The sequence below is a fragment of the Tolypothrix sp. FACHB-123 genome (genome assembly GCF_014697075.1).
Classification (GTDB): domain Bacteria; phylum Cyanobacteriota; class Cyanobacteriia; order Cyanobacteriales; family Nostocaceae; genus Aulosira.
Genome location: NZ_JACJRE010000013.1, coordinates 1 through 115343, shown reverse-complemented (window position 1 = coordinate 115343; position 115343 = coordinate 1). Strand labels below are relative to the sequence as shown.

Annotated in this window: 76 protein-coding genes, 1 tRNA gene, 4 pseudogenes and 1 CRISPR repeat array (1 of these 82 running past the window's edge); of the genes and pseudogenes, 61 read left to right on the top strand and 20 right to left on the bottom strand. The window is 40.1% G+C overall.

Annotation, left to right across the window (positions count from 1 at the left end; genetic code table 11):
• The 7 genes and pseudogenes from H6G41_RS11610 to H6G41_RS11580 form a co-directional block, all read left to right on the top strand.
• Positions 1 to 324, top strand: the 3' portion of a protein-coding gene (locus H6G41_RS11610) for a peptidoglycan-binding protein (protein ID WP_190746341.1). It extends 69 nt beyond the left edge of the window; only the last 324 of its 393 coding nucleotides appear in the window; the start codon falls outside the window, past its left edge; it ends in the stop codon at positions 322 to 324.
• A 48-nt stretch (positions 325 to 372) separates the two neighbouring features.
• Complete coding sequence (locus tag H6G41_RS11605; protein ID WP_190746340.1) at positions 373 to 1788, top strand: Nramp family divalent metal transporter; 1416 nt, start codon at positions 373 to 375, stop codon at positions 1786 to 1788.
• A gap of 150 nt (positions 1789 to 1938) precedes the next feature.
• On the top strand, positions 1939 to 2154 hold the full coding sequence (locus tag H6G41_RS11600; protein WP_190746339.1) for a hypothetical protein: 216 nt from the start codon (positions 1939 to 1941) through the stop codon (positions 2152 to 2154).
• Positions 2155 to 2182: 28 nt separating this feature from the next.
• On the top strand, positions 2183 to 3043 hold the full coding sequence (locus H6G41_RS11595; RefSeq protein ID WP_190746338.1) for an HAD family hydrolase: 861 nt from the start codon (positions 2183 to 2185) through the stop codon (positions 3041 to 3043).
• A 165-nt stretch (positions 3044 to 3208) separates the two neighbouring features.
• Positions 3209 to 4072 (top strand): DUF1206 domain-containing protein, encoded by an 864-nt coding sequence (locus H6G41_RS11590; RefSeq protein WP_190746337.1) that lies wholly within the window; start codon positions 3209 to 3211, stop codon positions 4070 to 4072.
• A gap of 52 nt (positions 4073 to 4124) precedes the next feature.
• A pseudogene (locus H6G41_RS11585) lies at positions 4125 to 4610 on the top strand (LLM class flavin-dependent oxidoreductase); the annotation flags it as partial.
• 8 nt (positions 4611 to 4618) lie between these two features.
• Entirely contained in the window at positions 4619 to 5344 is a 726-nt protein-coding gene (locus H6G41_RS11580) for a hypothetical protein (RefSeq protein WP_190746336.1), read from the top strand.
• Between the two features lie 11 nt (positions 5345 to 5355).
• Here the strand turns inward: H6G41_RS11580 and H6G41_RS11575 are convergent, their stop codons facing one another.
• Positions 5356 to 6252: an S-layer homology domain-containing protein gene (locus tag H6G41_RS11575; protein ID WP_190746335.1), complete on the bottom strand. Its 897-nt coding sequence runs from the start codon at positions 6250 to 6252 to the stop codon at positions 5356 to 5358.
• 441 nt (positions 6253 to 6693) lie between these two features.
• Here H6G41_RS11575 and H6G41_RS11570 point away from each other — a divergent pair, with 441 nt between their 5' ends.
• On the top strand, positions 6694 to 7539 hold the full coding sequence (locus H6G41_RS11570; RefSeq protein ID WP_190746334.1) for a DUF2382 domain-containing protein: 846 nt from the start codon (positions 6694 to 6696) through the stop codon (positions 7537 to 7539).
• Between the two features lie 74 nt (positions 7540 to 7613).
• Here H6G41_RS11570 and H6G41_RS11565 read toward each other — a convergent pair whose 3' ends face one another.
• The 3 genes from H6G41_RS11565 to H6G41_RS11555 all read right to left on the bottom strand — a co-directional run bounded on the left by H6G41_RS11565 (position 7614) and on the right by H6G41_RS11555 (position 10345).
• Positions 7614 to 8213: an SH3 domain-containing protein gene (locus H6G41_RS11565; RefSeq protein WP_190746333.1), complete on the bottom strand. Its 600-nt coding sequence runs from the start codon at positions 8211 to 8213 to the stop codon at positions 7614 to 7616.
• A gap of 45 nt (positions 8214 to 8258) precedes the next feature.
• Positions 8259 to 8693: a DUF3267 domain-containing protein gene (locus tag H6G41_RS11560; protein WP_190746332.1), complete on the bottom strand. Its 435-nt coding sequence runs from the start codon at positions 8691 to 8693 to the stop codon at positions 8259 to 8261.
• A gap of 356 nt (positions 8694 to 9049) precedes the next feature.
• Positions 9050 to 10345, bottom strand: coding sequence for a sodium:proton antiporter (locus H6G41_RS11555; protein ID WP_190746331.1), 1296 nt, complete (start codon positions 10343 to 10345; stop codon positions 9050 to 9052).
• A 54-nt stretch (positions 10346 to 10399) separates the two neighbouring features.
• Here H6G41_RS11555 and H6G41_RS11550 point away from each other — a divergent pair.
• The 3 genes and pseudogenes from H6G41_RS11550 to H6G41_RS11540 form a co-directional block, all read left to right on the top strand.
• Positions 10400 to 10549: pseudogene (locus H6G41_RS11550) on the top strand (transposase); the annotation flags it as partial.
• Between the two features lie 514 nt (positions 10550 to 11063).
• Entirely contained in the window at positions 11064 to 12347 is a 1284-nt protein-coding gene (locus H6G41_RS11545; RefSeq protein WP_190746330.1) for a TIGR00341 family protein, read from the top strand.
• An 8-nt stretch (positions 12348 to 12355) separates the two neighbouring features.
• Entirely contained in the window at positions 12356 to 13171 is an 816-nt protein-coding gene (locus H6G41_RS11540; RefSeq protein WP_190746329.1) for a potassium channel family protein, read from the top strand.
• A gap of 156 nt (positions 13172 to 13327) precedes the next feature.
• On the opposite strand, the pseudogene H6G41_RS11535 reads toward H6G41_RS11540, so the two are convergent.
• Positions 13328 to 14427, bottom strand: a pseudogene (locus tag H6G41_RS11535) (IS630 family transposase).
• A 78-nt stretch (positions 14428 to 14505) separates the two neighbouring features.
• Here H6G41_RS11535 and cas12k point away from each other — a divergent pair.
• A pseudogene (gene cas12k / locus H6G41_RS11530) lies at positions 14506 to 15162 on the top strand (type V CRISPR-associated protein Cas12k); the annotation flags it as partial.
• A gap of 458 nt (positions 15163 to 15620) precedes the next feature.
• Positions 15621 to 15874: direct repeats of the CRISPR family, unit length 38 nt; unit sequence AGTTTCAATACCCCTCACAGCTTGAGGCGGGTTGAAAG.
• 315 nt (positions 15875 to 16189) lie between these two features.
• Here the strand turns inward: cas12k and H6G41_RS11525 are convergent.
• The 4 genes from H6G41_RS11525 to H6G41_RS11510 form a co-directional block, all read right to left on the bottom strand.
• Positions 16190 to 16261: transfer RNA gene (locus tag H6G41_RS11525), tRNA-Gly, on the bottom strand.
• Positions 16262 to 16325: 64 nt separating this feature from the next.
• Complete coding sequence (locus tag H6G41_RS11520; RefSeq protein WP_190746328.1) at positions 16326 to 19511, bottom strand: efflux RND transporter permease subunit; 3186 nt, start codon at positions 19509 to 19511, stop codon at positions 16326 to 16328.
• 106 nt (positions 19512 to 19617) lie between these two features.
• Entirely contained in the window at positions 19618 to 21096 is a 1479-nt protein-coding gene (locus H6G41_RS11515) for an efflux RND transporter periplasmic adaptor subunit (protein ID WP_199316131.1), read from the bottom strand.
• 375 nt (positions 21097 to 21471) lie between these two features.
• A complete protein-coding gene (locus H6G41_RS11510) occupies positions 21472 to 21909 on the bottom strand; it encodes a hypothetical protein (RefSeq protein WP_190746327.1) in 438 nt (145 codons plus the stop codon).
• 738 nt (positions 21910 to 22647) lie between these two features.
• On the opposite strand from H6G41_RS11510, the gene H6G41_RS11505 reads away from it, so the two are divergent.
• The 37 genes from H6G41_RS11505 to H6G41_RS11325 all read left to right on the top strand — a co-directional run bounded on the left by H6G41_RS11505 (position 22648) and on the right by H6G41_RS11325 (position 95496).
• Positions 22648 to 23517 (top strand): Npun_R2479 family HD domain-containing metalloprotein, encoded by an 870-nt coding sequence (locus H6G41_RS11505; protein ID WP_190746326.1) that lies wholly within the window; start codon positions 22648 to 22650, stop codon positions 23515 to 23517.
• A 142-nt stretch (positions 23518 to 23659) separates the two neighbouring features.
• Positions 23660 to 24775, top strand: a complete 1116-nt coding sequence (locus H6G41_RS11500) for an ABC transporter permease (protein WP_190746325.1) — start codon at positions 23660 to 23662, stop codon at positions 24773 to 24775.
• A gap of 597 nt (positions 24776 to 25372) precedes the next feature.
• The gene (locus H6G41_RS11495) at positions 25373 to 26773 is read left to right on the top strand and encodes a sugar porter family MFS transporter (protein WP_199316130.1); all 1401 of its coding nucleotides are present in this window, start codon (positions 25373 to 25375) and stop codon (positions 26771 to 26773) included.
• Positions 26774 to 27046: 273 nt separating this feature from the next.
• Positions 27047 to 28057: a YihY/virulence factor BrkB family protein gene (locus H6G41_RS11490; protein WP_190746324.1), complete on the top strand. Its 1011-nt coding sequence runs from the start codon at positions 27047 to 27049 to the stop codon at positions 28055 to 28057.
• Positions 28058 to 28449: 392 nt separating this feature from the next.
• Positions 28450 to 30573, top strand: coding sequence for an acylase (locus tag H6G41_RS11485; protein ID WP_190746323.1), 2124 nt, complete (start codon positions 28450 to 28452; stop codon positions 30571 to 30573).
• A gap of 526 nt (positions 30574 to 31099) precedes the next feature.
• Complete coding sequence (locus tag H6G41_RS11480) at positions 31100 to 33721, top strand: TonB-dependent siderophore receptor (RefSeq protein ID WP_242037891.1); 2622 nt, start codon at positions 31100 to 31102, stop codon at positions 33719 to 33721.
• A gap of 70 nt (positions 33722 to 33791) precedes the next feature.
• The gene (locus H6G41_RS11475) at positions 33792 to 34859 is read left to right on the top strand and encodes an iron-siderophore ABC transporter substrate-binding protein (protein WP_190746322.1); all 1068 of its coding nucleotides are present in this window, start codon (positions 33792 to 33794) and stop codon (positions 34857 to 34859) included.
• A 4-nt stretch (positions 34860 to 34863) separates the two neighbouring features.
• Positions 34864 to 35244, top strand: coding sequence for a DUF1636 family protein (locus H6G41_RS11470; protein WP_190746321.1), 381 nt, complete (start codon positions 34864 to 34866; stop codon positions 35242 to 35244).
• Between the two features lie 389 nt (positions 35245 to 35633).
• Entirely contained in the window at positions 35634 to 36974 is a 1341-nt protein-coding gene (locus H6G41_RS11465; protein WP_242037890.1) for an MFS transporter, read from the top strand.
• 699 nt (positions 36975 to 37673) lie between these two features.
• Positions 37674 to 44306, top strand: coding sequence for a non-ribosomal peptide synthetase (locus tag H6G41_RS11460; RefSeq protein ID WP_190746320.1), 6633 nt, complete (start codon positions 37674 to 37676; stop codon positions 44304 to 44306).
• A gap of 18 nt (positions 44307 to 44324) precedes the next feature.
• Positions 44325 to 48932, top strand: coding sequence for a type I polyketide synthase (locus tag H6G41_RS11455; RefSeq protein ID WP_190746319.1), 4608 nt, complete (start codon positions 44325 to 44327; stop codon positions 48930 to 48932).
• On the top strand, positions 48925 to 53166 hold the full coding sequence (locus H6G41_RS11450) for a type I polyketide synthase (RefSeq protein WP_190746318.1): 4242 nt from the start codon (positions 48925 to 48927) through the stop codon (positions 53164 to 53166). Before H6G41_RS11455 ends, H6G41_RS11450 begins: the two co-directional genes overlap by 8 nt.
• A 223-nt stretch (positions 53167 to 53389) precedes the next feature.
• The gene (locus H6G41_RS11445; RefSeq protein ID WP_190746317.1) at positions 53390 to 54244 is read left to right on the top strand and encodes a 3-hydroxyacyl-CoA dehydrogenase family protein; all 855 of its coding nucleotides are present in this window, start codon (positions 53390 to 53392) and stop codon (positions 54242 to 54244) included.
• An 18-nt stretch (positions 54245 to 54262) separates the two neighbouring features.
• Positions 54263 to 54511 (top strand): acyl carrier protein, encoded by a 249-nt coding sequence (locus H6G41_RS11440; protein ID WP_190746316.1) that lies wholly within the window; start codon positions 54263 to 54265, stop codon positions 54509 to 54511.
• A gap of 20 nt (positions 54512 to 54531) precedes the next feature.
• Positions 54532 to 55716: an acyl-CoA dehydrogenase family protein gene (locus tag H6G41_RS11435; protein ID WP_190746315.1), complete on the top strand. Its 1185-nt coding sequence runs from the start codon at positions 54532 to 54534 to the stop codon at positions 55714 to 55716.
• Between the two features lie 67 nt (positions 55717 to 55783).
• Positions 55784 to 56851: an HAD family hydrolase gene (locus H6G41_RS11430; RefSeq protein WP_190746314.1), complete on the top strand. Its 1068-nt coding sequence runs from the start codon at positions 55784 to 55786 to the stop codon at positions 56849 to 56851.
• A 53-nt stretch (positions 56852 to 56904) separates the two neighbouring features.
• Positions 56905 to 63507 carry a non-ribosomal peptide synthetase gene (locus H6G41_RS11425; protein WP_190746313.1) on the top strand — a complete coding sequence of 2201 codons (6603 nt, stop codon included), beginning with the start codon at positions 56905 to 56907 and terminating at the stop codon, positions 63505 to 63507.
• Entirely contained in the window at positions 63504 to 64895 is a 1392-nt protein-coding gene (locus H6G41_RS11420; RefSeq protein WP_190746312.1) for a condensation domain-containing protein, read from the top strand. The genes H6G41_RS11425 and H6G41_RS11420 overlap by 4 nt, the downstream gene beginning before the upstream one ends.
• A 36-nt stretch (positions 64896 to 64931) precedes the next feature.
• Complete coding sequence (gene ectB, locus H6G41_RS11415; protein ID WP_190746311.1) at positions 64932 to 66188, top strand: diaminobutyrate--2-oxoglutarate transaminase; 1257 nt, start codon at positions 64932 to 64934, stop codon at positions 66186 to 66188.
• Positions 66189 to 66244: 56 nt separating this feature from the next.
• Positions 66245 to 68980 carry an amino acid adenylation domain-containing protein gene (locus H6G41_RS11410; protein WP_190746310.1) on the top strand — a complete coding sequence of 912 codons (2736 nt, stop codon included), beginning with the start codon at positions 66245 to 66247 and terminating at the stop codon, positions 68978 to 68980.
• Positions 68977 to 70617, top strand: coding sequence for a condensation domain-containing protein (locus H6G41_RS11405; protein ID WP_199316129.1), 1641 nt, complete (start codon positions 68977 to 68979; stop codon positions 70615 to 70617). The genes H6G41_RS11410 and H6G41_RS11405 overlap by 4 nt, the downstream gene beginning before the upstream one ends.
• A 125-nt stretch (positions 70618 to 70742) precedes the next feature.
• A complete protein-coding gene (locus H6G41_RS11400) occupies positions 70743 to 71789 on the top strand; it encodes a TauD/TfdA family dioxygenase (protein WP_190746309.1) in 1047 nt (348 codons plus the stop codon).
• A gap of 111 nt (positions 71790 to 71900) precedes the next feature.
• Entirely contained in the window at positions 71901 to 75104 is a 3204-nt protein-coding gene (locus H6G41_RS11395; RefSeq protein WP_190746308.1) for a non-ribosomal peptide synthetase, read from the top strand.
• Positions 75101 to 80833, top strand: a complete 5733-nt coding sequence (locus tag H6G41_RS11390) for a non-ribosomal peptide synthetase (RefSeq protein ID WP_190746307.1) — start codon at positions 75101 to 75103, stop codon at positions 80831 to 80833. The genes H6G41_RS11395 and H6G41_RS11390 overlap by 4 nt, the downstream gene beginning before the upstream one ends.
• A 135-nt stretch (positions 80834 to 80968) precedes the next feature.
• A complete protein-coding gene (locus tag H6G41_RS11385; RefSeq protein WP_190746306.1) occupies positions 80969 to 85339 on the top strand; it encodes a non-ribosomal peptide synthetase in 4371 nt (1456 codons plus the stop codon).
• Between the two features lie 48 nt (positions 85340 to 85387).
• A complete protein-coding gene (locus H6G41_RS11380; protein WP_190746305.1) occupies positions 85388 to 86593 on the top strand; it encodes an aldo/keto reductase in 1206 nt (401 codons plus the stop codon).
• Between the two features lie 51 nt (positions 86594 to 86644).
• Positions 86645 to 86860 carry an MbtH family protein gene (locus H6G41_RS11375; RefSeq protein WP_190746304.1) on the top strand — a complete coding sequence of 72 codons (216 nt, stop codon included), beginning with the start codon at positions 86645 to 86647 and terminating at the stop codon, positions 86858 to 86860.
• 513 nt (positions 86861 to 87373) lie between these two features.
• A complete protein-coding gene (locus H6G41_RS11370; protein WP_100903939.1) occupies positions 87374 to 87541 on the top strand; it encodes an NblA/ycf18 family protein in 168 nt (55 codons plus the stop codon).
• Between the two features lie 372 nt (positions 87542 to 87913).
• Entirely contained in the window at positions 87914 to 88468 is a 555-nt protein-coding gene (gene cpeB, locus H6G41_RS11365) for a C-phycoerythrin subunit beta (RefSeq protein WP_096726904.1), read from the top strand.
• Positions 88469 to 88547: 79 nt separating this feature from the next.
• Positions 88548 to 89042 (top strand): C-phycoerythrin subunit alpha, encoded by a 495-nt coding sequence (gene cpeA, locus H6G41_RS11360; RefSeq protein WP_190550640.1) that lies wholly within the window; start codon positions 88548 to 88550, stop codon positions 89040 to 89042.
• A gap of 428 nt (positions 89043 to 89470) precedes the next feature.
• Positions 89471 to 89683: a hypothetical protein gene (locus H6G41_RS11355; RefSeq protein WP_190746303.1), complete on the top strand. Its 213-nt coding sequence runs from the start codon at positions 89471 to 89473 to the stop codon at positions 89681 to 89683.
• A 28-nt stretch (positions 89684 to 89711) separates the two neighbouring features.
• A complete protein-coding gene (locus H6G41_RS11350) occupies positions 89712 to 91001 on the top strand; it encodes a HEAT repeat domain-containing protein (RefSeq protein WP_190746302.1) in 1290 nt (429 codons plus the stop codon).
• Between the two features lie 20 nt (positions 91002 to 91021).
• Positions 91022 to 91501 (top strand): GNAT family N-acetyltransferase, encoded by a 480-nt coding sequence (locus H6G41_RS11345; protein ID WP_190746301.1) that lies wholly within the window; start codon positions 91022 to 91024, stop codon positions 91499 to 91501.
• Positions 91502 to 91544: 43 nt separating this feature from the next.
• Positions 91545 to 92162 (top strand): HEAT repeat domain-containing protein, encoded by a 618-nt coding sequence (locus H6G41_RS11340; protein ID WP_190746300.1) that lies wholly within the window; start codon positions 91545 to 91547, stop codon positions 92160 to 92162.
• Positions 92163 to 92237: 75 nt separating this feature from the next.
• Positions 92238 to 93431 (top strand): bifunctional 2-polyprenyl-6-hydroxyphenol methylase/3-demethylubiquinol 3-O-methyltransferase UbiG, encoded by a 1194-nt coding sequence (locus tag H6G41_RS11335; RefSeq protein WP_190746299.1) that lies wholly within the window; start codon positions 92238 to 92240, stop codon positions 93429 to 93431.
• A gap of 429 nt (positions 93432 to 93860) precedes the next feature.
• Positions 93861 to 94820 carry an orange carotenoid-binding protein gene (locus H6G41_RS11330; RefSeq protein WP_190746298.1) on the top strand — a complete coding sequence of 320 codons (960 nt, stop codon included), beginning with the start codon at positions 93861 to 93863 and terminating at the stop codon, positions 94818 to 94820.
• A 349-nt stretch (positions 94821 to 95169) separates the two neighbouring features.
• Positions 95170 to 95496 (top strand): hypothetical protein, encoded by a 327-nt coding sequence (locus H6G41_RS11325; RefSeq protein WP_190746297.1) that lies wholly within the window; start codon positions 95170 to 95172, stop codon positions 95494 to 95496.
• A gap of 249 nt (positions 95497 to 95745) precedes the next feature.
• On the opposite strand, the gene H6G41_RS11320 is transcribed toward H6G41_RS11325, so the two are convergent.
• The 6 genes from H6G41_RS11320 to H6G41_RS11295 form a co-directional block, all read right to left on the bottom strand.
• Positions 95746 to 96657: a HEAT repeat domain-containing protein gene (locus H6G41_RS11320; RefSeq protein ID WP_190746296.1), complete on the bottom strand. Its 912-nt coding sequence runs from the start codon at positions 96655 to 96657 to the stop codon at positions 95746 to 95748.
• A 34-nt stretch (positions 96658 to 96691) separates the two neighbouring features.
• Positions 96692 to 96931 carry a hypothetical protein gene (locus tag H6G41_RS11315; RefSeq protein WP_190746295.1) on the bottom strand — a complete coding sequence of 80 codons (240 nt, stop codon included), beginning with the start codon at positions 96929 to 96931 and terminating at the stop codon, positions 96692 to 96694.
• A gap of 205 nt (positions 96932 to 97136) precedes the next feature.
• Positions 97137 to 97892, bottom strand: a complete 756-nt coding sequence (locus H6G41_RS11310; RefSeq protein WP_190746369.1) for a phycoerythrobilin:ferredoxin oxidoreductase — start codon at positions 97890 to 97892, stop codon at positions 97137 to 97139.
• A 169-nt stretch (positions 97893 to 98061) separates the two neighbouring features.
• On the bottom strand, positions 98062 to 98793 hold the full coding sequence (locus H6G41_RS11305) for a 15,16-dihydrobiliverdin:ferredoxin oxidoreductase (RefSeq protein WP_190746294.1): 732 nt from the start codon (positions 98791 to 98793) through the stop codon (positions 98062 to 98064).
• Between the two features lie 147 nt (positions 98794 to 98940).
• Entirely contained in the window at positions 98941 to 99507 is a 567-nt protein-coding gene (locus tag H6G41_RS11300) for a Uma2 family endonuclease (protein ID WP_190746293.1), read from the bottom strand.
• A 174-nt stretch (positions 99508 to 99681) separates the two neighbouring features.
• A complete protein-coding gene (locus H6G41_RS11295) occupies positions 99682 to 100269 on the bottom strand; it encodes a phycobiliprotein lyase (protein WP_190746292.1) in 588 nt (195 codons plus the stop codon).
• 240 nt (positions 100270 to 100509) lie between these two features.
• On the opposite strand from H6G41_RS11295, the gene H6G41_RS11290 reads away from it, so the two are divergent.
• Positions 100510 to 101325, top strand: a complete 816-nt coding sequence (locus tag H6G41_RS11290; RefSeq protein ID WP_190746291.1) for a pentapeptide repeat-containing protein — start codon at positions 100510 to 100512, stop codon at positions 101323 to 101325.
• A 97-nt stretch (positions 101326 to 101422) separates the two neighbouring features.
• On the opposite strand, the gene H6G41_RS11285 is transcribed toward H6G41_RS11290, so the two are convergent.
• Positions 101423 to 102082: a HEAT repeat domain-containing protein gene (locus tag H6G41_RS11285; RefSeq protein ID WP_190746290.1), complete on the bottom strand. Its 660-nt coding sequence runs from the start codon at positions 102080 to 102082 to the stop codon at positions 101423 to 101425.
• A gap of 23 nt (positions 102083 to 102105) precedes the next feature.
• Complete coding sequence (locus H6G41_RS35060) at positions 102106 to 102228, bottom strand: DUF1838 domain-containing protein (protein WP_242037889.1); 123 nt, start codon at positions 102226 to 102228, stop codon at positions 102106 to 102108.
• Between the two features lie 224 nt (positions 102229 to 102452).
• Here H6G41_RS35060 and H6G41_RS11280 point away from each other — a divergent pair, with 224 nt between their 5' ends.
• A complete protein-coding gene (locus tag H6G41_RS11280; protein WP_190746289.1) occupies positions 102453 to 103034 on the top strand; it encodes a phycobilisome protein in 582 nt (193 codons plus the stop codon).
• A 272-nt stretch (positions 103035 to 103306) separates the two neighbouring features.
• On the opposite strand, the gene H6G41_RS11275 is transcribed toward H6G41_RS11280, so the two are convergent.
• From H6G41_RS11275 to H6G41_RS11265, 3 genes are all read right to left on the bottom strand, one after another.
• Positions 103307 to 104035 carry a phycocyanobilin:ferredoxin oxidoreductase gene (locus H6G41_RS11275; protein ID WP_374939421.1) on the bottom strand — a complete coding sequence of 243 codons (729 nt, stop codon included), beginning with the start codon at positions 104033 to 104035 and terminating at the stop codon, positions 103307 to 103309.
• 203 nt (positions 104036 to 104238) lie between these two features.
• Positions 104239 to 104613: a response regulator gene (locus H6G41_RS11270; RefSeq protein WP_190746287.1), complete on the bottom strand. Its 375-nt coding sequence runs from the start codon at positions 104611 to 104613 to the stop codon at positions 104239 to 104241.
• 10 nt (positions 104614 to 104623) lie between these two features.
• Positions 104624 to 106759, bottom strand: a complete 2136-nt coding sequence (locus tag H6G41_RS11265) for an ATP-binding protein (protein ID WP_308796208.1) — start codon at positions 106757 to 106759, stop codon at positions 104624 to 104626.
• A 287-nt stretch (positions 106760 to 107046) separates the two neighbouring features.
• Here H6G41_RS11265 and H6G41_RS11260 point away from each other — a divergent pair, with 287 nt between their 5' ends.
• The 10 genes from H6G41_RS11260 (at position 107047) to H6G41_RS11215 (ending at position 115084) form a co-directional block, all read left to right on the top strand.
• On the top strand, positions 107047 to 107601 hold the full coding sequence (locus tag H6G41_RS11260; RefSeq protein WP_190746286.1) for a hypothetical protein: 555 nt from the start codon (positions 107047 to 107049) through the stop codon (positions 107599 to 107601).
• 398 nt (positions 107602 to 107999) lie between these two features.
• Positions 108000 to 108476 (top strand): DUF2656 domain-containing protein, encoded by a 477-nt coding sequence (locus H6G41_RS11255; RefSeq protein WP_242037888.1) that lies wholly within the window; start codon positions 108000 to 108002, stop codon positions 108474 to 108476.
• 21 nt (positions 108477 to 108497) lie between these two features.
• Positions 108498 to 109202: an ankyrin repeat domain-containing protein gene (locus tag H6G41_RS11250; protein WP_190746285.1), complete on the top strand. Its 705-nt coding sequence runs from the start codon at positions 108498 to 108500 to the stop codon at positions 109200 to 109202.
• A 358-nt stretch (positions 109203 to 109560) separates the two neighbouring features.
• Entirely contained in the window at positions 109561 to 110421 is an 861-nt protein-coding gene (locus H6G41_RS11245) for a phycobilisome linker polypeptide (RefSeq protein WP_190746284.1), read from the top strand.
• Positions 110422 to 110461: 40 nt separating this feature from the next.
• Complete coding sequence (locus H6G41_RS11240) at positions 110462 to 111211, top strand: phycobilisome rod-core linker polypeptide (RefSeq protein WP_190746283.1); 750 nt, start codon at positions 110462 to 110464, stop codon at positions 111209 to 111211.
• Between the two features lie 118 nt (positions 111212 to 111329).
• Positions 111330 to 111860 (top strand): phycobiliprotein lyase, encoded by a 531-nt coding sequence (locus H6G41_RS11235; protein WP_190746366.1) that lies wholly within the window; start codon positions 111330 to 111332, stop codon positions 111858 to 111860.
• Positions 111861 to 112022: 162 nt separating this feature from the next.
• Complete coding sequence (locus H6G41_RS11230; RefSeq protein ID WP_190746282.1) at positions 112023 to 112646, top strand: chromophore lyase CpcT/CpeT; 624 nt, start codon at positions 112023 to 112025, stop codon at positions 112644 to 112646.
• Positions 112624 to 112986, top strand: a complete 363-nt coding sequence (locus H6G41_RS11225; RefSeq protein WP_190746281.1) for a CpeR family transcriptional regulator — start codon at positions 112624 to 112626, stop codon at positions 112984 to 112986. Before H6G41_RS11230 ends, H6G41_RS11225 begins: the two co-directional genes overlap by 23 nt.
• 468 nt (positions 112987 to 113454) lie before the next feature.
• Positions 113455 to 114222 (top strand): thioesterase II family protein, encoded by a 768-nt coding sequence (locus H6G41_RS11220; protein WP_190746280.1) that lies wholly within the window; start codon positions 113455 to 113457, stop codon positions 114220 to 114222.
• A gap of 229 nt (positions 114223 to 114451) precedes the next feature.
• The gene (locus H6G41_RS11215) at positions 114452 to 115084 is read left to right on the top strand and encodes a hypothetical protein (protein WP_242037887.1); all 633 of its coding nucleotides are present in this window, start codon (positions 114452 to 114454) and stop codon (positions 115082 to 115084) included.
• Positions 115085 to 115343 lie beyond the last annotated feature (259 nt).

The following is a 115343-nucleotide window of genomic DNA, read 5'->3' as shown; positions in this document are numbered from 1 at the left end:
CTACCCTTCAATTTTGCACCTGCTCAAGCACAAGTAAATAGTAATAGCTCAATTAGAGGTAGGCTTTTAAAATACAATCCCCTGAATGCTCCCTTTCTTAGGGTTGGATCTCGTGGACAGGCGGTAACAGATGTGCAAGCTGTTCTACAAAATTTAGGATTTTATCAAGGCGCAATTGACGGTATTTATGGACTGAGAACAGCTAGGGCTATAACAGCATTTCAGCGATCGCAAAGATTGGTGGGTGATGGTAGGGTAGGAGTGCTAACCTGGCAAGCATTACGCAATAACACTAATGCAGCACCTCTACCTGGGCCTTTTTAACAGGCTTAATTTCCTAATTGCTATAGGTGTATATGAAGATGGCAAAACATGAATAGTGAACGCGATGTCTCCGACGGGCTGCGCCAACGCAATTTCTCCACACAAACACAAAACACCGCAAATATCCCAGATTCACCCCAAGGTTGGGACAACTTGAAGTGGTTAGGCCCGAGTTTTTTATGGATGCTTTCGGCGGCGGGTTCCGGTGAATTACTATTTACGCCGAGAATTGCTGCACTTTATGGTTACACCCTGTTATGGGCGCTACTGGCGGCGGTGATTCTCAAATGGTTTATTAATGGTGAAGTGGGACGCTTTTCAGTTTGTACCGGCACCACCATTCTAGAAGGCTTTAAACAACTTCCTGGCCCCAAAAACTGGGCAGTCTGGCTGATTTTACTACCGCAGATAGTGGTAGCAATTTCTACTGTTGCTGGTCTTGCCGGAGCCGCCGCTACAGCATTAATTTTGGTTAGTGGCGGCACTGTGCAACTGTGGACAGTAATTATCATTGTTGTGACAGCTGCGATCGTTTTTTTAGGGCAATACAACCTAGTCGAAAAGATTTCCTCTTATATCGGGATTGCCCGCACAATTGCAGTGGTAGCTGCGGCTATTTTCGTTTTCCCCAATTTTCGTAAACTTGCATCTGGGCTAGTACCGCAAGTTCCCCAGGATGTGCAGTATCAAGAAATACTACCTTGGCTGGGTTTCATGTTAGCCGGAGCCGCCGGTTTAATGTGGTATTCCTACTGGGTAGACGCTAGAGGGTATGGTGCAGCTAGCGTTAAAGGACAAGAGAGCATAGATCCCAAGCAACTCAACCGCGAGGAAAAAAAGAAGCTGCGTGGTTGGTTAAAGCTGATGACTATATCCAACACCTTAGCAGTAGTGGGTGCATTGTTAGCGGCGTTATCCTTTTTAATTCTCGGTGGTGAACTGCTGCGTCCCCAAGGACTTGTACCTCAAGAAAATCAAGTTGCAGAAACTTTGGGTAATTTGCTAGGCGATCTTTGGGGAACCTTTGGCTTTTGGTTTATGGTGGCGATTGTTTTTATTACTTTTTGTAGCACCGTACTTTCAGTAGAAGATGGTTTTGGGCGAATGTTTGCCGATGGTACGCAAATTATTTTGCAGGGGTTTGGCGTGCGGGGTCGCTGGACAAATGAACAGTTTTTACAGAAATTTTACGTAGTGGTTTTGTTAGCTGTGTTACCCATCGCCATTTACCTGTTTATTGGTGAACCTGTAGGTTTACTACAAACCGCAGGGGGAATCGAAGCTGCCCATATTCCCATTGTTACCGCACTGACTCTGTATTTAAATCATCGAATGTTGCCCAAGGAACTACAACCATCAAAAATTATATTTGGTGGAACTGCGATCGCGGGCATATTTTTTGGTGTATTTGCGGTTATCTATCTTTTACAACTGCTGGGAGTGATGGGATCTGGTGGAGGTTGAAGTAGAAACAGCAGTTTTGAGAGAGTTTCATGCAAAACTATTTAATTGCTCTGGCGTTGTCTACTCTAAGCTACTTAGGAGGGCGGTTAGCAGAGTTTCTCCCCTCTTCTCAACAAAACTTAAGCTTGGCACTGCACCTAGCTACTTACAATGCGAATTCAAGCATTAGCTCCATTTTGCTTGCATTGGTCAAATGATAAATGGCAAACAATACAAAATACTCAATCTACAGCAACATCAATTGATATTGAATTTGTCGATATTACTATTTCTTCTCAGCAGCCATCCTGTATTGATTTCACCTTTTTCTGGACTGATTCACAAAACTGGAAAAACTGCAAATATCAAGTTGCTTTTGTTGATTAGTGTTCTTTATTTTATTGAAGCTTTAATTATGACTTTTTCTACCAAACCCCTATCTAATCGCATTGCTGTAGTTTTCGACTTTGATGATACTCTGGTACCGGATACTGTTGATGCTTTGATATCTAGTTTAGATATTGACTCGCTGGAGTTTCGTAAAAATAAAATTCGCCCTTTAATTGACCAAGGTTGTGATAAAATTTTAGCTAGATTTTACGCCTTAATTTCCGCATCAAAGCGACAAAAAAATAAAATTACGCAGGAATATATTGCCAAATTTGGGCAAAATTTAGCTCCTTTTGATGGCGTAACTCAAATGTTTGAGCGTTTGCGCCACTCTGCCCATAAAATTAACCCAAAGGTAGAAGTCGAATTTTACTTAATTACTTGTGGGATGGTGGAAATTGCTCGTCATAACTGTATTTCTCCATATTTCAAAGCAATGTGGGGTTGTGAATTTTTCTATGGCGAACATGGCGGAATTGAATTTGTGAAAAAAATAGTTACCCACACAGAAAAAACTCGCTATATATTTCAATTAGCAAAGGGAATTGAGGGTCATCAAGATGATGGTCAAATGTTTGTTTACCGTGATGTCCCGCCAGAGGAACTGCACGTACCATTAACACAGGTAATTTATGTTGGTGATGGTGAGTCAGATATTCCTTGCTTTTCCTTAATGCATCAAGAACAGGGTACAGCGATCGCATTATATAAAGACAGCACTCCCAAAGAATGGGGACGGGAGTTAAGCATTACCCAAAGTCAACGAGTTGCAAACCTCGCACCTGTGGATTACAGCGAAAATTCTGAACTGATGCATTCTCTCACATTGGCAGTAGAAAGTATCTGTAAACAAATTTCTCTACAGCAATTAAGTGTTGGTGAGTAGAACTTTCAAGCTATCAAATTCAATTAACTATATAAGCCTTACTCACTAGCATCATCGCATATTTATCTACTAGGGAGGATGCAGAAAACTGCCATAATCTTCACATTATTAACAAAGCAAGTTTTGGGATAGTTTTAAAACATTTAGCCTTAACCCAAAAACAATATGGCAATTCACGATCCATTTCCTGAAAACATTAAACAGCCAGTTAGACAAGTAGCTGCTTATCTTTGGGTTGAGCGATTAGCAAGATTAGGCTATGCGGCAAAAGGTTTAGTTTATTTTCTTGTGGGTTTACTAGCAGCACAGGCAGCATTTGGTACTGGTGGCGAAACTACAGATACTAGCGGTGCGCTGGAGGCAATTGTTACTCAGCCTTTCGGTAAATTGCTCCTCATTATCGTTACTATTGGGTTGATTGGTTATGCATTTTGGCGGTTTGTGCAAACTATTCTCGACCCCGAACATTCCGGTGAAACAATGAGTGCTAAACGAATTGCCAAGCGTCTAGGCTATGCTTTTAGTGCGATCGCTTACTTCAGTTTGGCTGTGACATCTATAAAACTAATTGTGGGTTCAAGTAGCGGCGATAGCGATTCCGTCGAAGATTGGACGATATTTTTTCTGAATCAACCTTTTGGCAGATGGTTAGTTTTGCTTTTAGGTTTAACTGTAATTATTGTTGGGATTGCTTTCCTTTATCAAGCATACACAGGCAAATTTCGTCGTTATTTTAAACTTGCTCAAATGAGTCTGACTGAGGAAATTTGGGCAGTACGTCTAGGTAGATTTGGAATTGCTGCCCGTGGCATTGTTTTTGCTATCATCGGCATTTTTATGATGTTAGCAGCCATTCAATTAGATGGTACTCAAGCTAGAGGATTAGGTGGTGCATTGTCAGCTTTAGCAATGCAACCTTTTGGCCCCTGGATCTTAGGTGTGGTGGCTTTAGGTTTGATTGCTTATGGTATGTATTCCATAATCCAGGCTCGCTATCGAAATCTTACTAAAGATATAAATTTGCGTTGACTATTTAAATCATCAAATTTACCTTTATGGCAAAGATTGGATATCACGCTTCCCACGAATAATACTTTTAATTATTAGCGCTGCTATTACCGTTGAAACCGCAAAGTGGCTAGGAAGTTGGGCAGATGGATTGATTACGATCTCCCGACCACCAGAGAAGTTAAAAAAAGTTGTCGATGCTTTCCGTAGAGGCGGAGGTGAAGGTAAGCCAATGATTTTAAAAGTGCAGCTTTCCTACGATCGCAATCCAGAAACCGCACTCCAAAAAGCACATCAGCAATGGCGCAATAACATCTTTAAGAATATCTTGATGACAGAACTCATTACTCCCCAACAGTTTGATGCAGCAGGGGAATTTGTTCAACCCCAAGAGTTATATGAGCATGTTCGCATTTCCCCAGATCCTCAACAACATATTGAATGGTTGCACAAAGATATTGAATTGGGGTTTGATGAATTGATTTTGCACAACGTCAACCGGGAACAGCAGCAATTTATTGAAGTTTTTGGTGAGAAAGTTATTCCCGCTTTGGTTTAAGAATAAATATGTACACTGCAATATGTGCGATCGCCCTAGCTATCGTACATTTATTTTCCGGTAAACTACGATTCCTCGACTATACACCACGTAGTCGCTGGCTGTCTTTTGGTAGTGGGGTATCTGTCGCTTATGTTTTTGTTCATATTTTGCCAGAACTGAGTAAAGCTCAACAAACTCTCCAAAATAGTTTAGATACTGGGTTCGCTTTTTTAGAACATCATGTTTATTTGGTAGCACTTGCAGGTTTAGCAGTATTTTATGGTTTGGAGCGATTTGCCAAAAACTCACGTCAACGCAATCAAAAAACAGGTAAAGGGGATGTAACTTCCTCAGAGGTTTTTTGGATACACATCGCTTCTTTTGCTGTTTATAACGCCTTAATTGGCTACCTATTAGTACACCGAGAAGAATCAGGTATCAAGAGTTTATTGTTCTTTTCTTTCGCAATGGCGCTGCATTTTGTAGTCAATGATAATGGTTTGCGCGAAAATCACAAACAAGTTTACGATCGCTTGGGACGATGGTTATTAGCAGCAGCGATCGTTGTTGGTTGGGTAATTGGTACTGTTACAGCAATTCATCAAGCAGCCATTGCAGTTCTCTTCGCCTTTTTAGCTGGAGGTATTGTACTGAATGTACTCAAAGAAGAACTACCAGAAGAACGAGAAAGTCGATTTTGGGCTTTCGCTGTCGGGACAATCAGCTTTGCAATTCTTTTGTTAGCGTTTTAATTGTTAGCTTCTTAGCGATTATTACTGCTCAATTCACTGGGACGTACAATATAGTTAGCAGCCTGTATATTGCTAGGTAATGGTTCAAGTCTTCCTTGATTAACCAATGCTTGATAGATAAAAGCTGCGATCGCTCCACGAGAAGCTGGTTGAGTAGGATTGAGAACTTGAGGATTGGGATGATTGACAACTATACCTGCTTTCGTTGCTTCGGCTACTTCATCAACCGCATACTGAGGAATCTTTTGAGCATCTGTATAATATTCACTAACTAAAGTAGAAGCCAGAACTGCTGGGGAAGAAGCAGCAGCAGTTTTATATACAGCTTTAGCAGTCATCAGTGGTTGCATTAAATTAGTCATTCCTATAGGAAATAACAACTGTCTCCTAGGAGTTTGAGGGTTATTGGGTTGAGTTGCGACTGGCGTTGTCAAATTTAAGTTTTGCGTCAAAGCAACTAATGCTTCCACCCGGGAAACTGGCTGTCTAGGACGGAAATATCCTCCCGGAAAACCATGCATAAATCCCATTTCATAAGCTTCTTCAATCGCTGGAGCCGCCCAATAGCTAGTAGGAACATCTTTATAAACACTACCACTGGCTATTTTTCGCTCTTGATTTTGGTTAAACGCTTGACGAATAATTGCCGCAAATTCATCGCGATCCACAGACTCATTGGGTCTATAAGTGCCATCTGGATATCCGGTAATAATGTTGCGTTCTGCTAACCTTTCAATGAATGGTTGTGCCCAATGATTTTTAGTGTCGGGAAAGTTAGCTCCTGAGTTTTGAGCAACTGCTGCTTGCGGATTGGCAAAAATCAAAGGTTCTACAACACAGGTTAAAGCTATCAATCCTAAAAAAAGTGAAGTTGTAGCTATTGATGATTTATTAATACAGTCAGACATAATAATTCTCCTAATTACTGGGAATCTTTTTATCTATCAGCTTAACCTCCATCATCTCTATTTTTTTCTACCTCTTGGTATATTCAAGTATAGGAAAATTGATTATAAAGAATGTGAAATTATATGTTCAGTATTAGCAATCAAAAATAAAATTGATTTCTCCACTAGTTTTCCACTTTTCTGTTCTAAACTATGAAACTATAAAAATCACATCACAATTGTGAGATTTGCTCTAAATTTTTGTTGAAGATTGTCCCCACAGCTTTTATCGGAGATGACCTCCGATAAAGCTTTTCTTATGCCCTATATTTAGCGCCAATTATAATCATCTGAGAAATATTAATCAGGATTGATGATTTAAGGTGCGTAGCTTATACAGGTTTAAGTAGGTACTGCCTACAATCCTTATCTATCAAAATTTTGAACTCTGAGGCAAATAATATGGCACTTGTAAAGCTTGAAGATTTTTATCCCAACTACCAAGAGGATTCCTTTGAATTAGATGACATCAAAAAATTTGATGTTTATGCTAACCGTAATGAAAGAGTAGGCTCATTATCAGATATTTTAGTTGATGAGCAAACAGGTAACTTCCGCTATTTTGTTGTAGATACAGGTTTCTGGGTTTTTGGTAAAAAGGTTTTGTTACCTGTTGGGTTAGCTGACATTCATTACACGGAAAAGCACATTTATGCCAAAGGCTTAACCAAGGAGCAAGTAGAAAATCTGCCTAATTTTGATGATTTAGAAAAGGTTGATTACGACTATGAGGAGAGAGTCCGTGGCGTGTATCGAGGTTCTCTTACCACTTCTGATATAACACAGCCTGCCATGTACGATCGCAGCACTTACAACTACGAGCAAGAACCTTCACTTTACAACATTGATAACCATGATAAACAAAGTCTGAAACTTTACGAAGAACGTTTAGTAGCCAACAAAAAACGCCGCAAAGCTGGTGAAGTAAAAATTGGCAAACACGTACAAACAGAAACGGCTCGTGTAGCCGTCCCCGTAGAAAAAGAGCGTGTGATAATTGAGCGTGTAAATCCTACAGATACAACACCAAGCAATCCTCAAAACGCCTTCCACGATGGTGAAGTTGCTCGTATAGAAATTTACGAAGAAACGCCAAATATTTCCAAAGAAGCTGTTTTACGCGAGGAAGTCCGAGTTAATAAGGTTGTAGATACCGATACAGTAGAGGCTAGTGAGACAGTTAGGCGCGAAGAATTAGATATAGATAGCGAAGGTCTTCCAGTTGTGGAAAAGGGCAATAAGCAATAAATAGGGAAGATTTATAATTTTGAGCGATCGCTTAGCGTTGCTTGCGATCGCTTTATTCTTACCTTAAACCTTCTTTACAATCGATTATACTCATAACCTTGGATACTAAAACCTTTTTCCTGCCAAGAAATACGACCATTATTGCTGTCACCAATGATCAATTCAGCTTCACCTGATTGAGTTTGAGTCAAAGGAATAAATCGCACTTGATAGACATTTTTATCTTTAAGTGCAATGTAGCTAATCCAGGGTTGGTAATTATCGCTTTTGGGGATTCGCACCGCAGTAGCACGTAGTAAGTCTGTGCTATCTGTTGCCTTAACGTATACATTCATATACGACTGTTCCCCTCCATAAATACGCACTTGTCGGCTTTGAGTTTCAAAAAACAACCGCGTATCTGATTCTGATGGATTGGGATTTGGCACAATATTAATCACATCTTCACGTACCCAACCGATATCGTTAGTACCATCTCCATACCGGATACGATACCAAGAATATCTATCACCAGAAGGCTGATTTTTCTCCAGAATACTCACACGAGTACCAGCGGGTTTTGTGAGTTTAACATTGCTGTTTAGCGATGGGCCAGAACGAATATTAATTTGCAAATTCTGGTTATTAGGGTTATTGGTTTTGAGAATCCCAATTTGTTGAGTTCCAGTAATCATCAAGTATCTCCTTGTAATTGATATGTAAAAATTGAAAAAATATAATTATTTATTTAAGGATTTTACAACTGAACGAGGTCTACTTTTATCAGTTTGATCAAAAGGAAGCTCTCGACAAGTCACATTAGCAGGTGCATAAATTGCCACGCCTTCTTCCCTATCTTCAACTCGAATTGATTGTGGACAACGTAATAATTGCACCGCCATCCAAATATCGCCAATTGCACCTCCTGTATTGAATGCAATTACCCAAATTAACCAAGGTGCTTGAGGAAAAATTGCTAGTAGTAGTAAACAAATAATATCAATCACTATTAATGGTGCTAGACCAATTACAATAAAACTATTGCGGCGGAAGAAATTACCAGGTGAAGTTGCATAAGCTAAAGGTAATAATGAACCTAAGGTAGTCCAAATTAGTGATATTTCTGGAGTAAGCTCAAATACGTAAATTGGCTGATGGCGATTTGTCAGATTCATAAATCATTACTCTTTGCTACCCTTATTTTCCAGACTAATCATTTCCCGTGTTTCTTTCCTCACTCTCTGGGTTTATATTAGCGAGTTATTTTGATGTAAATTTTATGTGATTTCCTCAAACATCAAAATTGGTCTGTAAGGTTAAAAATAAAAAAAAGATTGTTGCAAGTAAAAATTACAAATAATAAATATTTGGCGTTGCTGAATTAAGGGATGAAATTGCACGTATTGAAATTTAAAACTCCTTATCCTTTCTGCGCCTCTAGGTGTTAGCGCTTGCGTTGGCGTAGCCTCTCGTAGAGAAAAGGGGCGTAGCCCGATGAATCATGCCGCATTTATGCAACGCCGAATTTGAATTAAGAATCAACTAATTTAGCAACAGTACTATTTTTGTCGTCAGCTATTTGTGTATTGATATAATCATTGGTTGATTGTAAACACTTTTGATCGGGTTGACTAGTTAAACTTAAATTAAGCAAGCTGGCAGCCCAACCAGCTGTCAGCCCTTGGAAAAAGACTGTCATCATAATTGTCAAAAATACTAAAGCCTTAATCGAATCACCACCATTAATACCGTGTTTTGCCAGTGAAACTGCAAACAAAGAAGCTAAGGAAGCAGCTACAATTCCACGAGGAGCAACCCAACATAAAAATAATTGCTGTTGCCAAGTGTAAGCTTGATTCCAGGTAGATATCAAAACATCAACAGGACGCACTATCAACATCAAGACTAAAACCGTCAGCACACTACCCCAACCCAAAGCGAAAACACTTGCAATTGATAAATCTGCTGCTAATAAAATAAACAATACTGAATTAGATAAAATGCTCAACTGTTCATTAAAGCGACGCAGCAAAGGCTCTGAAGATAGGTGACTAGCTTTTAAAACTATTCCCATAACTACAGCAACCACTAAACCAGATTCACCCTGCAACACTTGCGCTAAACTAAATAAACCCCAAACACTAGCTAAAACAACTAGATTTTTTAGCTCTTGCAAGAGGAATTTATCTTGCTTGAGAAGTTGAGATAGTAACCAGCCTCCGCTGATACCAATTGCTCCACCGATACCCAAAGGCAAAACCAAACCTTTAATTAAGATTAGGGGTTGTACATTTCCACTCTGGACAAAGTGCAGCACAATTACAGACAAAATTGCACCAATTGGATCAATAAAAACGCCTTCTCCTTCTAAAAGTGTTGCAACTTGTTTTTCAACACCAATTTGTTTGAGTAAAGGATTAATCACTGTTGGGCCTGTGACGACTACTAAAGAAGCATAAAGAAAAGCAATTGTCCAAGGAAATTCACTAAGCCAGTGTGCAGCTATTCCAGCCCCCAATAAAGTAATTAATACTCCCAAAGTAACAAGATTGCGAAGACTGGTAGAAACCTCTTTTAACTCTCCTAGTTGTAAATTTAAACCACCTTCAAATAAAATCAGCGCCACTGACAGCGAAACTACAACTTCTAAACCTACACCTAACAAAGATGGATCTAAGAAAGCTAAACAATCTCTCCCTAAAAGAATCCCAAATAACAGTAGTAAGACAATGCTAGGAATTTGAAAATAACCAGCAACAACTTGAGCAGCAATACCAGCCACAACCGTTACACTGATCAAAATAGTAATCTGCAAGGATTCTTCCATAAGAAAAACTGGCTCTTCCGGTAGTTTTATGGTAATTATTAGAATTTACTGAAATATAGTGACTATAATTTTACGAGTGGTATTGTAGAAGAAATTAATAATAAACTCAAGTTAATTAAAAGGCTTGGATATGGCTTTCGTAACTTTAGTAATTTTAGATTACGCAGTTTATTAAACTGGCATTTTACTATTAATTATCCATAAAATTAACCGAAGAACCACTTTTGTTAACTGCATCACAATCTATGTCCCCTTTTTTTCAATCAATCATTCTTCTAATGCTTCGATACTATTATTAAATAGTGCAGATTTCGGGGATAGATTTCTAATACATCTTAAAATACTACTATAGGCTGATTCTACTTATTCATTAAGAAATATCTAATGGATTAAGCGAAACAATAAAATTTTAGGTGTTTGAATTAGCGTTTGAATAATTCATACAGACATCAAAATTTTCAATGTAGCCGATAAAAATTAAACCCTGGGTAAGAAATGAAAAAAATAGCTGATTCCTTCACGTGTTTTCCACTATTTAGATTTAATGTAAATCTAAAACGATAATGTAATGAAACCTTTTGCTATACCAATTTTCCCAAACCAAGCAATAAATCAAAACAATGTTGATTGAGTATGAGATACATTTAAAAAAAAATATTTCTTTGGGTAGTAGAGTTATCGCCTTAAAAAGCAACATGGTTAGCTGTAGGAGGGTAAAATGCGTCAACTCATTATCCAAGTACCACGAGGAAATGGAAAAGCAGTTATTGATATTGCCAAATCTCATAACGGCACAAATCTGGCACGATTTGAAGGAAATGCAGAAGAACCCATTGATGTGGTGATTGTTCACGTTTCTAATCGAGAAGTTGGGAAAGTTCTAGAGGAATTGCAAGACTTGCCCAAAGTACACATCACGTTCATACCAACTGGTGCGATCGCTCTGCAACCACCTGCATCGGAAGCAGCCCAGCAAGTTGTGGATGTGGAAGTACGCAGTCCGATTGAGATTTTTCTTTCTGGTTTGCAAAGTGTTGGCTCTTGGCGAGGTTTTCTTAGTTATGCATCGCTTGCAGGCTTTGTGGTCTGGATTGGCTTGTATACTAATACAACTTACTTATTAGTGGCGGCAATGCTGATTGCTCCGTTTGCAGGCCCGGCGATGAATACAGCGATCGCAACTGCATGGGGCGATCGCAAACTCTTAGGGCGGAGTATTTTACGATATTTTTCTGCTTTATCAGTCACAATTGCTACTACTTGGCTACTTAGCCTAATCTTAAGGCAAGAAATTCCCACTAGTCTAATGCTAGACAGTAGCCAGATTTCAGCAGTGGCAGTGATTTTACCATTGGTAGCCGGAGCCGCCGGAGCACTCACCTTGGTTCAGTCAGACCGGAGTAGTTTAGTCTCTGGGGCAGCAACCGGAATGTTAGTTGCTGCTTCCTTAGCTCCACCTGCGGGAATTGTGGGTATGGCAAGTGCAATTGGTCGGTGGGATATGGCAATTTCGGGACTGTTCTTACTGTTTTTGCAACTATGTGGCATCAACTTTTCAGCAGCCCTCTTGTTCCGAATTTATGGGCTGTCTCCTCAAGCAACTCGCTATCAGCGTGGTAAAAAACGGGTATTTACTATTGCCTTGGCGATAACAGTGATCGCATTGGCTCTTTTACTAACTTGGCAGTTCTCCAATTCTCCCAATCTCCAACGCTCTAGCCTTGCCCAACGTGCTAACGCCCAAGTCCAGAAAACTGTAGAGCAAGTTGGTTTAGCAAAATTGGTCGAGTCGAATGTGCGCTTCACACGATCCAACATTACAGGTCAGGATACCCTGCTATCTGTTGTTTATGTGCAGCGTCAACCGGGGGTTACAGCGTCTAATGAAGAAATAGGTTCTAGCCTCACCCAATCAATTCAAGCTCAATTATTGAAACAGGATTTAAATGTCACACCTTTAGTTGATGTCAACGTGCTAGAACCACCTGCGAGTAAACAATAAGCCCATTTATGAGTAGTCTGAAGCTTTCCCAAAAGCAAGCCCTAGAAAAAGAACGCGGCGAAGTCTTGCAACAGTTGGAAGATTGGCTAGAAATTCCAATGCTGGTGCTGGGTTTTGTATGGCTGGCACTATTCATAATCGAGATAGTCTGGGGGTTAAACCCTTTCCTGGAAGCCGTTAGCATCACTATTTGGATTATTTTTATCTTAGATTTTCTCCTGAAAGTAGCGATCGCTCCTCATAAAATTTCTTATATCAAAAACAACTGGCTAACAGCTATTTCTCTAATGTTGCCAGCACTGCGTAGTTTTCGGATTATACGAGTTATACGGATACTACGAACAACCAGGGTTGTACGAGGGCTACAACTGTTGCGAGTCATGACTCGTGCTAACCGAGGAATGCGGGTTTTAGGAGCAAGTATTAGCCGTCGAGGGTTTGGTTATATTGTGGCATTAACTGCGATCGTTACTGTGATAGGAGCAGCAGGGATGTATGCATTTGAAAACGAAGTTCCTGTGGAATCAGGGCTGCACGATTACAGCACTGCTTTCTGGTGGACAGCAATGCTCATGACAACGATGGGTTCTGACTATTCGCCCAAAACACCCGAAGGACGGGTGCTTTGTTTTTTCTTAGCGTTATATGCGTTTGCCGTGTTTGGCTATGTCACTGCAACTTTAGCGACGTTTTTTATTGGCCGTGATGCCGATGATGATGAAGCAGAGTTAGCTGGAGCGAAATCTATTCAAATGCTTCAGAGTGAAATCGCAGCGTTGCGGCAGGAAATTCAAGAATTATTGCATCAAAATTCACAGCGTTGACGTTAGCAAAGATTAATTAATGAGGAAACTTCATGAATGCAGAAATCTCCGCAGCTTGGGATAAAGTTCAAAGCATGACTAACGGGTTTATAGCTTTGTTACCAAACATTGTCTTAAGTAAGTCAGCGGAAAAATTTCTAAGTGTGTAACGAAAAGTTAAGAAGAGGAATTGGAGTAAAATTTAACACGCTCTGTTGTATAGCTTCCTCGCTCTCCCCTAGCCTGAACCCCGTCGATTACGGCGTAGGCGAGGTCTAACTCATCATCAAACATTTGCCCCGATAATTCATCCTTTTTGAGGTGTTGCCATTCCAGTTCAATTGGATTCATTTGTGAACAATATTTAGGCAAAAAGAAGATATACAAACCCTGGCTTTCCCATTTTGACCATAAGTGCTGAACTTCCTTGCATCGATGTATTGAACTGTTATCTTGTACTATGACTCTTAGGCGTCCACTTTGTTCGGCTTCTTGAGCTTCTCGTTCCATCATTTGAATGTAAGAAACACTTTTCACGCCCCCAATAACTAAACCGTAAATAAAACTAATTAAAGGCTGAAAAAAACCAATAATACTTAATCTACGACCGCGACGATTAGTCTGTTCTAAATGCTTTTGTTCGCCTTTGAAGTAATACGTGTAACCCGGTTCGCTCCATGCACAAAACCCTGATTCGTCCAAATACTTTAGATCAATTTCTCTAGTCGCAGCAGCTAGTTCTAGCATTTCAAGGTCTGCTTGTTTATGTTCGCGTACTACTGGGTCTTGTTTTTCTTTGTTGCTCTTCCTTCCACGCTTCCAAATGACCACGCCAGTTGCTTCAAGTCGGCAGAGCCGCCCAACGCACTGGCTCCCCTTTTTTTGAGTACCCGTCTTAATCTATCGGGACTCATCTGAATTTTGCGTTCGCGTTCTAATTTTTGAGCAAGTTGATGACTGTTGTACGTGCGTGGTTCATTTCTCAGGCATTCTTCCAAAAATATAATGTCATCTTCTTTCAACTTTGGTTTTACCCCTCGACCGGGTAATTCCCAAAGCCCTTCTACACCTAGCTTCTGCCAATTATGCAAAACACTTCTCACCGTCTGCTCAGTCCAATTAAAGTGAAATGCGATCTTTTCTACATACCAGCCATTTGCGTTTAATCTGACCACTTCTGCTCTGTCTTTGACTTTCTGGGGTACATCAGCAGTTCTGAGGTTTAGCAGAGTGCGGTTTTGTTCACGAGTGAGGAATACCCTTAAACGAGCGCCCATATACAGGTAACTTTAGTAGATACATCCTACGTATTTACTTATCTTAACATAGTTTGATTTTTTTACGCCGACTTACTTATCACAAGACAAAACTCCACATTAGCTAGAATTAATAACCCCTTCCCTCGTCCCAGCAAGCCCTTATATAAAGGGCAATCTCATATTCTTGTCGGTGTCAGCATTGGTCTCGAAAAACCTGCAACAGTAGCAGTTGTTGATGGCTCTACAGGTAAAGTGCTTACTTTCCGCAGTATTAAACAACTTTTGGGGAGTAATTACAAACTTCTCAATCGACAGCGGCAAGAAAAACACACCTTATCCCACAAACGTCAGGTAGCTCAAACTCTGGCTGCACCGAATCAAATGGGAGAAACAGAGTTAGGGCAGTATGTGGACAGATTATTGGCTAAAGAGATTGTAGTGATCGCACAAAAATATAAGGCTGGTAGTATTGTGATCCCTAATCTCGACAATAAACGAGAACAAATTCAAAGTGAGATTCAAGCCAAAGCTGAACAGAAATCAGACATTATAGAAGTACAAAAAAAGTATGCCAAAGAGTACCGAGTGAGCGTCCATCAGTGGAGCTACGGTAGATTGATTGCAAATATTCACTCGTCAGCTGCTCAAGCTGGAATTGTTATAGAGGAGGCAAAACAGGCAATTCGGGGTAGCCCACACCAGAAAGCTAAAGAATTAGCGATCGCAGCTTACCATTCCCGCCAAAAAAGCTGATTGACAAAACACCGAACCTTGAAAATAGAATAAGTATCAGTAATAGCGCCGCAGTTCATGCTTGTATAAAGCCGCTGTGCTGTGAAAATGTGGGTTAGTTTGACTGTTGGAAGACAGTCTTGCTTTCTGACCCTGGTAGCTGCCCACCTTGATGCTGCTATCCCTTGTGGATAGGAATAAGGTGCGCCCCCAGTAATAGAGGTGCGGGTTTACCGCAGTGGTGGCTACTGAATCACCTCCGACCAAGGAGGAACCCACCTTAATTATTTTTTGGCGAATCGAAGCGGGGTCAATTTCCCTGGGTATCTGCCAAAACTTCAAATCGCTTATTGATTAAGGCTTGTAGCTTTTATTGTGTCAGTTAATTTAGTTTTTCAATTGTTAAGTGACAGGCGATTTTGGCAGTTCTGACAAAAATGCTTCTGGAGTCGTTGCTAGTGAAGGATTTGAGGCGCTGGAGTTTCAATACCCCTCACAGCTTGAGGCGGGTTGAAAGAATGCACCGGGATAAGAATATTGATTAATTATGTAGTTTCAATACCCCTCACAGCTTGAGGCGGGTTGAAAGTAAACATTATTCCCGTCTATCACCGAAAAATTGCCGTTTCAATACCCCTCACAGCTTGAGGCGGGTTGAAAGCTAGACCTCAGCTATGAGCAGATAGATGCTCTAGAGTTTCAATACCCCTCACCGCTTGAGGCGGGTTGAAGCTTGGGTAGATTTTTTCACACTAGCGAACTATGGTTTCAAATGCTTCTGCAACAAAGAGCCAGTTGCGACAAACAAACTTTATTATGTAAGTACCAAATTAAAGAGGTGGGTTGAAAGGAATGTCACCTTCCCAATTTTTATTCTTGTAGAGGCTGAATCAACCATTGGAGTTGATCGCATCAGTTTCAGCATAGAATAAAAGGAAGTTAGTTGTTGAAGAGGACATTAATTTGTTAACAGTGACATCAATTAGTTAAAAATGACATTAATCTGTTAACAGTGACAAATAATTAGTTAATGTACATTTGAATCAAAAGCGGGCGATGGGACTCGAACCCACGACGTTCACCATGGGAAGGTGACATTCTACCACTGAATTACACCCGCAAACAGCAGCTAGCCATTAAGATAAAGCTAGGTGCTATTATAGCATAATTTGCCAAAGTTGAATTTAAGAGGCAGATTTTTCGCGCTCTGATGGTAGGCTGATGACTTCATGTTCGCTGGATGCAGGGCGGGGTGGTTTTTTGCCGAAGCCGTAGCGCAAGGTATTCATGATCCAGCTTTGGAAGTTGTCAATATAGCTAAATATTACGGGTACTACCACCAATGTCAGCAGTGTGGAAGTTGTAAAGCCACCCATGATGGCGATTCCCATCGGTTGACGGACTTCGGAACCGACACCGATTCCTAAGGCTAGGGGTAGAGTACCAGCGATTGTTGCTAACGAGGTCATCATGATTGGGCGCAAGCGTGACACGCCAGCTTCGATGAGTGCTTGACGTTGGCTTTTGCCTTCTTCCATGTTGATGATTGTATAGTCTACTAATAGAATTGAGTTTTTGGTGACAATTCCTAATAGCAGTACAATTCCAATTAAGGCATAGAGTCCTAAGGGTTTTTGCATTACCATTAAGGCTATTAGTGCGCCGCCTAAACAAAAGGGTAAGGCTGCCATAATTGAGAAGGGATGGAGAAAGTTGTTATATAGCAATACGAGAATTGCATATATGCACAAAATTGCTAATCCTAAGGCGCTACCAAAACCTCTAAAGATGTCTTGCATGATTTTTGCACCACCAGAGGGTTGCTGTACTACTCCTGGGGGTAAGTTTTGCATGATCGGTAGTTTATTGACTGCTTGGACTGCTTCTCCCAGGGCGATACCTTGTAGGTTTGCTTCGACTGCAACTTGACGGGCGCGATCGTAGCGGTTGATTGTTGCAGGGCCGCTACCAAAGCGGATATCTGCAACTGCAAGCAGGGGAACTAAGCTACCATTTTGGCTGGGAACTTGGAGATTTTTGATATTGTTGATGTCTGCGCGTGCTTTGGGATCGATTTGCACGCGAATTGGGATTTGCCGATCGCTTAAATTATATTTGGCTAAGTTGGCATCGTTATCACCAATTGTCGCTAAGGAGGCGGTACGGGCGATCGCTTGTACGGTGACACCCAAATCAGCAGCGCGTTGGGGATTGGGTATGACGAGAATTTCTGGTTTCACCAAACTGGCGCTAGAAGAGACTTCCACTAATCCGGGTAAGGTGCGCATCTGCTTTTCTAGTGCTTCTGCTGCTTGACTTAAGGCTTCGGGATTTTCGCTTCGGAGAACTATTGATAAACCTTTACGGCTATCCCCTGGTACTTGGCTTTGGAAACTGATTCTCGCTCCTGGTATTTGCTGGAATAAGGGGCGGATTTCTTCCTCAAATTGTTTTTGCGATATCTTGCGTTCTTCTTTGGGTTTGAGATTAACAGCAAGGGTGGCTGTATTTAAATCTTCAGTGGCTACTACCTGGGCAACATACGGGTTTTCTAGGAGAATGTTGGTTGTCTGGGTTACTACCTGATTCATGTCTGCCAAGGTAGAACCAGGGGGGATTTCTATAGAAATACTAGAAAGTCCGTAATCGCCATCATCAACGAACCCCTTGGGAATTAAGGGAACTAGCATCAAGCTAGCCATGAAGAAGGCGATCGCGATCGCAATTGTGGTTAATCTATGACGCAGTGCCCATTGCAACATGGACTTATAAGGCTGAAAAGTCCGGGGCTTGATAGTGCTAAGTTTCTTGTTTTTCTGGCGCTGCGTGGGTAGTTTTAATTTAAAGTTGAATAATTGGGTAAATCTTGCCTGTTTCTGATTTTGGTTTTTATCCTGAAGCAAATACGCCCCCATCATGGGTGTAACCATCCGGGCGACTAAGGTGGAGAAAATTGTGGAAACGGCAACGGTAACGCCAAAAGGTTGGAAAAATTGTCCTGGAATTCCACCCATAAAGGCTACGGGCATAAATACAGCAATAATCGTGGCGGCAGAAGCGACTACTGCTAATCCGACTTCGGCCGAGGAATCATAAGCAGCTTGCAAAGGTGATTTCCCCATTGCTATGTGCCGTTCCATGTTTTCAATTTCCACGACGGCATCATCGACTAGGTTACCGACTGCTAGGGCTAAGGCTAGCAAGGTCATGTTGTTGAGGGTGTAACCTAATGCTTGCTGGACGGCAAAGGTGGGAATTATGGATAAGGGGAGGGCAACGGCGGTAATTAATGTAGCGCGCCAGTCGCGTAAAAATACCATGATAACGATGACCGCCAACACTGAAGCCTGGATTAATTCATCGATGGTGCTTTCATAGGATTGGCGAACTACATCAGCTCTGGTAAAGACTAAATCTAGCTTGACATCTGGGGGGAGGGTTTTTTCTAGTTCTTTAACTGCGGCTTTAACTCCCGATTCCACTGTCACCATAACGCTACCAGTACTGCGGAGAACCTGAAACGCTACAATCGGTTTGTTATTCAAGCGTGCAGTTTGGCGGATGTCAGCAAATTGATCCTCGACAGTTCCTAAGCTGGACAAGGGTACAGAACCGCCTCCGGGGAGGACAATTTCGTAGGTTTTCAAAACATCCACACTAGCGGCGCTACCTAATGTCCTGATACTTTGTTCGCTACCGCCTAATTCTGCACGTCCACCGGGTAGGTTAATGTTGAAAGCGCGGATTTGGTCGTTTACTTGGGTGGCGGTGATTCCTAAAGATTGTAAGCGATTGGGGTCGAGGTTAATTCTGATTTCTCTATCAACTCCACCGACACGTTTAATTTGGGCGACACCTTTAACTGCTAACAAGGCGCGGCTGATAGTTTGGTCTGTGAGGTTGCTTAATTCTTCCACAGAACGGCGATCAGACTTGACTACATAAGTCATAATCGCCCCACCAGCAAAGTCTAAACGTTGGACTACTGGATCGTTGATGTCTTGGGGTAAACTTTGGCGAATTTGGGCGATCGCATTTCGCACGTCATTGGTAGCGCGATCGCTATTTGTACCCAACAAAAAACTGATCGTGGTTGTGGAATTACCATCAGTAACCCTCGATATCATGTTATCGATATTACCCAATCCCGCCACAGCATCTTCAATCTTCTTTGTCACCTGAGATTCAAGTTCTGCTGGGCCTGCACCCGGTTGAGTGACGGTAACTGTCACAGCAGGAATATCAACGTTGGGGTTAGTATCTATACCTAAGGAAGTGAAGGAGAACCACCCAACTATCGTCAGAATTAAAAATAAAACTATCGTCGGAACAGGCTTTTTAATCGACCAAGCAGAGATATTAAAAGACATCGGCAAATTTTAGATTTTAGATTTTGGATTTTGGATTGAGGGCAAAAAAGTTCACTACAGGGGGTTGATATATGACCTTTTCACTTCAGACTTTGGATCTCATCCTTTATCCTTCAGGGGATATCAAAACTTTGTCACCATCTTTGAGATAACCTGCTCCTTTAACAATTACGCGATCGCCTATTTTTAACCCGCTTTTGATTTCCACTCTGTTACCGTTTATAGGTTCTCCTAGTTCTACTTTCTGAGCGCGGACAATGTCTTCACCCGATAGCATGAATACAATTGTGCTGCCGTCAGGTTGGGGTTGGACAGCTTTTTGTGGTACTGTCATCCCCATAGCGTTATTGGTGGTAATCGCCGCCCTAGCAAACATCCCAGGTTTAAGTGAATTTGTGGCTGGTAAGTCGATTTTGACAATAGCTTCCCTTCTTTGGTCGTTTACCAGCGGTTCTATCTCTCTGACTCTTCCTTCCAACTTCACAAGCCGATTCAAATCAGAGGATACTTCTACCGTTGCGCCTACTTTCACTAAGGGAAGTTGAATTTCCGGGACTTTCGCTTGCAATTCTAATTGGCGATCGCGAATAATTGAAAACAGCTTTTGTGTTCCGCCAATAATATTTCCTACTTGGGTTTGCGGTGGTATCCCGGTGACATCGCCAACTCTGGCGAGTTTTTCGGCAATAATTCCCGAAACAGGCGCTAATACTAAGGTTTGTCCTAATTGGGTTTGTAATTGTCCTACTCGCGCCGCACTACTACGCACATCAGCTTGCGCTTTAGTCACATTCGCTTGAGCAATACTAATATTTGCTTGACTACTACCCACATTAGCTTGAGCGCTACGGACATTTTCCTCAGCAACCCGCACTGCTTCAGTTGCAGTTTTCACAGTGTAGGAACGAGTATCAAGTTCTTGTTGACTAATTGCACCAGAAGCTGCAAGTTGTTGATAACGCTGAAAATTCTTCTCTGCTTCTTCCAACCGTGCTTTTGCTTGAGCTAAGTCTGCTTGTCTTTGGTTGACAATCGCCTGATTTGCTGAAACAGTTGCTTGCTTAGATGTCACATCTGCTTGTTTAGATTCCACATCTGCTTGCTTGGATTGGACATCTGCTTTCGCTTGGATAATTTGAGTCTGGAGGATAGAATCATCTAACACTGCCAAGACTTGACCTTTTTTGACAAAAGCCCCTTCTTTAATATTTTCGGGAATTTGTCTAATTTGCAGTCCATTGGTTTGAGGTAAAACAGGAATTAAATCTGATGCGGCGATAGTACCAGTAGTATTGAGTTTCTGGGCTATACTCGCAGGTTCTACAGCGGCGATAGTTACCGTCATCGCAGGCTTAGCAGGAGATGCGGGATTATTCGCAACAGCCTTTTGTTGAGGAATTGTATTATGCTTGAATGCACCCACACCACCAATTGCGATCGCAAACCCTAAACCAGTACCCAGTAATAAAGGCTTTAACCACAGGCGATTTGACCGAGAATTGAGTTTTTGCCCAACATCAGCATCATCAGCCTTTAAAGCGTCTTCCATTCCCACTTCTGATGAACTTTCGTCACTCACATTCATACTTTTATCTCCTGTAATATAAATACTCTAATAGTTTTTTTAAATAAAGTTGAATATTTGTGAAGAAATATAAAAAGATCAATTTTTTGAAGCTGTAATTGTCAATATATATCAGCCTACAAACATCACATCGGCTGTATTTTTATGACAGTAGAATAATATTTGCAATATATTTAGATAATCAAAATATTGTCAATAAGTATTTGCACTGGATTAATTGAACATTTTTAGTAGTTAATGTGCAATTAACTGTTGACGGTTGACTGTTGACGGTTGACTGTTGACCCTTCTGTGTAAGACGCTACGCCAGAGTCAAGGCTTCGACTCCGCTCAGCCTTGACTGTGAACCGTCAACAATAGCAATAGAATATTTTTTTAATGAGAAGTTCCTAAACCCGCTGCATTCTTACCATTGCCGTTGCTTGTGAAATCAGCGATGAATGCTGTTTCCTGTGGGATGGGAACTGATGACTCACTTCTTTTTACCCGGCGACGCCCGTTTTTAGGTACTCCGCCTGCCATACCGTATTCAAAACTGCTTTTGCCAAATTTTGTGGCAACTCCCAACAGTATAAGTTCTGTCATGTCTCCCAATTCGCGCTCGGTTTCTAGCATTTCCCGGTATAACTTATCTAAGTTAGAAAGAGCGCTATTGTATGCATATTCTTGAGTTCGCATCTTCTCAATGAGACTGGAAAAGCCTGGTAAAGTCAGTCCATTGCCTACATCTAAGTTTGCATCGATGGAATGAAGGCTAGCCGCACGACGAACTGCTCTTTGTAATACTTTAGAGCTTCTTTTTTGACGAGCCATAATTTACACCTTATTCTTCAGTACAGTTACCAACCTTTACTTTAAAAAACTTTCTTATATATTAGCCTGGGAGGATTTGGGCAAATATGCAATGGTTTTTGCTACACAGATATTTCTGTAATAAGTAAGTGAATTACTGATATAAGTAAGTAAATTAGTTAATTAAGAATGTGATTTGGTGTTCACCTGCGGAAAACACCAAAATGAGTGCGTGATTCACCGAAATGAGTAAGCGTTAAGGCATTTCACTTGCGGAAAACACCAAAATGAGTAAGCGTTAAGGCGTTTCACTTGCGGAAAACACCAAAATGAGAACTTGTTAAGGCGTTTCCAGAACTTGTTAAGGCATTTCACTTGCGGAAAACACCAAAATAAGAACTTGTTAAGGCGTTTCCAGAACTTGTTAAGGCATTTTAAGAACTCGTTAAGGCATTTTGGGTACTAAAATTGACCAGTCAACAGTCAAGGCTGAGCGTAGCCGAAACCTTGACCCTGAGCATAGCGTCTCGCACAGAAGGGTCAACAGTCAACAGTCAACAGTCAACCATCAACAAAGATTGTTGATTTTGTCTGAACATGAAAGGATAGGCTATCTTATGGGAAAAATAGACCAATAGAAAGCAAGCTCATAGGATACCAAAGGAGAAAAGCTATATTATTGTCAATTCCATTCAGGCGAAACTAATCTAGCATTTTTGCCAATAATCAATAAATTCTTAACAAAGAGAGTAAACACAGATGTTCAATGCTACAGAAATATTAATTGATGCCTTTGTTAATCAACTTCGTGAAGGCTATCGTCGTACCTATGGCGCTTACAAAAATGATTATCAAGATATCATTGCCTGGGCTGGTAATATGGCTTTAGAAAATATTGCCAATAGTGATGCCCTATATCATAACGTTGAACATACAATTCTTGTTACCCTGGTAGGTCAAGAAATTTTACGAGGTAGACATATCCGCGAGGGTGGGGTTTCCAGTGACGATTGGTTACATTTTATTATTTCTTTAGTTTGTCATGATATTGGCTATGTTAAAGGAGTTTGTCGCCAAGACCAAGAAGCTGAAGGCTTATATGCCACAGGTAAAAATAACGATATGATTTCTCTGCCTGTTGGTGCTTCTGATGCCAGCCTCATACCTTATCATGTGGATCGGGGTAAGCTATTTATTGATGAACGGTTTGGCGGACATAAATTAATTGATGCTGAAGTTATTAAGTCAAATATTGAATTAACTAGGTTTCCCGTTCCCAAAGCAGAAGATCATCAAGATACAATTAATTATGCCGGGTTAGTCAGGGCTGCTGACTTAATTGGACAATTAAGCGATCCGCGTTATTTAAAGAAAATTACTTCTTTATTTTATGAGTTTGAAGAAACTGGGATGAATAAAGTCTTAGGCTATCAGAATCCTGGCGATCTGCGGAAAAATTACGCTAAGTTTTATTGGAATGGGGTATATCCTTACGTAAAAGATGCATTACGTTACCTAGCCTTAACCCAGCAAGGTAAACAAATATTAGCTAATCTTTATTCTAATGTTTTTGTCGTAGAACATGAAAAACAACAGGAAGAATTGAGGTTGTTGGTTAATAGTCATTAGTCATTGGGCATTGGGCATTGGGCATTGGGCATTGGGCATTGTTTAAGAAATTTTAGATTGTGGACTTTTGACTATGGACGCTTGACTATTAACCCTTAACCCTTGACTATTAACTATTGACCCTTGACTTTTAATTAAAACTATGGATTGGTGGCAACGACTAAAAAAGAATCCTTTGGCACGATTTGGGGCAATTTCGCTATTAATTTTTTATATAGCGGTAATTGCTGCGGATTTTGTCGCCCCTTACGATCCTTATGCGTCACAAGCGAATGGTTCGTTGCTACCACCAACTAAGATTTATTGGGCTTCACCCTCAGGACAGTTTATCGGCCCCCATATTTATCCCACAACACAGGGCGACACGAATTTAGAAACAGGCGATCGCCAAATCATAGTAGACTTTAAAAAACCTTCACCACTGCGTCTATTTGCCTCAGGCCCAGAATACCACCTGTTTAAATTAAGTTTATTACTACCGCCCAAGTGGGACGAAGTCACCATTATTCCTGGTATACCCTTAAATTGGCATTTGTTTGGCACTACAGGAGAAGCAAAATTTAACATCTTGGGTACTGACGACCAAGGACGCGATCAATTCAGCCGTTTAATGCATGGCGGTCGCATTAGCTTATTTATTGGTATCTTTGGTGTCATTATCACCTACCCCCTAGGTTTACTGATTGGCGGTATTTCTGGATATTTTGGCGGCATAATTGATACCATTATCATGCGCTTAGCAGAAGTGCTAATGACTTTCCCCAGCATTTATTTACTGGTGTCTTTAGGTGCAGTATTACCAAGTGGTTTAAGCAGTAGCCAACGCTTTTTATTAATTGTAGTAATTACTTCAGTAATTAGCTGGGCAGGTTTAGCTAGAGTAATTCGCGGTCAGGTACTATCAATTAAAGAGCGAGAATTCGTCCAAGCAGCAAGAGCAATGGGAGGTAAACCACTGTATATCATCCTCCGTCACATTTTGCCACAAACAGCTACCTATGTAATTATTTCTGCTACCTTAGCCGTTCCCAGTTTTATCAGCGCCGAAGCAGTATTAAGTCTCATCGGTTTAGGAATTCAACAACCAGACCCATCTTGGGGTAATATGCTTTCCCTAGCCAGTAATGCTTCAATTTTGGTACTGCAACCTTGGCTAATTTGGCCGCCAGCATTGTTAATTATTCTCACAGTGCTTGCTTTTAATTTACTCGGAGATGGGCTAAGGGATGCACTCGACCCCCGCAGCTTACGGCGTTAGTTAAAATTAGTTATTTGTCATAAAAGAAGACGACAGATTTTAGGGTTAAGGCATTGCCTTGCCCTCAAGAGTATATTGATTAGTCGCAAATTAGTCGCAAACATTTGTATCTTTTGTAATATTTCTTAAAATATCTTGTTAAAATTGAGATAAGAATATTTGCTTTTCTACTTTAGATATAAACAATATTAGGTAAGCAAACATCTAACTTTAGATTGAGATAAAATCTCACTATTTTTATATTTTATTGATATTAATAAAACGCTAGTCTAGATTGATAAAGCAAAATCACCAGCGAGAAACTTTGAGCGAGCTATAGGGTGGCTTCCTAATTTTTAGGATCTCATCTTAAATTACTTGCAGCAGTGTTTCCATGTAGGGTTGTTGACTGTTAACCGTTGACAGTCAACAGTCAACAGCCAAAACCGATATTTTTCACAACTGAAATAGGATCGCTATATTTCTACATGGTTTTAGATGTGATTTTTTGACTTTATACCAATTCAAATAATGTTTGCGACCAATCAATATATTTTACAGGTCAAGGCATTGCCTTGCCCTGACAATCTGTCGCATTATTTTTTCAAAAATATAACTATGACATCTACTACTACTCGGCGTAAATCCAACACCTTCTATGTGATATTAATTGCTGGTGCAGCAGCACTGGGAGGGTTTTTATTTGGTTTTGATACAGCGGTGATTAATGGCGCGGTTGCTGCTTTAGCTAAAACTTATAATGCTAATAGTGTAATCACTGGCTTGGCAGTTTCTCTAGCATTATTAGGATCTGCAATTGGCGCTTTTTATGCAGGGAAAATAGCCGACCGCTATGGTCGAGTTAAGGCAATGGTAGCAGCTGCGGTATTATTTACCATTAGTGCCATTGGTTCAGGAATTGCTTTTACTATCTGGGATTTTATTGTTTGGCGGATATTGGGTGGACTTGCGGTAGGTGCGGCTAGTGTGATTGCGCCGGCTTACATTGCAGAATGTTCTCCTGCAAATTTGCGGGGAAGATTGGGATCTCTGCAACAACTCGCGATTGTAGTTGGTATTTTCATTGCTTTGCTATGTGATTACTTTATTGCGGTATCAGCAGGTTCAGCAAGTTCGCCGTTTTTATTTGGAATTGCAGCTTGGCGCTGGATGTTTTGGACAGAAGTTCCGCCAGCGGTGCTTTATGGAATGGCGGCTTTGATGATTCCGGAATCGCCGCGCTATTTAGTGGCGCAAGGAAGAGAACCGGAAGCTGCTAATGTTTTGACTAAGATTTTGGGCGGTAATGTTGTCGGAAAAATTGCCGAAATTCGCCAAACAGTACTTCAAGAACGGGAACCGAGGTTTTCCGATTTGTTCACTAGACATGGTGGACTGTTGCGGATTGTGTGGATAGGAATTGGCTTATCTCTATTTCAACAGTTGGTGGGGATTAATGTCATCTTCTACTACAGTAGTGTTTTGTGGCGTGCAGTCGGATTTTCTGAGCAGAATTCGTTGACGATTACAGTGATCACGGGTGCTGTTAATATTATTACTACCCTGATTGCGATCGCATTCGTTGATAAATTCGGTCGTAAGCCTTTGCTGATTTTAGGCTCAATCGGCATGACTGTTACCTTGGGAACAATGGCTTATGTTTTTGGTAACGCTGTCACCGATGCTGCTGGTAATCCAACATTAACAGGTAATGCAGGTATTATAGCTCTGGTAGCTGCCAACCTCTATGTGTTCTGTTTCGGTTTCTCTTGGGGGCCTGTGGTTTGGGTGCTGTTAGGAGAAATGTTTAATAACCGCATTCGTGCGGCTGCACTTTCTGTAGCTGCTGCTATGCAGTGGATAGCGAATTTCGTTGTTTCTACGACATTTCCACCGATATTACAATATTTTGGACTCGGTGCTGCTTATGGTTTATATACAACCGCTGCGGCTATCTCGCTGTTTTTTGTTTGGTTCTTTATTAAAGAAACCAAAGGTATGGAGTTGGAAGACATGTAAGGGAACTCCAAAAAATAAATTATTCCGTTCAAGTCGTTGACGGTTGACAGTTAACTGTTAACCGTCAACAGTGAAAAATAGTAATGGAATATTTTTTGACTTGGAAGTCCCTAATTTATAATTCGTAATTCGTAATTATTAGAATTACGAATTTTTTATGTTTTATTCCTCAAGGTTGTTGCCCAAATACCTTTAGGTAGATGACTTAAAGAAGGCAATCATTATCCAATATATCTCAGGCAGGCAAATATTGGGGTTAAGGAGACTGATGCCATGAGATGGCAAGCAATTTGGAAATTATTCCAAGAAACTTTTAAAGAATGGAGTGAGGATAAGGCTTCGCGGTTAGCAGCAGCATTAGCTTATTACACAATTTTTTCCATCGCACCGTTGCTGATTATTGTAATTGCGATCGTTGGTGCAGTTTTTGGTGAAGAGGCTGCTAGGGGTGAAATTGTTCGTCAAATTCAAGGTTTAGTTGGGAAAACAGGCGCAGAATTTATTGAAACCGCTATTCAAAATGCTAACCAACCACAAACTGGAACCATCGCTTCAATTATTAGTATCCTAGTTTTATTATTAGGTGCTACTGGTTTATTTAACGAGTTACAAGATGCTTTAAATACAATTTGGGAAGTTAAACCAAAACCAGGTGCAGGCGTTAATAATATGGTACGCCAAAGGGCTTTATCCTTTGCTTTGGTTCTGGGAATTGGATTTTTATTGCTAGTTTCTCTAGTAATTAGTGCCGCATTATCAGCACTGGTGACTTTCTTTAGCAACCTGATACCTGGTGTTGACTTCATCTGGCAATTTGTTAATTTCTTGTTGGGTTTTGCTATCACTACAGTACTATTTGGACTAATTTTTAAAGTTCTGCCTGATGTGAAAATTACTTGGGGTGATGTCATCATTGGCGCTTCTCTGACCTCAGTTTTATTTTCTATCGGTAGGTTTTTATTAGGGCAATATTTAGGTAACGGCAGTTTTGGTTCAACTTATGGTGCTGCTGGTTCATTGGTAGTTATTTTGGCTTGGATTTATTACGCTGCACAGATTTTATTTTTTGGGGCTGAGTTTACCCAGGTTTATGCAAGAAGATATGGCAGTGGTATTCGTCCCACTAAAAATGCTATGCCGTTAAATGCTCCCGATATCCAAGAAGATAATAATAATGCTCCTAGACGACATTCTACTAATAAAAAATCCTCTACTAATATTATTAGTAGAATTATGCGATCGCTTACCAAATCCAAGGCGATAAAAAAGCGAAATAGAAGTTAGAAATTTGTTATGCAGTAAAGGTATTAAGAGGGAACTGTGAACTGGGAACAGCTAACAGGGAAATCCCCCTAATTAAAATTAGGGGCTTTGGACAAAGACATATTTTTTCTAGCGCTATGCATCTCGAAAAAATATGTTTTCATGTCTTTCATAAATAAATTTAGCGCAAAGTCTGAGCGGAGGCTTCCTCGGCTCAGAACTTTGTAATTGAGAACTGATTAAACTTGACATGAAGTCTACTTTATTTTAATCTTTATTGCAAATAACTTTCATTATGGAGAAAAAACCCTGGCTTTGACAGGAGTATGTCAACTTAGCGATCGCTTCAATGATTGATCGGGTGGATTTGTGTGTCAGGCGATCGCAGTCTTTAATCTTTGACTCTCAATAAAATGTTGTTTACAGCAAAAACTCAGCTTGACATACCTTTGGTATGGCAAAAACGACTAAGAAGCTTATTATCGTTTCTACTGAGCATCATATTTACCTTGGTAGTCAGTAGCCAAACTATAAGTTTTGCAGCTAAAAATACAGAGATTCTTTGGGACACTTACGGTATACCTCATATTTACGGTAATAACGCCCAAGGTGCTTTTCGCGCATTTGGTTGGGCACAAATGCAAAGTCATGGTAACTTGCTTTTGCGCCTCTACGGACAAGCACGGGGGCGGGCTGCTGAATACTGGGGAGAAGAATATCTAGATTCAGATAAGTGGGTACTGACAATGGGCGTACCCAAAAGAGCTAAAACGTGGTATCAAGCACAAAGCCCCGCATTTCAAAGTTATATCACTGCTTTTGTGGCAGGAATTAACGCCTATGCCAAAAAACACCCCGATTTAATTGATCCTGAAGTCAAAGTAGTACTACCTGTCACGCCGGAAGATGTGTTAAGCCACCTGCAACGGGTACTACTTTTTACCTTTATCGTCGATCCTGAACGAGTAGCAGATATAACCCCAAAAGAATCGGCTCCCGGTTCTAATGGTTGGGCGATCGCACCAAAAAGGTCTGCTAGTGGCAAAGCGATGCTGTTAGCTAACCCTCACCTACCTTGGGGAGATTTATTTTTGTGGTACGAAGCCCAAATTACCGCGCCAGGAATCGATGCTTATGGCTCAACATTGGTGGGTATTCCCGTATTAGCGATCGCCTTCAACGATAATTTAGGTTGGACTCACACTGTCAATACTCATGATGGTTGGGACGCCTACGAACTGAAATTGCAAAACGAGGGCTATCTGTTAGATGGCAAAGTTCGCCCCTGGGAAACTGCCAACTTTTCATTAAAAGTCAAGCAAAAAAACGGCTCATTACGCGAACAAATATTTACAGTTAAAAGTTCTGTTCACGGGCCTATAGTCAACACCAAAGAAGGTAAAGCTATAGCCCTGTGTGTGGTTGGGCAAAACAGTTCCGGTGTTTTAGAACAATGGTGGGATATGGCCAGATCCACAAATCTCACCCAATTTCAGAAGGCGTTGCAACGTTTGCAACTGCCTATGTTTACTGTCATGTATGCCGATCGCGAAGGGCATATTATGCACCTATTCAACGGCTTAGTTCCTGTACGCCAACAGGGAGACTTTACCTATTGGCAAGGTATTATCCCTGGCGATACATCCAAAACTTTATGGACTGAAATTCACCCTTACCAAGATTTACCTAAAGTCATTGACCCAGCTAGCGGTTGGCTGCAAAATGCTAATGACCCACCTTGGACTACAACTTTTCCTACCGCCATCAAAGCTGAAGATTATCCCTCTTACATGGCTCCACGGGGGCCAATGGATTTTCGAGCGCAGAGTTCTGCCAAGATGTTAGCTGAGGATGAAAGTATTACCTTTGAGGAAATGATTGCCTACAAGCATTCTACCCAAATGGAGTTGGCTCAAAGAATTCTCGATGATTTGATTCCCGCCGCCCAAAAACAAGGAGATGAATTAGCGCGTCGTGCTGCGGATGTTTTAGCAGGGTGGGATCGCCAAGCAAATGCAAATAGCAAAGGTGCTGTCCTGTTTAACTTCTGGGCTGAAAATCTAGATTTAGATCGAGCGTTTAGCATTCCTTGGCAAGAAAAATCACCACTCACAACACCCGATGGTTTAGCCGATCCTGAAAGTGCAGTCAGAGCTTTATCAGCTGTAGCAGCAAAAGTAGAGAAGACCTATGGAACCCTAGATGTAGCTTGGGGTGAAGTTTTCCGGTTGAAGTATGGCAGTCTAGATTTGCCCGCTAATGGAGGGGAGGATCGTCAAGGTATTTTCCGCGTCCTGAATTTTGCCCCAACAGGCGATGGACGTTTTCAAGCCGTTGCTGGTGATTCTTACGTTGCGGCTGTGGAGTTTTCTCAACCAGTAAAAGCAAAGGCTCTGACCAGCTATGGTAATGCTACTCAACCTAATTCATCCCATGTTGGCGATCAATTGCAACTTTTTGCGCGCCAGCAGTTACGCCCGGTTTGGCGAACTAGACAAGAAATTACAGCCCATTTGGAGGAACGTATAGTTTTGTAAACTACCTAACCTTCATTTTGATGAAGGGCAGCAATCCAAAAAACTTGCGATCGCGTCGTTTTACTACGTTATCCTCCCTGTGGACATCTTCAGTGTGATTTGTCGGACATCATCCAAGTAGAGATTTATTGACAATAAATACTATTATCTTTGTCTGATGATTGATTTAAAAGTTGCGATCGTGTAATAATCATCCTGAGAATAGTTAGCAATAATTCATTTGATGCCAACAGTAATTAATAATACTTTGTGCAGAAAAGCTATGGTGAAAAATTTCCCAGCCTTTCTGTGAATTTTGCCATCCAAAATTTAAATACAAATAGGAAACAGCGATTTTACTGATGTGATTAGTATCATATAAACCTCATCCTATTTCCGTAATCAAAAAGCGCTATCATCTACCTCCTTATAGGCAGATGACAATGGTTTATGTTTGCAACTATCACCATCGACCTATCAAATTGATAAACACCGTTCCCCAACAAACAATTGCCCCAGCCCATTGGTAAGAAGCTAAAAATCAAAGATGAAGCCTTATAAGTTATTTCCAAGCTTGTTGCTAAAAAGCACGATGCCTTTAGCCGTTAGCTTTGCTAGTATCGCCCTTGTACTCTCCACTCCCGCAACAGCTGAGGATTTAGGAAAGGATGAAATTACTAAAAATCTTTCTCAACTGAGTGATATTGAAAGTCCGGCTACCAATGCCAGTCATTTAGTACAGCTACCCACTCAAGGAAATCCTGTCATCATTACAGGAGTAAAAGCCAATGCCACCGACAAAGGGGTAGAGGTAATTTTAGAAACCAACCAAGGGGAGCAACTGCAAGTTAACAATCGCAGTACGGGGAATAATTTTATTGTAGATATTACTGGTGGGCAATTACAGTTGCCTAATGGAGATAGTTTCACCTATCGCTCGGAAAAACCAATATCGGGAATTACTGAGATAACAGTTGCTAATATTGACGCAACCACTGTGCGTTTAACGGTGGTAGGTGAGAAATCTTTACCTGCTGTTGAGTTATTTGATGATAATGCAGGGTTAATTTTTGAAGTAGCATCAGCAACAACAGCAGCACAAGCTCCAGAAACACCCCCAACACCACAAACACAGGAACCACCAGCAACTCAAATAACCCCAGAACAACCCGCAGCACAGCAGGATGAGCCGATTGAATTGGTGGTGACGGGGGAGGAAGACGGATATCGCGTACCGAGTGCGACCACTGCAACCAAGACTGATACACCTTTGCGAGATATTCCTGGTTCAATTCAAGTGATTCCGCGTCGAATCTTAGAAGACCAAAAAACGACGCGCATACAAGAGGCCTTAGAGAACGTTAGTGGTGTACGCAAAGACGGTAACTATGGAGGTACAGATGCGGGTGGATATAATATTCGTGGCTTTGCTCAGGAAGGAAATTTCCGCAATGGATTTTCTGACAGTGACTTTTACTCTTCGGTAGATACAGCAAATATCGAGCGCATTGAAGTTCTCAAAGGGCCGGCTTCTGTTCTATTTGGTCAGTCTGAACCGGGAGGAATTATCAATGTTGTCACAAAACAACCTCTAAGTAGTCCATATTATTCAGCAGAATTTAATGTTGGCAATTATGCCTTTTATCGCTCTGGTGTTGATTTATCAGGGCCCCTCGCTGATGATGGTTCGCTGTTATATCGGTTGAACGTGGCTTATCAAAATTCTGGTAGTTTTCGAGACTATAACTTTCTAGAACGGGTATTTATTGCACCTGTCGTTACCTGGAATATTAGCGATCGCACTACCTTAAGCCTGGACTTGGAATACCAGGACAATGATTATCTCTTTGATCGTGGGCTTCCTTCAGTTGGCGATCGACCTGCTCCTGTCCCCATTAGTCGCTTCGTTGGTTTACCCCATGTTTATAACGATAGTACTCTTCGGGTTGGCTATCGACTTGAGCATAAATTTAGTAATGATTGGCAAATACGTAATGCCTTCTCTTATGTTTCTGGTAAATCATCTGGTACTTATGCCTATGGTGGTTATGACCTAGTTGATGACCAGTTTGCCCCAATCTATGTGAGTCGTGATGAATTCAAACGAGACATCTATACCCTGCAAACCGAATTAGTTGGACGATTCACAACCGGATCGATTGTCCATCAACCTTTAATTGGGGTGGAGTTAAGACGAAATGTTTGGAAATATACATCATTCGATGTGGCAGACCCCATACTGCTAGATATTTTTAATCCCAATTATGATGTCGAACTCCCTGCTACGCCTGATGAAAGTACTTTCTCTTACACAACTCAAAGAGACACTTTAGGGATTTACCTCCAAGATCAAATTACTTTGGCAGATAATCTCAAAGTCTTAGTTGGCGGTCGCTTTGACTCCTTCTACCGCAAAGATGACTTTGGCACACCTGAAGAAGAATCTCTCACAGCCTTTAGCCCCCGTGTTGGTATTGTTTTCCAACCAGTGAAACCGATTTCTCTTTATGCCAGTTACACTCAATCGTTTCAACCCGATAGATTTCTCGGTCGTTCAGCCGCAACAAACGAACCCTTTAAACCAACAGAAGGGACACAGTATGAAGTTGGCATCAAAGCAGATATCACTGAACGATTTTCAGCAACCCTAGCTGCCTTCGAGATTACCAAAACCAACGTGATCACATCCGATCCCAACGATCCCGATCTCTCCATCCAGGTGGGAGAACAAAGAAGCAGAGGTATTGAATTAGATATTGGTGGCGAGATTATGCCTGGTTGGAATATCATTGCCTCCTACACCTATACCGACGCGATTACCTCGAAAGACAACAACATTCCTGTGGGTAATCGCTTAATTAATGTTCCTGAAAACGCTGCTAGTTTGTGGACAACCTATGAACTGCAAAGTGGTAATTTAAAAGGTTTGGGCTTTGGTTTAGGGTTTTACTATGCGGGAGATAGATACGCCGACTTGGACAATACCAGCGTTTTACCCAGCTATTTCCGCACAGATTCAGCCATTTATTACAAACGGGATAACTGGAGGTTCGCACTGAATTTCCGCAATCTCTTCAATGAGACTTATTATGAGACAGCTCAAAGCCGAAATATCATCTATCCTGGCGCACCTTTTACTGTCATCGGCTCATTTTCAATTCAGTTCTAGCGGAAGAAAGGCAGGAGGCAGGGGGCAAGAGGCAGAAGGAATCATGTTTTTGGAAACTTGCTGCAAAGCGATGCCTTCTCTACGAGACGCTACGCGAACGGCGGGCGTAGCCATCGCTTTCTTATATAAATACATTAGCTGGGTTCTGGTAACAGCTATCTTAATTACAGCTTGTCATAGTGGGAGTCCCCAAAATCCCAGTAGAAGTATAGAAAGAGGGCGATCGCTATCTGCTGATTGTCGCATTGTGGAACATGCAGCCGGAAAAACCAAGATTTGCGGGAAGCCTGAAAAAATCGCGGTTCTCGATCCAAAGATGCTGAGTCTGATGTTAGCCCTGGATGTCCAACCTGCAGCTTACGCCGATGCTTATTTAGTGCGATCGCGTCAATTTGACAACCCTAGCAAACAAATTCCCTACCTGGGTAAATTTGTCACCAGTCAACCGATTAATTTAGGCGATCGCTCTAGCCCCTCTTTAGAAACTCTGACTCTACTCAAGCCAGATTTGATTCTCGGCTTAAATTATCAGGAAAATCAGTTATTATCGGCGATCGCACCCACTGTTTTCATCGATAGCGAGCAGAAATGGCAGGACAATATTAAAATTGTCGCCAAAGCACTAGATACTCAAAAAAACATTTCCCCAATCATTACCTCGCAACAGCAACAAATAGCTCAAGTTCGGACTGAATTAGCCCAACTCGCCAGCACTCATCCGCGAGTGCTAAATATTGCTTGTAGTCTCTCGATGAATTACATAGAGGTGATATCCCAAGGAAATACAAATGAACTTCTGAAAAAAATAGGTTTTCAGCCTGTATTTCTTCTCGATTTAGTCCAAAAACTAGGGTTAAGACCGCAAATTAATCTAGAAACCCTTGGTCAAATAGATGCAGATATTATCCTTATTAATACTTGGCTAGACAATTGGAATGGTGAATCTACTTATACCGTTCCCTTTAAAGAACTTAGGCAAAAATGGGCTGAAAGTCCTATATTACACAACTCAAGAGCATGGAAAGAAGGAAAAGTTTACTTTGTAGATTACACCCTCTGGAGTGACGTAATTGGCGCACCTATGGCTCATTCTTTGATATTAAAACAATTGCCTTCTCTATTACTTTCACATACCTAAACCAATGAATAAATATACGCTATTCGTTTGCGAATCTTGTAACCATTCATCAACAGAATTAGCAGAAAATCAGCCTAATGATGGCAATATTTTACTTGACAAAATTACTGCTTTATATAGTAAGAAATTCGCCCCAGAAGAATTAAAAATTCAGCCTGTAGAATGTTTGTGGAATTGTCGTGGTTGTGTTGTTGCTGTTGCTCACCCGGATAAACCAACATATATGTTGGTTGATTTACCTGCTGATGAGGAAAATGCCTCCGCATTACTAGAATTCACAAAAATGTATATTAGCGATCCTCTGGGTGCGGTTAACTGGGACGAACTTCCCAAAGAGTTAGACTCTGCATTTTCTGCCTGTATTCCTGCTGTAATTAATCAATAAAAACTGTTGAATATTGACTGTTGACTGTTGTACGGGCGGGTTCACAAATATCTTCGATTTTTAACAGAAATCTCGGTTAACCCGCCCCTACAGACTGTTGACCGAGACAATTTTGGATATATTACCCGAATAAATTCGGGTGCTTGTCACATTTTGAAATTTTGAATGAACTAATCGCGGCTAGCTCCCATGCTCTGCATGGGAGCGTAGATTTATGAGGCTCTGCCTCAATTTATCAATTTCCGAGGCGAAGCCTCGCAATACGCCTTTCCAGTCGGAAGCTGGAAACGAAATAGAAAACATAATAGCTTATCAAAACAGTAGGGGCGAACTGCCATTTGACCCTACCTGATTTTTTGCGGACATAGGTTCCAGTAATAGGAGGTTAAATGACACAATCAGCAAATCCCAGCAGTATGCGTAATTTTTTGACGATCTGGGTAGGTCAATTGGTTTCTACCATTGGTAGTAGTATGAGCCGCTTTGCGATCGCAATTTGGGCATGGGAAATTACAGGTAAAGCTACAACCCTCACCCTAGTAGGCTTTTTTAGCTTACTACCAGGAATTGCGATCGCTGCTATCAGTGGTGTAATTATAGACCGATTTAATCGGAAATTATTGATGATGATTGGTGACACAGTAGCAGTTCTGATGACAATCACAATGATACTGCTGTATCTGACAAATCACCTGGAAATCTGGCATTTGTATATAGTTAGTGCTGTAGTCGGGACATTTAATCAGTTTCAGTCTTTAGCCTATGCCGCAACAATATCGTTATTAGTCCCCAAGCAACATTATACCCGTGCTAGCAGTCTGGAATTTTTGTCAAGTTATGGAAGTAATATTGTTGCTCCTGCTTTAGCGGGATATCTTTATCCAATTATTGGTTTGTTGGGAATTTGGCTGATTGATATTTCTACTTTTGCGATCGCTATTAGTAGTTTATTCTTTACTCACATCCCTAAACCATCCCCAAGCGATGAACATGAAAATTCCACCCATATTTGGCAAGGTTTTGGTTTTGGTTTTCGCTACATGCTGGAACGCAAAAGCTTACTCGCTCTTTTAATTATCACCGTTTTGTTTTGGTTTGCCCATGATGTTGGCGATTCTCTTTATACACCGATGATTTTATCTCGAACCGACAATGATACTGTGATTTTGGGCAGTTTAGCGGCTGCGGCTGGTTTTGGCGGTGTCAGTGGAGCCATCATTATTAGTACCTGGGGTGGTTTTAAAAAGAAAATCAACGGTGTTTTATTAGGAATGATTGGTGCAGGATTAAGCAAAATTGTTTTTGGTTTAGCTCAAACGCCTTGGATTTGGATACCCGCACAGTTTTGTTCTTCTTTCAATTTCCCTTTTAACGGTAGTTCTGATAACGCCATTTGGTTAGCCAAAGTTCCTCCCCCTGTCCAAGGAAGGGTATTTGCTGCTTATTCATTAGTTATGCAATCTGGGTCAGCAGTAGCTTATTTAATCGCTGGCCCTTTAGCCGATAAAATCTTTACCCCTGCATTAGCCGCAGGTAATCGTCGTACTGAAATTTTGGTAACAATATTTGGTACTAGTGCAGGTGCGGGAATTGCACTGTTATATGTCATTTGTGCAGTGTGTATGTTACTGGTTGGATGCGCTGGGTTTTATATTCCTCAGCTACGGGATGTAGAGAGGATTTTGCCCGACCATGATGCTGAATATGCACAGATTACGGGTGAAAAATAGAAATTTAGCGATCGCTTGTTCCCAGATGCTTATACAGCATTGATAATCTGAAATTATACTTACAGTAAAAAATAATACATTAATTCCCATTAACTATATGTATAGGCTATCATCTTACATTTGATTCATAAATTCTATTAATACTCCCTCTATTGCTTCAGTGTATTCATTATGGGTAAAGTAATTCAAGCTTATTAAAAATAACTCTCAATAATAATGAGAATAATTAGCATAGATAAGCTTCAGCGCATTAACTTTACAGGACTTACGCAAAGGTAACGGAAAATCAAACCGCAGAGGACACAGAGGACACGGAGGAATAAGAGTTTTGGAGATTTATTGCGTAAGTCCTACTTTAGCAGCATCGGTGGTTGGCTAAACTAATAATCAATGGTTGAGAACTAGAGTTAAGTTAGCAAAAATCTTTTCTAACTCGACTTACAAACCTTGGTTTGGTTGACTACTAGGCTTGAAGTTTGGAGATTGGTTAATCTGAATTGACCATCGGCAGTAGTCACAGAAGGTAAAGATGAAAATATTCTCAGGTGTCATACATCAAATTCAGAATAAGTGCGTGCAAGCATATTTTGATTACCAGCTGCAAGTTGTGTAGAAAAGATATCCCGCCAATTTTTTCCTGGTGAGCGCGAAAAGGAAAACCAGCAGTTTATTAGATGCATTTAGCTGTCGAAAATAAACATGAGTAAATACAATCGTTCCTCTGTTCAAGACCAACCTAGCTGTTCTAATGTTGTGGAACTCTTGCGTTTAAGAAGTGCTACACAACCAAATCGAGATGCTTTTACATTTTTGTTAGACGGGGAAACAGAACAAGCAACCCTAACCTATCAAGAATTAGATCGGTTAGCGCGTCGAGTGGCGGCGCGATTACAAACATTGGGCTTAACAGGCGAACGAGCTTTACTGCTTTATCCGGCTGGATTAGATTTTTTAATTGCCTTTTTTGGTTGCTTATATGCAGGAGTTGTGGCGGTGACTGCATATCCTCCGAGAAATCAACGCAATACACCAAGAATAAAAGCGATCGCCACAGATGCACAAGCCGCGATCGCTTTAACAACTACAGAAATTTTCTCAATAGTGCAGTCTCTGATGACAGCAAAGACTGACAGCAAATCATTGCAATGGCTAACTACTGATAATCTGATGGAGGGTTTAGAAGATAACTGGCAAAAACCTCATATTGATCGAGATACCCTATCTTTTCTGCAATATACCTCCGGTTCGACAGGTACACCCAAGGGTGTGATGATTAGTCACGGAAACCTCCTGCACAATGCTCAGACAACTTGCCAATTCATGGAGCATTCCGCAGATAGTAAATTTGTTACCTGGCTGCCCATGTATCATGATATGGGTCTCATCGGTGGTATATTGCAACCTTTGTATGGGGGTTTCCCTTGCATTATCATGCCTCCTGCTGCCTTCCTCCAACGTCCATATCGTTGGTTGCAGGCAATTTCGCAATATCAAGGGACAACCAGTGGCGGCCCCAATTTTGCTTATGATTTATGCGTGCAGAAAATCACTCCTGAACAAAAAGCCACTCTTGACTTAAGTAGTTGGAGTGTGGCATTTAATGGTGCGGAACCGATTCGTTACGATACCTTAGAAAGGTTTGCAGAGGCGTTTGCAGAATGTGGCTTCCGTAAAGAGGCGTTCTATCCATGTTACGGCATGGCAGAAACAACCCTCATGGTATCAGGTGTAGATAAGGCTACCGCACCATTAGTAAAAACGATTGAGAAATCTGCATTAGAATGCAATCGAATTGTAGAATTAGCGGTTGCAGATGAGAATGCATCTCACTTTGTCAGTTGTGGTCGAGTTATCCCACAACAAAAAGTAGTCATTACTAATCCTGAAACACTTAAGGCTTGTCAATCTGATGAAATTGGGGAAATTTGGGTATCAGGATTGAGTGTTGGGCAAGGTTATTGGCATCGAGAGCAAGAGACAGCAGAGACATTCCGCGCTTATCTATCAGATACAGGAGAAGGGCCTTTCCTACGGACGGGAGATTTAGGCTTTTTGCAGGATGGAGAGTTATTTATTACAGGTAGAGCTAAAGATTTAATTATCATTAGAGGGCGCAATCTTTACCCACAGGATATAGAATTAACCTCCGAACGCAGTCATCCATCCTTACGTGCTGGTGCTAGCGCCGCCTTCACAGTTGAAGTAGAGAATGAAGAAAAGTTAGTCATCGTCCAAGAATTAGAGTTTCGCGCCAAACCGAATTTAGCAGAAGTAGTGAATGCAATTCGTCAAGCGGTGACTGAAGAGCATGAAGTACAAGTTTATACAGTAGTTTTAATTAAACCAGGTAGTATACCCAAAACTTCTAGTGGTAAGATTCAACGACGGGCAACTCGTGTCCAGTTTCTAGCGGGTGAGTTGGCTGTAATTGAAAGTAGTATTTTAACCGATAAATTAAGTATTAATTCTGGGTTAGATCATCACGATGATTTGCGGCGTGAGGTGCTTCTAACTGCAAAATCAGAAAATCATCAGCAACTTTTAGAAGCTTATCTGCATCAGGTTTTAGCGCAGATTTTAAAAGTAAAGCCATCACAATTCAACTCCCAGCAAGCGTTGAATACTCTGGGATTAGATTCGATTATGGCAATTGATTTACAAAACTGCATTGAAACTAATTTTGGCGTACAAATACCCGCAGTTAATTTTCTCGATGGTATTAGTATTGCTCAATTGGCGATGCAGGTAAGTGAACAACTCAAAGAAGAAACAGCGATCGCCTTACCGACCATATCACGAGTTGACACAGATATTAGAGAATATCCTCTTTCCTTTGCTCAACAAAGGTTGTGGTTTTTTGACCAGTTAGAACCAGGTAGTCCATTTTATAATATGGCGATCGCAGCAAAATTAACTGGCTCTGTGAACCTTGCTGTATTAGAGCAAAGTTTGAATGCAATTATCCAACGTCACGCAGTATTACGAACTAGTTTTACCAATAGAAAAGGAAAAGCTCTGCAAGTTATTGCTCCTAATTTGACTGTCAGTATACCGATAATTGATTTGGAGAGGTTAGAAGCAACCGAGCAAACAGCAGCTTTAGACAGATTAATACATTTAGAAGCACGACAAGCTTTTGATTTAACCAGTGGATCGTTACTTCGCTGTACCCTCGTCAGACTGCATCCGACAGAGCATATCATACTGCTGACAATTCATCATATTGCTGCCGATGGTTGGTCTATGGGAGTCTTTCTCCAAGAATTGGCAGCATTTTATGAAGCCTTTTCTACAGGAAAACCCCCAGCAATAGCTGAACTTCCTATCCAATATACAGATTTTGCTGTTTGGCAACACAACTGGCTGCAAGGAGATGTGTTAAACTCCCAACTCAGATATTGGGAGCAACAATTAAGTAAACCTTTGCCAGTATTAGATTTACCTACAGATTATCCCCGCCCACCAATCCAAAGTTTTATCGGTAACAAGCGAGAATTTGCCTTATCCAAGTCTTTAACCGCAGCCTTGAAAACCCTCTCACGCCAAGAGGGAACAACCTTATTTATGACGCTTTTAGCAGCGTTTAAACTGTTACTCTATCGCTATAGCGGTCAGTCGGATATTTTAGTTGGTTCACCTGTTGCCAACCGCAACCATAAAGACTTACAACCATTAATTGGCTGCTTCGTCAATACATTGGCGTTGCGAACAAATCTCAGTGGAAATCCGACCTTTACACAGTTACTCAAACGAATTCGGGAAGTCACCTTAGGTGCATACGCTCATCAAGATTTACCTTTTGACCAATTAGTAGAAGCAATACAACCAGAACGAGACTTAAGTAGACATCCACTATTCCAAGTCTGGTTTGCGCTGCACAATACACCACTACCAGCGTTGCAAGTTGCAGATATCACTTTAACTCGGTTGACTGTTGATGTCGGAACAGTACAGCTTGATTTGAGTTTCGATATGGAAGAAACTCCCGAAGGGCTGATTGGTTGGATTGAGTATAGTACAGACTTGTTTAATGCTGATACTATTAATCGGATGATTGGGCATTTTACAACGTTGTTAGAAAGCATTGTCCAAAATCCAGAGCAAAATATCGCCAACTTGCCAATATTGACGAGAGCCGAACAGCAAGAGTTACTAATTAATTGGAATAATACTCACAGTAATAATTGGCAAAATAAATGCTTGCATGAGTTATTTGAAGAGCAGGTAGCCAAAACACAAGATACTTTTGCAGTCGTATTTGAGCAAGAAAAAATCACATATCATCAACTTAATCAGCGAGCTAATCAACTCGCGCACCACTTACGAAAACTAGGGGTAAAACCTGAAGTTTTGGTAGGAATTTGTGTAGAACGCTCTTTAGAGATGATAGTGGGGATTTTAGCAATTCTCAAAGCTGGTGGTGCATATCTACCCCTAGATCCAACGTACCCTCAAGAGCGTCTGGAGTTTATGCTCCATGATACTCAAGTAGCGGTTTTATTAACTCAAGAAAAACTGTATCAAGAGTTAGGTTTACATAGTAAGGCTACAGTTGTTTATCTCGATACTTGGCAGGTAAATACTCAAGAAAATCAACTAAATCTGGTTAATCAAGCCTTACCCTCTAACCTTGCTTATGTACTATATACCTCCGGTTCTACAGGACAAAGTAAAGGCGTTTGCTGTCATCATTCGGGAGTAGTTAATTTATTAGCAGACTTTACAAACAGACAGCAAATTCAAGCTGGTGATGCTTGTAGTTTGTGGACAAGCCTCAATTTTGATGTTTCGGTGTATGAAATATTTTCTGCACTGTTAGCAGGAGGAACTCTACATATTGTTCCCGAAGTTATCCGTTCTGATGGTAGCAACTTTGCAAATTGGCTAGAGGTTAATCAAATCAAGAGTGCTTATGTACCTCCTTTCCATCTCCAAGCACTTTCTGATTGGTTGTCAGGAAAGTCAGAAAAATTAGCTTTGCAAAGATTACTTGTAGGTGTAGAACCTATACTTGAAAATCTCCTAATTTCAATTCAAAAGCAAATTCCGGGATTGCAAATTCTCAATGGTTATGGCCCTACAGAAGCCACGATTTGCACCACTCTGTATGATGTCAATCCAGAAAATGCTACTGATAGGAAAACACCAATTGGTCGTCCGGTACAAAATACAAAAATTTATCTGTTGGATGAGAACTTACAACCTGTTCCGGTGGGAATTCCTGGAGAAATATACATTGCTGGTATTGGCTTGGCGCGAGGATATTTAAATCGTCCTGATTTAACCGCCGAAAGATTTATACCCAATCCTTTCAGTCATCAAGCAAGAGAATATTTATATAAAACAGGCGATCGCGCCAAGTATCTCCCTGATGGTAATCTAGAAATCTTGGGACGATTAGATAGTCAAATTAAGTTCCGTGGTTTCCGGGTGGAATTAGGGGAGATTGAGTCAGTTTTACGACAAAACCCTCTGGTACAAGATGCTGTTGTTTTACTGCGAGAAGATATTCCTAGCGAACAGCGATTAGTAGCTTACTTAGTTACAAATAAAAATAATCCTCATCTTGATACCGAAATATCTACAACCGCAGAAGTTGAGTATTTGTCCCAAATCCAAACCGTTTACGATCAATTTTACAGTTGGGAATTTTCTCCCTCTGACCCTTCAATTAATTTAAGAGTTTGGAAAAGTAGCTACACCGAACAGCCATTACCAGAGTCAGAAATTCTCGAAAGTGTAGATTGCACTGTCAAGCGAATTCTGGCTTTAAAACCTCAGCAGGTGTTAGAAATTGGCTGCGGTACAGGTTTAATTTTGTCGAGAGTTGCGCCTCATTGCAAACATTACCTTGGGATGGATATCTCCGAGGTAGCATTACAATATCTGGAACAGCAATTAGACAAAAACCAGCCAGAATTGTTATCTAAGGTCAAACTGATACAAGGAATGGCGCATGAACTAACGAACATTGCACCCCAGGAAATAGATACAGTTATTCTCAATGAAATTATTCAGAATTTTCCTAGCATTGATTACTTAGTCGATGTTTTGGAAAAGGTAGTTAATCTCGTTAAATCGGGCGGTCAAATTTTTATTGGTGGCGTTCGCAGTTTACCGCTTTTAGAAGCTTTTCATACTTCTGTGCAAGTACATCGCGCACCTGAATCTCTCACTGTAGATAAGTTTAAGCAACGAGTCCAAGAATATCTTGCTGCTGATAATGAACTGGTTATTGATCCAGCTTTATTTACGGCTATTAAGCAACATATCCCTCAAATTAGTCATGTCCAAATTCAACTCAAGGGGGGTCGATATAATAACGAGCTAACTAAATTTAAATACGATGTTATCCTTTATGTAGATACTCCCGTTGAAACAATACAAAACATACCCTCTTTAGATTGGCAGCAAGAACAATTAAGTATAGCTGCAATCCGTCAGTTGCTTTTAGATAAAGAGCCAGAATATTTCCGAATAGAGAGAGTTTCTAATCCGCGTTTATTCAAAGAAATCCAAATTCTGCGATGTATGGTAGCGGCTGAACCATCACAAACAATTGCCAATCTGCAAAAAACTCTTCTAGATTCCTCTAACCAGGGATTAGAACCTGAAGACCTCTGGCAACTAAGTCAAGAAATACCATACACTGTAGAAATTATTTGGTCTGGCTCTGGTGAAAACGGTTGCTATGATGTAATATTTAAACAGCAACCTCAGACTATTGCTGATTATAAAATAACGGCTTTTTTAGGATTACAAGTAATAGAAAATATCCGACCTTGGCAAGAATACGGTAATTTGCGATCGCAACCTACAGATCCTCAAAAGCTAGTACCTCAATTGCGCGGTTTTTTGAAGGAAAAACTACCCGCTTATATGTTGCCTAGCAGCTATGTAGTCTTAGATAAGTTGCCTTTGCTACCAAATGGTAAAATTGATAAACGATCTCTCCCACAGCCAGAAAATTCGCGTATTGATTTGGGAATTGCTTATGTACCTCCGCAAACTCAAGTTGAAGAAAAAATTGCGGCGATTTGGCGAGAGATATTGCAGGTAGATAAAATCGGCATTCATGACAATTTCTTTGACCTTGGTGGTAATTCTTTACTAATTGTGCAGTTGCATAACGAATTACGCGAAACCTTTGGGCGGGAGTTGTCGGTTGTAGAATTATTTCAATACCCAACAATTAGCAAATTATCAGAGCATTTTCATCAACAATCAACCGGAGAAGCTGCTTTTAATTTGATTCAGAATCGAGCGCAGAAACAGAAGCAAGCTTTAAATCGCCAAAAGAATTTGATGCAGAGAAAAGACAAAAATAATTGATGCAAGAGTAGGCTGGAAATGAGTGAATCTATAGAAGAGATAGCTATTATCGGCATGGCGGGGCGTTTCCCTGGAGCCAAAAATATTGCAGAATTTTGGCAAAATTTATCCTCTGGGGTAGAGTCTATTTCCTATTTTACAAATGAGGAATTAACCGCCGCAGGCATCAACTCATCTTTTCTTAAGGATAAAAATTATGTAAAATCTGGGTGCATCTTAGAAGATATTGAACTATTTGATGCCGCATTTTTTGATATTAATCCTAAGGAAGCTGAAACTACAGATCCACAACATCGCTTATTTTTAGAATGTGCTTATACGGCTTTAGAAAATGCTGGTTATGACTCTACTAGGTGCAAAGAACGCATTGGGGTTTATGCAGGTGCTAGTCATAATAACTATTTAACTTTTGATTTAAATAAAGATAGTGTCGGCTCGGTAACTTGTTATCAAACTTCGATTGGAAATGACAAAGATTATCTGGCGACTCGCCTATCCTACAAATTAAATCTGACTGGGCCGAGTTTAACTATTCAAACAGCTTGCTCGACTTCATTAGTGAGTATTACTCTCGCTTGTCAAAGCTTATTAAATTACCAATGTGACATGGCTTTGGCGGGAGGAGTATCAATTCATATTCCCCAAAAAACTGGTTATTTACATGAACCGGGCGGAACTTTATCCCCCGATGGTCATTGCTACGCCTTTGATGCAAAAGCACAGGGAATCACTATTGGTAATGGTTTAGGTGTGGTAGTTCTCAAGCGATTGAGTGAAGCTGTTGCAGATGGTGACTACATCTATGCAGTAATTAAAGGGGCTGCTATCAATAATGATGGTGCGGCTAAAGTTGGCTTTACAGCCCCTAGTGTGGATGGTCAAGCAGAAGCGATCGCTGAAGCAATGATATTGGCTGAGGTTGAACCTGACACTATTAGTTACATCGAAACTCACGGTACAGGTACAGCTTTGGGCGATCCCATAGAAATTGCAGCACTCACCAAGGTTTTTCGCGCCCATACCGAGCAAAAGGGTTTTTGTGCGATCGGTTCAGTGAAAACAAATATTGGTCATCTTGACGCTGCTGCGGGAGTTGCTGGTTTAATCAAAACGGTTCTCGCTCTCCAACATCAGCAAATACCCCCCAGTCTGAATTTTGACCAACCCAACCCCAAAATTGATTTTGCTAATAGTCCTTTTTACGTCAACACAAAACTGACCCAATGGAAGCCGGGATTTACCCCTCGGCGTGCTGGTGTCAGTTCTTTGGGTATGGGTGGAACGAATGCTCATGTCATTCTAGAAGAAGCACCCTTTTTGGAAGAAGGCAAAGAGGAGAGAAAGTATAAATTATTGCTACTCTCAGCTAAGATGGAAACTGCTTTAGAGACTGCAACTACAAATTTACTCAACCACCTCCAGCAGCACCCAGAAATAAATATTGCAGATGTCGCTTATACATTGCAGGTAGGGCGCAGAGAGTTTAAGTATCGGCGGATGCTAGTGTGTAAAGATACCACAGATGCCGTAAATGCCTTAAATACCGCAGTTACGAGATACCAAGAATCTGGTCATCGGGCGATCGCCTTCATGTTTCCCGGACAAGGTTCTCAGTATGTGGATATGGGTAAAGAACTATACCAGACTGAGGCGATTTTTCAAGAACAGGTTGATTTATGCTGTCAATTACTCCAACCTCATCTTGGATTGGATTTGCGTTCAGTTATTTATCCTCAGGAAAATGAATCACCAGTAGCCGAAAAACTCCAACAAACTGCGATCGCTCAACCCGCTTTATTTGTAATCGAATATGCTTTAGCTAAATTATGGATGTCTTGGGGGATTTCTCCTAGTGCCATGATTGGTCATAGCATTGGTGAATATGTCGCCGCTTGTCTTGCTGGTGTATTTTCCCTAGAAGATGCTTTAGCTTTGGTTGCTAGGCGTGGGCGATTGATGCAACAACTTCCTGCTGGTGCTATGTTGGCAATTTCCCAGTCAGCAGCAGAAGTTCAAAGTCTATTAAATGAAAATTTATCTTTAGCTGCTAGTAATGCTCCCTCTTCCTGCGTCGTTTCTGGAACTCATGATGCGATAGACGCAATTCAAGCAAGACTCACAGCATTAGGTGTAGATTGTCGCCGTTTGCATACATCCCACGCCTTTCATTCTGGGATGATGGAACCGATTTTAGAGCCATTCACTAAAGAAGTTCATAAAATTAAACTAAATCCTCCCCAATTTCCTTTTATTTCCAACGTTACGGGGACATGGATTACAGCCCAACAAGCTACAGATCCTAATTACTGGGGAAGACATTTAAGACAAACTGTACAGTTTAGTGCAGGTATCTCCACATTACTGCAAGAGCCAAATTATATCTTGCTGGAAGTAGGGCCAGGACGCAGCTTAGGTACTTTAGCAAAAAAACATTCTCATTCTGCCGCATTATGTTCATTACCTCATCCCAGAGAAAAGCAGTCAGATATAGCGTTTTTACTGAACTCTGTAGGTAAACTTTGGTTATATGGAGTACAGATAGATTGGTCAAAATTCTATAGCGGCGAGACTCGTCATCGTCTCCCCTTACCAACTTATCCTTTTGAGCGTCAGCGTTACTGGATTGAACAAGAACGTCCTAAATCTGAGCCATTAGCTAAAAAGGCTGATATAGACGATTGGTTTTATGTACCTTTGTGGAAACAATCAATTATCAACCAGAAGCAATTGATTAATCATCAATCTTGCACTCTGATATTTATTGATGAAATCGGTTTAGGTGAAGAAATAGCCAAACGGCTTCAGCTTGAGGGTCAGGATGTAATTATAGTTCAAGCGGGAGTGCAGTTTACTAAGTTAAGCGATCGCGCATTTAGCCTGAATCCCAAACAACGTAGTGATTATGATGCGTTAGTAAATGAATTGATCGCCCAGAACCAAATCCCAACTGCGATCGCTCATTTATGGAATGTCACTTCTTTTGATAATACTCCTTCAGGAATAGCAGGAATAGAGCAACTACAAGACAAAGGTTTTTATAGTCTGCTGTTTTTAGCTCAAGCAATTGGAAAACAACACATAACAAGCCAACTGCAAATTACAGTTGTTTCCAATAATATGCAATCAGTCATTGGAGAAGATTGCTTATATCCTGAAAAAGCGACTTTATTAGGTGCTGTCAAGATAATTCCCCAAGAATATCCTAATATTAGCTGTCGTAGCATTGATATTGCCATTACCACCAATGTAAATTGGCAAAATGAGAAATTTATAGAAAATTTACTGCAAGAATTAAAAACACCATCTTCTGATATTGTTATTGCCTATCGTGGTGTTAATCGTTGGGTGCAAACCTTTGAATCTGTACGTTTAGAAAAACAGAAAGAAATATCAAAATTAAAACCAGGAGGAGTTTATTTAATTACAGGCGGGCTGGGAGGTATGGGGCTGGCCTTAGCGTCACATTTAGCGAAGGCAGTACAAGCTAAATTAGTTCTTATTGGGCGTTCATATTTCCCAGAAAAATCAGAATGGGAACAATGGCTAACTACTCATGATGCAGAAGATAATATCAGTCAAAAAATTCGCAAATTACAAGAAATAGAAGATTTCGGTGCAGAAGTTTTAGCCCTGAGTGCTGATGTATCTAACCTTGAACAGATGCAAAAAGTTTTCGCAACAGTTCAAGAAAAATTTCCCCAAATTAATGGTATTATTCATTGTGCAGGTGTTCCTGATTACGCTGGTGTAATTTCTCGCAGAACACGAGAAATGACAGAAAAAATCATGGCTCCGAAAGTCAAGGGTACACTAGTCCTGAACAGCCTGTTAAAAGATATTCAACTAGATTTTTTGATTCTTTGTTCATCTCTTAGTTCTATCATTTATAGAAGTAAATTTAGTGAGGTTGGCTATTGTGCTGCCAATGAATTTCTTGATGCTTTTGCTTATTACAAAGCTCACAGAGAAAACACATTCACAGTAGCTATTAACTGGAATGATTGGCTAGATGTGGGAATGTCAATTGAGGCGGTAAAACGAATAGTTAAAAAATATGATATTTCTCAAGAAAAAACTCTATTAGCGGATGCGGTGATACCTTCGGAAGGGGTAGAAGTATTTGAGCGCGTTCTTAACAGTACATCTCCTCAAATTGCGATTTCGACTCAAGATTTAACATCTTTGATAGAACACGATCGCAATTTTGATCCACAAGCTATGCTGGCATCTTTAGGGAATACAAATACCTCAAAACCAACCCATGCAAGACCTCAATTGACTAATGCGTATGTTGCACCTAGAAATGAAACTGAGAAAATAATCGCAGAAGTCTGGCAACAACTATTAGGAATTGAAGAAGTAGGAATTTATGATAACTTCTTTGAACTCGGTGGTGATTCACTCTTGATAGTTAAAGTGCAGAGTCAACTGCAAAAAAGACTGCAAAGAGATTTATTTACAACAGATTTATTTGAATATCCGACAATCAACGCCCTAGCTCAATATTTAAGCCAGGAAGATGTTGACAAAACTACTGTTCAGCAAGCTCAATCTCGTGCGAAAAGGCAAGAAAAAGCCATTGAAGAAGAGAAAATGATGAAACAAAGGAGAAAAGCGCGTGGTTAGTCAAGATATCGATTTGAAAGGTATAGCTGTTATCGGGATGGCTGGTCGCTTTCCTGGTGCTAAGAATGTCGATCAGTTTTGGCATAATCTGTGCAATGGTGTGGAATCTATTTCATTCTTCAGTAACGATGAATTGATCAATTCTGGTGTCGAGCCTGCTGTCTTAGACGATCCCTATTATGTTAAAGCTAGGGCTGTAGTAGATGAAATTGAAATGTTAGACGCTGCATTTTTTGGCTTTACACCTAAAGAAGCAGCCATTACAGATCCGCAACACCGTCTTTTTTTAGAATGTGCTTGGGAAGCATTAGAAAATGCTGGTTACAATCCCAAAGACGACAAAGAATTAACTGGTATTTATGCCGGAACTAGCATCAGTAGTTATTTAATTCATAACCTACTTTCACATCCTGATTTGAGAACCTTAGATTCATTATCAATGACAATTGGTAATGAAAAAGACTATCTAGCTACGCGAGTATCTTACAAGTTAAATTTAAAAGGGCCTAGTGTTAGTGTTAATACAGCTTGCTCTACCTCATTAGTTGCGGTTCACTTAGCTTGTCGAGGATTATTAAGTTACCAATGCGATAAAGCTCTGGCTGGTGGAGTTACTATCGAAATTCCCCATAAAGAAGGCTATTTTTACCAAGAAGGTGGGATTACTTCTCCTGATGGTCACTGTCGTGCTTTTGATGCGAAAGCCAAAGGTTGTCCTTCGGGAAACGGAGTAGGCATTGTTGTACTTAAAAGATTAGAAGATGCTGTGGCTGATGGCGATCGCATTTATGCGGTGATTAAAGGTTCAGCTATTAATAATGACGGTTCTGATAAAGTTAGTTTCACTGCTCCTAGTGTTGCAGGTCAAGCAGAAGTAATTGCCGAAGCTCAAGCCATCGCTGGATTTGAACCGGAAACATTTACTTACATCGAAGCCCACGGAACAGGAACAGCATTAGGCGATCCTATAGAATTTAGGGCGTTGAAAAAGGCTTTTAGCACTAATAAAAAGAACTTCTGCGCCATCGGTTCAGTTAAGACTAATGTTAGCCATCTGAATGTAGCGTCTGGTGTCACAGGTTTAATTAAAACTGTTTTGGCACTCCAGCACAAACAAATACCACCCAGTTTGCATTTTGAAGCACCCAACCCAGAAATAGACTTTGCCAACAGTCCTTTTTATGTCAATACTCAACTTAGCAAATGGGAAACAAATGGTATACCCCGCCGTGCTGGAGTGAGTTCTTTTGGTCTTGGCGGGACTAATGCTCATGTTGTTTTGGAAGAAGCACCAGTACAAGTTAAAAGTCAAAAGTCAAAAGGCAAAAGTAAATATTTACTATGTCTATCCGCTAAAACTGAATCGGCTTTAGAGACGGCGACGGCAAATTTAGTCAATCATCTGCAACAGCATCCAGAACAGAACCTAGCAGATGTGGCTTATACATTACAAGTTGGTCGCCACCCCTTTACTCATCGGCGTGCGGTTGTTTGTCAAGATATATCAGATGCGATAATTGCGCTGCAAAATCCTAAACGAGTTTTGACGAACATTCAGGAGGCGAATCAACGCCCTATTACCTTTATGTTTACTGGGTTAGGAACTCAGTACATTAATATGGCTCTTGAACTGTATCAATTAGAGCCAACTTTTCGGGAACATCTTGACCGTTGTTTTGCTCTCTTTCAACCTTTGCTGGGTGCTGACCTCAAACAAGTTATTTATCCTCCTAATAAGCCAGTAGAAAGTCAAGAAAAGCCAAGTATTAATTTACGCCAAATGTTGGGGCGCGACACTCAACCAATCGACTCTGCTACAGAGAAACTCAACCAAACTTATTTGACTCAGCCTACTTTATTTGCTGTTGAGTATGCTTTAGCTCAATTATGGATGTCTTGGGGTATTCATCCTGTAGCAATGATTGGTTACAGCATTGGTGAATATGTAGCTGCAACCTTAGCAGGAGTATTATCTCTAGAAGATGCGATCGCTCTGGTGGCTGCTAGGGCGCAAATGATTCAAAAGTTGCCAGGGGGAGCGATGTTAGCGGTTCCTTTAACAGAGCAACAAGTACAACCTTATTTAAATGAAAATCTTTCTCTGTCAGCAGTTAATGGCGCATCTCAATGTGTTGTGGCGGGAACTATTCAAGCCGTAGAGGAATTGTCACAAGAGTTACGCGCCAAGGGTTTAGCCTGTCGTCAATTGCAGACATCCCACGCTTTTCATTCTTTCATGATGGAAGCGATCGCAGACTCTTTTACCCAACTAGTACAAACTATCAATCTCCAACCACCGCAAATCCCTTATCTTTCCAACGTCACCGGAACCTGGATTACCACCGCACAAGCCACAAACCCCAGCTATTGGACACAGCATCTATGTCAACCAGTGCGCTTTGCTGATGGATTACAGCAACTATGGCAACAACACAATCCGATTTTATTGGAAGTAGGCGCAGGACAAGCATTAAGCAGTTTAGCAAAGCAATGTTTAGATAATATTGCTGGAGATGACTTAGTAGTATTATCTTCCCTGCGCTATGTTTATGAGAAACAATCAGATATTGCTTTTATTTTGAATACATTAGGTCAGCTATGGTTAGAGGGGGTCAAGATTGATTGGACAGGATTTCATAGCCATGAGCGTCGATATCGGCTTCCTTTACCAACTTATCCCTTTGAGCGCCAAAGATATTGGATTGAACCACAAAAATTATCACCTGTAGAAATAACTTCGCAACCCAAATCTACATCAAGACTTTGGCAATCTCTCGTAGAAGTTGGTCAACGCCAAGCTAGTATGAGTGTTGCAAACTTTGACGAGCAAATTTTCCAAGAGAAGAGAGAATGGTGCGATCGCTTGTGTATTGCTTATATTCATCTAGCAATATCACAATTAGGAGTTTTCCAGAATCGCGATCGCAAGTATTCGTTAGAGGAATTGTTTGCAGAATCTAAGATTATTCCTCCCTACAAAGAATTATTAAACCGATGGCTGAAAATATTGGTAGAACAAGGTAAGTTAAATCAAGAACAGGAATTATTTAGCAATTTATCACCAATTTCCGCCGAGTTTGTTAACCAGTTATTGATAGAAGTTAAAGCCAAATGGAGAGACACACCACAACCAATAGAGCTATTACAACTCTATGGTGAAAATATGGTGGCGTTACTAACTGGGGAAAAAGAACCATTAGAGTTTCATGTTTCCACATTATTAAAAGAAGGAGAATTTTCAGTTCAACAATTACCTGAAGATTTGTACTATAACTCCATCATGCGGGTATGTTTAGAACAAGCTCTAAACGTATTACCATCAGATATAAATTTGAGAATTTTGGAAATTGGTGGTGGAACTGGTACAGGTACAGCAGAATTATTACCTATGCTGCCACCCCAGAGAACAAAATATACTTTTACCGATGTGGGTAGCTTCTTTTTGAATACAGCCAAAAAGAAATTTAGCGATTATTCATTTGTGGAATATGAGTTATTAGATATTGAGCGATCGCCACAAGAACAGGGATATTCAAGTTACAGTTTTGATGTCATCGTGGCTTTTCAAGTGCTACACGTTTCTAAAAATATTGGAGAGACTCTCGAACGGCTTCGTTCTTTACTTGCACCTGGGGGTTTACTACTACTTTGGGAAACAACTCAACCCAGGCTAGAGTTTGAGTTTATTGACGCGCTGCTGATGAATCCGATAGAAGATGCACAAGGCGATCGTAATATGTGCAATCCCTTTTTATCTCAAAAAAAATGGGAACAAGAACTCAAATATCATGGTTTTGAAAAGATGATAGCGTTTTCAGAATTTGCACCTTTTACAGACCATATAATCTTAGCTCAGGCGACTGCCTCAGCCGCATTTACTGATAAAAATACTGTTACCCAAACTAATTTAACTACTCATCATTCCCGACCAAAATTAAAAAATGCCTATGCTCCTCCTACTAACGAGTTAGAGCAAAAACTGGTTGAAGTTTATCAAGAATTTCTGGGTATGGAACAAATAGGTATTCATGACAGCTTCTTTGCATTAGGCGGAGATTCACTAACAGGAACGGTCTTAATTTCTCAACTTCGCACAATTTTTCAAATCGATTTACCAGTACGCCTGTTGTTTGAAGCTCCTACTATTGCCGAATTCGCCTTAGTAATTGAAGAAATTCTCATAGAAGAATTAGAGGAATTAGAAGAAACATCTGATATGCAACTGTCAAATTAGCAGTATATAGCGTTTCCTAATCTGCTGAGGTACTGATTATCACTAATAAATTTGAAAAAATCTCTGCGTAACTCTGCGCTTTCCCCTGCACCCCTCTGCTTTGAAAAACATTAAATCTGTACCTCACTTAACTGGGAATGGCTATATGTAGAGTGCGTTTCCCCTGTAACGCACCGCATTCTCTAATAAGTTAAAAAACCTTAATTCATTCAGGATAACAACTATGAAAATTCAAACTGTTGGTGTTGTTGGTGCAGGTGTGATGGGGATAGGAGTTGCCCAAAATCTTGCTCAAACCAACCATGATGTAATTTTGGTAGATATTAAAGAACAAATTCTCGATAAAGCTAAACAAGAAATTAAAAATAATATTCGCTTCCAGTGTTTGTTTCAGAAAAAAGACAAAACAACTAATCTAGAAGAAGTCATCGAGAAAATAGAATTTTCGACAAACTATAAACTTTTAGAAAAAGCTGAATTTCTTATAGAAAATGTCACCGAAAAATGGGATAATAAAAAACAAGTATATTCTTTAATTGATGCCATCTGCCCAGCAGATTGTATATTTGCTGCTAACACATCCGCAATTCCTATTACTCGCATTGCTTCGGCTACTAAACGTGCCGATAAAGTGCTGGGAATTCACTTTATGAACCCTGTACCAATGAAGCCAATGGTAGAGATGATTCGTGGCTACCATACTTCAGAAAACACAATTGAGACAGCTAAAAACATGCTAGCTCAGATGGGTAAAGAGTGCGTAATTGTTAATGATTCACCCGGTTTTGTTTCTAACCGCGTGTTAATGTTAACTATTAACGAAGCTGTTTTCTTATTGCACGACCAAGTTGCAACAGCAGAAGATGTAGATAAAATCTTTAAAGGCTGTTTTGGTCATAAAATGGGGCCTTTAGAAACGGCAGATTTAATTGGTTTAGATACGATTTTATTTTCTATTGAAGTTTTGTACGAAAACTTTAACGATAGTAAATATCGACCATGCCCTCTACTCAAAAAAATGGTAGATGCGGGACTATATGGTAGAAAAAATGGACAAGGTTTTTATGTATACCAATAAATAGGAATTTGCAGCACAATGCAGAAAATTCAAACCCAAATTAAAGCATTTCTTTCTAGATTTTTTGGCAATCATGATTTACAATCTGACGAAGACATTTTTTCTTTAGGCTTTGTTAATTCTATGTTTGCTATGCAACTTGTTTTATTTATAGAACAAGAATTTCAAATCACTATTGAAAACGAAGACTTGGAATTTGATAATTTCCGCACCATCAATTCTATCAGCAATTTAGTTGAGCGTAAAACTGCTTTATCTGTGCAATAATTTATAGCACAAATAGGATTATGAAACTAGAACTAACTCCGCAACAAAAAAATTATCAAGCTGAGATTAGAGCCTTTGTCGATGAGGAAATATTTCCTCATGCTGGTGAATGGGATAAAAAAGAATTTACTCCCCCTGAACTAATCAAAAAAATTGCTCAACGTGGTTTTCTTGGTGCTGTATTACCACAAGAATATGGCGGCGAAGGAATGGACATGATTAGTTACGGTATTCTCAACGAAGAAATTGGCCGGGGATGTTCTTCTGTGCGGAGTTTGCTGACAGTTCATAACATGGTTTCCCAAGCTATATGCAAATGGGGAAGTAAATTTCAAAAAGATTATTGGCTTCCCAAATTAGCATTGGGAGAAATTATAGGTGCTTTTGCATTAAGCGAACCGAATGTAGGTAGCGATGCTAAAAGTGTAGAAACCACAGCAACATTTACAGGTAATGCTTATATTTTAAATGGGCGAAAAAAATGGATTACTTATGGACAAATAGCAGATTTATTTTTGGTATTTGCTAAATGCGAAGGTAAACCGACTGCTTTTTTAGTGAAAAAAAATAATCCAGGTCTTTTGGTAAAACAAATGTCTGGTATTTTAGGTACTAGAGCATCAATGGTAGCAGAATTACAGTTTAATAACTGTGAGGTTGCTGAAGAAAATTTAGTCGGTAAATTGGGTTTTGGCTTTGCTTACATTGCTGCTTCTACACTTGATTATGGCAGATATAGTGTCGCCTGTGGTTGTGTAGGTATTGCTCAAGCTTGTTTAGAAGCTTGCATCAAATATACTAGCGATCGCAAACAATTTGATGTGTACCTCAAAGAACATCAATTAATCCGCCAAAAGATTACTCAGATGATAGCTAATATCAAAGCAGCAAGATTGTTATGCTATCAAGCGGGTTATCTCAAAGATATCAACCATCCTAACTCGATTATAGAAACTTCTATTGCCAAGTATTTTGCATCTACAGCAGCAACTAAAATTGCCAATGATGCTGTACAAATTCATGGTGGAAATGGTTGCAGTAGCGAATATCCTGTAGAACGATATTTACGAGATTCCAAAATTATGGAAATTATTGAAGGTAGCACGCAAATTCAAGAAATTACGATTGCTGAATCAGGATATCAAGATTATTTTATTTCCAGCGTTGCTACTGCTTGGCAAAGTAAATTAACAGACAAAGTTTAATCTATGGCAATCAAATATAAAGCATTACATTAACTGTTGAGATAAGTAAATAATTGCGAGATTAGCTATGGTTGGCATTCAAGAACAAAACATTAATAGTCAACAAGAAGATAAGAAAGTTATTAAATGCCTCGTTTGGGATTTAGATAATACTTTCTGGGATGGAATTTTATTAGAAGATGAGCAAGTTATTCTAAGAGAAAATATAGTAAATATCATTCATACTTTAGATAATCGCGGTATCTTGCAATCTATTACTAGCAAAAATGATTATGCAACAGCAATAGCTAAATTAGAAGAATATGGTTTAAAAGAATATTTTTTATACCCCCAAATTAATTGGAATTCTAAAGCATCTTCTTTGAAAGAAATTGCTAAGTTACTAAATATTGGACTAGATGCGATCGCTTTTGTAGATGACCAATTATTTGAGCTAGAAGAAGTAAAGTTTTCTGTCCCGGAAATTCTTTGTATAAATGCTGATGAAATCGGTAAGATTCTAGATATGCCTGTCATGAATCCTCGGTTTTTGACGGAAGATTCTCGCCTGAGAAGATTCATGTATCTTAGTGATATTGAGCGTCAAAATGCTGAGAAAGATTTTGTGGGTACAGCAGAAGAATTCTTGGCTACACTCAATATGAACTTCACTATATCCTTGGCACAAGAAGAAGATTTGCAACGCGCAGAAGAATTAACCTTACGCACTAACCAATTAAATACAACTGGTTATACATATTCATATGATGAACTCAATAATTTTCGCACTTCCGAAAATCATAAATTGCTAATTGCTAGTTTAGAAGATAAGTATGGCAGTTATGGAAAAATCGGTTTAGTGTTAATTGAATGTCAAGCAGATGTTTGGAAAATCAAGCTTTTATTGATGTCTTGTCGTGTGATGTCAAGAGGAGTGGGAACAGTTATGTTGAATTATGTGATGAGTTTAGCTAAAACCAACAACGTCCGCCTATTATCAGAATTTGTATCCAATAATCGCAATCGCATGATGTATATATCTTATAAATTTGCTGGTTTTAAAGAAATTGCCAAAAATGATGACTTGATAGTTCTAAAAAATGATTTAACGCGCATTCAGCCTGTACCTGCATATATCAAATTTCAGGCAAGTTAATTTTTGAGAGACGGGAATAGGTACATATATTTAAAAAATATTCAAATATGACTATGAATAACAAAAAAAATGAAATTTCTAACAGACGTTCTCAACTATCACCTGCAAAACAAGCACTTTTAGAAAAACGCTTGCGGGGTGAACTCAAAACAGATAAGCAACAAAAATTTATTCCCCGTCGTTCTCAGCAGAATCCTGTTCCCTTATCATTTGCGCAACAAAGGTTATGGTTTTTGGCACAGTTAGAGCCAAATAACCCATTCTATAATATGCCTGCTGTAGTTCGTCTACAAGGAAAATTAAATTTTCAGGCTCTGCAAGATAGTTTACAAGAAATTCTCAACCGTCATGAAGTTTTGCGCTGTAATTTTCAAACTATAGAAGGTAAACCTCTTGCGTTTATTTATCAGTCAAAAATCTTATACTTGCCTGTGTTTGATATTAGTGAACTGCCTATAAATCAACAAATAGTAGAAGTAAATAAACTAGCACATCAAGAAGCACAGCAACCCTTTGAACTTAACAATGACCTGTTATTAAGAGCCAAGTTACTGCTATTAAATTCAGCAGAACATATATTATTATTTACGATGCACCATATTGTTTCTGATGGTTGGTCAATAGGTGTATTAATACATGAATTAGCAACAATATATCAAGCTTTTTGTGAAGGTAAAAGCTCACCATTACCTGAACTGCCAATTCAGTATGGAGACTTTGCGATTTGGCAACAAGAGTACTTACAAGGAGAAGCACTAACAGCCCAAAAAAATTACTGGAAGCAAAAATTAGGTAGCTCTTTACCAGTATTACAACTCCCAACAGATTATCCTCGCCCTGCGGTTCAGTCTTACAAAGGAAAAAGTCATTCGTTCAGCGTATCTAAATCTTTAACCACTGCATTAAAAGCACTCAGTCAGCAAACAGGTACTACTTTATTTATGACATTGCTGACTGCTTTCAAAATCCTGCTGTATCGGTACAGTCAAGAAAATGATATTATTATTGGAACTGCGATCGCTAATCGCAATCTGCCGCAAATTGAAAAGTTAATTGGATTTTTTGTCAATACTTTAGTGTTGCGAACTGATGTCAGTGGTAATCCTCGTTTTCTAGATTTACTGACACGAGTTAAAGAAACAACATTAGACGCTTATACTCACCAAGATTTACCTTTTGAACAGTTAGTAGAAGAAATTCAGCCAGAACGCAACCTCAGCCATAACCCGCTTTTTCAAATTTGGTTTTCCCTGAATAACAACCTCATGCCATCTTTGCAAATAGGGGAACTAACTTTAACTATATCAGAGGCAGAAAGTGAAACGACTCAGTTTGACTTAAGCCTAGATATGGTAGAACAAGAAGAGGAACTGATAGGAACATGGGAATATAGCAGTGATTTATTTAATGCAGATACTATTACTCGTATAGCAGAACATTTTCAAACTTTACTAGCAGGAATTATTGCTAATCCAGAGCAGAAAATAGCGTCTTTACCTCTGCTGACAACAGCCGCAGAAAATGATTTGCTGTATAATTGGAACAATAATCAAGTTGAATATCCCCAAGATAAGTGTATTCATCAGTTATTTGAAAAGTGTGTCAACAAAACTCCAAATGCAGTAGCAGTAGTATTTCAACAACAGCGAATAACCTATGAAGAATTAAACAATAAAGCTAATCAACTAGCACATTATTTACATTCCTTAGGAGTAAATAAAAATGTACTAGTTGGGATTTGCGTTGAGCGCTCTATAGAGATGATTGTCGCATTATTGGCAGTTCTCAAAGCTGGTAGAGCTTATGTACCTTTAGATCCTGCTTATCCCCAAGAACGCTTGAGTTTCATGTTGAGTGATTCACAAGTTTCGGTATTGCTAACTCAACAAAAACTAGTATCTAGCTTACCAATTGAAAATCTACCCTTTGTTTGTTTAGATACTGACTGGGAAATCATATCTCAACACAGCCAGATAAATCCAGTTACTCATAGCACCCCAGATGATTTAGCTTATGTAATTTATACATCAGGTTCTACAGGCAAGTCTAAAGGAGTAGCGATCGCGCATCGCAGTTTGGTAAATAAATTTACTGCTTGGACTAAAGCCTATCAACTTGATTCGCTAACAAGTCACCTGCAAATGGCGAGTTTTGCATTTGATGTCTTTTCAGGGGATTTAATTCGCGCTCTGTGTAGTGGTGCTAAGTTAGTCTTGTGTCCCCGTGAATTGCTGTTAGAAGCACAACAGTTATATCAACTCATGCTCGCAGAAAAAGTTGATAGTGCTGAATTTGTTCCCGTGGTGTTGAAGAACTTAGTTCAATATCTCGAAATAACTGAGCAAAATCTTCACTTTATGCGCTTGCTAGTAGTTGGTTCAGATGCTTTATATGTCAAAGAATATCAAGGATTTCAACGTTTTTGTGGCGAGCAAACACGCTTAATTAATTCCTATGGTGTAACAGAAGCAACTATTGATAGTACATATTTTGAATATACAGAAATTAATTTATTTGCGAATGAATTAGTACCAATTGGTCGTCCGTTGGCGAACACAGAAATTTATATATTAGACCCCTATCTTCAACCAGTTCCTGTGGGTATTTCAGGAGAAATTTATATTGGTGGGGAGGGATTAGCCCAAGGTTATCTCAATCGACCAGATTTAACAAAAGAGAAATTTATCCTCTGGAATGGGGAAAAAAGATTATATAAAACTGGCGACAAAGCCAAATATTTAGCAGATGGTAATATTGCATTTTTAGGCAGACTAGATTATCAAATTAAACTGCGGGGCTTCCGCATCGAATTAGGAGAAATTGAAGCAGTCATCAAGCAGCATCCAAATGTGGGTGAAGCTGTCGTAATTCCTAGAGAAGATATTCCTGGCGATCAACGTTTGGTTGCATATTTTGTCCAGAATGCCCAGTGTCAATTAGCTTTAGACTTACGGGAATTTCTAGAGCAAAAGCTTCCTGAATACATGATACCTGCTGCTTTTGTAGCACTAGAAACATTGCCAATAACCCCTAATGGTAAGTTAGATCGGCGGGCATTACCAGCACCAGAAGCAACACAACTATTATTTGAATCAGATTTTATCGCTCCTTCAACAGCAATTGAAGAAATGCTAGTAAATATCTGGACAGATGTATTAGGAATTGACAATATAGGTATTCATCATAATTTCTTCAATTTGGGAGGACACTCCTTACTAGCAACTCGTCTGGTTTCTCAAATAAGACAAGTCTTTCAAATAGAATTGCCTTTACGTCGCATCTTTGAAAAACCCACAATAGCTGGATTAGCTAAAGATATTGAAAAAGCTACCAAAGCCAATTTAGAAGTTGAAGCAACAAAGATTGAGCGAATTGAGCGTTCGTCAGAGACGGGGCTTTGCCCATCGCCACATTTACCTTTGTCATTTGCTCAACAGCGTTTCTGGTTTTTGGCTCAGTTAGAAATGCACAGTTCTGCTTATAATATGCCCGGTGCTGTGCGTTTACAGGGACAACTAAATATAGAAGCCTTACAACAAAGTTTCAATGAGATTTTACGCCGTCACGAAGCTTTACGAACTAATTTCCATACAATAGAAGGGCAACCTGTGGCGGTGATATTACCACCAGCAGCAGTACAATTGCCGATATTAGATATTAGTAATTTGCCTACAAATCAACAGGAATTACAAATTCAACAACAAGCAAAAGAAGAAGCACAAAAACCCTTTGATTTAAACGATGGTTTTTTACTGCGCGTCAAATTACTGCGCCTGAGCGAAGAGGAACACGTATTACTTTTGACAATGCATCATATTGCCTCTGATGCTTGGTCAACAGATATTTTAGTGCGTGAATTTGCTACCCTTTATCAAGCTTTTTGTGAAGAACAACCCGCACCATTAGTTGAGTTACCAATTCAATATGTCGATTTTGCAGCTTGGCAGCGACAATGGTTACAAGGAGAAAGACTAGAATCGCAGATATCTTACTGGCGACAGCAGTTAGAGGGTGTACCAGAATTATTAGAGTTACCAACAGATTTTCCTCGTCCCGCCGTTCAAAGCTTTCAAGGTGCTACATACAGTTTTAAGTTACCCCAGCAGCTATCTGTAGGCTTAAATCAGTTGAGTCAGCAACAGGGAACTACCTTGTTTATGACATTGCTAGCAGCATTCCAAACCTTACTATACCGTTATACAGGTAGCGAAGATCTGGCGATCGGTTCGCCAATTGCTAACCGCGATCGCATCGAGTTAGAAGGGCTGATTGGACTATTTATCAATACCCTTGTACTGCGAACTAACTTAGCTGGAAATCCCAGTTTTATTGAACTACTAAAACGGGTGCGAGAAGTTGCTTTAGGTGCTTATGCTCACCAAGATTTACCTTTTGAGTTGTTAGTAGAAGAACTGCAACCCCAACGCAATTTAAGCCATACACCCATATTTCAAGTGATGTTTGTGCTGCAAAATGCATCGATGTCAGCTTTAGAATTACCTGGCTTAAATTTAAGTTATTTACCTGTTGACAGTGGTACTGCCAAATTTGATTTAACCCTAGATATGACAGAAACTATCGAGGGTTTAGTTGCTCATTTTGAATACAATAGCGATTTATTTCAAGAAAGCACAATCAAGCGAATGGCGGGGCATTTCCAAACTTTACTGGAAGGAATTATCGCCAATCCACAACAGCGTTTATCTCAGCTACCATTATTAACATCATCTGAACAGCATCAACTATTACAACAGTCGCACAACAGAGAAATTACCTATCCTGTTGATAAATTTATCCATGAATTATTTGCACAACAAGTAGAAAAAACACCAGACGCCGTTGCAGTTATCTATGAAAATCAACAATTAACCTATCAAGAACTCAACGCCAAAGCAAATCAACTCGCTCATTATTTACGTTCTCTGGGAGTCAAACCAGAAGTATTAGTTGGGATATGTATCGAGCGTTCTTTAGAAATGGTAATTGGGTTATTAGCAATTCTCAAAGCTGGTGGTGCTTATATACCCCTTGACCCTAATTATCCCCAACAAAGATTAGAATATATATTAGAAGATACCCAAGCTTCAGTATTATTAACTCAAGCCTCATTACTGGAGTTATTACCACAGCATCAAGCGCAAATAGTTTGTCTAGATAGTGATTGGCATATCATAGCCCAACACAGCCAAAATAATTTATCTTCTGAACTCACAACTGAGAACTTAGCTTATATTATTTATACTTCTGGTTCTACAGGCAAACCAAAAGGTGTACAAATTCCTCACATGGCTCTGAGTAACTTTTTGTACTCCATGAAACAAGCCCCAGGATTAACATCTCAAGATAAATTACTAGCAGTTACAACATATTCTTTTGATATTGCCGCCTTAGAGATTTTTCTACCTCTCATAGTTGGTGCTTGTTTAATAGTAGCTAGTCAAGAAGTTATCGCTGATGGCATCCAATTGTTAGCAAAAATCAAAGCATCAAAAGCAACAGTCATGCAAGCTACACCAGCTACATGGAAGTTACTTTTAGCTTCAGGTTGGGATGAAAATCTTCAATTAAAAATTCTCTGTGGTGGAGAAGCTTTATCTGCACCTTTAGCGAGTCAATTATTACAAAGATGTAGTTCTTTATGGAATATGTATGGCCCGACAGAAACCACAATTTGGTCAGCCGCTAGTCAAATAAAAACTGTTAATAAAACTGTACCCATTAGTTCCCCAATTGCTAACACACAACTTTACATCCTTGACCAATATAATCAGTTAGTTCCTGACGGTGTACCAGGGGAATTATGTATTGGTGGCGCAGGACTAGCTAGAGGTTACTTCAATCGTCCAGATTTAACAGCAGAGAAATTTATCTCTCATCCTTTTAGCGATCGAGCATCAGCACGTTTATATAAAACTGGCGACTTAGCGCGGTATTTACCCAATAGAGAAATTGAATATCTTGGTCGAATTGATCACCAAGTAAAAATTCGTGGTTTCCGCATTGAATTAGGAGAAATTGAGGCAGTTATTAGCCAATATTCAGGAGTGCGAGAAACTGTTGTGACGGTAAGAGAAGATTCAGCGTCTCAACGTCTAGTAGCTTATATTGTCCCCACAAAAGAGCTAACACCAACGATTTCTGAACTACGCAATTTCTTAGAGACAAAGTTGCCAAACTACATGATACCAGCAGCTTTTGTCATATTAGAAGCATTACCACTTACTCCTAATGGTAAAGTTGACCGCAAAGCCCTACCTACACCGGATATAGCAAAACTTGGAGTCAATCAAGAAGTCGTAAAACCTCGTAATTTTGTAGAAACCAAACTGACTGAAATTTTTACAGAAGTTTTGGGTGTGGAGCGAGTAGGGATTTTCGATAACTTTTTTGAATTAGGTGGGGATTCTATTGTGGCGATTGTCGTCATCACTAAAGCTAATCAAGCTGGGATAAAACTGACTGTTAAACAATTATTTCAACATCAAACAGTGGCAAATTTGGCAAGTGTAGCTGTTAGTCAAAATGTAATTTCAGCAGAACCAAAAATTACGAAAAATGATACATCTGCTCACTTCTCCAAAGCCAACTTGAATCAAACAGAACTTGACCGATTTTTAGCAAAAGTCAAACGAACAAGTAAAAATCAAAAAATATGAGAGAAGACATTCAAGATATCTACCCACTTTCTCCCATACAGCATGGTATTTTGTTCCATGCTCTGCACGCCCCTGAACTGGGACTTTACCACATGCAGGACATCTACACTTTTAAAGGTAATCTCAATCTTTCTGCTTTTGAGCGTGCTTGGCAACAATTATCAGCCTTACATACAGTATTACGTACTAGTTTCTATTGGGAAGAATTAGAAAAACCATTACAAGTTGTACATGACCAAATCGAAGTCTCTATAGAATATCAAGATTGGCGGGGAATTGCGCCAGATGCACAGCAAGCAAAATTAAAGTCCTTTCTCAAGAGCGATCGCCTGCGGGGTTTTGATTTTTCCCAAGCGCCTCTAATCCGCCTAGCTTTGTTTCAAGTAGAAGACAATGTTTACTACCTTGTCTGCGTTTGGCATTTGATTATTCTTGATGGCTGGTCTATTCCCTTCCTATTAAATGATGTTATTCAAATTTATGAAGCGTATTCCCAAAATCAAGATGCGCCTTTAATGTCCGGTAGTTGCTTTGGGGACTACATTAACTGGTTACAACAACAGGATTTATCTCAAGCAGCAGAATTTTGGCGACAGCAACTGAAAGGAGTCAAAGAGCCTACTTCTTTAGCTAATCTTTATTCCCAGAACTTATCTAATTTAGAAGAACGCTACGAGGATATACAAATTAGCTTATCGGCAGCAACTACAAAAAATTTAGAAACATTAGCAAGACAACATCACCTAACTATTAACACCCTTGTTCAAGGAGCTTGGGCGATACTTCTATGTCACTATAGTGGCAAAAATAATGTTATCTATGGCTGTACTTTTTCCGGTCGCCCAGTAGATTTACCAGGAGCAGAGTTAATGGTAGGGGAAATGGTGAATACCTTACCAGTACACCTCAAGGTAAATATGGATGATGATTTATTACCTTGGCTACAAGAATTACAAACTCAATTAGTAGAAATTCGGGAATATGAATACTACCCCTTGGTAGATGTTCAAAAATGTAGTCAAGTAAGAGGAAATCTGCCATTATTTGCTAGCTTTGTCGTGTTTGAAAACCAAAAAACAGGCAGATTTTTGGAAGAATGGGGAAGTTTAAATATTTCTGAACATAATTCTTTTTACAAAACTAATTATCCTTTAACGATAGTTGGATATCCTGGTTCAGAACTGACAATTGGCATTAATTATGACTTCCAGCTTTTTGCAGCAGCAACTATTGTAAATATCCTGGAGCATCTGAAAATATTACTCGAAAATATGGCGAATAATTTGAATTTAACTATTCAGGAATTATTGTCTTTAACAGAGCAAAAACTCCATCCTGAATTAGTCATGCTCAAAAACCAAATGTCATTAAATTTCGATTGTGTTTAAGTCAATTGTATTATTTTCATCACAGTAGCCAAAACTATGAATATTTTTGAAAAGTGTGAATCAAACGTCAGAAGTTATTGTCGCAATTTTCCGACAATATTTCATCGGGCTAAGGGTTCCATTGTTTATGACGAATCAGGTCAAGAATATATAGATTTTTTTGCAGGTGCGGGTGCTTTAAACTACGGACACAATCATGACTATATCAAAAATCAAATCATATCTTATTTAAATGCAGATGGAATATCACATGGTTTAGATATGTATACTTCTGCTAAAGAAAAATTCTTATCAAAATTTAATGAGACAGTATTAACTGCAAAACAGCTAGATTATCGCATTCAGTTCTGCGGCCCAACTGGAACTAATGCGGTAGAAGCAGCTTTAAAATTAGCAAGAAAAGTCAAAAATAATCCAGGTATATTCTCCTTTATGGGAGCTTATCATGGCATGACTTTAGGTAGTTTAGCAATTACTGCTAATAAGGGAATTAAGGCAGGTACAATTGGCACCTTAAATAATGTCACCTTTATGCCTTACCCCTACGGATTTATGGAGAGTTTTGACACTATAAAATATATAGACTCAGTTTTAAATGATGTCAATTCGGGCATAGAAAAACCAGCCGCAATTATCTTTGAAACAGTGCAAGCTGAAGGGGGAGTTATTGTTGCTCCCATTGAATGGATGCAAAGATTGAGAAAATTGTGTGACGAGCATGATATTTTATTAATCTGTGATGATATTCAAGTTGGTTGTGGTAGAACAGGCGCTTTTTTTTCTTTTGAAAGAGCAGGTATAGTGCCCGATATGGTCATATTATCTAAATCTATTAGTGGCTATGGATTACCAATGTCACTACTATTAATTAAACCAGAATTAGATATATGGGAACCAGGCGAACATAACGGTACTTTTCGTGGTAATCAATTAGCATTTATTGGAGCTACGGCGGCTTTAGAGTATAGAGAAAGTAGTTCTCTGGAATTAGATGTTAAAGAAAAAGAGCTTTTCTTAAAAGAATTTTTGAATCAAGAGATAGCAGCAATTAGCGAAAACATAATCATCCGGGGAATTGGCATGATTTGGGGTATTGATGTTCAAAATTTCGGCGGTAAAAATTTTTCTAAAAGCATAACATCACGTTGTTTTGAACTAGGATTAATAGTTGAGACAGCAGGTAGAAATAATACGGTAATTAAAATTTTACCTCCTTTGGTCATTGATATATTTACTTTACAAAAAGGCTGTTTAATCCTCAAGCAAGCTTTTAAGGACTGTCTGCAAAATTAAGTAAGTAAGCTTATTGACTTTATTAATCAACCAGTATTTTTTAGGAGCATATAAATATGGATGGACAAGAACATAAAAACGACTTATTAGCGCAAAAAATTTATTGGCTAAATAAGTTATCAGGAGAACTTCCAGAAACTAATCTCATGCTGGATTATGTCAGACCTGTATTTTCTTGTAAGAGAAACAAGTCTCTGGGCTTGGAACTATCCCATGATGTATCTCAAAAAATCATCAAACTCAGTCAAGGTTCTGAGTTTTCAACTTACTGGATACTGTTATCTGCATTGAATATATTGTTATATAAATATAGTCGCAAAAATGATGCGATCGCGGGAATACCTAGATATGCAGAAATTGCTACAAAGGATGTAAAAGCTAAATTTATTCCTTTGCGGACTCAGGTAAAATCTCACATATCCTTCAAAGATTATCTTTTACAAGTTAAAGATGAAATTATCGATGCTTACAATAATCAAAACTGCGATTTAGAAGAGTTAATTTCGTTATTAAACATCCCATCAATTTCTCATCATTGTCCATTGTTTAATGTAGTAGTTTTATTAGAAAATATTCATGATAAGAATATCATCAATGATTGCGATTGCGATCTGGTATTTTCTTTTTCGATTAATGAAGAATCCATTACTCTCAATATAGAGTATAGCAACCATCTTTTTCGAGATGAGAATATCAACCTATTTAGCAGATATTACAGTAGTTTTTTGAAAAATGCGCTCAATAATATCAATGAAAAAATATCAGATATTACTTTATTCTCAGAATTTGATAGAGATCAGCTATTAAAATATTTCAATAATAATCATCAATCATATCCAGTTGAGCAAACAATCAATCAGTTATTTGAACAGCAGGTATATAAAACCCCGCATAATATAGCTGTAGTTCATCAACAAAAAAAATTAACTTATCAAGAACTAAATGAAGCTGCTAATCAGTTGGCTATTACATTGCGTCAACTAGGACTGAGTAAAGACGACTTGGTCGGTATATTTAAAGACCGAGACATAAATTTTTTGATTGCTATTCTAGCTATATACAAAGCAGGTGGAGTGTACGTACCTATTGATAGTACTTATCCTGCAAATCGAATTGAATATATGTTAACTAATAGCGAAGTTAAGTTTCTCTTGACTGATGCTACTTTATTAAATATTTTGACTGACTTAACAGATAAATGTTCTCAATTAAAGTCTATTATTTGTTTAGATAAAGTCATTACTGACAATATAAATTGGTCTCATAACCGGGAATTAATCATCTACCAGCAACTTAATTTTAGTAATATTTCCCAAGAAAATCTAGAGCCAGTCAACAAGGGAATTGACATAGCTTATACGATTTATACTTCTGGTTCTACAGGATTACCAAAGGGAACAATGGTGAGACATGATGGTGCTATTAATCATATTTATGCCCAGTTTGATGAGCTAAAATCAACCGCAGAATTTTGTTTTTTACAAAGCGCACCTTCATCAACGGATATTTCTATATGGCAATTTTTAGCACCGATTTTAATCGGTGGAAAGACTGTAATTGTAGATATTGAAATTGTTGCTATTCCTGAACAATTATTTAAAATCCTGAAAGCAGAAAAAATTACTGTTGTGGAATTAGTACCAGCTTTATTTGGCGGATTACTAGAATATATTTCGCAATTACCAAATACAGAAAGGGAACTACCTGATTTGCAATGGATGATGTTATCGGGTGAATCTGTAGCGATTAAATGGGTAAATCAGTGGCTGGAAATATACCCTAATATCAAGATTGTGAATGCTTATGGCCCTAGCGAAGCTGCTGATGATATCACTCAATTTATTGTTGATAAACCTTTACCAGAAAATCAACGCACAATTCCCATAGGAAAACCACTAGCTAACCTCAATCTCTATATTCTCGATGAGCAAATGAAATTATTACCTATTGGCGCTCCTGGAGAAATTTGTGTATCGGGAATTGGTGTAGGTGCTGGTTACTGGAAAAACGAAGAAAAAACTCAGTTAAGTTTTGTTCCGAATCCGTTTACAGATATTGCTCAAAAGTTACCAGGAAATCGCCCAGATTTAATTTATAAAACTGGAGATTTAGGAAGATGGCTTCCAGATGGAAATATAGAATTTCTCGGACGTATTGACCATCAGGTAAAAATTCGTGGTTTCCGCGTAGAATTGGGAGAGATTGAGTCATTGTTGGGTCAACACCAAGCAGTTAAAAATATTGTAGTTGTAGTTAGAGAAGAAAACCCTGACGATAAGCGCTTGGTGGCTTATGTTGTACCTCAATCTGATGATAGAAACAGTAGCGAACTCATCTCAGAGTTACGCAATTTTCTGCAAGAAAAACTACCAGGACATATGATACCTTCTTTCATTGTCTTGCTAGAAGCATTACCTTTAGCACCTAGTGGAAAAGTAGATCGCCAAGCATTACCTATACCAAGTTTTCAAAATGAATCAGAATTTGGCTTTGTTGCACCTCGTACTCCTACAGAAGAGATAGTTGCTGATATTTGGGGTCAGGTATTAAAGCAAGAACATATCGGGATTTACGATGATTTTTTTGATTTGGGTGGACATTCTTTATTAGCAACTCAGGCTATTTCTAGGTTACGGGAAGCCTTTAAGATTGAGTTACCTTTACGTAGTTTATTTGAAGCACCAACAGTTGCTCAAATTGTCCCAACTATTGAAAATATGTTGACAATTAAGCAATTGCAATTTGTGTCTCAAAAGGAGTTAGACAATGACCGAGAAGAGATAGAATTATGAAAACTATTACAGAATTTTTAGCTGAACTTTGCAATTTAAATATTAAGCTTTGGGTTGAAGATAATCGCTTACGTTGTAGCGCTCCCAAAAATGTACTCACACCAGCGATTAGAGAAGAATTAGCTAGACACAAACAAGATATCCTGAATTTGATATCTAATAACAATTCAGTTTTAGATTTCGATCAACAGCTTATTTCTTCAATACCACGCGCAGAAAATTTACCACTATCATTTGCGCAGCAAAGACTGTGGTTTTTAACTCAGTTAGAACCAGATAGTTCATCGTATAATATATCTGCGGCTGTTAGACTGCAAGGAAGATTAAATTTAGCCGCATTACAACAAAGTTTCCAGGAAATTATCAATCGCCATGAAGCTTTACGAACGAGCTTTCAAACGGTAGATGGTCAACCAATACAGATTATTGCTTCTAGCTTAGATTTTGCTATTTCAATTATTAGTTTGGATGAATGCTCTTTATGGGAACAAGAACAACAAATACGTCACTTGACTACACAAGAGGCGCAAAAAACTTTTGACTTAACTAAATCTCCTTTATTGAGGGTGAATTTGGTACAGTTGCACCCAAAAGAATACATCATACTGCTAACAATTCACCATATTGTTTCAGATGCTTGGTCTATGGGGATATTAGTTGAGGAATTCGTAGCACTGTATTCAGCTTTTTGTCAGGGTAAACCGTCACCACTTGCAAAATTACCTGTACAGTATGCGGATTTTGCTGTTTGGCAACGTCAATGGTTGCAAGGAGAGAGATTACAAACCCAGCTAAATTATTGGAAACAAAAATTAGGTAATATTCATCCGCAGTTAAAATTCCCCAGACAGTCTGTAAATTCGACGAATGAAACTACTCAAGGTGCTGAGGAATCATTTACTTTGAGTCAAGAATTAAGCAAAGCTATATATGTGCTTAGTCGTCAGGAAGGTGTGACTTTATTCATGACATTGTTGGCTGCTTTTGAAGTTTTGCTTTACTGCTTTACAGGTACTTTAGATATTAGAGTTGGTTCACCCATTGCTAACCGCAATCGAGTGGAAATTGAGAAACTGATTGGATTTTTTGTGAATACTTTAGTGCTACGGATTGATTTATCTGGAAATCCTAGTTTCCGAGAATTATTAGCGCGATCGCGTCAAGTAACATTAGAAGCATATGCTCACCAAGACTTACCTTTTGAAAAGCTAGTAGAAGAACTACAACCACAAAGAAGTTTAAATAATCATCCACTGTACCAAGCATGGTTTGTTCTGGACAATAATCCTATGCCACAGTTGCAACTACCAGATTTAATCTTAACTCCATTCGAGATTGAAACTCGAACAGTACGACATGATTTACTTTTATCTATGTGGGAAACTTCAGCAGGTCTTCAGGGTTATTTTGAGTATAAAACGCATCTATTTGATAAGGTGAGTATTTCTCGATTGATTGAGCAGTTTCAAGTCATTATACAGCATGTTGTTGCTAAACCAGAGATAAAATTACAGGAAATTATCGAACTTTTAAACCAAATCGATCGGGAACAGCAGCAAATCAAAAAAAATAATTTACAAGCAACTGAGCGGCAGAAATTAACAATGGCTAAACGCAGATCAGTGCGTAATATATAGATCAGGGCTTACACAAAATAATGAAAAAACGAACCGCGAAGAACACAAAGAACACGAAGTAAAGAGGGTTTTCGAGGATTATTGCGTAAGTTCTATAAATAATTAATATTAGGAAATATCCTTAAATGACGAAACCAAATATCAAACAATTAAGTTCTATTTCTCGTAAGTCTGTAAATATATCTTCAGGAGAATTAATTCAGACATCATATTTACAGCCAGAATTCTCGCTTCCTCTAGTTGTTCAACCAAATTTTGATAATTTAAATCTGGCTATTTGGACTCAAAATAATCGCTCTTGGATTGAAAACAAAATATTAGAGCATGGGGGTATTCTATTTCGAGGTTTTAATGTCAAGGATGTGGCTGAGTTTCAGCAATTTATCCAAGCTCTTTCTGGGGATTTGCTGGAATATTCTTACCGTTCTACACCACGTAATCATGTTAGTGGTAATATCTATACTTCTACGGAATATCCGGCTAATCATTTCATTCCTCTACATAATGAAATGTCTTACTCTCGTACTTGGCCTTTAAAAATTGCATTTTTTTGCATTAAGAAAGCGGAGCAAGGGGGAGAAACACCTATTGTTGATAGTCGCAAAGTTTTTGCGCGGATCAATCCCAAAATTAAGGAAAAATTTTTACAAAAAGGGGTAATGTATGTGCGAAATTATGGTGTAGGATTAGATTTATCATGGCAAGATGTTTTTAATACTAACAATAAGCTGGATGTAGAAACATATTGTCATCAAGCTGGAATTGAATTAGAGTGGAGAGATACTGAAACTTCTGGTTTTAGCTTAAGAACTCGTCAAATTTGTCAAGCTGTAGCCCAGCATCCCCAAACATCAGAAATAGTTTGGTTTAATCAAGCGCATTTATTTCATATCTCTAGTTTAGATTCTATTGTTCGCGCTCAGTTGTTGAGTGATTTTTCAACAGAAGATTTACCTCGTAATGCTTATTATGGTGATGGTTCTGTTATTGAAGATTCTATATTAGACGAGATTAGAGAAATTTATTGGCAAGAAGCAATTGTTTTTCCTTGGCAAGAGGGAGATGTGTTGTTATTAGATAATATGTTATCTGCTCATGGGAGGATGCCGTTTCAAGGTTCTCGCAAGGTTGTGGTTGGGATGGCGGAGGAGTATAAGATTTCTGATGGTTAGGTTGGGGTGAGTGGGAAAGGAAGATTTTTAAACGCAAAGTGGCGCGGAGGGAAGCGCAGAGGAGCGCAGAGGTTTTTGATTATTGATTGTGATAAAAGGGGTGTTTTTAATATGCGAGTGGAACCAGTTGAGGGATTTAGATTATCTCCCCAGCAAAAGCGGATATGGTTGTTAGCAAAGAGTGAGGATCTATCACTATTTAGGGTTCAAGGTGCGGTTTCTATAACAGGTAAATTAAATATTGATGTTTTCAAAACAGCTTTGCAACATCTGCTTAATCAATACGAAATTTTTCGTACTACTTTTTATCGTCTACCAGAAATGGAACTACCATTACAGGCGATCGCAGATAATTATGAAGTTGGGATTACTGAATTATATCTTGGCGATTTGTCGGAAATAGAGCAGGAAATTCGCCTAAATGAAATATTTAATGAGATAAAAAGCTTACCTTTTGATGGGGAAAATAAACCACCTCTGCAAGTGGTTGTTATCAGGTTATCTGCAAATAAACATATTTTATTTTTAAGTTTATCTGCTTTGATTGCAGATGGTTGCACTCTTAGATATTTGTTTAATCAGATTATTGTTGCTTATAGGGCTTGCTTGTACAATCAAAATCTGGATGATGTACTGCTACAATATGCTGATATTGCAGAATGGCAAAATCAACTTTTGGAGTCGGATGAGTCAGATTTAGGTAGGGAATATTGGCGCAAGCAAGATATTACTGCTATTGATGATTTTAGTGTTTGCTTTGAAAATAAACAAATTACCAAGGGGAGTTTTCAGCCTCAATGTATATCTTTAAATATTGATAATGAGCTAGTTGAAAAAATAGAGTTAATATCCTCAAAATATCAGGTAAATAGTGCTGATGTTTTACTGGCTTGTTGGTTGATATTGCTGGGTAAAATTACTGGAAAACCAGATTTATTTGTGGGGATTGTTGGGGATGGTAGAAAATATGCGGAATTAGAGCAAGCATTGGGATTATTATCAAAATATTTACCCATCGCCTGTCATCTACCAGGGGAAATAAAATTTAGCAAAATATTACAACAGATACATAATGCGGTAGATAATGGTAGGGAATGGCAAGAATATTTTACATGGGAAGATAGTTTAAAATCGGTTGATTTTTGTCCAGTTGCTTTTGAGTTTGCAGAATTAAAGGAAAATTATTCTGTTGCGGATCTATCGTTTTCTTGGGTTAAGTATTACTCTTGTATTGATAAGTTTAAAATTAAGTTAACTTGTTGGCAGCAAGGGAACGCTTTAATTAGTGAGTTTCATTTTGATGAGCGATTATATAAGTTTGAGGATATCAAAACATTATCTCAACAGTTTGAGATATTATTACAAGATGCGATCGCACATCCCGAAACCCCTATCAGTCGGTTAAATATTCTCAGCGATCGCGAGTTACAACAACTACTTGTAGAATTTAATCATACGAGGGTAAATCAGCCTCTAGATAGATGCATTCATCAGCTTTTTGAGTATCAAGTAAAGCGCACGCCCGATGAAATCGCTGTTGTGTTTGAGCAGCAGCAATTAACCTATACACAGTTAAATACCCGCGCCAATCAACTAGCCCATTATCTCCGTACTCTGGGGGTTGGGGCGGAAACTTTGGTAGGGCTTTATGTTGAACGTTCCCTAGACACGATCGTTGGATTGCTGGGAATATTGAAAGCTGGCGGTGCATATATACCTTTAGATCCAAACTATCCACATCAGCGTTTAGCGCAGATGTTAGCAGATGCGCAAGTGCAAGTTTTGGTAACTCAACAGCAGTTACTTAAACAACTTCAAGAGCATCCACCAAAGGTATTATGTTTAGATGCAGACTCTGCAATCATCGCTCAACAAAGTTACGAAAATCTTCAAACTGAAGTTAAGCCAGAGAATTTAGTTTATGTTTTGTTTACCTCTGGCTCTACAGGTAAGCCAAAAGGTGTGGCAATTGAGCATCGTCAACTGTGTAACTATCTTCAGGGAATTGGCGCAAAAATAGATTTTTCTGACTGTCGTAGCTTTGCTCATGTTGCTACCTTTGCAGCTGACTTGGGGAATACGATGATTTTTCCGGCTTTGTGTAGCGGTGGATGTCTGCATATAATTTCCCAAGAACGCGCTACTAACCCCGAAGCACTAGGAGAGTATTTTCATCGCCACAACATTGACTGTCTGAAGATAGTTCCGGCTCATCTTGCAGCTTTACTCACAACTGCTCAATCTCAAGAAATATTACCTCGAAAACGCTTAATTTTAGGTGGAGAAACTTGTAATTGGCAATTAATTGCGCAAATTCAGCAATTAGCACCGGATTGTCAGATTTTTAACCACTACGGCCCCACAGAAACCACCGTTGGCGTATTGACTTATCCTATCGAGCAAATTCGAGCTGATTGTGCGACTGTACCAGTTGGGAAAGCGATCGCCAATACGCAAATCTACCTGCTAGACTCTTATCTGCAACCAGTACCCATTGGCGTACCGGGAGAAATTTATATTGGTGGGGATAGTTTAGCAAGGGGTTACTTAAATCTCAGCGAACTGACAAGGGAAAAATTTATTCCTCATCCATTTAATAATTCACCATCTGATCGTTTATATAAAACCGGGGATTTAGCTCGCTATTTACCAGATGGAAATCTAGAATTTTTAGGACGAATTGACGATCAGGTAAAAATTCGCGGTTTTCGCATTGAATTAGAAGAAATCTTACTTACCTTACAACAACATCCAGCAGTGCAACAGGCGATTGTTTGCAGTCGCGAAGATGTACCGGGTGACAAGCGTTTAGTAGCTTATATTGTCTTTGAGCCAAAATCCTCAATTCCCCAATCATCAGATTTACGTGCTTTTTTGAAGGAAAAACTACCAGAATACATGGTTCCTTCAGCCTTTGTGAAGTTGAAGAGTTTACCATTAACAACTAACGGCAAAATAGATCGAGAAAAACTACCAGCACCAGAGCAAATTGCATCAGAATTAGTTGCTAACTTTGTGGCTCCTCGTAACCAAACAGAAAATGCGATCGCGCAAATTTGGCGAGAAATTCTCGGCGTTGAACGAGTGGGAATTTATGACGGTTTCTTTGAATTGGGAGGACATTCTCTACTAGCTACACAAATCATTTCCCGCATCCGTCAAACTTTGCAAGTAGAGTTATCTTTGCGTCAGTTTTTTGATACTCCTACTGTTGCTGATTTAGCAGTAATTATCGCCCAAAATTTAGCGCAACAAACAGATGCGGCAATGCTAGCTGAGATTTTAGCAGAGTTAGAGGAAAAAGCAGATTTATGAGCGACTTAAACCAACGTATTGCCCAATTATCTCCCGAAAAACGTGAGTTACTGCTGCAACGGCTCAATCAGAAACAAGCGATCGTTGCACCTTCCCAAATCCCACGCCAAAGCCGGGACTCTAACTATTTTCCTTTATCATTTGCCCAACAAAGACTTTGGTTTCTCTCCCAGCTAGAACCAAACAATCCTTTTTATAATCAACCCACAGCTTTACGTCTAACTGGTCAACTCAACATTGCCATATTAAAACAGAGCCTCAAGGAAATCATGAGGCGACACGAAACATTACGCACAACTTTTACCATCGTCAATGATAAACCAGTCCAAGTCATCAATTCAGCTGTTGATTTGACATTACCGATAGTCGATTTACAAAACCTGACTCCAAACCTCCAAGAACAGGAAGTACAAAAACTAGCCGCACAAGAAGCACAGCAACCTTTTAACTTAGAGCAAGGGCCATTACTGCGAGTTACCATACTCAAGCTGAGTGCCATAGAACATGTAGTATTATTTACAACCCACCACATTGTTTCTGATGGTTGGTCAGTCGGAATTTTGGTGCAAGAAGTCGCAAAAATATACACAGCTTTAGCTAATAACCAGCCATCACCTCTGCCAGAACTGCCGATTCAATATGCAGACTTTGCAGTTTGGCAGCGAAAATACTTAACAGTAGAGGTAATAAAAACCCAGATATCTTACTGGCGAAATCACTTAGGTACTACGCCACCATTACTAGATTTACCCCACGATTATCCTCGTCCAGCAATTCTCAGCTATCAAGGTAATACCAAATTCTTCTTACTGTCAGAGTCTCTCACCAAAGCTCTGAAGGCGCTCTCACAGCAAGAAGGAGTCACCTTATTTATGACTTTGCTGACAGCCTTTAAAATTTTACTACATCGTTACAGTCAGCAAGATGACATTGTTGTGGGAACTGCGATCGCTAATCGTCATCGGGCTGAAATAGAAACATTAATCGGCTTTTTTGTCAATACCTTAGTGTTGCGGACTAACTTAGCTGGTAATCCTAGTTTTCGTCAGTTACTTCAGCAAGTTCGGGAAGTCACATTAGGAGCTTACGCGCACCAAGATTTACCTTTTGAGCAGCTAGTAGAAGAACTCCAACCAGAGCGTCATCTCAATCGCAACCCTCTATTTGATGTGATGTTTGACTTTCACAATGAGCCTGCACAAGAGTTAAAACTGCCAGAATTGACTTTCAGCTTGCTGTCAGAACAGAGACAGACAGCAATTTTTGATTTGGCTCTCACAATGGCAGAGACAGAACAGGGTTTGGCTGGAACAATAGAGTATAGCACTGACTTATTTCATGCCAGTACAATTGAGCGGATGTTGGGACATTTTCAGGTATTATTAGCGGCAATAGTCGCCAAACCTGAGCAAAGTTTGGCGGATTTGCCACTGTTGACAATAGCTGAACAGCAGCAGTTATTAGTAGAGTGGAACAACACAGAAGTTGTATATCCCACCGAAAAATGTATCCATGAACTATTTGAGCAGCAGGTAGAAAAAACACCCGACGCAATAGCAGTAGAGTTTGAAAATCAGCAATTAACCTATAAAGAACTCAACAACAAAGCCAATCAACTAGCCCATTATTTGCAAAAGTTAGGAGTCAAACCAGAGGTATTAGTTGGAATTTGTGTAGAGCGTTCCTTGGAAATGGCGATCGCCATCCTTGCCACCCTCAAAGCTGGAGGAGCTTACGTTCCTCTTGACCCAACTTATCCAAAAGAGCGTTTAGCTTTCATGTTAGAAGATGCTCAAATCTCAGTTTTGTTATTCCAACAGCACTTAGTTGAGCAATTGGGCAATTGCGATACTCAAGTCATCTGTCTGGATACTGAGTGGGAAAAAATAGAGACAGAAAGCGAAGAAAATCTATCTAGTAGAGTCACTAGCAATCATTTAGCTTACATCATTTATACCTCTGGCTCCACTGGCCAGCCCAAAGGCGTTTTAACCAAGCATTGCAATGTAGTGCGGTTATTCGCTTCAACGCAAACATGGTTTGAATTTAGCGATCGCGATGTCTGGACTTTATTCCACTCTTATGCATTTGATTTCTCGGTTTGGGAAATTTGGGGTGCGCTGCTTTATGGTGGAAAGCTAGTGATTGTGCCTTATTGGATCAGCCGTTCTCCTGAAGACTTCTATAATTTGTTATGCACTCAGGCGGTAACAGTTCTTAACCAAACACCCTCAGCTTTTTACCAACTCATACAAGCCGATGCTTGTGTAGGTAAGCAACACTCGCTGAGTCTGCGTTTAATCATTTTTGGCGGCGAAGCCTTAGAATTGCAAAGCTTAAAACCTTGGTTTGAGCGACATGGCGATAGTTCACCTAAGTTAGTAAATATGTACGGCATCACGGAAACGACCGTTCATGTAACTTATCGCCCATTAACCTGGGAAGATTTAAAGCTTGCTGCTGGGAGTGTGATTGGTCGTCCCATTCCAGATTTACAAGTTTACATACTCGATCGCTATGAACAACTTGTACCAGTTGGTGTTAAGGCTGAAATGTACGTTGGTGGTGCAGGATTGGCGAGGGGTTATTTAAAACGACCCGAATTGACTGCACAAAAATTCATTGCCAATCCCTTCAGCAACAAAGGAGGAGAATGCCTTTACAAAACTGGCGACCTAGCTCGCTATCTGCCTACTGGAGATATTGAATACATCGGCCGAATTGATCACCAAGTCAAACTTCGCGGTTTCAGGATTGAGTTGGGAGAGATTGAAGCAGCTATCAACCAACACTCCGCAGTTTCTTCAAATGTGGTTGTCCTCAGAGAAGATAAACCTGGAAAGAAAACGTTAGTAGCTTATATAACTTTAAAATCGGGGCAAACATTAGAAATTACCGAACTGCGCCACTTTTTAGAGTCAAAGCTGCCCAACTATATGCTACCAACGGCTTTTGTCATCTTGAATGCACTACCATTAACACCAAATGGTAAGGTAAATCGTCGAGCCTTGCCAGCACCCGATCGCACCCAGTTAATCCAAAAATCAGATTTGGTTCCGGCTTCTACACCTTTAGAACAATTGCTGGTTAGTATTTGGGCTGAGGTACTGGGGATTAATCAATTAGGCGTTCACGATAACTTCTTTGATTTGGGTGGACATTCATTACTTGCTACTCAACTTATCTCCCGAATTCGTCAGAGTTTACATTTAGAATTGCCATTGCGCTGTTTGTTTGCATCTCCCACTATTGCTGAACTAGCTGCCGTAATTCAAACAATGGTGATGCAGGGGCAAAACTGGCAAAATTACCCCATTCTCCCCTGTTCGCGGCAAGTAAAATTACCCTTGTCCTTTGCACAAAATAGACTGTGGTTTATCGATCAATTGCAGCCTGGGAATTCTGCTTACAATATCTTCAATGGCTTTCGCCTTCAAGGTTCGCTAAATATTACAGCACTGGAACAAAGCATTAACGAAATTATCAGACGACACGAAATTTTACGCACCCAGTTTATTACTGTAGATGGACAACCAGTGCAGGCGATTATCCCTGACTTGCAATTAACTTTACCAGTAATCGACCTACAAACACTTTCAACAGCAGCCCAAGCAGCAGCCGTACAACAGCTAATTACCCAAGCGGCGCAACAGCCTTTTGATTTAACTCAAGCGCCTTTATTGCGGCTGTCTCTCCTAAAATTGAACCCTACAGAACATATAGTGCTATTCGCAATGCATCATATTATCTCTGATGCTTGGTCGATGGGGATATTGATTAGAGAATTGACAGTTCTTTATCAAGCATACCTGAATGGAGAAGCTTCTCCCTTACCAGAATTATCTATTCAGTATGCAGACTTTGCAGTTTGGCAACGGGAGTGGTTGCAAGGAGAAATGCTACAAACTCAACTTAGCTACTGGAAGCAGCAACTTGCTGGTTCTTTACCAGTACTCAACTTACCCTACTCCCAAACTAAAGCAAACACCAACCGTAGTGGTATCCACACCTTCAAACTATCAACAGAACTTTCTATAGCAATAGAAAAACTCAGCCGTGAAGCCGATGTCACATTATTTATGACAATGCTAGCTGGTTTACAAACACTGCTATACCGCTATACCGGACAAGATGACATTGTTATCGGTACTGATGTCGCCAATCGCAACCGAGCCGAAACAGAAGGAATAATTGGTTTTTTCGTCAACCTGCTAGTGTTACGCACTAACCTTGGTGGTTACCCCAGTTTTCGAGAACTTTTACAGCGAGTCAGAGAGGTAACTTTAGGAGCGTACAATCATCAAGACTTACCTTTTGAAAAGTTGGTAGAGGAACTACAACCAGAACGAAGTTTAAGCCATACACCATTATTTCAGGTGTTATTGGTGATGGATAACGTGCCTACAGCTAACTTAGAACTTCCAGGTTTAACATTACTTCCCTTAGAAACCAACAATCAAAAAGCTAAATTTGATTTAGCTTTGTTTGTGTCAAAAATAGAGCAAGTACTTGAAGCTAGTTGGTGTTATAACGCAGACCTTTTTGATGCACAGACAATCGTGCGTATGACAGAACATTTTCAAGAACTTCTGCATAATATTGCCACTAATCCAGATGCTCGAATCAATACTTTAGATATGCTTACCAAAGCTGAGAAACAACAAAAAAATATGGGAGAAATCAACCAAGAAGCCAGTAAATTTAAAAAGTTTATGGGCATTAAGCCAAAATCTGTTAAATTACCAGCAGGAGAGTTAATTAAAATCGATTATCTCCAACCAGAACAAACAATTCCTTTGGTAATTAAGCCAAATATTAACGAGTTTGATATTATTGATTGGGCTAAAAATAATCGAGAATTTCTCAGCCGTAAGTTACAACATCACGGCGCAATTCTTTTTCGTGATTGTCAGATTGATTCTGTAGCGAGATTTGAACAATTAGCGCAAGCTATTTGTCCAGAATTATTTGGTGAATACGGCGACTTACCACGGGAAGAAATTGGTAGTAAAGTTTATGGTTCTACACCTTATCCAGCAGATCAAGCAATTCTCTTTCATAACGAAAGTTCTCACATGCACTGCTGGCCGTTGAAAATCTGGTTTTTCTGTTTGCAACCAGCACAACAAGGAGGAGAAACACCAATTGCAGACTGTCGCCAACTTTATCAACTGCTTGGTTCTCAAATTAGAGAAACTTTAGAGAAAAAGCAATTAATGTATGTTCGGAATTATATTGAAGGGTTAGATGTAAGTTGGCAAGACTTTTTTCACACTAACGATAAAACAGTAGTAGAAAATTATTGCTCTAAAGCTGGGATTGAGTTGGAATGGTTAGCAAATAATAATTTACGCACTCGCCAAATTAGACCAGCAATAGTCAATCATCCCCACACCAAAGAAAAAATATTTTTTAATCAAATTCAGTTACATCACATCTCATGTTTAGAAACTACAGTCAGAGAATCTTTATTATCAATGTTTGGCGAAGAAAATCTGCCACGTAATGTCTATTACGGTGATGGTTCTGCAATTGAAGCTGAAGTGATGACAGAAATTAATCAAGTTTATCAACAAGCTACCATCAGCTTTCCTTGGCAGCAAGGAGATGTATTGATGTTGGACAATATGTTAACTGCTCATGGTCGCTTTCCTTATATGGGGCTACGAAAAATTGTGGTAGCGATGGGAGAAATGATGAAAAACTCCGTTTTTGGGCATGGGGCATAGGGCATGGGGAAGAAATCATCAATGCCCTACGCGCACCCTACACAACCACACTTCGACAAGCTCAGTGCATCGCAAGGGGATGGAGTTTCCCACCGCTTTCAATGAATTCTGGAAATTTTTAATTAGGAGTGAATTATGAAAAGTGAAGTATTAGAAGGTTTTCAACTTTCTCCCCAACAAAAGCGTCTGTGGTTATTACAACAAGATAGCCAGATTTATGTGTCTCAAGTTGCTATTTTGTTAACAGGAATAGTTGATATAGAAGTTTTGCAAGCGGCTACACACAAAGTTGTTAATCGGCATGAAATTTTACGGACAAGTTTTCACCGCCGACCAGGAATTAAGTTTCCGCTTCAGGTAATTAATGCATCAAGCAATATATCATGGTGCTGTATTAATTTGCGGAATTTTCGTCAGCAGGAACAAAAACTCAAGATTGCAGAATTACTTCAGGAAGAAAGATGCTTAGTTTCTCAATCAGAAACAGCAGATTTGGTAAGGTTTTCGTTATTGTCTATAGCTGATAATCAATATATTTTAATTATCAGTTTGCCATCTTTGTATGCAGATGCTTGGACAATGCAAAATCTGGTGAGAGAAATTAGCCTTAGTTATTCTCTTTGCTTAGAGGGTCAATATTTTTCAGATGAACCTGTACAATATTTGCAATTTTCAGAATGGCAAAATGAACTTTTAACAGAAGAAGATGCCAAAATTGGTAAAAAATATTGGCAGGAAACAGAATTTAAAAATATAGAATTTCCAAAACTGCCTTTTGAATTAAGTCATTATCCCAATATAGATTACCAACCTGATGTTCACTCTCTTGAATTACCCATTGATTTAACCAGAAATATAAATAGTTTTCTAGAAGAAAATAATACAAATTATCATGAATTTTTCTTGAGTTGTTGGTATATATTAATTTGGCGTTTAAGCAAACAACCAGAAATTGTTATACATAATTTATATAATGGCAGAAAGTACGAAGAGCTATATGAGACTCTAGGGTTATTAGCTAAATTTTTACCTTTAAGTTGTCCACTTACTCCAGAATTTAAATTTGCAGAAGTTTTAGCATATATTAGCGAACAACATCGCCAAGAGGAACAGTATCAGGAATATTTTTTAGAAGCAGATATTAGAAGTAGTCAGAAGGAATGGCTAAGTCTACCGATTTGTTTTGAATGTGAAGAAACACCAGAAACATACAATGCTGATGGTGTAGAGTTTTCTATTTACCAAAAATTTGTTTACTGGGAAAGATTTAAACTTAAACTCAATTGCATTCAACAACAAGATTCTCTAATTACAGAGTTTGCTTACAACTCTCATCTATTTACAGCCGAAACTATTCAACGTTTAGCTAGACAATTTCAAACTTTAGTTACAAATGTTATTAATAACCCAGAGGTTTTGGTAGGACAGTTAGAACTTATTGATAGTGAAGAACGCCATAATTTATTAGTAGAATTTAATAACACGCAGACCAATTATCCCCAAGATAAATGCTTTCATCAGCTATTTGAGGAACAAGTCAATAAAACTCCTAATCAGATTTCTGTTGTCTGTGAAGAACAAAAGTTAACTTATGCGGAATTGAATTTACGAGCCGATCGCCTAGCATCTTACTTAAGAGGGTTAGGAGTCAAGCCAGAGGTACTTGTAGGTTTATATATAGAGCGTTCCCTTGATACTATAGTTGCAATCTTGGGTATTCTCAAAGCTGGAGGTGCTTACCTACCGCTAGATGCAGCATTACCAACAGCAGCCTTAGCGTATCGCTTACAAGATGCTGGTGTATCTGTGGTTTTAACACAGCGATCGCTAATTAGTAAAGTTCCCGCAGACACTACACAAATAATTTGTCTAGATACAGACTGGGAACTAATTAACGCAGAAAATTCAGTAGATTGCTCAACTACGGTACAGCCAGAAAATTTGGTATATGCCATCTATACTTCTGGCTCTACAGGTAAACCCAAAGCTGTTTTAGTCGAACATCGTCAACTTGTTAACTATATTTACGCAATCATCAACAGATTAGAATTAGCGAAAAATGCTAGCTTTGCTACAGTTTCCACCTTCGCAGCAGATTTAGGTAATACCGTCATCTTCCCCGCATTATGTACAGGCGGATGTCTGCACATTATCCCTCAAGAAACAGCAGCAGATCCCCAAGCGATCGCCAATTATTTTCAGCAGCATCCGATAGACTATCTTAAAATAGTTCCTTCTCATCTAACTGCTCTTTTGGCTGCATCTCCAACCTCTTCAATCCTACCTCGAAAGAGTTTAATTTTGGGTGGTGAAGCCAGCAGTTGGCAACTAATAAACCAAATTCAACAACTAGCACCTGAATGCCAAATTTTTAACCATTATGGCCCGACAGAAACAACCGTAGGAGCATTAACTTACTCAATTACTCAACCAACACAACAACTATCATTAACCGTTCCCTTGGGGAAACCTTTAGCTAATACTCAAGTTTATGTTCTAGACGAAAAATTACAACTTGTACCTATGGGTGTACCGGGTGAATTGTATATCGGTGGTGCGGGATTAGCCAGGGGTTATTTAAATCAACTAGAACTCACATCCGCCAGATTTATTCAAAATCCCTTTGTATCTGATGCTCAAGCACGTTTATATAAAACAGGTGACAAAGTACGCTATTTAAATGATGGGGATTTAGAATTTCTCGGAAGAGGAGATCGCCAAGTAAAAATTAGAGGTTTCCGCATCGAATTAGAGGAAATTGAAACCATCATCAAACAACATTCAGGCGTGCAAGAAGTAGTAGTGACAACTACAGTAGAAAAAAATAGCAACAAACGTTTAATTGCATATATAGTTACTACTCCTCAGTTCCGCTCAATCTATCAAAATTATCAAGCGATCGCCACTGTTATGCGTAGCTTTTGTTTAGATAAACTTCCAGAATACGCCATACCCTCTACTTTTGTATTACTCAAAGCATTACCATTAACAGCTAACGGTAAAATTGACTATCAAGCACTACCAAATCCTGAACAAACTCGTCCCGAACTAGAACAACTTTATGTAGCACCACGGACAGATTTAGAAAGACAAATAGCACAAATTTGGTTAGAAATACTAGGATTAGAAAAAATAGGAATCTACGATAATTTCTTTGAGTTGGGTGGGCATTCTTTACTCATCACTCAACTATTAGCAAAAATCCGCAAAGTATTCCACGTAGAACTTCCTTTAAAGGTTTTATTTGATGCACCTACTATTGTTGATTTAGCTGCACAAATAGACAACACACAAATAACTACTTCCGAGATAAATCTTGATTCTGAAGTTGTTTTAGATGCAGCGATTGTACCAGCAACTAAATATATACCCCAAACCAACCCACCTACGGCGATTTTATTAACAGGTGCAACAGGTTTTTTAGGAGCTTTTTTACTTTACGAACTCCTACAAAAAACCACAGCGGATATCTATTGTTTGATTCGGGCGAAAACAACTGAGATTGCGACAGAAAAGCTGCAAAACCATTTAAAATCCTATTTATTATGGGATGAAACTTTTAATCAACGGATTATTCCCTTATTAGGAGATTTATCTCAGCCACTTTTAGGACTTTCAGCAGAGAAATTTGCAGCGATCGCATCTCAAATTGATGTCATTTATCATAACGGTGCGTTTGTTAATTTCACCTATCCTTATTCTCAACTCAAAGCCGCGAATGTCTTGGGGACTCAAGAAATTTTAAGATTAGCCGCGCAAACTAAAGTTAAGCCAGTACATTTTATTTCTACAATTGGCGTTGTAGGTGCGGCTGATTCTACTGTAGAAATCATCCGAGAAAATACACCAATTAATCACAGCAAAAACATTAGTAGTGGCTATACACAAAGCAAATGGGTAGCAGAAAAATTAATTCAAATTGCGGGCGATCGCGGAATTCCCATATCTATATATCGACCGGGAAGAATTTCTGGAGATAGTAAAACAGGTGTCTGCAATATCGATGACCATACCTTCAGAATGATTCGCGGCTGTATTCAACTGGGTAGCGTCCCCAAGGATGGCTCGATGGTTAACTTAACGCCTGTAGATTATGTCGGTCAAGCCATAATTTATTTATCACAACAACCAACCTCATTAGGCAAAGTTTTTCACCTAATCAATCCACAACCTTTACCTTGGGAAGAAGTTGTTAATTCAATCGTTTCTTTTGGCTATCCACTTCAACAAATTGACTACCCAGAATGGCATTCAAAACTATTAGAAGAAATTGAGCGATCGCCTAACAATCCCTTATCTCCCTTAGTTGCAACACTGACTAATCAAGCATCTCAAAACACCAATACAGAAGATTCCCCAACCCAGCAAATTGACTTTCAAAACACCCTCACTGGATTAGCAGAAACTACAACTACTTGTCCACCACTAAATCGACAACTGTTAAATACTTACCTTTCGTACCTAATTTGCGGCGGCTTATTAGCACATCCTGCAAACAATAATTAGGCGTATCAAGATTGTTGACCAACATCGATATATCACAGATATAAAATTATGAAAATTTCGGGTAAAGCTACTTTAGAAGGAACAAAAAATTACCGAAATAAGCATATTGATAAATGTGCGCCAGATCATTTCAGAACAAATAATGAATTAATTGCCAGTTCTATTGGTATAGGTACTTATCTCGGTGAAGCTGATGAAGAAACTAATCATCAGGTGACTCAAGCCATAATTGAATGTGTTAAACAAGGGATAAATTTAATTGATTCCGCAATTATTTATCGCCAACAGCAAGGAGAACGTAGTATAGGTAAGGCATTACGATATCTGATAGAATCAGGATATACATCAAGAAACGAATTAATTATCTGTACTAAAGGTGGTCGTATTACTGAACAAACAGTAGAATATATTAATTGGTTTAACCGACATTATATAGAAAATAATAATTCTCAACTTAGTGCAACAGATTTAATACAGAATTCTCACTGTATACACCCAGAATATCTAAAAGACCAAATTAACTTAAGTTTAGAAAATTTGGAAGTAGAAACAATAGATGTTTACTATATTCACAATCCTGAAATACAGCTTTTAGAAATTTCCTTAGATGTTTTTTATAATCGCTTGTACGCAGCATTTGAAATGTTAGAATCAGCAATAGAAGCTGGTAAAATTGCTGCTTATGGTATTGCTACTTGGGATGGTTTGCGCGTACCCCTAGACCATCCTCAACATTTAAATTTAGCAAAAATAAAATCAATAGCTGCTGAGGTAGCTGGTGATAAAAATGATAGATTTAATTTTATTGAATTTCCTTTAAATATGGGTATGCCAGAAGCTCTAATTTCTGCTACTCAAAATGTTGCAGGAGAGTTAGTTCCCGTTTTAGAAGCTGCTTATCGTTTAGAGTTAACTCCAATAGCTAGTGCTTCTTTATATCAAGCACAAGTTATAGGTAGAATACCTAAAAGTGTTATAAGTGCTATTGGCGAAATTTTTAATTCTGATTGTCAACGCGCACTACAATATACTCGCAGCGCACCTGGATTGTTTTCAGCACTTGTAGGAATGAAAAAGTCAGAACATATAGATGAGAATTTGAGAGTTAAAGGTTATTCGACTTTAACAAAAGAAAGTTTTAAAATAGCAACTTATACAATTATAGAAGCTTTAAAATCTATGCAATTGGCCAATCTAGATTGGAACTTTGATGTATCTCAGCTATCCTATAAAACAAATATATTTGCTGGCTAAATGCTGAATTAGGAATCAAGACTGGAAATACAATTTGTAAAGGAGTTAAATATGAGTATTTCTGATACAGAAGACCAAACAATTTACAAAGTAGTAGTTAATCATGAGGAGCAGTATTCTATTTGGCCTGCTGATAGAGAAAATGCGCTCGGTTGGAAAGATGTAGGTAAATCAGGAATGAAATCAGAATGTCTTGAATATATTAAGGAAGTTTGGACAGACATGAGACCGTTAAGCCTACGTCAAAAAATGACATTAACAAACTAAAAATTAGATAAAAAACTCCATCCCCTTGTGGGTGGAGTTTTTGGGCATTGGGAATCGGGCATGGGGCATGGGGAAGAAGTTACCTATGCCCTATGCCTTATGCTCCATGCGGCAGGCGAAACAACCTCGTCCACCCATAAAGGGATGGAGTTTCCCGTCACTTTCAACAAAATTCTTACCCGTCTGTGATTGAGCATTTTTTACCAAGGTGGAAATGCTCGATCGAAATCTCTACCCATGCTTACCGCCAATTGGTAGAGGTCTCTAAGCTCTGACAAAGTGTAGCTTGTAAACAAGCACTCTGGAAATGGGACAAGCCGGACAAGTGCTATCTCCCGTAGTCCATAGTACCTGCCTCGAAGGTGTTTGTTGACCAACCCCATTGAGCAGCACTGGTGGATTTATTCGCAATCGTCTAAAACTGTCCACTTGTCAAGCAGGTGTAACTTTTGTTAACCTTAATTCCAGGGAATAGATCGAGCTAATGTTGCGAAACACCGGAGAGTCAGAACTATGGATATTCCAATGGAGCTTAACTTAGAGCAGAAATTCAACCTCAAACTTTACGAAGAGCAAATTAAAGGGCTAAACCAGGAAGAATCTCAAAAATTGCTTTTAGAGGTGCTGCGCCAGTTAATGGTTAAAGACAATATGATCAAGCATCTTCTGAAGCAGGCTTAACTGATAGGGAATGTTTGTTAATTTCTGAAAATACAATTTAGATCCCACAGGATGTACCAAGGCGGCTCTAGATGAAGCTGCAAACCTACACCATCCTCTGGCGCGATCGCACTATTTTTGCTAACTCATGCCAAAAACGAGCATGGGGTATTCAAATGAGAGTCCTAACTCACCCTCTGATAAACTAAACCATTTATACCTGCGAGCAATCCCCAGTCAGACTCATCCTGATTGGGGATTGTTTGTTAAGGATTGTTACTTAGTTTCTCATAACTGAGACTGAGATAGGTGTCATCTTTTATGTTCTATATTGTCTTGTTCAGGGAACAGGCAAACAAGTTTCAGAGAAAACCAATTATTAAGGAGAGCGAAATGCTTGACGCTTTTTCTAGAGCTGTAGTTTCAGCAGATGCTAGCACTTCTACCGTATCTGATATTGCTGCCCTCAGAGCCTTCGTTGCTAGTGGTAACAGACGTTTGGATGCTGTAAATGCGATCGCTAGTAACGCTAGCTGTATGGTTTCTGATGCTGTTGCAGGCATGATCTGCGAAAACCAAGGTTTGATCCAAGCTGGTGGTAACTGCTATCCCAACCGTCGTATGGCAGCTTGCTTGCGCGATGCAGAAATCATCTTACGCTATGTAACCTACGCTTTATTAGCTGGTGACGCTTCAGTTCTAGACGATCGTTGTTTGAATGGTTTGAAAGAAACCTATGCTGCTTTAGGCGTACCTACCACCTCTACAGTACGTGCCGTTCAAATCATGAAGGCTCAAGCTGCTGCTCACATTCAAGACAACCCCAGCGAGGCTCGTGCTGGTGCCAAATTACGTAAGATGGGAACCCCCGTTGTAGAAGATCGTTGCGCTAGCTTGGTTGCTGAAGCTTCCAGCTACTTCGATCGCGTAATCTCTGCTTTGAGCTAATTCATTACCACTTGCAATTCACTCAACAGATTGACATCCAACACAGTTTAACTAAAAAGCCTTTTGGGAGATTTAAGAAATGAAATCAGTTGTTACCACCGTTATTGCATCTGCTGATGCCGCAGGTCGTTTCCCCAGCACCTCTGATTTAGAATCCGTACAAGGTTCTATCCAACGTGCATCTGCTCGTTTGGAAGCTGCTGAAAAGCTAGCTAACAACATTGATGCAGTTGCTACCGAAGCTTACAATGCTTGTATCAAGAAGTATCCTTACTTGAACAACGCTGGTGAAGCTAACTCCACCGATACCTACAAAGCTAAGTGCGCTCGTGACATCAAGCACTACCTGCGCCTGATCCAATACTGCTTGGTTGTTGGTGGTACTGGCCCATTGGATGAGTGGGGTATTGCTGGACAACGTGAAGTTTATCGCGCTTTAGGCTTGCCCACCGCTCCTTACGTTGAAGCTTTAAGCTTTGCTCGTAACCGTGGTTGTGCGCCTCGTGATATGTCTGCACAAGCATTGACTGAGTACAATGCTTTACTAGACTACGCTATTAACTCTCTCTCCTAGTTAGTTGCCAGTAGGGGCGGGTTGATGCGAGATCGTCATGGATATTTGAGGATATTTGTGAACCCGCCCCTACAGTTGTCATTTGGTGAAAAGGGTAGATTGTCACCCTGCAAGCCTGGAGGTTCTTGGCTCTTTGCTTTGCCTGTGAAGGTTGAGTAATGGCAAAGAATCTCTGGGTTTGTTTTGTTATGGGGCATGGGGGAATGGCACTAAGATATCGGCAAATCCAATATTCATAAGGCTTTTGGGTGTAGGGTGTGGGGTGTAGTGGCGTTCGCGCAGCGTTGCGTAGCAAAGAAGTTTATTAATGTTCGCACTTGTTTTTAATTTTCTTGATTTTTCCCTATACCCGACACCCTACCCCCTAAACCCTGCCCTGACTAGGTTTCACGTTTTCTTAGTGCCATTCGGGCATGGGGCATGGGGGATTGAACAGGTCAGTTGCAGCATTAAACCTGAACATTGCGGTTTTGATGTCGGAAATTTCGCCTTTAAACCTGAACATTGCGGTTTTGATGTCGGAAATTGCACCTTTAAACCTGAACATTGCGGTTTTGATGTCGGAAATTGCACCTTTAAAGCACCTAATTTTTAACCAATGCCCAATGCCCCATGCCCAATGCCCAATGCTCCATGCCTAATTTTCAAGCTAGTTAACATAATATATATATGGATAAACGCTTTTTTAATTTATTTAATCTTACAGAAGACCAGGCGATCGCTCTTTTGGATACGCCCCAAGACCAATTGAGTGCAAATGATTCGCGTTATATTGCCGCTTCTCATTTAGTCAATTTCCCCACAGAAAGGTCAATTAATGCACTCATTCGCGCTGTGCAGCAAACTGACCCCTCGTTGGATAATCGGATCGTCCGGCGTAAATCGGTGGAGACTTTGGGACGACTCAAAGCCGCAACAGCCCTGCCAGCTATCCGTACATGTCTGTTTGATGAGGACTGCTATACTGTAGAAAATGCTGTCTGGGCAATCGGGGAAATTGGTACTCAAGATCCATATATATTAGAAGATATAGCGCAATTACTGGATAAGTCAGGACAAACTCATCGTGTAATTATCCATACATTAACCAAGTTTAATTATCAACCCGCCCTAGAACGCATTCGCAAATTTGTCGATAATCCCGATCCACCTACAGCCAGTGCGGCGATCGCTGCCATTTGCCGCTTAACTGGGGACTATTCCCAAATGGAAAAAGTTGTAAGGATATTGCAACACCCGAATGTTTTAGGGCGGCGGTTGTGTATCCAAGATTTAATGGATGCACGTTACTATGATGCAATTCCTCATATTGCCCGCTGTCCTGTATCTTTGGTTTTTCGGCTGCGAGGTATCCGTACATTGGCAGAAGCCGGAATCTCTGCGGGCGCAATTACTTTTGCTACAATTCAACCCTATTTAGAGCAGACATTATACGACCATCCCCAGGATTTGAATTTAGTTCATAGTTACGATCGCCTTCCCACTCTGCCAATTTTAATTCGGGGGTTGTACGAAACCGACTTTGGGCGCTGCTATTTAGCCAGCAAAACTATTTTGGAGCATTACGCCGATACTGCTCCGGAAGCTTTATTTGCCACCTACGCCGAAGAAGCAAATAATGATTATGGTGCCCACTTCCATGTGATGAAGCTGTTCGGGTGGTTAAAACATGCCCCAGCCTATGATTTACTAGTTGAAGGTCTGCATAACAAACAACCACAGTTTCAAAAATCACGAGCGGCGGCGGCGATCGCTCTGGCTGAACTCGGAGATCCACGAGCTATCCCCGAACTGAAAGCTTGTCTGGAAACTAAAATCTGGGATCTGAAGTATGCCGCATTGATGGCACTAGAAAAACTAGGTGACATCAGCGCACACGAACCAGCAACACAAGATAGTGATTGGCTAATTGCTGCCAAAGCCGCAAGCACAATCAAAAATCAAGAAAAAACAGCCTAATTTCCCGAAAAATCCCACCTATGGATGCTATTCGCTTTCGAGAAGCCAATATAGATGATAATACAATCATTGCTCGTCATTTTTTCCAGTTATGGCGTGATAATGGCGTTGCGGAAGCATCCATCCACAGCGATTGGCGAGAAATAACTTTAGTATTTATTGAGCAGGCGCGTCAGACACTAGCTTATAAAGCTTTCATTGCCGAAATTAATTCGGAAATTGTTGCTTCCGTAAGCTGTCAATTATTTGCTGGATTGTACCCCCATATTCTCGCCCAACAGCAAAGAAAATATGGGTATATTTGGGGGGTTTATGTTGAGGAAGCATATCGTCAACAAGGAATTGCTAAACGCCTAACTCAAATGGCGATCGCTTATCTCCAATCACTCAGTTGCACTAGTGTAATTCTTCATGCATCACCTGCGGGGAAACCACTTTATAGTAACTTGGGATTTAGGGAAAGCAATGAAATGCGTTTAGATCTGATTTCTCCTTCATAAATAAATATCAACCTGTTTGTTAATTATCTTTGAATTCAAAACAATGCCAACAACAGAAGAACTATTCCAACAACTAAAACACCCCAATCCCCACCTCCGCGATCAAGCAATGTGGGAACTAGCGGAAAATCCCGATGAGACAACTATCCCTCGGTTGATGAGTATTCTCGATGAAGAGGATACTACTTATCGACGAGCAGCAGTGAAAGCCTTAGGTGCGATCGGCCCCGATGCGGTAAATTCCTTAGTGGAAGCGCTGCTCAATAGCAATAATGTCACCGTTCGCGGTAGTGCGGCTAAAGCGCTGGCGCAAGTCGCCATTAATCATCCAGATGTTCCCTTTGCATCTGAAGGCGTACAGGGTTTAAAAACTGCCCTCAACGATCCCAATCCCGTAGTACATATTGCTGCTGTCATGGCTTTGGGTGAAATTGGTTCTCCGGTAGTCGATGTTTTGATTGAAGCATTGCAAACTACAGACAACCCAGCGCTAGGAATCTCGATTGTCAATGCTCTTGGCTCAATTGGTGATAGCCGAGGTGTAGAGGTTTTACAATCTCTAATTGAGAATGAATCAACCGATTCCTATGTACGCGAGTCGGCTACTAGCGCATTATCTCGCCTAGAAATGACAATGAAGTTTCAGCGAGGGGAAAAATAATTGTCCGAGAATTATGCGATCGCATCTTCAGTACATGGATAATTAAACTGTATGACAAATTAATGTTCTTCCCCAATGTCAGATTCCCAAGCAATTAGTGCAGCCGTCGCCAAACTCTACAATACCTATCCCTTCCCCCCAGAACCGTTATTAGATGAACCGCCTCCAGGTTATAACTGGCGCTGGAACTGGCTGACGGCGTATAACTTTTGTACCGGACAAAAACCCGCACAAACCAATATCCGCATTCTTGATGCTGGCTGTGGTACGGGGGTGGGAACAGAATACTTAGTCCATCTCAATCCAGATGCGACTGTTGTCGGTATCGATTTGAGTGCTGGTGCGTTAGCTGTAGCTCAAGAGCGTTGTCAAAAATCAGGAGCAACCAGGGTAGAATTTCATCATCTGAGTTTGTTTGATGTTGAACAACTTCCGGGAGAGTTTGAGCTAATTAACTGTGTGGGAGTTCTGCACCATACCCCCGATCCCATTCGCGGAATTCAAGCTTTAGCAAAAAAGCTGTCACCTGGTGGTATAATGCACATTTTTGTGTATGGGGAACTGGGACGTTGGGAAATTAAATTGATGCAAGAAGCGATTGCTCTTTTGCAAGGTGAGAAACGCGGCGATTACACCGATGGTGTCGCAGTGGGACGAGAAATATTTGCTGCACTACCAGAAGATAACCGCCTCCGCCAGCGCGAACAGGAACGTTGGTCTTGGGAAAATCAACGGGATGGCTACTTTGCAGATATGTATGTCCATCCCCAAGAAATTGATTACAACATCAATACAGTGTTTGAATTAATCGATGCGTCGGGGTTGGAGTTTCTCGGCTTTTCTAATCCCAAGGTTTGGGATTTAGAACGCTTGATTGGTAAAGCACCAGAGTTAATTGAACGGGCGCAAAATTTGAGCAATCGCCAACGCTATCGGTTAATTGAACTCCTCGACCCCCAAGCAATTACCCACTATGAGTTTTTCTTAGGACGCAGCCCCATTAATAGAGAAGATTGGGCATCAGATACTAAGTTAATGTCAGCTATACCGGAACCTAGTCCTTGCATTCAGGGATGGCGAGATAGTCAACAATTTTTTAATCAAGACTATCAAATTGTGCGTTTAAATGATGCCGAGTGGCAATTTCTCCTCGTCTGTGATGGAAATCAAACAACAGAGCAAATTTTGCAGTCAGTAGATGCGAGTTTAGCAGATGTGCGATCGCTCCAAAAACAGCAAATCATTCTTCTCACTCCTGCAAAACATTAGTTCTGCAAATACTCTATCTTTAATAGCGGTAGACGAGCGGAGCGAGGCGTCTCGGAAAGTACGGCTTGTTGTTAGACATCACTAATTTTGCTAAAACCCTCAGTACCTCTTGTTGATCGTTGAGTAGCGCCTGTAATGATTCATTAGCAGTGCGATCGCATCACCATGTAAAAGGACATAAAACGCTGGAATTGTATTTAATCTCAGGACTTTACAGAAAGTCAACCTTTGATTGCCTACTTGCTCAAGGATATAGCTGGTAGGCTTTCCACTGCAATTGCTGTCAAGACCGATACAAAAATTTATTAAGTTTCTTTACTTTTCGTTACAGATAGTTAATACTACTAATTAGATTTACACAAATAAAGCTGTAAACGTCAGTTAAGCGTTGAGCTTGATCATCCATAAACTCCTAATTAAGGTTTACTTATGCCGTTTACCATCGATTCAGCTCGCGGTATCTTTCCCGAAACACTGACTGCCGATTTAGTCCCAGCAACCATTGCTCGCTTCAACCAACTAAGTGCTGAAGATCAGCTAGCGCTCATCTGGTTTGCTTACCTAGAAATGGGTAAAACGATTACCATTGCTGCTCCTGGCGCTGCAAATATGGTATTTGCAGAAAACACCTTGAATGAACTCAAGCAAATGTCTTTCCAGCAACAAACTCAGGTGATGTGTGACCTAGCAAACCGTGCGGATACGCCCATTTGCCGTACCTATGCAATTTGGTCTGTAAACATCAAACTTGGTTTTTGGTATCGGCTGGGAGAGTGGATGGAGCAGGGTATTGTAGCTCCCATTCCACAGGGTTATCGATTATCAGCAAATGCAGCCGCCGTTCTGCAAGCAATTAGGGATCTAGACGCAGGACAGCAAATTACCGTTCTGCGTAATTCTGTAGTTGATATGGGGTATGATACTAGTAAATTAGGCAGCTATACCAAGGTTAGTGAACCTGTCGCTCCCCCTAAAGAAATAGCTAAACGGACTCCTGTCACTATCGAAGGCATTGATAATCCCATCATATTGAGTTATATGGATAACTTAAATGCCAACGACTTTGATGCGTTGATTGAGTTATTTACTCCTGATGGTGCCCTGCAACCTCCCTTTCAAAAACCGATCGCAGGTAAGGAAGCAGTATATCGGTTTTTCCGAGAAGATTGTCAGAACCTCAAGTTAATACCACAGCGAGGTGTGTCTGAACCGGTAGAGGATGGTTACACTCAGATCAAAGTTACAGGTACAGTGCAAACTCCCTGGTTTGGAGCTGCTGTGGGTATGAACATGGCCTGGAGATTCTTGCTCACTCCTGAGAATAAAATCTTCTTTGTGGCGATAGATTTACTAGCATCTCCCAAAGAGCTACTGAATTTGGTTCGCTAGTACTATAAGAATTCTCTTTTGATTCTTATCTAGAAACAGACTTAGAAAATGAGGTGATAGGGCGATCAATCCTAGACTAGGGCAAAGTCCTACACCTCCACAAATTATAAATCTGCGGTCTAACGCAGTACACTATCGAAGATTGTGGGCATAGCTATGCCCATAATCTTCGATATGAAAACTGTATTAGGGACTTCCAAGTAAAAAACTATTCCATTGCTATTGTTGACGGTTGACTGTTGACTGTTAACTGTCAACCGTTAACGACTTTAACGGAATAATAGATTTTTTGGAGTCCCCTTATGAAGTGAATTTGCTCTCTTGGAGGAGAGTATTTTGGGATGGGAGCATGAAGGTAAACGAAGTTAGCTGGTCTGATTTAGAACAAGAAGTTGCTCAAGCCGCTTTTCAAAAAGCATACGAGCGAGAAATCAACACCCTGATTCAGGAAGTTCGCGACAACGCCGTTCAGATTTCCGAGTTGGAAGATATCTGGCGTTTGCATAACTTTCTAAGTGCCAAAAGGCACGAGATTGATGGTAAGTATGATTACAACTATTCAGTTCTCGTATTTGTTTTTGCAACTCTGATTAAAGAGGGATGGTTGCATCTGGATGAACTCAAGGGACTGGATCAGGATAAACTTACTAAGATTGGCTCTCTTTCACGGATGTAGCTACCAGTAATATCAAGTCCGGTTGAACACTTATCATTAGGGCTGACGCTGGGAGCGAGACACGGGGACGCGGAGAGTTTATATGCTCTGTTGTCTCCAGCATAGATTTTTCATTGTACAGAAATATCACCACATAATTTTAACGGCTTGCTCAATTCAGTTGAGTAGCACTAAGAGCATGATTGCACTCGACTATTTTAAGCTATCAATTGGAAATGAGATGTTCATCGAGATAGCTGAAACAGAAAGTTACCAATCATCTTCTTGTGACTGGCGTTCAATTTGAGCGATCGCTAATTTCGCTAAAACCCGCACTACCTCCTGTTCATCATTGAGTAGTGCCTGTAATGATTCTAACGCAGCGCGATCGCCTATTTTACCCAGAGAATTAATTGCTGCTTTCCTCACATCTAAATCGGTATCTTGAGTTGCCAGAATTAAATGCGGTACAGAGGGAGGATAATTTACTTGTCCCAAGGCTGCGGCTGCTTCGGTGCGGATCAGCGCTTCTGGATCTGTCAAAGCAGAAACCAGCAAGTTACAAGACTTTTCATCAGACTGTTCTTGCGCCACATGACCAAGCGCACCAATCACAGCACATCTGACATCTAAAGAGGCGGCGTTCAATGCTGTATATAGATGATCTGCTGCTTCCGAACCAATAAATGCCAACGCCCATGCGGCATGACCTTTAATATCCTGGGGATGCTCGTCTGATGCTAAAATTTCCAGCAACGCTGGTACAGACGCTTCTCCTGTTCTAGCTAATGCCCCGGCGGCTGAACTTCTCACTACTGTATCTTCATCATTAAGAAAAGCCTGAAGCAAGTCTGGTACAGCACGAGGATCGGAGATGATGGTGAGTGTTTTAGCAGCAGCCCTGCGCACCACTACATTAGAATGATTTCTCAGCGCTTCTATCAGAAATGGCGTTGTGGCTTCACCAATTTCACCCAAAGTTTCCGCAAACCGCAATCGCACCAATCCTCGCGGATCTCCTAAACCCTCCACGAGTTGCTTCAGAACTGTTTCATCTGTAGCATCGAAGATTTCTAGTGAAATCTGCTCATTTACCCTCTGAACTAGAGCATCATTTTCGGCTTGTACTCGCAGGATGGAATCGTTCACCCCTGAAGTTTGAATGTTGAGCGATTGACTCATCACAAATTCCCTATCACTGTTATTTTAAAAGCCTCTAGTTACCTGATATCAAAGTAGATTGCTGCTGACGTAGTGACTCTAGAGTAGCGTCTATCTGAGTAAGTTGAGGTTGCAGGCTAGCAAGTGCTTGTGCCTTCATCACTTTAGCTTTTTGTGCCATTGACAAGGTATCGTTAACTAGACGTTCCCGATATTGTTCTAATTCTGCGATCGCGAGAGTCAGTTCTTCTGAGTCAGTTTGAGCGTTTGCGGTGAGTTCTGTAGTATCAGACATATTTGTTTTGTTTGCTAAACGTAGTTTTAAAATACCCATGTTAAATTTTCTCAGATTTCAGTTACCAAAGCACAAGAAAATGGGCATTGGGCATGGGCAATTCAATTTTGGATTTTGGATTTCCGTTAGCGTAGCGTTAGCGAGTCCGCGAGCGTCTTTTGGATTAGGTTTAAATCTAAAATCCAAAATCTAAAATCTAAAATTACTAGCCCCTAGCCCCTGATAATGCGAGTTTTCTTTCCAAATCGAAGAGAAAGCCGTGAATATATTCTTCTGTCCACTCAGTACCATAAAAACGGGTGAACATTCCCCTTGCTGGGTCTTTTTCGGCGCGATAGCGGAGATAACGCAGTTGGGCTTGTTCAATTTCGGCTAAATATTTGGAGTCGGTTATGGGTTCTGCTTGGTCAACGAAATCTAGGTAGGCTTGAAGATAATCTTTAAAAGCTGCAAATACATGAGTTTCTACCACCTCAGTTTGCTGGGGGCGCGTCCAGAGAAAGGCGGGAGAGAAAAAGGGCTGGGCTTCTTCGGGGAAGTCCCCGCCCCAAGGGAGATGCTGCTGATGTGTCTGGAAAATTGGCAGGATAGGCTGGGTATACTTCGCCTGATATCCTAAGTCATCCCGAAATAAAGGTTGCATATCGAGGGCGATTAGGTGTCCTCCGGGTAAGGTGACTAAATCTCCGCCAAAGAAGGGTAAATCATAATTCAGATGGGGAAAAATGACAAAATTTAACACCTGAAGTGAGTTACCTCCCTGTACATGGGCGGCTCGAATTTGCCGGAGTTTGCTAGTTTGAAAGGCGTAGCTAGTTGTTAAAACTTCTTGGTGATGTTTGCCTTTACCTACTGTTGCTTGTTTGGACTCAAACCCAGCCGGAATAGGATAAGGCTGCAAATTTAAACGATTCTGTAAAAGTGCGATCGCATAATCTAAAAATGGCTGATATAGAGTCAACTTCGCTTCGCTCCCCATTCAAAATTAACAATCACCGGATTTTTTTGTGGTGATGTAGATTTAAATCTTTCAAAACCTACACAATAACAACGGAAAAATAAACCGCAGAGGGTGCAGAGTCCACAGAGGAATAAGAGTTTGAGAGGTTTTGTGCTTAAAAAGCCTATCTCTATTTGGTTGCTACAGCTGCTAATGGCACAGCATCCTCAAATAAAAATTCATGCAAAAATCGCTCTGACCATTGATGTCCAAAGTAGCTGCTGAATAATCCAGATGCAGGATCGCGATCGGCACTATATTGGTCGTAGTCTTTTTGTGCTTTGACAATTCGTTGAATGTCTGACTGATCAATTAAAGGTTTGGCTTGGGCTAGCATCTGCCAATATAAATTTAGATAGTCTTTGAAGGCTGCAAATACCCTCGTTGTGACTGTTTCGGCATCAGTTTTGGCAAATAACAGATATTTTGAGAAGTATTGGTTAGCATCATAAAATTTCATTTCCAGATTTTGCGCCAAGTCTGGATATTTATCGCGCAATGTCTGCAATGGGTAGATATACTTCCTCAAGTAGGCTTCATCTTGAAAAAGAGGCTGGAAATCCATCACAATCAGGTTTTTTACCTGTCCGAAAGACAGAAAGTCAATGCCGAGTAAGGGCAAATCATAGTGATGATTTGGATAAATCACACTATTAAAAATTTGAGCGCTTGCACCTGCATCGATGTATGTATAGCGAATTTTGCGTAATTCTGGGCATTGATAACACCAACTCTGAATTGTGGCGGGATTCCTGCCGCGATCGCTCACCTGATACTCTAGTCCGGAGGGAATTGGGCGACTCTCCAATGTAAACCGTTGCAAAAGCGATTGTTCCAGATGCTCAAGGAAGCACTTATACATAAAAGTTAGAGACTAATTTGCCTTAATCCCAGAGAATACGGGATTCGCAGATTCGCCGTCTCGAATATATTAAACAAAGTAACGATCCTTAACGTTAGCCAGAAATGACAGTGCAATACTTAGAGGATGCGATCGCCATTTCAATTATTAACTCACCTTTAACCACCCAAAAATCTCACCTACGGTCAACTCTAACCCAACGCAGAAATCTGGTACTGGCAAAACAGCATCACTATTTTCAAAAGGTAAAGGTTGTCGTCCAGCAGGATAAGCGGCTATGAATCGTTCATCAGGGTCAATTAACCATCCCATTTGTGTACCGTGATTGAGAGCATGTAAAATTTTTTTTGTAACTTTTGTATGGCTTTGCTCAGGGGAAAGAATTTCTATTATCCAGTCGGGTGCGATAGTGAATGTATTGGCAATATCACCATTTTCGTCTATAGAAAGCCTTGCCCAAGAGAATACAGCAACATCAGGAACTATAGAAAGTCCACCAAATGTGCAACGTAATTCTGGAAACGCCCAACCCATTTTTTGGACTTTGACAACAGAATTGATTCTCGGACATAATTCTCCTTGAATCGTGCTATGTTTTCCTTGAGGCATGGGTTTTTCAATGATTTGTCCGTCGATATACTCTAAGCTCGGCTGAGTTTCTGGTAGTTTAAGAAACTCTTCTAAGGTAACTATTTTATTTGCAGCTTGTACCATTGCGATCGCATCCTCAACTCAGGATTATTTTTTTACATAATTAAGTTCTAAAACTTCTAAAATCTTTGGGTAAATTACCGATTCGCATATCATGACCTTCCTGAATATGAGAGGAATAAAGTGCTTTTACAATTTTAACCTGCTGTACATTTGCTCCCAATTATCTATTGACAATTATGATGATGCTCTAGATAAATTGTGTTCTACCATTTGTGCTAAATTCGCCTCAGTTAAATAGCGTCGCTCAGAGCAATAAGTCATTAAATATACGCCATTTAGCATTCGCACCGTACTTACACGTACTCGAAAATCATCGGTCATAAACCAGCAGCGTTCCTGTCCCTGGTTGGTTTCATATTCGGTATCGATAGTTAAAATACCGTCTTGTCCGAACCAGTAACGGCTAACTACGGGAATTTTTTCCACATAGCCTTGATTCCGCAGCAATTTTCCCGATCGCCCAGTCTCATCATCTGGTACATCAATTAAGACAGCCGCACGCTCCGGATCGGGTTCGCGATCGTCGTCATGTTCTTGCCACATAAAGCTAGCGCCTCCCTTAGCCCTAGCTGGATCGATACCTTGGGATTCACAGATAGTTTTTACTCGTGGATCGTGGACTGTAATTACTCCCACATAAAGCTTTGATTCTCCCGACTGATCCGCCACAGTATCAAAGTGATGCACCGTGCGCTGGGTAAACCAGACTCCTTCACTCTTATGGAAAAACTCCATCATGGTCATTGGTTGTACAAAAGGCATAGCTGATCCTCTAATAAAACAGGGACAAAGAAGTATGAAGGGTGAAGGATTAAATAGGAATTATCCTAAATATCAAAAGATGGGCATTAATTAAGCGAAAAATTTATCTTGTCCAGGCTACTGACGCTGACACATAGCGAAAAATTTTTACTTCATCATTTGTTTAATCAATACCCAACTCTGATGATTGTAGATATATCGCGGTACAATACCCCTACAATAATCTCACAATTTCAATTCATGATCGGCAGAGAGACTCAAAAGACACCTCTAGAGGTTTTGACTGTCCTCAAGGCGGGAATTGCTCTGACGCAAGAAGATTTATATCAATTCAACCTTAGTGGTTTAGAACTGCAAAGAGCTAATTTACATCAAGCTATTTTGATTCGTGCCAATCTGAGCAAAGCGGATTTGAGTGCAGCTGATCTCAGTGGCGCTGATTTACGAGCAGCAGATCTCAGTTATGCGATTTTAAGAGATGCCAATTTAGAGGCAGCTTGTATGTACAGAGTAGATCTGAGTGGTGCGGATTTACGAGGAGCTAATTTGACCGACACCAAGCTGCTAGGTGCAAAATATGATAGCCAAACCCTTTTTCCTGAAGGCTTTAATTACAAATCTTCGGGAGCGATTGGGCCTAATGCCTATTTGAATGGTGCCCAGTTGAATACAGCCAACTTGCGTCATGCTGATTTGCAGGGTGCAAGTATGTTGGGAGCATATTTAGGGGGAGCGGATCTAACTCGTGCGAATCTTCAAGGCGCGCGGTTAAGTCAGGCTGATTTGCGCAAAGCCTGGTTACCAGGAGTATGTTTACGTAATGCGCGGTTAAATGGAGCCAATTTAGCCGGCGCTGATTTACGCGCAGCTGACTTGACTGGCGTGGAGTTCGAGCAACTAGAAAGCATTGCTGGGGCAGATTTTACCCATGTTCAAGGACTCAGTGACGATATGCGATCGCGCCTCCTCAGTCAACCAGCACAAGAACTAGATACACCTCATGCTTTAACCCGTCGCACCACACGCGCCAGTCTGGAGAGTGTATTCAAATATTAAAATTAGCCTGGACTTGCTTCAAAACCTTGATCTACGAGAATTTTATTGTCTAATTGTCATTGGGCATGGGGCATTTGTTGTGCCCCCTCATCCTCTCTCAAGAGATTAAATTTTCCATTGCGGCCCCCACTACTCGATGATCGGTATCTTGTCTGAGTTCTGCTAGGGCTGCTTTGGCTTCAGAAGTATTAAAGTGCTTGAGGGCATAAGCAACTCGTACCCGGATATATTCAGATTCAGAATTTTTCAGCTTCAGGAGTTGGGTTAAAGCTGCTTCAGATTGTCGGGAATTAGCCAAATATCCCAGCGCATCTACAGATGCTTCTTGAACTGCCGCATCGTCACCTTCTAACCCCAGAATACAAACCTCTAAAACGTCCTCAGGACAATCCATTTCTACCAAGGCTGCCAAAATACTGCGACGTACCAACCAGTGATCGTCTCGCAAAAATGTCTGTACCAGATGAGAGACAGAAATTTTGCCAAATAAAGACAGGGAATTAGCCGCTTCTGCGCGCACATTAGGAGTATTATCAAACTTGATAATTTGCAACAGGGCAGCAAAGGATTCTGAGGTTTTTTGCTTACCCAACTCCCTAGCCACAAAGGTACGTACCAGAAATTCTGGATCTTGGATATGGCGGTTAAGTAAAGGAACAGCGACATCAGCCGGATAATCTTGTAGGGCAGAGATTGCCTTCAGGCGGTATTGAAAATCTGAGTTTTGCAGATCGGTTTCGATTTGACTGAGATTCATAGAATTTACACTCTGAAACTAAGTTACAGTTTTTCAGGAATGGGAAACCGTTCTCCCTTGAGGTAAGCGTTAAAGTGCTGCTTAAAGTACAGTGTACTAGTCATATTTGGTTCGTCACTCTGGTCGGGTGTAAATTCATATGCCACCAAACTTCTCCTTCCCAGCGATAGTAAAGCTACTGACCGTGATAGTTTCTATAGAAATCCAGGTTATTAACTGTCTAGTCTTCTAAATTGTTCATAGTTTGCCTGTTGAGTTTGCTAACAAATTACCGCTACATTGTTATTCAATAGGTTACTAACAGTTTTGCTGGAAATTTGAAACAGAGCAAAAGTTTGACCTTCCCAACAGTCAATTCATATTTTTGACCATGACTCAGCCACAATTGAGTGAAAAGGTTCGAGAACTGATTAAAAAAGCCAGGATTGTCAGTTTTGCTACCTGGCAAAATACCCATCCAGCAGAGGCTATTCAACTATTCCAGGCGGCTGATGATGAGGGACGGTATCTCACCGATAAAGATTTACAGCAGATTGAGCAGCTTGTACCTAAAAATACAGATCTCATTCCTGTCACTCAGGAGTTACGCGATCGCGTCCAGGAAATCGTAGATGAAGCCAGAAGCCAGGTATTAGCTCAATTTCCCAACATTACCCAACCTGGAGGAGGCCTATACCCTTCAGTTAGGGCTGATGCTTGTTGGCGTGATTTTTGGCACTTCCTTCGCTGTATTACTTATGGTATTGCCGGACAACATGCTGACTATACGAGTGCTGAAGGATTGCACTATATGCAACTGTTGTATCAAGAATTGCAAGTACCTTTAGATGCAATGGTTATTGGGCTAGAAGGAATTAAAACTGCCAGTTTAAAGCGAGTGGAACCAAAGCAGCAAGCCGTCGTTGCGCCCTATTTCGATTGTTTGATTGAACAATTAAAGCTTTTTCAATAAATTGGGCATTGGGCATTAGGCATTGGGCATGGGAAAGATAGATTTTCGTGTTTGGTTGTGGGTTTTTCCCATGAGGAACTAGCTTGAAAATAGTGTTGACAACTGACAACTGACAACACTTCGACAAGCTCAGTGCATCGCTGACAACTGACAACTGACAACTGACAACTGACAATTAACCCATTAAATATCCCCGAATTCTTGGAGGAACTCGGGGATCTAGCAAATCAACAAAGTAAATTTTTATTATCAAAAATGTATAGGTGACATTTTTAGGCTACATAGTCAAAGAGCATAGTTGTCATGTAGCGATCTGCCCATTCTGTACCAAAGGATTTTTCGAGAACGCGCCGGGTTTTATCATTCTGTTGCTGCTTGGTACAGTAGTTTCGTTGCCCTGCAAGTACTTTGGAAATATCCAGATTTGATGTTAGAGGTGTTTGTTGACTAGCAATTTGACAATGAATGGTTAAAAATTCCCGAACCCGGTTGAGAAACTGATCTTCTTCTTGAGAGTCTCCCGGACGAATAAAGAGACAAAATTCCGAAAAGATATCGCCCCACTCTGGTAAAGTGCGTGGTTGGGAAAATTCCAGCGCGGATAATACAGATAATTTTTGATAATAGCTTAAAGGGAGAGTGCGATCGCTACTAATAGGAGACAAATCCGCGATCGCCGCACTAATTCCTCCCCGCCCACCAACCAAATCTGTACCAAAGATGGGTATGGCATATTCGGGATTAGGGAACATAACACAGTGCAAAATATCTAAGCCATTGCCAACCTGAGCCAATTCTAAATGCAGTTTGCGAAATTGCGGAGTTTGGTAGCAATGATTTTCAATTACCAGTCGTTCGCCTTCCAAATGTCCCTCAACGTAGCCTAAACCTTCGGGAACAGAGTAAGGAGACAAATCTAAGTAGTTTTGCCAAATTTCTTCAATAGAATCCGCTAATCTGTGGATTAACTGATGCTGACGGCTTCTGATGGACGCTGACATAGACTTCAACATATGCTTCTTTGGGAAAATAGAATTAATACTTACCTTGGCGCATAATTTGTGCAAAATTTGTGCAGGGGAAATATGGGCTTCAAGAAAATTGGGCAAGTCAGCCCCTCATAAAAAAATCCCACAACCAAACATGAAAATCTCTCTTACCTAGCCCCTAGCCCCTAGCCCCTAGCCAGGGTAACGCTATGAAGCTACCAATGGAGAATTCTACTAATTTGCTCCGGTAGATCCAAAGAGTTAAAGGGTTTGGTAATGACACCGCTAACACCGATATCGTTAAACTGACGCTTTTCTGCCGTTTGTGCTTTGGCTGTTAACAAAATTACCGGAATTTGTTCAGTTTCTGAATGAGACTGAAGTTCTTTAAAGGTAGCAATACCATCCATATCTGGCATCATGACATCCAACAAAATCACATCGGGTTTTTCGGTTTGGGCAGTTTGGATGCCTTCAAAACCAGAACTAGCCGTAAAAACTTCCCAACCCGCCGCCATTCTGATGCCGAATTGCACAACGGTTTGAATAGTTTCTTCGTCATCAATGATTAAAATCCGCTTATTATCCATAGCTCCCCCCTCATGAGATATTGGCGCTGTCAAGGGTAGGTAATGTGAATGCAAATGTGCTTCCACAACCTGGAGTACTCTCAGCCCAAATTCTGCCGTTGTGTTGCTCAATAATTTTGCGACAGATTGTCAGCCCTAAACCAGTACCACCTTTTTTGCGGGAATCTGACGAATCTACTTGTTGAAACCGTTCAAAGATTCGTTCAAGTTGATCGGCGGGAATGCCTTGCCCTTCGTCGCGCACCCGAAATACCACTTCTGGGGGGAGGTTTGGGGAAGCTTGCTCTTGTTCTACGGTGAGCCAAACAGTCCCCCCAGGCGATGAAAATTTGATAGCATTACTAAGTAAATTTGTTAAAGCTTGTAAAATGTAATCGGCATCAGCCCAGACTGAGATGTCCTGGGGTTGTTTAACTAAAGTTATTTCTTGCTGCTGTGCCATTGCTTGCATAGCCTCTGCTGCTTGGATCATCAAATTAGCAGCATTACAGGCTTGGCACTCCATGATGACTTTGCCAGACTCAATGCGCTGCAAATCGAGGACATTGTTGACTAACCGCACTAACCGTTCAGTACTGTCATCGGCAATTCCTAGCATTTGTTGTCCTTCGGGTGAAAGATTGCCCAATCGCCCTGTCGCTAAGATTTTCAGGGCACTGTGCAAGGAAGTTAAAGGAGTCCGCAATTCATGGCTGATGATAGAAATAAATTCATCTTTCATCCGTTCAATGGCTTTGCGATCGCTAATATCGCTGCTAAGAGCGAAAAATCCCTTCACCATTTTCTCGCCATCTAAATGCGGGATGTAAGTCACATCAACCGCTCGCCAACTCCCATCTTTTAAAACAATATCATTTTCATAGTTGACGGCTTGCCCAGATAAAGCTGTTTTTACATAAACTTGCATTCTTTGGTAGCAATCTTCGCCCCAAACCTGTTGTAGGTGGGAACCATAAATTTCTTTGGGGGATTGTCCTAACCAATCCTGATATGCTTGATTGTTAAAGCGATATTGTTGGCGATCGTCCACATAAGCAATCAGTACCGGCAGCGCATTGGTAATTAAGCGCAGTTGCTCTTCACTCTGTCGCAACGCCGCCTCCGCTTGCATCCGCACATTAATTTCTTCCTGCAACTCGGCGGTGCGGGCGGCTACTACCTCTTCTAAGCGTTCTAAGAGTTGGGCTTGAGATAAAGCAATACTTATTTGATCTGCTAATTGTTGCATCAATTCCAACTCAAAATCCACCCACTGGCGATAGTTGTCGCATTGGTGGGCGATTAACAACCCCCACAGCTGATTTTCGGAGTTAGCATTGAGATTTTGGACGATTGGGACGATTAATTTCGCTTTAATCTGAAATTGATCGACAAATTCCACCAAACATTCTGCCAATCCAGCCACCGGATCGTGGACATTGGCGATCGCTCTTACCCGTCCCTGAGCATACAATTGTTGATATTCCTGGGGAAATACTTCTTGGGGAAATTCCAGATCCATCAATGTCGGGTAATCTGGTAAAACTGATTCGCTGATAGTTTTTCCCGTTCCATTGGGCAATACATGATAAATTAGCACGCGATCGGCTTGGAGAATCCGTTGCACCTCTGTAACAGTGGTGTGCAGAATTTCCTTGAGCTGTAACGACTGGCGAATTTTCAGCGTCACTTCCGAAAACAGTTCCACTCGTTGCTGTTGCTGTCGTAATTCCGCCTGCATTGATTCCCGACGCTGACTAATGTCTCGCAATAGCAGCAGATGACAGTGGGGAAGTACATTTGGGGTTAAGGTATATTCCACCTCTCGCCGATGGCTAGAAGATGAAACTAACAGTTCCCCCATCAATGATTGTGTTGGCGGAAAACTAACACAGTTGGGTTGAGTAGCAAATTCCGCAGTGATAAAACTAGATACAGCTTGCCCTTTGAGTTGCTGACGCGGTAAGCCTAGTAGATCGCAAGCAGCAGCATTTATATCTACAAAACATAAGCGATCGTCAATCAGAGCGATCGCATCATGGGCGTTCTGAAATAAAGTTTTCCGCAGACGCTTGTGAGTGCGTTTTTTAAGTTTCGATTTTTTCGCGCCAGATTGCGTGAGCGAATCTTTCCGCAGGAATCGCTGCTTAGAGGAACGTTTAGACACCTACATCTGTATGCAAAGGGACATTTCCATTTTTTACTGAACTTATCTCAAGTTCAAATTTGATTAAGTTAATGTTATAAAATTTAACATTTCATCTAAGTTTCTACAGACAACCTAGTAGCATCTATAAGTTCTCATCAAGCAGACTAAGAATAGCTTTACACATCGGTTAAGTTGGTGGGTATAAATTAGGACTTATGCACTATAAAAATAAAAGATTATATACATTGATTAGCTGAATCCATGACAAATTAATAGTGTATAAAATATAACTTTTAGAGATAATTATGTTACTAGATGATATAGCAATGCAAGAAAAAACTGATGTTATTGAGTGTACAGATACAAAAATTATTCTTATTAATTCTTACTCTTTAATATTAACTACTGTGCATAATATTTTATTTTGTTTTTTAATACTTTTTGGCATTTTTTTGGTTGCAAAACCCCCTGCTAACCTTGATTCTTTTCAAGCATCCATCAATTTATCAGGCTTCTTATTAACTACACTCAAAGGTAATCCAGCTATTTTATCTCTGAAGCTTGCTGGTTTGTTTTTCATTTTGCTAAGTACTTTTGCATTATCTGTAAAAAAGCCCAACCTGGTAACCTTCATCCGTGAACAAGCCAAGATTACAATTAGCGGACGTAGTTGGTTTGGAATTGTCCCTTATCAAGAAGTTATTCCATTTAATCAAGTCGTTAGCAAGAATATTTCCAAAAACCACTCTGCTGTGATTTTGCCCTTAAAGTCTGGAAAAATGGTCTTTATTGGGAATATTTCTGAATTGAAAGTGATTGATGCAATTATTGCTATAGTTCAATGTAAATCCTCTGAATAGTGCAGTTATAAGTATTGAGATATTATTTAGCTTGAAGTAACAAAATAAAATCTTTAACTACAATTTTCACCTGATTACTAACATGTTGGCGATCGCAGTTAATTTTTTGATTTTTTCGTACCAAATTGGGTTAGTCAAGCTGTGATGTTGATAAACTCAAGGCATCAATATTATTCCAAGTTTATCAAGTATTGCACTTAGGCAATTTCAACCAATTACCTTAACTTTACTAAACTTAATGAATCGGATTTAGGTAATTAACCCTACTATGGTTAGAGAATAGGAATGGCTTGAAGCATTTTTCCAACTGCCAATAGCAAGATGTCATACCCATCTGATGAAGCTATCTGCTAGGCATCAAGTCGCTAAAACCCTAGCTGTAATTATGCTAAACCCAAATGTTTAATCAATTTCCAGGGCGAATGCTGCTCTCTCATAACTTTAATGTTTCTTCTGAAACCATACCCGCCCTCAGTCGAGAAGAATTTGCGGAAGTTTTTAAATCGGGTCTGAGTGCCTATGAAAACCTAAAATGTAGGCTGGTGAATCATCCTCATTGGACTGTAGAAATTTTATTCCCCACCAATGAATTTTCGCCGCAGCAAGTTGGCAAACTCTGCGCTCAAGCCCTAGCCGAGAAACGACAATCACAGCAATTAAGTGCAGAAACTATCCCAGAAATTTTAGTTTTAGGTGGTATCAAAACAACTCCTCCTACTAGCGATTCTCCTGATGCCCTACAACCAGGAAACTGGGGTGTGGATGTGGTAGAGACTAACTCTGGGGAGGCATTTTTGCAGGCGATCGCATGGGATGCTACCATTGCCCAGAAACCTGCTGATAGTGTATTCAAAGTTGCACTCAAGCAAGCTTGAGCAAATAATTACAAATTAACAATGCCTTCTCTCAACGAAGATTTAATCCGCGCGATCGTTAAAGGTGACATTGCTACTGTAGAAAGCTTATTAGCCCAGGGAGCAGATGCCAATACTACCGGAGGCGTTACAGCCTTGGGAGCCAGTAATACAGCATTAATGTGGGCAGCTACAGAAGGTTATTTCGATATTGTGGAATTGCTGCTGGCTCATAATATCGATGTAAATGTGAAAAATCCAGCAGGTTATACAGCTTTAATGTTTGCCGCAGAAAGCGATCGCCGCAATATTGTATCGCTGTTGCTGGATCGTGGTGCGAGTATTAGCGATCGCAATTCCTATGGGGAAACTGTGCTGATGACAATGGCGCGGCGCGGTCAAACAGATATTGTGCAACGGCTCGTAAAGATAGGTGCTGAGGTAAATGCCACCAATAAAATCGGTGATACAGCATTATACTTAGCAACAGATAATGGGCACAGCTACACCGTCAAAGCATTGATTGAACTGGGAGCCGAAGTGAATACCGCCAACATCGGTGGTTGGACTCCCTTAATGATGGCAGCAGCCAGAGGCGATCTGGAAACTATGGAGATTTTATTAGAAAATGGCGCAGACTTCCGCCCCAAAAATCGCTGGGGTGCCACAGCCTTAAGTGAAGCCCGCAATTCCTTTCGTTCCCGTCAAGCCGTAGATTTGTTAATCCAAGCAGGGGCGACAGAGTAGTACAGGTAGAGGGGTAGGGGACAAGAAAGACAAAGAAGAAAAATCTCCAATGCCCAATGCCCAATGCCCCTTAAATAATCGTTTGTGCAAACCGAGTGCAAAAGTCTCTCATTTTATCAAGATTTACAAATCTTGATGCTCATCGTTGCACGGTCATAAGAAAATGATCATAACAAAGCGTATAAAACGCCTAAACACCTCTATCGCCTAGGAAATAGCAACTTCCATGCTTGTGGAAGCTGTCAATTTGGGTTGCAATAAATCAATCCAGTGATTTGATTGCCTAGGCGAGCAATCTGAAATTTATTTACAAATTGAAACAATTTTCTTAAACTTTCGTTAACAGGAGAAACAATTAATGCCATTTGGACCAGCTTCACGCCTGGGAGTCAGCCTGTTTGATGAAACCCCTCCCGTAGAGTGGGTACCAGGTCGCTCACCAGAAGAAGCAGAAATAGTCATTAAGGCAGTCTATCGGCAAGTATTGGGTAACGCCTATGTGATGGAAAGTGAGCGGCTCTCTGTCCCTGAATCTCAGTTTAAGCGGGGTGAATTGAGCGTCCGCGAGTTTGTCAGAGCAGTAGCTAAATCTGAACTTTATCGTTCTCGCTTTTTCACCAGTTGTGCGCGTTACCGGGCGATTGAACTCAACTTTCGCCATTTGTTAGGTCGTCCACCCCTGGATTTGGAAGAAATGCGCTCCCACAGCACCATCCTTGATACTCAAGGATTTGAAGCTGAGATCGATTCTTATCTCGACAGTGATGAGTATCAATCTACCTTTGGCGAAAACTTTGTTCCCTATATCCGAGGCTACAAAACAGAAGCTTGTACCAGCATGGTGCAATTTACCCACACCTTCCAGTTGGTGCGGGGTGCTTCTAGCAGCAGCTTGAAGGGTGACTTATCGGGCAAAGCTCCTAAGCTCAATGCTTTAGTAATTCAAAACACACCGACAGCAGTAGTTTCACCTGCTAGTGCTGGGGCAGTATTCTCTACACCCCCCATTGGTGCCCGTACTCGTCTTGGAGTCGATGCCAGTGCAGGTGGTAAAGTTTACCGCATTGAAGTCACAGGCTATCGTGCCAAAACCTTCAATAGTATTTCCAAGTTTCGCCGTTCCAACCAAGTCTTTCTGGTGCCTTACGACAAGCTCTCTCAAGAGTATCAGCGGATTCACCAGCAGGGCGGTGTGATTGCCAGTATCACTGCTGTCTAAATCAGCTGAAAACTTACCAAAATTGAGGAGGTAGATTTCAATGACATCCCAGACAATTCTTGAACTGTGGCCTGCTAGTGGCTTAGAAGAAGTTCAAAATATCATCCGTGCAGTATATAAACAAGTTTTAGGCAATCCTCATGTAATGGAGAGCGAGCGGTTGGTGACAGCAGAGTCACAATTATGCGATCGCTCCATCACAGTGCGGGAATTTGTGCGCATCGTTGCCAAATCTGATTTTTACCGTAACCGCTACTTCTCCTCTTGCGCTCCCTATCGTTTTGTAGAACTGAACTTTCTGCACTTGCTTGGTCGAGCACCCCAGGATCAACGGGAAGTTTCCGAACATATCGTTCGTACTGTGGCCGAGGGCTACGATGCGGAAATTGATTCCTACATCGATAGTAGTGAATATCAAGCAGCCTTTGGCGAAAACATAGTGCCCTACTATCGCGGTAAAAACAGCCAAGCCAACTTCAAGCAAGTAGGCTACAACCGGATATTTGCCCTCGATCGTGGCCCGGCCCAAGTTGACAGCTCGGTGAAAACTGCCCAATTGGTTTATGCAGTTGCAACCAACAGCGCCAATGCTATTAAAGCCTCTTCGCCAACTGTGATTGGTTCTGGCACCGAAAAACGGTTCAAAATCGTGGTGACAGGTTCCAAATTCGACAGTCCTCGCCGCACCAGTACTACTGAGTACATTGTCCCAGCTAGTAAAATGACCCCGCAAATTCAGCGGATTAATCGCACTTCTGGCAAAATCGTGAGCATTACTGAAATTGTGTAATGTTTAACAGGTTGGGGCAAATGCCCCAACCAAGATAATTGACTTTTTTAATCAGCAATTTTTCTAAAAATTACCGAAAATCCGCAGCAAATAGCTAAAAACGGAAAATAAAGAATTGATGGATATTAGGGAGTTTGTCGCAAATTCTATTGGGCGTTGGCGATCGCAACGTAGCGCCCATCACTTAGCCTTCAGTCACTTTGAAGCCGTACAGTCTGAGATAGATATTATTTCTCTTTCCGATGACGATCCAGCAGTGATTGACCTGTGTAAAACACATAACATCGATCCGCAGACAATAGTTTCCCCATTTCGGATGACTTGGGAGGGTCAATCAGACTGGGATGACAGTGAAATCAAAGGTAGTTGTGTCCTAGTTCCCGTCCCCGATCCCATCGATTCCCATCGCGGTAAACTTTTGCGCGACCAAGGTTATGCAGAAACCATCGCCGCGGCTGGCGATTATTACTTGACGGAAGACGGCACATTCGTGCTGATTACCGCCTACGATCGCGCCGCCGCTGAAGAAAAAATCTGGTTTGTTAACCCTAATGTTCGTTGTCGGGTTTCCTTAATTAAAACTAGTGCTGGTTCAGGAGTTGTCACTGCCTCATTTTCTTCAGAAATCCGCCAGGATATTCACAATTAAACTAGTTTTGAAAATACATTACTAGTCATTTCTAGTCATATATATACAACGTCAGAGCGTGCAGTCTAAACATTAACTAATCGCGTTAATTCGTCATGTCATAGGTTAAGGTCATAATTTTGAATTGGCAGTTTTGTATTGTTTATTTATCTTTATTTACTTATGAATTCTTCTCCACCACAGATCCGCGACAGTACATCCAATGATTTAATTACCCTAGCTCGTTGGATGGCAGGAGATTTCAGTAATTATAAACAAGCATTTGAAAATCCTAAAGATTACGCCCATATTCACGTATTATTCCGGCCATTACCGTGGAAATTCTTTTCAGGAATTGGAATGTATTCAGAACAGGTTTATGACTATGATTTGTGGCGACCTTATCGACAGGGCGTGCATCGCTTAATCGATAGAGGTGATGATATTTATATCGAAAACTACAGTTTAAAAAATGCCCTAATCTATGCTGGTGCAGCCCGTGAATTAAGCATCCTCAGAACCATCACCCCCGATTGTATTGAACGCCGATATCACTGCTCGATGATTTTCAAACGAGAGGGAGATAGATTTGTTGGTGCTGTTGAGCCAGGAAACTTGTGCTTAATTGAAAAAAATGGCTGTCAGACTTATCTCGACAGTTATGTTGAAATCACACAAACCACTTGGGTAAGCCTAGATAGAGGGCTAGATGTGAATACAAACGAACAAGTTTGGGGATCTACCTTTGGGCCTTTACGGTTTGAAAAGCAGGAGAGTTTCGCCCATGAAGTTCCAAACATCCTATGATATTTCCCTGCCTAATCTGGCCATTAAAGCAAATATGCTACCTCCAGAAGCACAGAAAAAAATGCAGTGCTGGATTCGCAGTAGACATTTAATTTGTTCGGGCAATTTCTTTGTTTTTGAAACTGTAGATTATAGTGCTATTGAGCGTTTTTCTAAATGTGTGGGAGCCTTGGGAGGAACTGTGATTTCTGTTGACCCAATTGACAAAATTTGGATGGGCGATCACCGTCAAGTGATTCTCTATCGGGCAAGAGCCAGTTTGCATACACCATGCCACAATTTGAAACAATATTGGCTAAAATATGGAGGCTTTCGCACCCGATTTGATGAGCAGGTTTGATTCTACAAATAATGTTTGTGGCACATCAATATAATATTTGAGAGGGCACAACATTGTTGTGCCTCTACCATCTGTTGCATTCTTTTTTCAAATAGTCAAAATTTTGGCTCTTAGGTAGAAGTTAGTCTCAGTAAATTTTATTGATGGAATTTTTCATTAAGTTTATGGATAAATGATGCTCTAGATGCAAATGAAAGCAATAAATTTTTCGGAAATTAAGCACTAATCTTAGATTAAAGCAGGTATATTCAATAATTTTCATGATTCTGTCGCCCAGAATTAATTGCCTGGATATAGTAAGTTATGGCAATTAAGTTTTGTGCAAACTTGACATGAGTTCTATTTTATTTTAGTCTTTATTGCAAATAACTTTCATCATCAAGCAAAAACCGTTGAGCGAACAGTCGGGTTTTAACTGGTTTAGGGGCTAGCAGATGGGAAATGGAAGAGTCGCAGTAATTTAAGGTAATGAGAACAAACATATCAAGTGATAATTCTGGGATAATTTTCCTGAAACCAAATCCTTTAGCGGCTTTACGCCTATTTTGTTTTCCTTATGCGGGCGGTAGTTCTTTAATTTTTCGTACTTGGACAAACTTTCTCCCGCCATCTGTAGAAGTTTGTGCTATTGAACTTCCCGGAAGAGGAAAGCAAATACAGTTACCGCCATTTCATAGAATAGATCCCCTTGTGGATGCGATCGCCTCCGTCATCCACCCCTATTTAGACAAGCCATTCGCTTTCTTTGGTCACAGTATGGGTGGCTTGGTCAGCTTTGAGTTAGGGCGGCTACTGCGTCAAAAGTATGGTATCCTGCCACTTAACTTATTTATCTCTGGTCGTCGCGCCCCCCAACTCCCCGACACAGAACCACCAATTCACAACTTACCCGAACCAGCTTTTATAGAAGAACTGCGCCATCTTAACGGTACACCATCAGCAGTATTAGAAAATGCAGAACTCATGCAGCTTTTTCTGCCAACTTTACGGGCTGATTTTGCGGTTCTCGAAACTTATATTTATACTCCTGAGGCAGCTTTAGAATGTCCCATCACTGTTTTTGGGGGATTAGAAGATACGGAAGCTAGTTATGACGAATTGCAAGCATGGAAAGAGCAGACAAAGGCTAATTTTAATTTACATATGTTTCCCGGCGATCACTTTTTTATCCATTCAAGTCAATCACTTTTACTAGACAAATTGACTAAATATTTACCCCATGAATTATCAACTTAAATGTGGCTTTTAAAAAATAGAATCAATAGGATTATTTGTATTTTTGATGCTATTTAATCAAAATATCCGCTAACCAATGCTTTGCACGAGCCAAGACACACACAATTGCCGCAACTCCCCATACATGAAGCCAGTCCTAGAACTATTTTTCACAAAATATTCTTGGTTTTTTAAACGCTATTTTATATATTTACTAGCCATATTCATGCTTGGTTATTCTCTGCCGACAATGGCATCAGAACAAAAACTTAATCAAGCTGATGAATTGGAAATACTCCAAACTAATATCACACAACAAGATATCAAAATTATCGAACAATTGGTGACTATTGCCGAGGGCAATTCCTCAGAAGTACTGGATGCAAAATCTGCTACAGGATGGCGTGCTTTTCAGGATGTTTTATCCATAGAATTATCTCCATCTTTGACTACTACAAGTTACAATTCCCCTGATGGATTTGCAGAAAATGAAAGTAGTTTATATTTAAGTATTAGTCTCGACCCGATTAAGTTAATTAATGCTTTTCAACAAAAACCTATATTTCAAGCTCGTTTGCATGAAGCCAAGCAGCAAAAAAGATTAGCTGTTATGCGCTATTACTTCGCTTATCTTCAAGCTCGTCAAGCTGTGAAAATCGCAGCTTATCGAATGCAAAGTTTTAGAAATAATGAGCGTATTGCTAGTCTGAATTCTCAAGCCAAAACTACATCAAGTTTGCATAATCTTGCCAATGCTGATTATGTAGCAGCCGCAACAGAAATGCTTAATAGTAATACACGAGAACAATTAGCTTTAGAAGAATTGGCAGCTTGTGTTGGTGTATCAACCTCGGCAATGATGACTATGATTAATGGGCGTTAATTATCTGTATTTAGGGTAATTGTTGACGGTTGACGGTTGACTGTCAAAACTGATATTTTTCCCAACTAAAATAAAGTTTGCGACACATAAATATATTATAGAGGACAAGGCAATGCCCATTGGTGTCAACTTAAGCTAAAAGTAAGCAAAAGATGTAATCTAAGAACATTAATAATGATGTTCTTAGAGATACATCATGGCAAGAAAACGTCCAGCGCGAACAGGAAACCCAGACCTGCGGCAACAAAAACAAGTACCG

What these genes read in the sequence shown, in the direction of transcription:
- H6G41_RS11605 (WP_190746340.1), top strand. Translation starts at nt 373, where the DNA reads ATGAATAGTGAACGCGATGTCTCCGACGGGCTGCGCCAACGCAATTTC.
- H6G41_RS11600 (WP_190746339.1), top strand. Translation starts at nt 1,939, where the DNA reads ATGCGAATTCAAGCATTAGCTCCATTTTGCTTGCATTGGTCAAATGAT.
- H6G41_RS11595 (WP_190746338.1), top strand. Translation starts at nt 2,183, where the DNA reads ATGACTTTTTCTACCAAACCCCTATCTAATCGCATTGCTGTAGTTTTC.
- H6G41_RS11590 (WP_190746337.1), top strand. Translation starts at nt 3,209, where the DNA reads ATGGCAATTCACGATCCATTTCCTGAAAACATTAAACAGCCAGTTAGA.
- H6G41_RS11580 (WP_190746336.1), top strand. Translation starts at nt 4,619, where the DNA reads ATGTACACTGCAATATGTGCGATCGCCCTAGCTATCGTACATTTATTT.
- H6G41_RS11575 (WP_190746335.1), bottom strand. Translation starts at nt 6,252, where the DNA reads ATGTCTGACTGTATTAATAAATCATCAATAGCTACAACTTCACTTTTT.
- H6G41_RS11570 (WP_190746334.1), top strand. Translation starts at nt 6,694, where the DNA reads ATGGCACTTGTAAAGCTTGAAGATTTTTATCCCAACTACCAAGAGGAT.
- H6G41_RS11565 (WP_190746333.1), bottom strand. Translation starts at nt 8,213, where the DNA reads ATGATTACTGGAACTCAACAAATTGGGATTCTCAAAACCAATAACCCT.
- H6G41_RS11560 (WP_190746332.1), bottom strand. Translation starts at nt 8,693, where the DNA reads ATGAATCTGACAAATCGCCATCAGCCAATTTACGTATTTGAGCTTACT.
- H6G41_RS11555 (WP_190746331.1), bottom strand. Translation starts at nt 10,345, where the DNA reads ATGGAAGAATCCTTGCAGATTACTATTTTGATCAGTGTAACGGTTGTG.
- H6G41_RS11545 (WP_190746330.1), top strand. Translation starts at nt 11,064, where the DNA reads ATGCGTCAACTCATTATCCAAGTACCACGAGGAAATGGAAAAGCAGTT.
- H6G41_RS11540 (WP_190746329.1), top strand. Translation starts at nt 12,356, where the DNA reads ATGAGTAGTCTGAAGCTTTCCCAAAAGCAAGCCCTAGAAAAAGAACGC.
- H6G41_RS11520 (WP_190746328.1), bottom strand. Translation starts at nt 19,511, where the DNA reads ATGTCTTTTAATATCTCTGCTTGGTCGATTAAAAAGCCTGTTCCGACG.
- H6G41_RS11515 (WP_199316131.1), bottom strand. Translation starts at nt 21,096, where the DNA reads ATGAATGTGAGTGACGAAAGTTCATCAGAAGTGGGAATGGAAGACGCT.
- H6G41_RS11510 (WP_190746327.1), bottom strand. Translation starts at nt 21,909, where the DNA reads ATGGCTCGTCAAAAAAGAAGCTCTAAAGTATTACAAAGAGCAGTTCGT.
- H6G41_RS11505 (WP_190746326.1), top strand. Translation starts at nt 22,648, where the DNA reads ATGTTCAATGCTACAGAAATATTAATTGATGCCTTTGTTAATCAACTT.
- H6G41_RS11500 (WP_190746325.1), top strand. Translation starts at nt 23,660, where the DNA reads ATGGATTGGTGGCAACGACTAAAAAAGAATCCTTTGGCACGATTTGGG.
- H6G41_RS11495 (WP_199316130.1), top strand. Translation starts at nt 25,373, where the DNA reads ATGACATCTACTACTACTCGGCGTAAATCCAACACCTTCTATGTGATA.
- H6G41_RS11490 (WP_190746324.1), top strand. Translation starts at nt 27,047, where the DNA reads ATGAGATGGCAAGCAATTTGGAAATTATTCCAAGAAACTTTTAAAGAA.
- H6G41_RS11485 (WP_190746323.1), top strand. Translation starts at nt 28,450, where the DNA reads ATGTTGTTTACAGCAAAAACTCAGCTTGACATACCTTTGGTATGGCAA.
- H6G41_RS11480 (WP_242037891.1), top strand. Translation starts at nt 31,100, where the DNA reads ATGAAGCCTTATAAGTTATTTCCAAGCTTGTTGCTAAAAAGCACGATG.
- H6G41_RS11475 (WP_190746322.1), top strand. Translation starts at nt 33,792, where the DNA reads ATGCCTTCTCTACGAGACGCTACGCGAACGGCGGGCGTAGCCATCGCT.
- H6G41_RS11470 (WP_190746321.1), top strand. Translation starts at nt 34,864, where the DNA reads ATGAATAAATATACGCTATTCGTTTGCGAATCTTGTAACCATTCATCA.
- H6G41_RS11465 (WP_242037890.1), top strand. Translation starts at nt 35,634, where the DNA reads ATGACACAATCAGCAAATCCCAGCAGTATGCGTAATTTTTTGACGATC.
- H6G41_RS11460 (WP_190746320.1), top strand. Translation starts at nt 37,674, where the DNA reads ATGAGTAAATACAATCGTTCCTCTGTTCAAGACCAACCTAGCTGTTCT.
- H6G41_RS11455 (WP_190746319.1), top strand. Translation starts at nt 44,325, where the DNA reads ATGAGTGAATCTATAGAAGAGATAGCTATTATCGGCATGGCGGGGCGT.
- H6G41_RS11445 (WP_190746317.1), top strand. Translation starts at nt 53,390, where the DNA reads ATGAAAATTCAAACTGTTGGTGTTGTTGGTGCAGGTGTGATGGGGATA.
- H6G41_RS11440 (WP_190746316.1), top strand. Translation starts at nt 54,263, where the DNA reads ATGCAGAAAATTCAAACCCAAATTAAAGCATTTCTTTCTAGATTTTTT.
- H6G41_RS11435 (WP_190746315.1), top strand. Translation starts at nt 54,532, where the DNA reads ATGAAACTAGAACTAACTCCGCAACAAAAAAATTATCAAGCTGAGATT.
- H6G41_RS11430 (WP_190746314.1), top strand. Translation starts at nt 55,784, where the DNA reads ATGGTTGGCATTCAAGAACAAAACATTAATAGTCAACAAGAAGATAAG.
- H6G41_RS11425 (WP_190746313.1), top strand. Translation starts at nt 56,905, where the DNA reads ATGAATAACAAAAAAAATGAAATTTCTAACAGACGTTCTCAACTATCA.
- H6G41_RS11420 (WP_190746312.1), top strand. Translation starts at nt 63,504, where the DNA reads ATGAGAGAAGACATTCAAGATATCTACCCACTTTCTCCCATACAGCAT.
- ectB (WP_190746311.1), top strand. Translation starts at nt 64,932, where the DNA reads ATGAATATTTTTGAAAAGTGTGAATCAAACGTCAGAAGTTATTGTCGC.
- H6G41_RS11410 (WP_190746310.1), top strand. Translation starts at nt 66,245, where the DNA reads ATGGATGGACAAGAACATAAAAACGACTTATTAGCGCAAAAAATTTAT.
- H6G41_RS11405 (WP_199316129.1), top strand. Translation starts at nt 68,977, where the DNA reads ATGAAAACTATTACAGAATTTTTAGCTGAACTTTGCAATTTAAATATT.
- H6G41_RS11400 (WP_190746309.1), top strand. Translation starts at nt 70,743, where the DNA reads ATGACGAAACCAAATATCAAACAATTAAGTTCTATTTCTCGTAAGTCT.
- H6G41_RS11395 (WP_190746308.1), top strand. Translation starts at nt 71,901, where the DNA reads ATGCGAGTGGAACCAGTTGAGGGATTTAGATTATCTCCCCAGCAAAAG.
- H6G41_RS11390 (WP_190746307.1), top strand. Translation starts at nt 75,101, where the DNA reads ATGAGCGACTTAAACCAACGTATTGCCCAATTATCTCCCGAAAAACGT.
- H6G41_RS11385 (WP_190746306.1), top strand. Translation starts at nt 80,969, where the DNA reads ATGAAAAGTGAAGTATTAGAAGGTTTTCAACTTTCTCCCCAACAAAAG.
- H6G41_RS11380 (WP_190746305.1), top strand. Translation starts at nt 85,388, where the DNA reads ATGAAAATTTCGGGTAAAGCTACTTTAGAAGGAACAAAAAATTACCGA.
- H6G41_RS11375 (WP_190746304.1), top strand. Translation starts at nt 86,645, where the DNA reads ATGAGTATTTCTGATACAGAAGACCAAACAATTTACAAAGTAGTAGTT.
- H6G41_RS11370 (WP_100903939.1), top strand. Translation starts at nt 87,374, where the DNA reads ATGGATATTCCAATGGAGCTTAACTTAGAGCAGAAATTCAACCTCAAA.
- cpeB (WP_096726904.1), top strand. Translation starts at nt 87,914, where the DNA reads ATGCTTGACGCTTTTTCTAGAGCTGTAGTTTCAGCAGATGCTAGCACT.
- cpeA (WP_190550640.1), top strand. Translation starts at nt 88,548, where the DNA reads ATGAAATCAGTTGTTACCACCGTTATTGCATCTGCTGATGCCGCAGGT.
- H6G41_RS11350 (WP_190746302.1), top strand. Translation starts at nt 89,712, where the DNA reads ATGGATAAACGCTTTTTTAATTTATTTAATCTTACAGAAGACCAGGCG.
- H6G41_RS11345 (WP_190746301.1), top strand. Translation starts at nt 91,022, where the DNA reads ATGGATGCTATTCGCTTTCGAGAAGCCAATATAGATGATAATACAATC.
- H6G41_RS11340 (WP_190746300.1), top strand. Translation starts at nt 91,545, where the DNA reads ATGCCAACAACAGAAGAACTATTCCAACAACTAAAACACCCCAATCCC.
- H6G41_RS11335 (WP_190746299.1), top strand. Translation starts at nt 92,238, where the DNA reads ATGTCAGATTCCCAAGCAATTAGTGCAGCCGTCGCCAAACTCTACAAT.
- H6G41_RS11330 (WP_190746298.1), top strand. Translation starts at nt 93,861, where the DNA reads ATGCCGTTTACCATCGATTCAGCTCGCGGTATCTTTCCCGAAACACTG.
- H6G41_RS11325 (WP_190746297.1), top strand. Translation starts at nt 95,170, where the DNA reads ATGAAGGTAAACGAAGTTAGCTGGTCTGATTTAGAACAAGAAGTTGCT.
- H6G41_RS11320 (WP_190746296.1), bottom strand. Translation starts at nt 96,657, where the DNA reads ATGAGTCAATCGCTCAACATTCAAACTTCAGGGGTGAACGATTCCATC.
- H6G41_RS11315 (WP_190746295.1), bottom strand. Translation starts at nt 96,931, where the DNA reads ATGTCTGATACTACAGAACTCACCGCAAACGCTCAAACTGACTCAGAA.
- H6G41_RS11305 (WP_190746294.1), bottom strand. Translation starts at nt 98,793, where the DNA reads ATGTATAAGTGCTTCCTTGAGCATCTGGAACAATCGCTTTTGCAACGG.
- H6G41_RS11300 (WP_190746293.1), bottom strand. Translation starts at nt 99,507, where the DNA reads ATGGTACAAGCTGCAAATAAAATAGTTACCTTAGAAGAGTTTCTTAAA.
- H6G41_RS11295 (WP_190746292.1), bottom strand. Translation starts at nt 100,269, where the DNA reads ATGCCTTTTGTACAACCAATGACCATGATGGAGTTTTTCCATAAGAGT.
- H6G41_RS11290 (WP_190746291.1), top strand. Translation starts at nt 100,510, where the DNA reads ATGATCGGCAGAGAGACTCAAAAGACACCTCTAGAGGTTTTGACTGTC.
- H6G41_RS11285 (WP_190746290.1), bottom strand. Translation starts at nt 102,082, where the DNA reads ATGAATCTCAGTCAAATCGAAACCGATCTGCAAAACTCAGATTTTCAA.
- H6G41_RS11280 (WP_190746289.1), top strand. Translation starts at nt 102,453, where the DNA reads ATGACTCAGCCACAATTGAGTGAAAAGGTTCGAGAACTGATTAAAAAA.
- H6G41_RS11275 (WP_374939421.1), bottom strand. Translation starts at nt 104,035, where the DNA reads ATGTCAGCGTCCATCAGAAGCCGTCAGCATCAGTTAATCCACAGATTA.
- H6G41_RS11270 (WP_190746287.1), bottom strand. Translation starts at nt 104,613, where the DNA reads ATGGATAATAAGCGGATTTTAATCATTGATGACGAAGAAACTATTCAA.
- H6G41_RS11260 (WP_190746286.1), top strand. Translation starts at nt 107,047, where the DNA reads ATGTTACTAGATGATATAGCAATGCAAGAAAAAACTGATGTTATTGAG.
- H6G41_RS11255 (WP_242037888.1), top strand. Translation starts at nt 108,000, where the DNA reads ATGTTTAATCAATTTCCAGGGCGAATGCTGCTCTCTCATAACTTTAAT.
- H6G41_RS11250 (WP_190746285.1), top strand. Translation starts at nt 108,498, where the DNA reads ATGCCTTCTCTCAACGAAGATTTAATCCGCGCGATCGTTAAAGGTGAC.
- H6G41_RS11245 (WP_190746284.1), top strand. Translation starts at nt 109,561, where the DNA reads ATGCCATTTGGACCAGCTTCACGCCTGGGAGTCAGCCTGTTTGATGAA.
- H6G41_RS11240 (WP_190746283.1), top strand. Translation starts at nt 110,462, where the DNA reads ATGACATCCCAGACAATTCTTGAACTGTGGCCTGCTAGTGGCTTAGAA.
- H6G41_RS11235 (WP_190746366.1), top strand. Translation starts at nt 111,330, where the DNA reads ATGGATATTAGGGAGTTTGTCGCAAATTCTATTGGGCGTTGGCGATCG.
- H6G41_RS11230 (WP_190746282.1), top strand. Translation starts at nt 112,023, where the DNA reads ATGAATTCTTCTCCACCACAGATCCGCGACAGTACATCCAATGATTTA.
- H6G41_RS11225 (WP_190746281.1), top strand. Translation starts at nt 112,624, where the DNA reads ATGAAGTTCCAAACATCCTATGATATTTCCCTGCCTAATCTGGCCATT.
- H6G41_RS11220 (WP_190746280.1), top strand. Translation starts at nt 113,455, where the DNA reads ATGAGAACAAACATATCAAGTGATAATTCTGGGATAATTTTCCTGAAA.
- H6G41_RS11215 (WP_242037887.1), top strand. Translation starts at nt 114,452, where the DNA reads ATGGCATCAGAACAAAAACTTAATCAAGCTGATGAATTGGAAATACTC.